The 99,657-nt window shown below is 57.8% G+C and carries 64 protein-coding genes and 12 pseudogenes (1 of these 76 only partly in view); 19 read left to right on the top strand and 57 right to left on the bottom strand.

Translation table 11 applies throughout. The annotated features are described in order from the left end of the window. The 18 genes and pseudogenes from BQ8794_RS15610 to BQ8794_RS15530 form a co-directional block, all read right to left on the bottom strand. Positions 1–1,089: CocE/NonD family hydrolase (locus tag BQ8794_RS15610; RefSeq protein ID WP_244554980.1), on the bottom strand; the 1,089-nt coding region annotated here is incomplete at its 3' end. A gap of 868 nt (positions 1,090–1,957) precedes the next feature. Further along, positions 1,958–2,433: pseudogene (locus BQ8794_RS15605) on the bottom strand (HupE/UreJ family protein). A gap of 73 nt (positions 2,434–2,506) precedes the next feature. Continuing rightward, a complete protein-coding gene (locus tag BQ8794_RS15600) occupies positions 2,507–2,935 on the bottom strand; it encodes a hypothetical protein (protein WP_143744581.1) in 429 nt (142 codons plus the stop codon). A gap of 824 nt (positions 2,936–3,759) precedes the next feature. Continuing rightward, positions 3,760–4,686, bottom strand: coding sequence for a LysR family transcriptional regulator (locus BQ8794_RS15595; protein ID WP_077379120.1), 927 nt, complete (start codon positions 4,684–4,686; stop codon positions 3,760–3,762). A 107-nt stretch (positions 4,687–4,793) separates the two neighbouring features. Continuing rightward, a complete protein-coding gene (locus BQ8794_RS15590) occupies positions 4,794–5,477 on the bottom strand; it encodes an HpcH/HpaI aldolase/citrate lyase family protein (RefSeq protein ID WP_280174591.1) in 684 nt (227 codons plus the stop codon). After that, positions 5,450–5,692: an aldolase/citrate lyase family protein gene (locus BQ8794_RS37045; protein ID WP_280174590.1), complete on the bottom strand. Its 243-nt coding sequence runs from the start codon at positions 5,690–5,692 to the stop codon at positions 5,450–5,452. Before BQ8794_RS37045 ends, BQ8794_RS15590 begins: the two co-directional genes overlap by 28 nt. Positions 5,693–5,819: 127 nt before the next feature. Next, positions 5,820–6,971: a CaiB/BaiF CoA transferase family protein gene (locus tag BQ8794_RS15585; protein ID WP_167378753.1), complete on the bottom strand. Its 1,152-nt coding sequence runs from the start codon at positions 6,969–6,971 to the stop codon at positions 5,820–5,822. A gap of 8 nt (positions 6,972–6,979) precedes the next feature. Next, positions 6,980–8,233: a methylaspartate ammonia-lyase gene (locus BQ8794_RS15580; RefSeq protein ID WP_077379089.1), complete on the bottom strand. Its 1,254-nt coding sequence runs from the start codon at positions 8,231–8,233 to the stop codon at positions 6,980–6,982. A gap of 586 nt (positions 8,234–8,819) precedes the next feature. Continuing rightward, positions 8,820–9,077, bottom strand: coding sequence for a KOW domain-containing RNA-binding protein (locus BQ8794_RS34800; protein ID WP_143744580.1), 258 nt, complete (start codon positions 9,075–9,077; stop codon positions 8,820–8,822). Between the two features lie 110 nt (positions 9,078–9,187). Further along, positions 9,188–9,703, bottom strand: a complete 516-nt coding sequence (locus BQ8794_RS15575; protein WP_077379088.1) for a serine hydrolase domain-containing protein — start codon at positions 9,701–9,703, stop codon at positions 9,188–9,190. After that, positions 9,672–10,136 (bottom strand): hypothetical protein, encoded by a 465-nt coding sequence (locus BQ8794_RS35640; protein ID WP_077379087.1) that lies wholly within the window; start codon positions 10,134–10,136, stop codon positions 9,672–9,674. The genes BQ8794_RS15575 and BQ8794_RS35640 overlap by 32 nt, the downstream gene beginning before the upstream one ends. Before the next feature lie 335 nt (positions 10,137–10,471). After that, positions 10,472–12,214, bottom strand: coding sequence for a CocE/NonD family hydrolase (locus tag BQ8794_RS15565; RefSeq protein WP_077379085.1), 1,743 nt, complete (start codon positions 12,212–12,214; stop codon positions 10,472–10,474). A gap of 342 nt (positions 12,215–12,556) precedes the next feature. Then, positions 12,557–14,146: an ABC transporter substrate-binding protein gene (locus BQ8794_RS15560; protein WP_077379083.1), complete on the bottom strand. Its 1,590-nt coding sequence runs from the start codon at positions 14,144–14,146 to the stop codon at positions 12,557–12,559. 956 nt (positions 14,147–15,102) lie between these two features. Then, positions 15,103–16,773 (bottom strand): ABC transporter ATP-binding protein, encoded by a 1,671-nt coding sequence (locus BQ8794_RS15550; RefSeq protein WP_077379080.1) that lies wholly within the window; start codon positions 16,771–16,773, stop codon positions 15,103–15,105. After that, positions 16,770–17,594 (bottom strand): ABC transporter permease, encoded by an 825-nt coding sequence (locus BQ8794_RS15545; protein WP_077379078.1) that lies wholly within the window; start codon positions 17,592–17,594, stop codon positions 16,770–16,772. The genes BQ8794_RS15550 and BQ8794_RS15545 overlap by 4 nt, the downstream gene beginning before the upstream one ends. Before the next feature lie 9 nt (positions 17,595–17,603). Further along, positions 17,604–18,578: an ABC transporter permease gene (locus BQ8794_RS15540; protein WP_077379076.1), complete on the bottom strand. Its 975-nt coding sequence runs from the start codon at positions 18,576–18,578 to the stop codon at positions 17,604–17,606. Then, the gene (locus tag BQ8794_RS15535) at positions 18,575–18,967 is read right to left on the bottom strand and encodes a hypothetical protein (RefSeq protein ID WP_143744579.1); all 393 of its coding nucleotides are present in this window, start codon (positions 18,965–18,967) and stop codon (positions 18,575–18,577) included. The genes BQ8794_RS15540 and BQ8794_RS15535 overlap by 4 nt, the downstream gene beginning before the upstream one ends. Positions 18,968–19,847: 880 nt before the next feature. Beyond that, entirely contained in the window at positions 19,848–20,309 is a 462-nt protein-coding gene (locus tag BQ8794_RS15530) for an Lrp/AsnC family transcriptional regulator (protein WP_077379072.1), read from the bottom strand. Between the two features lie 267 nt (positions 20,310–20,576). Here BQ8794_RS15530 and BQ8794_RS15525 point away from each other — a divergent pair, with 267 nt between their 5' ends. From BQ8794_RS15525 to purF, 3 genes and pseudogenes are all read left to right on the top strand, one after another. Beyond that, the gene (locus BQ8794_RS15525) at positions 20,577–21,785 is read left to right on the top strand and encodes an aminotransferase class V-fold PLP-dependent enzyme (RefSeq protein ID WP_244554979.1); all 1,209 of its coding nucleotides are present in this window, start codon (positions 20,577–20,579) and stop codon (positions 21,783–21,785) included. 38 nt (positions 21,786–21,823) lie between these two features. Further along, positions 21,824–22,969: a M20 family metallopeptidase gene (locus BQ8794_RS15520; protein ID WP_077379070.1), complete on the top strand. Its 1,146-nt coding sequence runs from the start codon at positions 21,824–21,826 to the stop codon at positions 22,967–22,969. A 276-nt stretch (positions 22,970–23,245) separates the two neighbouring features. Continuing rightward, positions 23,246–24,707, top strand: a pseudogene (gene purF / locus BQ8794_RS15515) (amidophosphoribosyltransferase). Between the two features lie 298 nt (positions 24,708–25,005). On the opposite strand, the gene BQ8794_RS15510 reads toward purF, so the two are convergent. The 6 genes from BQ8794_RS15510 to BQ8794_RS15480 form a co-directional block, all read right to left on the bottom strand. Continuing rightward, complete coding sequence (locus tag BQ8794_RS15510; protein WP_077379068.1) at positions 25,006–26,430, bottom strand: aspartate ammonia-lyase; 1,425 nt, start codon at positions 26,428–26,430, stop codon at positions 25,006–25,008. 158 nt (positions 26,431–26,588) lie between these two features. Further along, a complete protein-coding gene (locus BQ8794_RS15505; RefSeq protein WP_077379066.1) occupies positions 26,589–29,063 on the bottom strand; it encodes a GcvT family protein in 2,475 nt (824 codons plus the stop codon). A gap of 983 nt (positions 29,064–30,046) precedes the next feature. Then, positions 30,047–31,228: a M24 family metallopeptidase gene (locus BQ8794_RS15495; protein ID WP_077379062.1), complete on the bottom strand. Its 1,182-nt coding sequence runs from the start codon at positions 31,226–31,228 to the stop codon at positions 30,047–30,049. 196 nt (positions 31,229–31,424) lie between these two features. After that, positions 31,425–32,324: a succinate--CoA ligase subunit alpha gene (sucD, locus tag BQ8794_RS15490; RefSeq protein ID WP_077379060.1), complete on the bottom strand. Its 900-nt coding sequence runs from the start codon at positions 32,322–32,324 to the stop codon at positions 31,425–31,427. 10 nt (positions 32,325–32,334) lie between these two features. Then, positions 32,335–33,519, bottom strand: coding sequence for a malate--CoA ligase subunit beta (locus BQ8794_RS15485; RefSeq protein ID WP_077379058.1), 1,185 nt, complete (start codon positions 33,517–33,519; stop codon positions 32,335–32,337). Between the two features lie 18 nt (positions 33,520–33,537). Further along, a complete protein-coding gene (locus tag BQ8794_RS15480; RefSeq protein WP_077379056.1) occupies positions 33,538–34,497 on the bottom strand; it encodes an HpcH/HpaI aldolase/citrate lyase family protein in 960 nt (319 codons plus the stop codon). Between the two features lie 661 nt (positions 34,498–35,158). Here BQ8794_RS15480 and BQ8794_RS15475 point away from each other — a divergent pair. From BQ8794_RS15475 to BQ8794_RS15460, 4 genes are all read left to right on the top strand, one after another. After that, the gene (locus tag BQ8794_RS15475) at positions 35,159–36,637 is read left to right on the top strand and encodes an NAD-dependent succinate-semialdehyde dehydrogenase (RefSeq protein WP_077379118.1); all 1,479 of its coding nucleotides are present in this window, start codon (positions 35,159–35,161) and stop codon (positions 36,635–36,637) included. Positions 36,638–36,649: 12 nt separating this feature from the next. Next, positions 36,650–38,053, top strand: coding sequence for an aspartate aminotransferase family protein (locus tag BQ8794_RS15470; protein ID WP_077379054.1), 1,404 nt, complete (start codon positions 36,650–36,652; stop codon positions 38,051–38,053). Between the two features lie 134 nt (positions 38,054–38,187). After that, positions 38,188–39,312, top strand: coding sequence for a GlxA family transcriptional regulator (locus tag BQ8794_RS15465; protein WP_077379052.1), 1,125 nt, complete (start codon positions 38,188–38,190; stop codon positions 39,310–39,312). A gap of 152 nt (positions 39,313–39,464) precedes the next feature. Then, entirely contained in the window at positions 39,465–40,643 is a 1,179-nt protein-coding gene (locus BQ8794_RS15460) for a M24 family metallopeptidase (RefSeq protein ID WP_077379050.1), read from the top strand. A 346-nt stretch (positions 40,644–40,989) separates the two neighbouring features. Here the strand turns inward: BQ8794_RS15460 and BQ8794_RS15455 are convergent, their stop codons facing one another. The 4 genes and pseudogenes from BQ8794_RS15455 to BQ8794_RS36520 all read right to left on the bottom strand — a co-directional run. Continuing rightward, the gene (locus tag BQ8794_RS15455; protein ID WP_077379048.1) at positions 40,990–42,420 is read right to left on the bottom strand and encodes an aldehyde dehydrogenase family protein; all 1,431 of its coding nucleotides are present in this window, start codon (positions 42,418–42,420) and stop codon (positions 40,990–40,992) included. A gap of 151 nt (positions 42,421–42,571) precedes the next feature. Further along, complete coding sequence (locus tag BQ8794_RS15450; protein ID WP_077379046.1) at positions 42,572–44,158, bottom strand: GMC family oxidoreductase; 1,587 nt, start codon at positions 44,156–44,158, stop codon at positions 42,572–42,574. A 188-nt stretch (positions 44,159–44,346) separates the two neighbouring features. Further along, entirely contained in the window at positions 44,347–45,930 is a 1,584-nt protein-coding gene (locus tag BQ8794_RS15445) for an ABC transporter substrate-binding protein (RefSeq protein WP_077379044.1), read from the bottom strand. A gap of 712 nt (positions 45,931–46,642) precedes the next feature. After that, positions 46,643–47,094 (bottom strand): annotated as a pseudogene (locus BQ8794_RS36520) (ABC transporter); the annotation flags it as partial. A gap of 272 nt (positions 47,095–47,366) precedes the next feature. Here BQ8794_RS36520 and BQ8794_RS15440 point away from each other — a divergent pair. From BQ8794_RS15440 to BQ8794_RS35630, 3 genes are all read left to right on the top strand, one after another. After that, positions 47,367–47,984, top strand: a complete 618-nt coding sequence (locus tag BQ8794_RS15440; protein WP_280174594.1) for an FAD-dependent oxidoreductase — start codon at positions 47,367–47,369, stop codon at positions 47,982–47,984. After that, positions 47,956–48,189: a hypothetical protein gene (locus BQ8794_RS15435; protein WP_077379039.1), complete on the top strand. Its 234-nt coding sequence runs from the start codon at positions 47,956–47,958 to the stop codon at positions 48,187–48,189. Before BQ8794_RS15440 ends, BQ8794_RS15435 begins: the two co-directional genes overlap by 29 nt. A gap of 141 nt (positions 48,190–48,330) precedes the next feature. After that, a complete protein-coding gene (locus BQ8794_RS35630) occupies positions 48,331–48,507 on the top strand; it encodes a hypothetical protein (RefSeq protein WP_167378747.1) in 177 nt (58 codons plus the stop codon). A gap of 54 nt (positions 48,508–48,561) precedes the next feature. Here BQ8794_RS35630 and BQ8794_RS15430 read toward each other — a convergent pair. Next, a pseudogene (locus BQ8794_RS15430) lies at positions 48,562–49,208 on the bottom strand (sugar phosphate isomerase/epimerase); the annotation flags it as partial. Positions 49,209–49,455: 247 nt separating this feature from the next. Between BQ8794_RS15430 and BQ8794_RS35625 the strand changes: the two are divergent. Next, a pseudogene (locus BQ8794_RS35625) lies at positions 49,456–49,785 on the top strand (transposase domain-containing protein); the annotation flags it as partial. Between the two features lie 135 nt (positions 49,786–49,920). Here BQ8794_RS35625 and BQ8794_RS15420 read toward each other — a convergent pair. The 8 genes and pseudogenes from BQ8794_RS15420 to BQ8794_RS37390 form a co-directional block, all read right to left on the bottom strand. After that, the gene (locus BQ8794_RS15420) at positions 49,921–51,315 is read right to left on the bottom strand and encodes an MmgE/PrpD family protein (RefSeq protein ID WP_077379038.1); all 1,395 of its coding nucleotides are present in this window, start codon (positions 51,313–51,315) and stop codon (positions 49,921–49,923) included. A gap of 230 nt (positions 51,316–51,545) precedes the next feature. Continuing rightward, positions 51,546–51,920: pseudogene (locus BQ8794_RS15415) on the bottom strand (helix-turn-helix domain-containing protein); the annotation flags it as partial. 338 nt (positions 51,921–52,258) lie between these two features. Further along, a complete protein-coding gene (ehuA, locus tag BQ8794_RS15410; RefSeq protein ID WP_077379034.1) occupies positions 52,259–53,023 on the bottom strand; it encodes an ectoine/hydroxyectoine ABC transporter ATP-binding protein EhuA in 765 nt (254 codons plus the stop codon). A gap of 50 nt (positions 53,024–53,073) precedes the next feature. Next, on the bottom strand, positions 53,074–53,742 hold the full coding sequence (gene ehuD, locus BQ8794_RS15405) for an ectoine/hydroxyectoine ABC transporter permease subunit EhuD (RefSeq protein ID WP_077379033.1): 669 nt from the start codon (positions 53,740–53,742) through the stop codon (positions 53,074–53,076). Continuing rightward, positions 53,739–54,404, bottom strand: a complete 666-nt coding sequence (gene ehuC / locus BQ8794_RS15400; RefSeq protein ID WP_077379117.1) for an ectoine/hydroxyectoine ABC transporter permease subunit EhuC — start codon at positions 54,402–54,404, stop codon at positions 53,739–53,741. The genes ehuD and ehuC overlap by 4 nt, the downstream gene beginning before the upstream one ends. A gap of 59 nt (positions 54,405–54,463) precedes the next feature. Continuing rightward, positions 54,464–55,306: an ectoine/hydroxyectoine ABC transporter substrate-binding protein EhuB gene (ehuB, locus tag BQ8794_RS15395; protein ID WP_077379031.1), complete on the bottom strand. Its 843-nt coding sequence runs from the start codon at positions 55,304–55,306 to the stop codon at positions 54,464–54,466. A 158-nt stretch (positions 55,307–55,464) separates the two neighbouring features. After that, on the bottom strand, positions 55,465–56,646 hold the full coding sequence (locus BQ8794_RS15390) for a M24 family metallopeptidase (protein WP_077379029.1): 1,182 nt from the start codon (positions 56,644–56,646) through the stop codon (positions 55,465–55,467). A 936-nt stretch (positions 56,647–57,582) separates the two neighbouring features. Then, positions 57,583–58,882, bottom strand: a pseudogene (locus BQ8794_RS37390) (IS256 family transposase). A 209-nt stretch (positions 58,883–59,091) separates the two neighbouring features. Between BQ8794_RS37390 and BQ8794_RS15375 the strand changes: the two are divergent. Continuing rightward, complete coding sequence (locus BQ8794_RS15375) at positions 59,092–59,349, top strand: hypothetical protein (RefSeq protein ID WP_077379023.1); 258 nt, start codon at positions 59,092–59,094, stop codon at positions 59,347–59,349. A 31-nt stretch (positions 59,350–59,380) separates the two neighbouring features. Here the strand turns inward: BQ8794_RS15375 and BQ8794_RS34790 are convergent, their stop codons facing one another. After that, positions 59,381–59,623, bottom strand: a complete 243-nt coding sequence (locus BQ8794_RS34790; RefSeq protein ID WP_143744576.1) for a hypothetical protein — start codon at positions 59,621–59,623, stop codon at positions 59,381–59,383. Between the two features lie 394 nt (positions 59,624–60,017). On the opposite strand from BQ8794_RS34790, the gene BQ8794_RS15370 reads away from it, so the two are divergent. Then, the gene (locus BQ8794_RS15370) at positions 60,018–62,513 is read left to right on the top strand and encodes a GcvT family protein (RefSeq protein ID WP_077379021.1); all 2,496 of its coding nucleotides are present in this window, start codon (positions 60,018–60,020) and stop codon (positions 62,511–62,513) included. A 449-nt stretch (positions 62,514–62,962) separates the two neighbouring features. Here the strand turns inward: BQ8794_RS15370 and BQ8794_RS15365 are convergent, their stop codons facing one another. The 3 genes from BQ8794_RS15365 to BQ8794_RS15355 all read right to left on the bottom strand — a co-directional run bounded on the left by BQ8794_RS15365 (position 62,963) and on the right by BQ8794_RS15355 (position 67,530). Further along, complete coding sequence (locus BQ8794_RS15365; protein ID WP_077379116.1) at positions 62,963–64,135, bottom strand: M20 aminoacylase family protein; 1,173 nt, start codon at positions 64,133–64,135, stop codon at positions 62,963–62,965. A 359-nt stretch (positions 64,136–64,494) separates the two neighbouring features. Continuing rightward, entirely contained in the window at positions 64,495–66,180 is a 1,686-nt protein-coding gene (locus BQ8794_RS15360; RefSeq protein WP_077379115.1) for a GMC family oxidoreductase, read from the bottom strand. Between the two features lie 69 nt (positions 66,181–66,249). After that, positions 66,250–67,530 carry an NAD(P)/FAD-dependent oxidoreductase gene (locus BQ8794_RS15355; RefSeq protein WP_077379018.1) on the bottom strand — a complete coding sequence of 427 codons (1,281 nt, stop codon included), beginning with the start codon at positions 67,528–67,530 and terminating at the stop codon, positions 66,250–66,252. Positions 67,531–68,094: 564 nt separating this feature from the next. On the opposite strand from BQ8794_RS15355, the gene BQ8794_RS15350 reads away from it, so the two are divergent. Then, the gene (locus BQ8794_RS15350; protein ID WP_077379114.1) at positions 68,095–68,217 is read left to right on the top strand and encodes an ATP-binding protein; all 123 of its coding nucleotides are present in this window, start codon (positions 68,095–68,097) and stop codon (positions 68,215–68,217) included. Between the two features lie 136 nt (positions 68,218–68,353). Here BQ8794_RS15350 and BQ8794_RS15345 read toward each other — a convergent pair whose 3' ends face one another. The 4 genes from BQ8794_RS15345 to BQ8794_RS15330 form a co-directional block, all read right to left on the bottom strand. Further along, on the bottom strand, positions 68,354–69,349 hold the full coding sequence (locus tag BQ8794_RS15345; protein WP_077379016.1) for an aldo/keto reductase: 996 nt from the start codon (positions 69,347–69,349) through the stop codon (positions 68,354–68,356). Positions 69,350–69,768: 419 nt separating this feature from the next. Further along, a complete protein-coding gene (locus tag BQ8794_RS15340) occupies positions 69,769–71,163 on the bottom strand; it encodes an MmgE/PrpD family protein (RefSeq protein ID WP_077379014.1) in 1,395 nt (464 codons plus the stop codon). 37 nt (positions 71,164–71,200) lie between these two features. Then, positions 71,201–72,463: an ATP-grasp domain-containing protein gene (locus BQ8794_RS15335; protein WP_077379012.1), complete on the bottom strand. Its 1,263-nt coding sequence runs from the start codon at positions 72,461–72,463 to the stop codon at positions 71,201–71,203. Between the two features lie 641 nt (positions 72,464–73,104). Next, complete coding sequence (locus tag BQ8794_RS15330; RefSeq protein WP_077379011.1) at positions 73,105–74,385, bottom strand: NAD(P)/FAD-dependent oxidoreductase; 1,281 nt, start codon at positions 74,383–74,385, stop codon at positions 73,105–73,107. A 697-nt stretch (positions 74,386–75,082) separates the two neighbouring features. Between BQ8794_RS15330 and BQ8794_RS15325 the strand changes: the two genes are divergently transcribed. Continuing rightward, the gene (locus tag BQ8794_RS15325; protein ID WP_167378752.1) at positions 75,083–76,759 is read left to right on the top strand and encodes a GMC family oxidoreductase; all 1,677 of its coding nucleotides are present in this window, start codon (positions 75,083–75,085) and stop codon (positions 76,757–76,759) included. Positions 76,760–77,292: 533 nt separating this feature from the next. Here BQ8794_RS15325 and BQ8794_RS15320 read toward each other — a convergent pair. The 9 genes and pseudogenes from BQ8794_RS15320 to BQ8794_RS15280 form a co-directional block, all read right to left on the bottom strand. Then, a complete protein-coding gene (locus BQ8794_RS15320; protein ID WP_244554977.1) occupies positions 77,293–77,745 on the bottom strand; it encodes a DUF2267 domain-containing protein in 453 nt (150 codons plus the stop codon). A 532-nt stretch (positions 77,746–78,277) separates the two neighbouring features. Next, on the bottom strand, positions 78,278–79,204 hold the full coding sequence (locus tag BQ8794_RS15315) for a 2-oxoglutarate and iron-dependent oxygenase domain-containing protein (RefSeq protein ID WP_077379007.1): 927 nt from the start codon (positions 79,202–79,204) through the stop codon (positions 78,278–78,280). Between the two features lie 798 nt (positions 79,205–80,002). Next, positions 80,003–80,794: a helix-turn-helix transcriptional regulator gene (locus tag BQ8794_RS15310; RefSeq protein ID WP_244554976.1), complete on the bottom strand. Its 792-nt coding sequence runs from the start codon at positions 80,792–80,794 to the stop codon at positions 80,003–80,005. Positions 80,795–81,600: 806 nt separating this feature from the next. Beyond that, the gene (locus BQ8794_RS15305; protein ID WP_077379003.1) at positions 81,601–82,440 is read right to left on the bottom strand and encodes a 2OG-Fe(II)-dependent halogenase WelO5 family protein; all 840 of its coding nucleotides are present in this window, start codon (positions 82,438–82,440) and stop codon (positions 81,601–81,603) included. Next, entirely contained in the window at positions 82,433–83,689 is a 1,257-nt protein-coding gene (ectB, locus tag BQ8794_RS15300; protein ID WP_077379000.1) for a diaminobutyrate--2-oxoglutarate transaminase, read from the bottom strand. The genes BQ8794_RS15305 and ectB overlap by 8 nt, the downstream gene beginning before the upstream one ends. Positions 83,690–85,669: 1,980 nt before the next feature. Beyond that, positions 85,670–86,026, bottom strand: coding sequence for a hypothetical protein (locus tag BQ8794_RS36510; protein ID WP_244554975.1), 357 nt, complete (start codon positions 86,024–86,026; stop codon positions 85,670–85,672). Further along, positions 86,023–86,244, bottom strand: coding sequence for a hypothetical protein (locus BQ8794_RS36505; RefSeq protein WP_244554974.1), 222 nt, complete (start codon positions 86,242–86,244; stop codon positions 86,023–86,025). Before BQ8794_RS36505 ends, BQ8794_RS36510 begins: the two co-directional genes overlap by 4 nt. Before the next feature lie 666 nt (positions 86,245–86,910). Beyond that, positions 86,911–87,587 (bottom strand): annotated as a pseudogene (locus tag BQ8794_RS37385) (phytanoyl-CoA dioxygenase family protein). 741 nt (positions 87,588–88,328) lie between these two features. After that, entirely contained in the window at positions 88,329–89,585 is a 1,257-nt protein-coding gene (locus tag BQ8794_RS15280) for a lysine N(6)-hydroxylase/L-ornithine N(5)-oxygenase family protein (protein ID WP_244554992.1), read from the bottom strand. A gap of 805 nt (positions 89,586–90,390) precedes the next feature. Here BQ8794_RS15280 and istA point away from each other — a divergent pair. Then, a pseudogene (istA, locus tag BQ8794_RS15275) lies at positions 90,391–91,391 on the top strand (IS21 family transposase); the annotation flags it as partial. Here istA and BQ8794_RS15270 read toward each other — a convergent pair. After that, a pseudogene (locus BQ8794_RS15270) lies at positions 91,384–91,861 on the bottom strand (Mu transposase domain-containing protein); the annotation flags it as partial. The pseudogenes istA and BQ8794_RS15270 overlap by 8 nt on opposite strands. 1,028 nt (positions 91,862–92,889) lie before the next feature. Here BQ8794_RS15270 and BQ8794_RS15260 point away from each other — a divergent pair. Together BQ8794_RS15260 and BQ8794_RS15250 are read left to right on the top strand one after the other, a co-directional pair. Continuing rightward, the gene (locus BQ8794_RS15260; RefSeq protein ID WP_077378994.1) at positions 92,890–93,849 is read left to right on the top strand and encodes a sulfotransferase family protein; all 960 of its coding nucleotides are present in this window, start codon (positions 92,890–92,892) and stop codon (positions 93,847–93,849) included. A 758-nt stretch (positions 93,850–94,607) separates the two neighbouring features. Further along, positions 94,608–95,492 (top strand): annotated as a pseudogene (locus BQ8794_RS15250) (IS630 family transposase). A 467-nt stretch (positions 95,493–95,959) separates the two neighbouring features. Here BQ8794_RS15250 and BQ8794_RS15240 read toward each other — a convergent pair. Continuing rightward, positions 95,960–97,879: a metallophosphoesterase gene (locus BQ8794_RS15240; protein WP_143744575.1), complete on the bottom strand. Its 1,920-nt coding sequence runs from the start codon at positions 97,877–97,879 to the stop codon at positions 95,960–95,962. 585 nt (positions 97,880–98,464) lie between these two features. On the opposite strand from BQ8794_RS15240, the pseudogene gmd reads away from it, so the two are divergent. Further along, a pseudogene (gene gmd, locus BQ8794_RS15235) lies at positions 98,465–99,323 on the top strand (GDP-mannose 4,6-dehydratase); the annotation flags it as partial. Positions 99,324–99,410: 87 nt separating this feature from the next. Here gmd and BQ8794_RS15230 read toward each other — a convergent pair. Next, on the bottom strand, positions 99,411–99,657 hold the final stretch of the coding sequence (locus BQ8794_RS15230; protein WP_244554973.1) for a radical SAM/SPASM domain-containing protein. Its footprint extends 596 nt past the window's final position; the window shows 247 of its 843 coding nt (coding positions 597–843); its start codon lies off the right edge, out of view; its stop codon occupies positions 99,411–99,413.

Here is a 99,657-nt window from a genome sequence, read left to right as displayed (position 1 = left end):
CTGTGCGTCGACCGTAAGATAGAAGGTGCGGCGTTCGACTTTCGGGTCTGGCCACGTGTCGTGATTTGTTGTCCAGCCTGCTACCGATTTCTTCGGATCACACTCGGGATGCTGAACCTCCCAATAAACACTGATAGGCGCCTCGTTCTCTATTCCATTCTTAACACCTCTAACCCAGCGATCGAGGAACTTCATTCGCTCCGTGTCGACAAGGCGATAACCCCGCGGCCCAGGTCCGAAGCTCCCATGGTCACCATTCATCAGAACAAGCTTCTTGTTCTTCAGATGTTGCATGAAATGGGTAAACATTCGAACGTTTGCCATGGCGGAGCCACCGTAGGCCTCTTGCCAAGCCCCAATAAGCATGGTCGGCACATTGACTCTGTCGATGAGCTCCTTGCTGATCAAGGTCTGAGAATCCCACCATTCATCCCTCAGCGGGTGCTTCCGTATTTCGTCAAAAAGGGAGGTCTTGACGACCTGCCTATCTCTACTGCGAATCTTGGCCCACTCGGTATCGCCTTGATTGACGCGCCATTCTGCACCGCGCACCTGGTTCACAAACTCACTTTCAAGTATCCATGTTCCCATTGACAGTGGGAGCATTCCGCCAACCGAAAGAAAGAACTCGTAGCCGTCCCCGAATCCGCTCGCGACGATTGCCCGCAAATGTGGCGGCCGCTCGGCCGCGACCCAGAATTGCGGCTGCCCCGCCGATGAATTGCCGACCATTCCGATATTGCCATCGCTCCAGGGCTGCCTGGCGATCCATTCTATCAATTCGGCGCCGTAGGGTCCGCCTTTGTCCATTCGTTGTTCATGCCAGAACTCAATGACACCTTCTGAGCAGCCCGTTCCGGGAAGATTCGCGCCGACGAATGCGTATCCGGCATCTAGGAAGTGCTTCGCGATTTCGAAAGGAGTCGAGTTCGCTATGTATGGATCATAGAGGAAGACCGTCGGATACTGGCCTGATTTCTTCGGGCGGTATGAGATGTAAGCGAGGCGCGTTCCATCGTTCATGGTGACATAGCCAATATTACGAATTACATCCGCCTCTGTGAAATTTGCCGGTTCTGCCGCTTTCATGCTTACCTCTGGGTTCAGGAGCTTGATTGGTATTCCGCGTCACTTGGCGGGCCATGCGTTCATGTGAGCGTCAGTCACACAAAGTGGGGCGTTTTCGTTATTCCCATATCGCGTCGGCGCCAGACGGCTAGACAGTTCTACTATGCGCGCCTAGGGGGTACGCATTGCACAAATCCACGTTGTATTGGCGCAGTAAATCTGCGTTTGCCACTCCTCCTACGCGCAGCTAGGATTCTGGTGGGCGGGTACTTGCTCGACAGGAGTGAACTTCACTGCGATGCTCACCCGGAGCATGCCGAAGGCGCGGAGCCGTGGCGATCATCGAGATTTTCAGAAATCGCGACTGACGAGCTGCCGTAATCAGCTGCCGGCCGACCACGGCGCTGGGCTCACGCAGGCTCTGCCGCGCGCTTTGACCATCTTACCAGCACGTAGAACACTGGCACCACGTCCTCGGTATTCCATCCTCGGCAACGCGACTTCAGTCAGCAAACAGGGTCTCGAAGACCAGACAGTTAGAACGCTGCCCGACCAACCCAAGTGGCTGGCATGGAGCGGTCGAGATCAACTGCTTGGCGGCTCATATATGGGCCTGCGGTAGAGCGGCACATGGTCGTAATGCAAGCCCGCCATCGCGTGCTCGACACTCGCTCTATGCCGATACAATCCTGCCCTATGGCAGCAACACCATTCGCGACATGGCATCGACAGCCCGCCGAAGAGTAACCGACCGACAGCTTCCGCTTCAGCCGATAGTCCTGCAAGCAGTGCCGCTTGAGGAGAGACATACTTCAGCAAACTGAAACATTCGAGAGATGCCGCCGTTAATGCGCTTCAGTCCGCATCCGGTTGAGAAGTTACGAGGGGCCTATATCGCGCCTACCACCAGGCCGATGCCGACCGCGGCGGTAGCCGCGCCCGCCAGGCGCACGAAGGCGGAGCTCGGCCTGGCCAAAGAGCCCAAGCCGATACCTGCGCCGTGCAAGAGTGCTGTGGCAAGGGCAAAGCCAGCGAGATATTCGAGCCCCCCGCAGTCTCGGGAATCTCGGTGCCATGCGCGTGACCGTGGAAAAGCGCAAAGAAGCCGATAATGACCGCCCCTGCTGCCAGAGGCACGTCTACCGCCGCAACGATTGATAGTCCAGCACCACAAGATAAGGCCAACGAACGCCACCGGCCACGCCAAGAGGCACGTCCGCCTTTGAGCGCCGCGGCCAGACCGACCGCGACCATCACCAATATGTGGTCAATCCCGAACAGCGGATGCGCAAGGCCGGCAGCGAACGAATTAGCCGAGCCGATCGCGATATGGGATAATGCCGGCTTGCATGCAACTGCAAGCATAATTACTACGAAGGCTAGTCTGGTGGATTTGCATCTAATCATCAAATTTTCCTTGAATGTTGAAAACCTCTGCTCACTCTCCTAAGGTTTCACGAGTGATCTTCAGGGTGGTGCGTACCAGCGCTGTGCGTATGATCATGTCCCATTTGATGCATTCGATTGTGTAGGCGACGGTACGCCGACTGGAGCACAAAGCCATCTCCTTGTACCGCGCCGCCTCTGCGCGGGTCCCGATTGTGTCGATGTACGCCATCGACCCCTCGATCTGGTCCAAGATCGTGCGCGCGTCGGCCGCGGCAAACAACTGGGAGCCCTCGACGTCAATCACGATTGCGGACGAGTGAGCGGCAATCATCTCCAGTTTGTCGTAGTATTTTGCGCGAACAAGCAACGCGATCGAGGAACTTTTCTGAACGCGCACCGACCAACTCCCGGCATTCTGCCACGGTCTGACAGTGCGGCTTTCTCTGACTTCGCCGTTGACGAGGTCAATGCTGGTCATCGGCATGACCACACTTGCGACGTTCCAACTGACGTACGGATGCGGTCGCCCATGGGTTTTCCATTAACGTTAAGGTCCAGCAGAGGGCCAGTGGTCACAAATGTACGGCCTGCGCGGACGGCGCTCATCCATGTCTCATAAGAAAACTCCCCAAGATCGGGGATCTTGGCGTAGGTCCGCATAGCCCCCACTGCGCAGTCGGCCGACATCTTGTCCGTCCCGGCCACTGCTAACTTCATAAGGCGGCGTGGTGCGCTTCCTGTGATCTCATCGCTTTCAAAGAATCCGAATGGGAAAGCCATGAGCCGTCAGTTTGCCTGAAGAGCATGGCCGAGGTTTGCACGCTACACTCCAAACAAAATGTGACAACGCCCTTCGAACTGAACTTCGGCCGCTGTCCTTCAGCGGCCGAGGTCTGCTGGCCACCATCATTGCCTCGGACTACGGAAAAATTAGCGTTCCTACCTAACGGCAGATGATCAGGTTACACCGACTGATTGTACCTTTCTCGTCTGGCAGCGCCTAATGCCGTTGGCGGCCGAAAGCTGAATGCTTCGAGTCTCATCATTCCAGGACATCAGCTAGCCAGCGCCGCAGTGCTGGTATCGGGGCTGTCACAGATCGCGACTTGGTGGTCACAAGGCAGTATGAGCCGAGGTGGACATTCGTCGACCAAACCTCGACGAGTTCACCTGTCTCGAAATGCTGGTCGACAAGAAGGGTTCCTGTCATCGCAACGCTCTGTCCGAGACCCTCTCGAATCCAGAATGATACCGCTCACGCAGTGCGAATAGTGATGAGTCTGGAAGAACGTGGCTCGTCTTCTAAATCCGGTCGGGAACCGTGGCTGACCAGTGCTTGCCCTCGATCAAAGTCTGCGCGACACGAGGGATCAGCTTGCGGACCGCAGCGACGGCCGGAGAGCGCTCATCTTTCGGGTTGACGGCAAGCACAACGGATCGGGTGATCACCGGATCAATGATCTTAACGGTCCGGACCTGACCTTGAGATGCCTCTTTCTGAATAGCCGAGGGCGTAAGGATGGAATACGCCTTTCCTTCCATAACCATATTTATAATGGTCGAAAGGGAATCGACCTCGAACCTGACGTCCAGAACACAACCGTGCTGGGCAACGACATCAGCAACTGAACGTCTGACATTGTTGTTGCGCATGGGGACCGCCAGCGGAAATGCGTGCAGGTCGGCGAGCGGTATCGAATCTTCGAAAGGCGGTTGCCCCGGCGGGACTACGAGGCAAAACTCTTCGCGGGCCAGCACTGTCATTTGCCCTACGCTCTCAGCAGTGCGGTACAGGACAGCCAGATTGAAACGGCCAGCAGCCATCCACTCTTCCAGCGGTCCCGTCATGCCCTCGATCATCTTAAGTGAGATTCTCGGCAATTCGCTTCTTACCGATTCAAGCAGCGGCCCGCTGAGAACGCGAGCGGCGCCAGACGGAATCCCGATCGTCACCTCTCCGGAGGGAGCAGCCACCGAGTTGGTCAGTTCGGCCTCAGTGAGCTGGATTTCCTTCAGGATCGTTCGCGCTCGCTCAAGCAGCCTGCCTCCGGACGCGGTGAGACTGACACCGGTCCTGTCGCGAACCAGCAATTGCGTCCCGAACCCTTCCTCCAACTGACGCACATGCAGGCTTAGAGCGCTTTGAGCTACGTTGAGGGTCGCAGCTGCCTTCGTGAAACTACCGGCTTCGACGACGCCGACAAAGTATCTTAACTGCCTGATGTCCACCGTGAACAAATCCAACCGGGCATGATCCCGACACTTCACAACTATCTCGAAACGAGATGGCAGACAAGCAACTAATCGGGGCCTCTACCTTCCCAATTGTAGGCCATTTAATTGCTGGCCAGAGCCAGGATCTCATGGGCGCGCCGCACCACTGGCGGATCGACCATCTTACCATTCAACGAGAACGCAGACAGTCCATGCGCGGCGGCATCGTGTTCCGCCGCGATGACGCCATGGGCCCACTCCAGGTCCTTTCCGCTTGGCGAGAAAGCTTCATTGAAAATGGCAACTTGTGTCGGGTGAGTCGCCAATGCTCCGGCAAACCCAAGACGCCGTGCATGCGCCGCTTGTTCACGAAATCTGTCAATGTCGGAAAATTCGCCGATGCTTCCGACAAAGCCCAGAGGAAGCAATCCTGCCGCCCGGGCGGCAAACAGAACAGAAAGATTCGGTGCTAGCAGAAGGTCGAATTCTGGTGAGCCGCCAACAGCGGCACTGAAGTCTTCAGGGCCGAGCGCCATCGCGGCCATTCTGGGATGAGCCGACGCAATGGACGCGAGCCTTCGCAAGGCGCAAGGCGTCTCGATCTGGGCAAGAAACCGGATGCGCCCCGGCGGAAGATTTCTTTCCCGTTCAAGTTCCGAAACCGCATTGGCGATCTCTAAAACCCACTCTGGCGAATCCGTCTTGGGGAGCACCAATGCATCGACACCAGCCACCACAGCTGCATCGAGATCGGCCGCCAAGGCGCGCAAACCCCGGTTCACGCGGACCAAAACCGATGCGCCCATGCGACGCACACTTGCCACGGATTCAGCAAGCTGGCGCCGTGCTTCGCGTTTTCTTCCTGCGGAACGGAATCTTCGAGATCGAGGATGAGGCCATCTGCACCCCGCTGATGGGCCGTTTCCACAAAACGCGGAACGTGAGCAGGAACGAAGAGTAGGGATCTCCAACGCGGTAGAGGAAGCGCGCTTTCGGCGGCTGGAAAGGTGTCCTTGATCATGGAATCGCCTCACGGCCAATATTTGCGAGGGCGATGGCAGGGAAGTTTCCGGCCGGCTGCTGATGCTCTGGGAGGAAGTGGAGCAAGCACACGCTCTCGAGTGCGCCCCTCTCCACAAACGGCGCACTCATGCTGACACAGCTCTTTGATGCAAACGCGCTGACACCTCCTTGCGGACACTCTCCGTGTGAGCGCCAAGAGCTGGAACTGGACGCAGCGAGGGATGCTGAGAGTTGAAGATCGCGGCCGGGGCTATCGTCTCTACAGTTCCTTCAGGTGTGCCAACGCCTACCCTGCGAACGTGGGGATGCTTTGAAATATCCGCGACTTCATTCAGTCGGCCATACGCCAAACCGGCCGCTTCAAGCTCCTTCATTGCTTCGTGACAGGACAATTCAGAAAATCGCCCTTCAATTATCTCGTCAAGTTGGGCACGGTGACCGAGGCGCTCCATGTTGTCTGCAAAACCAGGCGCGCGTGTAAGCCTCGGCTGCTTCAGGAATTTATCGCAGAAATTCACCCATTCGCGGTCATTCTGAACCGAAAAGATGACTTCCTTGCCATCGGCACAACGATAGGCGCCATACGGAGCCAGCGACGGGTGTTTCACGCCGGCGCGTGTCGTGTGATAGCCGCTGTAGTCGTTCTGCAGAACCGGGACGTTCATCCAATCGGCGACGGAATCGAACAGTGACACCTGGATGCTTGTCCCTTCGCCGGTGATTTCGCGGTGGTAAAGCGCCAGAAGAATGGCGCTGTGTGCGGTCATGCCCGCCGAGATGTCGCAAACAGAGACCCCAACACGAGCCGGTCCTTGTTGATTTCCCGTGATCGCGCATAGACCTGTTTCAGCCTGGACGATGAGATCATATGCCTTCAAATGGGAATATGGCCCTGTGTCCCCGAAACCAGAGATGTCGCAGGTGATCAGCCGCGGAAAACGTCGGCGCAGATCCGCAGACCCAAAGCCGAGTTTTTCGATACTGCCCGGCTTCAGATTCTGGATAAAGACGTCAGCACTGGCAATAAGCGCGTCCAGGACGGAGCGGTCCGATTCCAATCTCAGGTCCAGACAGACCGACTCCTTGCCCCGATTGAGCCAGACAAAGTAAGCACTCTGCCCCTGCACTAACTTGTCGTAGTTTCGGGCAAAATCACCTTCGGGCCTCTCGATCTTGATCACCCGGGCGCCCGCGTCTGCAAGGCGCGAAGATGCGTAGGGCGCGGCCACAGCCTGCTCCACGGCTACGACGGTGATCCCCTCAAGAGCATACGACACCGTGCTTTTCATCCAACGTTCTCATATTGATTCCGACGACGGCTCAGCATCGCCAGCAACCGGTTTTGTTCGTTCCCAACAATTGAGAATGCCTCGTCGACACCCATCCCCGGCTTTGCAAGCATCATATCCGCCTGGGTTGCCACCGATACGTGGACCGAAGCCTGGGCGGAGAGATCCGTCTCGGTGCAGCTTCCCCCGACATACGCTCCGACCTTGTTCGCCTTGCAAATGATAACTGCACGCGCGGTGTCGGCGATTGAGCCGACATCGGGCATCTTAATTTGAACGACATGCGTGGCCCTGGCTTCGGCAAAACGCCGAATATCCTCAAGCGTATTGCATCTCTCGTCAACGACAATGCGGGCGCAGGAACCCCGGTTGTTCAAAATCGATACGATCTTGGCATAATTCTCAATTTGAGCTTGCGTCGAACCAAAATCCGCCGGGGACTCAATGTTGACTGTGAAATCCGGAACGGTATCTGCAACCTTGCAGATAAAGTCGGCGATGTGCTGCGGCTCCAGGCCAATTTCCTGGCCGATCCAGCCATACACGTCGAAATGCAGCACCGGACGATATTCGGGGCGGCCGATTTGGTGCGAACGATTTGCAACCCACTTCACGAATTCCATGAAGGTCTGGCCACCGACGCCAAATTTCTGGCGCGAGTTGATTAGTCCGTGCGGAAGAACATCCACCCCTCTCAGAATCATTTTGTCGACGTTGACTTCGCGGGCATCACCGCTCTGGCAGTAGATCGGGACCTTATGCCTCGGCAGCGGCAGATCAAATTCACTGCATATTATCTCCGCCATCGTCGTACGATGAAGATGGGCGGCCGCGCGAAGGAGAGCCTGGCTGACGCCATATTCAACAGCGAGAGGTAACCGCTTGTGTTCACAGGGCTCGAAAATTTTCGCGCAGGATTCAAGGTAACGAGATGCATCGACATCGAGAAGCTGCGGAACCACGACCCGAGACGTCAAATCCGTGATTTGCTTCGTGTCAAAGAGCGGATCGCGTCCGCCCGCACCAGAGTACTGGACGTTCATCATGTCGCCCCACACAACCGTGTCGTCGGCAAGGACGAGCCCAACGCCGAGCGAACATGCTGGAACGCGAATTGACTTGAATCCAGGTGTTGCCGGTGCTCCGACATAGATGAAGCCGTCCTGGGTAGCGCCGGACCTAATGGCTTCCTGATCGTCATAGAAAAATGCGCCGTTGCCAGGCGCGAGCAGGACATCTTTGATCTGCACTTCACTTCGCTCTATTTTTGCGACTGCGTTGACGGGCGGTTGCAGTTCATTCGCTGCCGACGAGTATGCGCCACTTAGCGTAGCGTTCACCAATATAATGTTCCGGACAGTGCCATCGCGTTTTCAGATGGCTGCGTCCGGACGACATGCGTCGGATGGTGTCGGAGGCCTTTCCAGAATATCAGCTCGTTGCGATGCGTTACGGAATACATCCCACTTTCCGTTCCTCGCGCACCGCACCGTTTATTCTCGGTTTCTGGTCAGACCGAACGTGTGGCCATGGCCAATGGCACATCGCGGCGAACCTGACCGCTCCTTCGGAGATGCCGCAGAGCAAAGGAAAGGGTCGAGCAAAGCTCTCTTAACTCTTTGGGCAACGTCTCAGTGCTCGATTGGCGTCGTGAACTCCAAGGCCGCGCTGCATCGTAACTGTGACGCGGACGGACAAGCTCGATCTTCGATCGCAATCACGTCAGGCCCGGTGCCCACCTACAACATCCAGCACACGCCAGGACCAGCATGACCGCCGCGGCTTCCGCGATCGATCTACCTGACGCCGAGAGCCAGCGCATGCCCGTCGCAGTTGTTACGTTTCCAATTCTTCACGGATGGCGCGGAATGCCGCAAATGAATTGAACGGAAGGGTGTTGCTAACTTGATGTACATGGTCGGGCCACTGTGCCCGTTTCACAGGTAATTGGCTAGGTTGATGGGAGAGTTTCACCACCGCGAAGTCCGCCTCCGGATCAATATGGATTATTTGGCCACCATACCCCCAGGCAATATAGGCTCCTCTCTCCTGGTCCTCGATCCAGAACGTATTGTGATAAGCACCGTTGGGCAACTCTGACCTCGCATCTACGTAAGAGCTCGGATTTCCAAACAACTCAAATAGAAGAGGCTTAGGGCGTCGTGTTGTCTCGATCCACTCAGATGAGACGATCTGCCTCCCGTTCAGTTTGCCGCGGCGCAGATGCAGAAGCGCGAAGCGCGCAAAGTCACGAAGTTGGCCTGGACCCCCCCCCCGGATGACATGGCGAAACGGGATTTGTCTACGATCTGGCAGGCGTCTTCCTCCGCCCCCATCGGCCCCCACAATTCACTACTGTACAGCTCCGGGAGAAACTTGCCGGATACGCGCTGCATGATGAGCCCCAACAGGTCGATGTTGGGGTCAAAATACGCGCACCGTGTGCCGTGCGGCGCCTCCTGCTCGGCTATCCGCAGAATGGCTTGCCACACGTCTGCTGGAGCGTCAGGATGCGCCTCGGGTGGACCGAAATATCCTGACGCTACGAGGAGATTATAGTAATCGGTCTGCGGCTCATGCCATGGCCCCTTGAGCGTCGCGCCGGCGGTCATGTCCAGAAGGTGCTGCACAGTGGCGCCGCGATAGGCGGTCGCTTCAAGTTCCGGCAAATACCGTGTTACCAGACTTTCAGGATCGATAAGCCCCTGGTGGACAAGCATCCCGAACACCGTCCCCCGTGACGGACTTCGAACCCGATCTGGCAATGTGCTTCGAGTGCGGCTCCATGCCGTTCATGTATTTTTCGAAAACGATCTCGTCGCAATGCAGAACCAGAAACCCGTCAGTATAGTCGCTCTCGAGATATTCGTGGATGGTGGCGCGCCGGCCATCTCTGGACGCAATCTCGATGTGCCCGATCTCCCTAAGCCGGTAAGGAAGGGGCAGGACCGGTCCTGGCCCCCGCCAAACCTTGGCTGTTCGCGTATATTCGCTTGCGTGCGAAAATGCCCAGCTGCTGTAAGGCCAATAGGACCACTCATCCGCCGGGATCATGGGGGCGCCTAACCTCGGGTCGAGCTGCCATGACTGGGGATCGGACTGCAAGGACTTGCCGGCAACGCGGCTGCCGAGACCATCGAATTCCCGCGACATCGAAATGCTCCTACTGTAAGTGTCCCTAAATAATGGGCCTATCTTGTTTATAACATGGTCGACGAACTGCTTCGCACACGCTACCTCACGTCAACGAAGCGTTTTCTAGCATCGATTTGCCCTCCATTCTGGCCTCCTAAGCCAGCCATTAGGTCGACACAGACTTGCAAGCCTAACGGCTCCCGTACAGTTCCGGCCTAGCGGATGCGAAAAGAAAGACTTTGCAGCCGCGCGGTCACTGCGGGTCACCTACACGCATCAGGAACCGCGTTTCCATTTTTAACAATCCGGTCGGCCGAACTGTACCTGTCGGAGCAACGAGTTGCCGTTGAAGCTCAACCAGTTGGCAGCCCACCGGGCTCAAATTCAGTTTCTTTTCGGCAGGGTTTGGCTCGCTGTATGCCACGTTCGGGCGCAGGCGCTTCGGCCTTCGCCCCAGGTACAACGGGCAAGACGATGCTCGAGGGATACTTCTCCGAGTGATAGACCCTGTTGATGGATGCGGAACCAATTGGAAAGCTGCCGATGGATTGTTTGATGATGGGATTGGGAGCGCCAACGGTTAGTTCAAGGCAGTGCCCTTTTCTGACTACATGACCTATCGGTGAGATTGACATTCTTATGTCATAAATACATCCTGGTTCGAGCTTCTCCCTTTTCCGGAATAGGTGAACAATTTCGTCCGAAGAGGTCCGCTGTTCATCGATAGCGCGAAGTGACGCGCGCAGTTGGCCTGACTGGAGGAAGAGTACGTTGCCGTCAGGGCCCACGTCCTTCAAGGTCAATTCCAGATCTGTATCATCCCCATCGTCAATACTAAGGTAGAGGGTCACTTGCGGGCTTCCAAGCAGCGTCATATCCGATACGGCGACGTCCGTCCGGTAGTTCAACACGCCCTGCTGATATGGCTTTGCCGAGAATTGCTCGTTGGTTCCGTAGAGCTCTGCTCCAGTGGGATATAGGTAGGCTCGCTGGCCGTCATAGAGGCTAGCGCCGGGCTTGTCGGGCAATATTCTGGCATCGACGGTCAGATAGTAGCGGCGACGCTCGACTGTCGGTTCTGGCCAAGCCTTGTGATGTGTGACCCAACCCGCAACCTGCTTCTTGGGATCTCCGTCGGGCTCCCAAGCTTCCCAGTAAACAGTTACTGCGGGTTCCTCTTCAGCGCCATTGTTAATGCCCTTCACCCAACGGTCGAGGAATTTCATCCGCTCATCGTTCACGAGCCTAGGAGCTTGAAACCCGAGCGCTCCGGTTCCTGAGTGATCGCCGTCGATTAGGACAAGCCTCTTGTGCTCTACGTTTGGCATTAATTGAGTCATTACGCGAGCGCTTTCCCGTACGGCGTATCGGTCCTGCCAAGCGCCAATAAGCATTGTAGGTACTTGGATTTTGCCCGCCACCTCTTCGCGTGCCAAATAGATCGAATCCCACCATTCATCGTTTAGTGGATGTTTCCGGATTTCGTCGTAGAATGATCTTTTGACGAGCTGCCGGTCGCTCCCACGAATCGCAGAACACTCAGTGTCGCCCGCTTTAATCCGATCACTCACGCCGCTGGCCTGATCGACGAACTGACTGGTAAAAGCCCATTTTAAGCAGTAGACTTGTAGCATTCCGCCTTGGTAAATCCACTCGTAGGCGTCGAACATCCCAGCCCCAACGATCGCTCTTAAATGCGGCGGCTGTTCTGCCGCGACCCACATCTGCACTGAGGCCGCAGACGAATTGCCGATCATGCCAACGTCCCCATTACTCCAAGGCTGGTTCGCAATCCATTCTACAACTTCCGCACCATAGATTCCCTCTTTCCGGTCGAACCAAGTTTCCAGGACTCCTTCCGAACAGCCGGTGGCAGGGAAGTTGGCTCCGACAAACGCATAGCCAGCATCTAGAAATGGCTTCGCAATTTCGAAACGAGTTGCACTTGCCTCATATGGCGAATAGAGGAAAACGGTCGGATGGCGGTCAGATCTGGGGCGGTAGCAGATATACGCCACGCGCATTCCGTCTTGCATAGTCACGTAGTCAATTTCGCGCATGACGTCAGTTTCAGTAAGAGGGACATCAAGTGTCATATGCGAATCTTTCTTGAGCTTCTAATCTACTTGCCCGGATTGCGGCATTGGATACTGTAACGAGTTATTTTATCTGATCGGCGATATCCGAGAGCAGATTGAATACGGGTCCGTTCAACACACGATGCAAGCCGCGCAGCTTGAAGCCTACACTGGATGGAATCCCCGAGCTTTGCGGCCACATCGTTTTTTACGGCAATATCCGTTACCTGAGAGTAGCCGGCCTGCTGCTCTGGGCGGGAGCGCTGCGGAAAGATCGCACCTCCATTCAGCACGAAAACAGAGAGAGAAGGCGCAGAGCTATGCGCTGGGTGGCCGGACGGCGGTTCGTAAGCACCCCTTTTACGCTTCGAGCCAGCAATGAACTAATGCGTAGTCGTTGCCCAGTTCCCTCATAGAACTCTTCACGAACCCCTTTACGCCAGGTCCCGTCGCATCGATGTACTGATAGAAGGTAGGGGCGATCGTCCCCCCTTCGTCCCGAACGATAACGGCCATCTCGCGATAGAGATCCTTGCGCTTGCCCTGGTCAAACTCGGCGCGCGCCTGGATGAGAAGCTTGTCAAACTTCTTGTTGAAGAAGTGGGTGTCGTTCCATGCCGCAGTCGACAGATAAGCGGTAGAGTATATCTGGTCTTGCGTCGGACGACCATTCCAAGCGCCGGTCGAGAAAGGCTGCTTTAGCCAGACCTCCGACCAGTACCCATCACTTGGCTCCCGCTTCACCTCAACGGCGATACCGCCCTTGGCGCAGCTTTGCTGGTAGAGTTGAGCGGCATCGACGGCGCCGGGAAAGGCTGCCTCGGAAGTCCTGAGCAGAATCGGCCCGCTGTGGCCCGACTTTTTATAATGGAACTTGGCCTTATCCGGATCGAAGGTACGTTGTTCGATGTCCTCGGGGAAGAGCTGATACGAGGGATTGATCGGAAAGTCGTTGCCAAGCGTGCCGTAGCCACGCAGAATCTTGTTCAACATTTCCTCGCGGTCCATCGCGAGTTTAAGGGCCATTCTTAGATCATTGTTGTCGAAAGGAGCGGTGTCGCAGAACATGTTAAAGTAAGAATAGCCGCGCCCCGGAGCGTTCTGAATGGTCACTCCGGGGATATGTTTGAGCAGGTCGACGACCTTCGGTCCGAGGTCGTTGATGATGTGAACCTGATTGCTCTGTAGGGCCGCAATACGCGCGGTTGCGTCGTTGATGACGACGATCTCGACCTGATCGGCATGGCCGAGCTTGTCGCCTTGCCAGTAATCCTTGAACTTTTCGCCTCCGTGCCGCACGCCCGGTTCGTTGACAGTTACCTTATAAGGGCCGGCTCCGATCCCAGCAGCAGGATTATCCTTGCCACCATTCGGCTGGATGACGAGGTGATAATCGGTCAAGAGATAAGGAAGATCAACATTCGGCTCCTTGAGCGTGACCACGACCTCACTGCCATCAGCCTTGAGCGACTCTATACCCTTCATGAGGCCAAGCGCGGCGGATTTCGACTTCTCGTCCGAATGGCGCTCGAGCGTTTCGACTACATCCTGTGCTGTAACTTCCTTGCCATTGTGGAAATGAATTCCTTTGCGGATTTTCATGGTCCAGGTCTTGGCGTCCTTGGACGAGTCGATTTGTTCGGCAATACGGTATTCGATACCGCCGTCGGGGGTCATTTCCATCAGCAACTCGCCCCAACATTTGCCCAACAGGATCGGGACTGTAGCAGGGAACGACGCGGGATCGAGACTGTCGGTGGATGCACCACCCGAAACCCCGGCTTTCAAAAGCCCGCCCTTTCGCGGCGTTTGCGCCTTCGCAGCGTCGGCAAAAAGTGAGCTGGCTAAGGCAGCACTGACGCCGAGAGCCGTCGCACGGCCAAGAAATTCCCGTCTGCTCAGCCGGCCCGCGGCAACGCGGCTGCTATGATAGTCGAGTTCCTGCGACATCGGATGCTCCTCATTTGCTGTTCCCCGGCGGACGATTGTTCCACCTTAGTTTTGGTAAACGTACCAAGCGTCAATGTGCCGCTTTGCGCGAATCTGTCGCTGCGTACGCTGCGAATGAGCGAATTTCTGCCTGAAATGGATTAAATACGACTCTGGATGAATGCTGCTCCTCGCTTTGCGTCATGCGGGACCGTGCGACACTTTTGAATATGCTTGCCTCTATACGAGGCATCTGATCCAAATCCTGCTGCAGGCGGGATTAGGTGAAGCTGAGGAAAGGGACCGCCTCTCTCGGTCTTCTCAGTCGTTGGGATCAGGAGTGTCATCGGGATTGCACGCGATACAGCTCGGCTCCATCTCGGCGGCCGTGAGGGATAATGCCAGTAGTTGCTTGGTCCGGGAGGTCGCGATTGCTAAGCCTTCGAACAAAGCGGCCGTCTAGGTGACATCATGAAGTGTCGCACAGCGGGTATGGCGATGCTGTCGTGCGCCAGATGCCGAGCGTGACTGTCGGCTTACCGTAGCATAGCCAGCGTGTCTAAAAAGGGCCGCGTAGGCTCGCAGCGGTGGCGCGAGTTCGAGTTGTTCAATCGTTTACGCAAACATTCCTCTTGATTGTGCGAACTTCGGTGTGGGGCGTCGCTCTGCTCAGAAGTTGCTGGCAACTGCAATTTGTTTACTCGATGAGCACGCGTCGAGACGTCGAGACGTCGAAGCGGTGATTGGCTCAACAACAGGCGTCGACGCCCGTACCGTTTGTACGGGCTTTTCGCGCTCCTGGTGGGTCCCGAAGTACTGCCGCGAACCACCTACTCCTCTCGTTGAGCGCCGCTCGTCCAAATTGAGCTTTGCTGTGAGCCAAAGGAGTTACAGGACCGGCACGATATTAGCATGCATCCTTAAATCTCGCGCGCGACGACCGCCCGACTGTAAAGCCATTGCCTTGCTCCGTTAGCTCAATTCCCCGCGCTCTCCATCCGGCGCCCGTGAATCGCGTGCTCCAACCACCCCACTTCCATTTCAGGTGCCGAAGACAGCAAGAGGTCGGTATATGCGTCGAATGGAGGTGTTAAAACCTGCGTCTTCGAACCGTAGCGGACCACCTCTCCGCGATACATTACGGCGATGGAATCCGCGATAGCCTTCACAGTCGCGAGGTCGTGCGTGATGAAGAGGAGGGCCACATCTTCAATCTTCTGCAGACGAAGCAACAGCTTTAGGATACCGTCAGCCACCAACGGGTCGAGAGCGCTCGTAACCTCGTCACATATGATGAGCTTTGGCCTTGCGGCCAGCGCGCGGGCGATGCAGACCCGCTGCTTCTGCCCCCCTGAAAGCTCCGCCGGATATCGGTCGATGAAGCCTTTTCCCATCTCGATCTCGTCGAGCAGTTCGGCGACCCTGGCATCGCGTTCCCTTCCTCGCATACCGAAATAGAATTCGAGCGGCCGGCCGACGATGGTGCGAACCGTCTGGCGCGGGTTCATCGCAACATCGGCCATCTGATAGATCATTTGCAATTCGCGTAGATCATCCTTGGATCGATGAGGGAGTTTGGGTGCGAGCGGGCGTCCGGCGAAGGTGATGTTCCCGGCGATAGGCGGCAGCAGCCCTGTGATCACTCGGGCGAGCGTCGATTTTCCCGAGCCGGATTCACCGACCACAGCGAGCGTCTGGCCAGGATGGACCTCCACCGAGACGTCCTGCAGAACCTTCACAGCTCCACCGCCATAAGCGGCGGTGACGTTCCTCACCGACAACAGAGGCTTGGGCGTCGGTTCCTTCTCCTCATGCTCGATCGAACGAACCGACACCAGGGCTTTGGTGTAGTCCATACGTGGCGCCTCGATGATCTGCCGTGTTTCGCCGTGCTCCACCATCTTACCATCGCGCAACACCATGATCTCATCCGAGACCTGGGCGACGACAGCAAGATCGTGGGTGATGTACAAGGCCGCGACCCCCGTGTCGCGGATTGCGTCCTTGATGGCAGCCAGCACATCGATCTGCGTGGTTACGTCGAGAGCCGTGGTCGGCTCGTCGAACACGATCAGGTCGGGTTCGGAGCAAAGCGCCATTGCAGTCATTACGCGCTGCAATTGGCCGCCGGAGACTTGATGTGGATATCGGCAGCCGATGCTCTTGGGGTCAGGCAAGCGGAGCTTAGTGAACAAGGCCTGCGCGCGCTTTTCTGCCTCGGCTCGGGTCCCAACGCCGTGTAGAAGCGCTGCTTCCACAACTTGTTCCATGAGCCGATGGGCGGGGTTGAAGGCGGCAGCTGCCGACTGCGCGACATAACAGACCTCGCTCCCGCGCACCCGGCGTAATTCCCGGACGCCGCCCTTGAGGATATCGCGACCGTTCAGGAACACCTCGCCCCCGGTGATACGCACCCCGCCGCGGCCATAACCCATTGGGGAAAGACCGACGGTCGACTTTCCGGCGCCGGATTCACCGATCAGTCCCAACACCTTGCCGCGCTTCAATTGCAGCGACACTCCGTCAACAATGGTCACTTCGCGCGGCTTCTCACTAGGCGAGTAGACGACCGCCTGGACCTTAAGATTTCGGATGTCGAGCAGGAGGCCGTTGTCGCGCCGAAGCTTTGAGGTAGCCTTGACCGTCATTCTCTTCCTCCCTTGAGGCTAGCGGTTCGGGTAAGCACCCAGTCGGCTACCAGGTTAACGGAGATTGAAAGGATAGCGATCGCAGCCGCCGGGATGAGGGCGGCAGGTATTCCAAAGACGATGCCATCCTTATTCTCCTTCACCATGCCACCCCAATCGGCCTCCGGCGGTTGCACGCCCAGCCCGAGGAAGGATAGCGCCGAGAGGAACAACACCGAAAAGATGAAACGCAGGCCAAGTTCCGCCACCAGCGGCGACAGTGCGTTGGGTAGGATCTCGCAGAAGATGATCCAGCGGAGGCTCTCGCCGCGCAACTTAGCTGCTTCGACGAAGTCCATTGCATTGATATCGACCGCAACGGCGCGCGAGAGGCGGTAGACACGCGTCGAACTCAGAACTCCCATGACAAGAATGAGCGTCATATTATTGGAGGGCAGCACCGACAGCACCACCAGCCCAAATATCAACGTCGGTATTGCCATCAAGAGATCGGCCATACGCGACATCAGCGTGTCGACAAGACCGCCAGCGACCGCCGCCAGGAACCCCAGGATGGCGCCCAGCGAGAACGACAGGGCGGTGGCCAGCGAGGCGATGAAGATGGTGGTACGGGCGCCATAGATCATGCGTGAGAGCAGGTCCCGCCCTAAATTGTCGGTTCCTAGCCAATGCGCGGACGACATCGGCTCCCATACGTCGCCCACGATCTCGCCATTGCCCGCGGGAGCAATCCATGGGGCGAAAAGCGCGCAGATCACTAAAAGCCCCGTCAGGATCAAACCCAGCCAGGCCCCGTACGGGATGCGTTTGATGTCAAGCATTTTTCTTTCCTATTTGGGATGCCGCAGCCGCGGATTGGCGACGATCGCCGCAACGTCCGCGACGATGTTGAGCCCAATGTAGACCGCAGCGAAAATGAGACCCACTGCTTGCACCACTGGAACATCGCGCTTGACAACATGGTCAACGAGATATTGCCCCATGCCCGGATAGACGAAGATCACTTCGACCACTACGACGCCGACCACGAGGTAGGCCAGGTTGAGCATGACGACGTTGATGATCGGCGCAACCGCGTTCGGGAGGGCGTGCTTGCGTATAATGTCGAAGGCGGAAAGGCCCTTAAGCTCAGCGGTCTCAATGTAGGCTGATTGCATCACGTTCAGGATGGCGGCGCGCGTCATCCGCATCATGTGAGCGAGTACGACAAACACCAGAGCCGTTCCAGGCAGCACGATGGCCTTCAGCTTCTCCAGGAACGGCATGCCGTCATAGACAGTCGATATCGATGGGAACCACTGCAACCGCACGGCAAGGAATAAGACAAGCAGATAGCCGATGAAGAATTCAGGCAACGATGTTGAAGCCAGCGCGAAACCGGAAATTGCCTTATCGACAGGCCCATTGCGGTACCGCACCGCCAGCAGCCCGAGGATTATGGCGAGTGGAACCGATACCACGGCGGCCCAGAAGGCAAGGAACAGCGTGTTCCATAGCCGTGGCATCAGTGTTGTGGTGATCTCCTGTCGGGAGGTGAGCGCAGTACCGAGATCGCCGGTCAAAACTCCGCCCAGCCAGTGGAAATAGCGCACGAAGGCGGGATCGTTGAGGCCGAGATCCCGGCGCAGATTGGCGACCGCTTCCGGCGTAGCCGTCTGTCCGAGGATGGACTGTGCCACATCGCCTGGAAGGATCTGGGTGCCCGCAAAAATCAGCACGGAGACGGCGAAGAGGAGGACAATGCCCAGGGCAACGCGCTCGGCAATCAGCTTCAGAAGGGGTGAGTTGACCAGCACTCGGTTCATGCCTTGAGCCAGCATTGCATCAAGGCATAGCCGTTCACCGGCGAGTCGACCCGTCCGACGTAGCGGCCAATCTGGTCGGAGATCGCATCGATGAACTGATTGAACATCGGCACGATCGTCCCTCCTTCATCGCGAACGATTGCGGCCATCTCGCGATGGAGGTTCTGGCGCTTGCCCTGGTCGGGGCTGCCGGTGGCTTCGGTGAGCAAATTATCGAACCTCTCGTTGAGGAACTGCGTGTCGTTCCAGGTCACCCACGACGGAAAGCTGGTAGAGTACATCCACCCCCGCGTCGCCCGCCCCCGCCACATAGCGGCACAGCAGAGCTCAGGTATCGGCTCCAGACTGGAATTGGGAACATCCCTAGTGAGTTGCGTTGTCACATCCATTGCCTTACCTCCAAGCGATCTGGATCAAGAGCCCTGAGCGCGAGCAGGGTCGATCGACTAGCCTCGACGCTCCAGCCGAAACGACGTCGTGTCGACATCATTCGACGACAGAAGCGAACTCTTCAGCGCCGTTTTAAGATGTAGGGCCGACCAGGATGCGTTTTGCGCAAATCATCCCTGTTTTAACGCAGGAAAGCAGCGTTTTTTTCTATCGCGCGCAAGCTGGCTGCTGGCGAGTGGAGATTGCCGACCGTCAGCGGTCACCCGGCTGTTCGTTTCCGCGCCGAATGCGCGACGCTCTCTACAGGGGCAATGTCTAGTTTAAAGCCGCCGCATCCACACTATGATTTCGCCGGGAGGCGCCGGCGTCCCAGTTTCCTGCAGCGTTTGCATGCCTTGTTCTGATCCGGGCCTAACGAGCCGTGCAACAGGCTCGCTCGTGGACTCCCGTTGCGGATTATATGCAAATTTCGGATAACCTACTCTTGGCGCAGGTTCAAAGGGGGTCGATATGGCACATCCACAGCCGCGAATATGTGGTGGTGGACACCGGCACTATACATCACGGTGATGCAGTTCTCACGCAGGGATGCCGGCGCTGATCGGCTGCAAAAAAGACATCCGATCGCAGGGGCAACGCCCCGGCACTCATCCCGGCTCGGGGTTCATTGAAGTCACAAGCGAAGCCGACCGACAGCGAAGTCACCTACGCTGCCATTGAGAGCTAAGCTTTGCGTCAATTTAATCAGTACGTCGAGATAATGCGTACTTCACCGCCGCCCTAGATCGTACAACTACCCGACGAACCGCGGCCGTATCAGTTGATGAGCTTAAAGCCGCAGGGTGCCAGAGCAACACTCGACGCGACCGCATACCGCCGCTATTCTTCAATAGGCAGAGCCAATGACGCCTTGATCCGATCCATTACTACCATCGTCTTGACTGCCTTGATGTCCGACTCATGAAAAAATCGACGGGTAAATGCCTCATACTCGGCCATGTCCCGGACAGAGATCAGCAGAAGGAAGTCGGCTTCACCCGTCACATAATACGCACTCATGATCTCGGGCGTGCGCCGAACCGCCTGCTTGAACCGATCAATGATATCTACCCGCTCGCGCTCGAGACTGATCGACGCCAGCATGAGCATGGGACGACCCACGGCTTGTGGCGACACAATGGAAACGTCAGCCTCAATCACCCCATCATCGCGCAGTCGCTTCAGTCGCCGCTGACAAGCGGTTGCAGAAAGGCCCGCAAGTTCGCCCAGTTCGGCCGTCGTCAGGCGATTGTCGCGCTGCACTGCGTTGAGAAGCTTGCGATCAACTCGATCCAGGTCCATTTCACGATCACTGCAAAAAAGGAGAGATTTGCGCAGAAAAACTGCTTGGCCCACACGATATTAGCCTGAGTTCCACAAGGATCAAGCCATAAAATGATCCGATCAGCGAAAGGCACTTGCCTCCCGGTGGTGAACCTCTTGTCCCTATAAGTTCGGCCGAATGGTATGATCGCCCGCCAGGTAGCTCGACGGCTTCTCAATCAGGCATTTTCGTTGCTCACAACTGCAGAAATGGGCGTCCTGAGTTAGGTTTTGCGCTCTTTACCCATGAACACGGATCTGATGACGAGCATGACAAGCCATTTTTTTCCTTTGGACGTCCTTCGGCAGGAATTTCCAGCCACCAAAAGCGCCATTTACATGGATGTCGCAAATCAAGGGCTCATATCAAGAACCACCCGCACGTCCATGGATCAGCACCTTGATAATCGACTGAACGGCTTGAATGACGAAGAAGGAATGATGCAGCTTGTCGAGCAAACACGCTCCAGATTTGCTCAATTTATTGGGGCCGAAAAGGACGAAATCGCGGTTACGAAGAATGCATCAGAAGGCATTAACATAATCGGAAACGCGATTGCTTGGAAGCCGGGAGACAATATTGTCCTTTGCCGCCAATTGGAGCACGCTAACAACATTTTACCTTGGCTGCAACTCAGGGACAAGCACGGAGTTGAGCTGCGGATTGTAGAAACTGATAACGGCGCAATCCCGTGCGATGCTACTATCGATCAAATCGACTCGCGCACCCGGATCGTTACAGCATCGACTGTCACAATGGTGCCAGGCTTCAAGACAGTGATGGAGCCGATAGCTGAGGCTTGCAAGCGTCTTGGCGCCTTTCTTTTGGCCGACGCCTCCCAATCAGTTGGCATCCTCCATACCGATGTCAAACTGCTTGGCGTCGACGGTTTGGTGGCATCATCTTACAAGGGGTTGATGGGCCTCTATGGGTTGGGATTTCTATATTGCCGACGGGAATGGGCCGATCGTCTAAGCCCTGCCTATCTCGCCCGCTTTAGTGTCGATTTGGGCGACGCGCCAGAGTCGGCTCCAATATTCGATTCGGTTAAATTGCGCGCCGGCGCGCCGCGTTTTGAAATTGGCCATTTCAATTTTCCCGGCGTCATAGCGGTCCACGCATCCATCGGACAGCTGATGGAAATCGGCACGCCGGCCATTGAACAAAGCGTTACATCGGTTGCAAGGCGACTGGCGTCGGGCCTCCTAGACCTGGGGCTCCCGGTCTGCGGCGGAAAGCCAGGAGATCACACCGGAAGTATTGTTGCTCTCGGAGATCCAGCACCTGGTTCGGGAAAAGCCGATATCCGCATTCAGTCGCTGCACGAGCATTTATTGAAAAACCAGGTGATCGTCTCAGTACGCCGGGGAATGCTGCGCTTCTCGCTACATTTATACAACACAGCAGACGAGGCTGACCGAGTTGTCGGCCTGGCAAAGAACTGGCTGGCATAGCCGCAAGCCTGCATTCTCAAGGAGGGATAGGAGTATTCATGTCGTCCATCAGCACACAAACGGTAGAGCTTCTCAAACAACTCATAAGAATTGAGAGCATCAACCCTTCAGCGTCGGCAAAGGGGAGCGGTGAACAAAAGGTCGCTGAGTTCCTCGAGGCCTTTTGCCGAGAGCGAAATCTGCCCTTTGAGTATCAGGAGGTAACCGACGGCCGCGCCAACTTCTTCACTTGGGTTCCTGGGCAGGAGCCCGATAAGCGTATCCTGTTCATATCCCACATGGACACGGTGCCGGTTGATAATTGGGAGGCAGATCCTTTTTCGCCGGACGAACGGGATGGTCGGATTTATGGGCGAGGAAGTTGTGACGATAAGGGCCCGCTCGCGGCAATGCTCATGGCTCTTAGCACTCTAGGGGACCGTAAGCCACGATACACGATTGTCCTAGGCGCAAGCGTCGACGAAGAATACCGAAAGAAGGGAGCGCGAAAAATCGCCCAATCAGGTGTGTCCTACGAGGCCGCAGTGGTCGGTGAGCCCACTGACTTGGAGCTTGTCGTTGCACATAAAGGTTCGGTCCGCTGGCAGGTTGAAGTGGAGGGTGTGCCCGCTCACAGCTCCAAGCCCCATCTCGGAGTGAACGCGATCACGGGAATGGCCAAGGTTATCTTGGCGCTCGATAAGATTAATGAGACACTGTCCCAACGCGTGCACCCCCTGGTTAGCCCCCCGACCCTCACGATCACGCTCATTGAAGGGGGTGCGGAATTGGCGACGGTACCCCCATCCTGCCGCGTGTGGATTGACCGACGGCTCATACCGGGAGAGCGACCGACGGACGCGCTGCAGGAGGTAGAGAACATCCTGGAAGGCCTGCGCCAGGGTCCCGATAAGATCAAGGTGCGCTCGCTGCTACCCGCTCTGGAAGATCCAGCTCCCCCGAGTGCGGAGGCCACAAAAATCGCCGCAGTGGCGGCAAAGGCCTGTGCTGAAGTTGCCGGAACAGGTCAGCACCGCGGAGTTCCATATGGGACGGATGCGAGTCAGCTGTCGTTGGGAGGTATTCCCTGCGTGATTCTTGGACCAGGTAGTATTGATCAGGCTCATACTGCAAACGAGTACGTGGAGATTGATCAGTTGGCCAAAGCGGTCGACATCTACCAAAATATCATGCTTACCTACTAGCGGCCACTGGAACAATCGCGCAAGAATAGGTCCCGCGATGACTTCGGCTCGCGGGACTACGTCCCTTACGATATACTTTCAAGCCTTATCAAGCCACATACATATGATCTCGCCATTGCCGGATCATCATCTCTGACCTCCGATGCGGTGAGGCTGGCGCATTGGGACGGATCTGTCGGCTGGGGGGTTTCGCAGTAAACATCAGCGCCCCAATGGTCCGATTCAGGTGAAGACGACCGCTTACCTCATCTTGCCCTCAGATAGTGATCATGACAAATGTTTGAGGCAGATAAACTCTTCTCTGCGGAGGCCGACGATCATTTTCATGATGAATGCGGCATATTCGGAATCTTCGGCTCTTTGGACGCGGCCACTGTCGTCACCCTCGGCTTGCATGCCCTGCAGCACCGGGGCCAGGAGGCAGCGGCATTGTCTCCTATGACGGCACGCAGTTCCACGTCGAACGTCATGTCGGCCTGATTGGCGACACCTTTACCAAGCAGCCAGTCCACGACCGGCTGAAGGGCACGCGCGCCATCGGCCACACCCGCTACGCCACCGCGGGCGGACCCGGGCTGAGCAACGTACAGCCCTTCTTCGCCGAGTGGCCGACGGCGGCTTTGCATTGCCCACAACGGCAACATCACCAATGCGGTGACCCTATAGCGTACGCTGCAGAAACAGGGTTCGATCTTCTCGTCGACCTCGGACACCGCAACGATCCTGATTCTCATCGCAACCAGCAGCGGGAAGGACGTCAATTCGCGCTTCATAGATGCGGTTCGCCAACTGGAGGGCGCGTTCTCATTGGTAGCGCTCTCCCCCACAAAAATGATCGGCTGCCGTGACGCGCTCGGGATACGGCCGCTGGTACTGGGAGAACTTGACGGCGCCTGGATCCTGGCCTCAGAGACCTGCGCGCTCGACATCATCGGTGCGCGCGTTGTTCGAGACCTGAAGCCTGGCGAGATGGTCATCGTCACCGCTGAGGGAGCGGAGAGCCTGTTCCCGTTCGAAACCCAGAAACCGCGGTTCTGCATCTTCGAGTATGTCTATTTCTCTCGTCCAGATTCGAGGTCGAGGGCCGCAACGCCTATGAAGTGCGAAAGAAGATTGGCGCCGAGCTCGCCATCGAGAACCCGGTCGATGCCGATATCGTAGTGCCAGTGCCTGACGGCGGCACGCCGGCAGCGATCGGCTTCGCCCAAGCCGCCGGCCTGCCCTTCGAGCTCGGCATCATCCGCAACCACTATGTCGGCCGCACCTTCATCCAGCCGACCGATTCCATCCGCCACATGGGCGTCAAGCTGAAGCACAATGCCAACCGCCGGATCATCGAGGATAAGCGCATCGCGCTGGTCGACGATTCCGTAGTGCGAGGCACAACCAGCCAGAAGATCGTGCAGTTGCTGCGCGATGCCGGCGCGAAGGAAGTGCATATGCGCGTCGCTTCGCCGCCGACACGCTCCTCATGCTTCTACGGCGTCGACACGCCCGAGACGGCGAAACTCTTAGCGTCGCGCATGTCGATCGAGGAAATGGCCAAATTCATCCGTGTCGATTCGCTCGGCTTCCTGTCGATCGACGGGCTTTATCGGGCTCTCGGCGAAACGGCTCGCGAGAACAAACAGCCTCAATTCTGCGACGCCTGCTTCACTGCCGAGTATCCGACCCGCCTGCTCGACCAAAAAGTGACAGCGTCCGGGCTCTGTCGGCTTTCGCCGCGGGCGGACTGTGAATCTGTCTAGCCAGTTGGAGCGGCTTCGTTGTCGGTATGAATCCCCATGCACTGCCTCCTCGCAAGGTGAAGGGCAGTCAGCCAAAGGGCAAACCTCGCCTGGTAGCGTTGAACTCGGCCGGAACCCGTCTGCGGGCTAACTGCGGAAGGTCCTTCGATCCACTTAAGCCCCAAGACTGCACCACCTCTGAGGGATCCCTGGTCCGTGTATGTCGAACACGGCTCGCCAACAGATGCAGCGTCGGTGTCCGAGCACCACGCCGCTGCGCAGATCAGTCGATCAATCTTCGCCCCGCTGTTACGATGCCAATCGTGACCGCGTTGGCCGGGTCAAAAGGTGCGGATCGGCGGTTTGCGCGATGAGGTCCTCCGAAAGGTCCGGCTGCTCGGCCAGGACTTCGCGGATCGTTTTGCCCGAGGACAAGACCTGCTTGGCAAGCTCCGCTGCCCGCTCGTAGCCGATCGCAGGCGTCAGTGCTGTCGCCACGGCGGTGCTGGCTTCGAGATGTCTGCGGCAAGTCTCTGCATTGGCTGTAATGCCCACGACGCACTTCGTGCGCAGCACATCGACGGCATTGGTGAGAAGCTCAAGCGAGTGCAGTATGTTGTAGGCGATCACCGGTTCCATCACGTTCAACTGCAGCTGCCCTGCTTCGGAGGCAAGAGTGATCGTGAGATCGTAACCGATGATCTGGAAGGCGACCTGATTGACCACCTCCGGCACCACAGGATTGACCTTTCCGGGCATGATAGAGGAGCCGGGCTGAAGCGCTGGCAAATTGATTTCGTTCAGGCCGCCACGCGGGCCGCTGGAAAGCAGCCGTAGATCGTTGCAGATCTTCGAGAGTTTCGTGGCCGTCCGCTTCAGCATTCCCGAGAAGAGCACGAAGGCGCCGGTATCCCAGCAGGCTTCGATCAGATTACCGGCCGAGACGATGGGCAGGCCGGTAATCGCACGCAACTCCGCGACAGCTGCCGCCTGATAGTCGGGATTCGTGTTGATCCCCGTGCCAATCGCCGTGCCTCCGAGGTTGATTTCATGGAAGAAGCTGGCAATCTCACCGAGCCGGGCTACATCTTCCCGCAGCGTCGTCGCGAAAGCCTGAAACTCCTGGCCCAGCGTCATCGGAACTGCGTCCTGCAACTGCGTCCGGCCAAGCTTGATCACGCCCGAAAAGTTTTCCGCCTTGGCCTCCAACTCGCTGGCGAGTTGCTCCAAAGCCCGCTGCAGCGCCCCGCGTGAAAGAAGGATCGCCAGTCGGATCGCCGTTGGATAAACATCGTTTGTAGATTGAGCGAAGTTGACGTCGTTGTTGGGATGCAGCTGGTCGTATCGTCCGCGTGGCAGTCCCATGATTTCCAAGCCGCGATTGGCGATGACCTCATTGATGTTCATGTTGGTCGAGGTACCGGCACCGCCCTGAAACACATCGAGGGGGAATTCGCCAAGATGCATGCCTGTCGCGATTTCCTCGCAGACCTGGCAGATGATGTCTGCCTTTTGCTTGTCCAGATCGCCGAGCGCGGCGTTGGCGCGGGCCGCTGCCATTTTCACATAGGCAAGCGCCTTGATGAGGTTCGGGAAATGGCTGATCCGGATCCCCGAAATCGGGAAGTTGGCAATGCCCCGCGCCGTCTGCGGGCCGTAGTAGGCATCGACTGGAATGCTCACCGGCCCGAGCGGATCTTTCTCAATGCGCTCGATTTGTGAACCTTTCGTCACGATGATTACCTCGTCATTTTCACTGCCGCATCTGGTCGAAGGTGCGTGTCAGTTGATGCTTCCACGCCAGAATGAGAGTGAGCCCACCGGGCTCCGAAAGTGGTTGCGGAGCGGAACCACCTGGGATGGGGGCCTTCCGCTTCCACAGCTGCGCACACCTATTGCTTTGCCCGATCCCCATTTGGATCGAAAAACGCCCGCAGAGATGCGTCGGCTTCGTAGAGCTTGCCGGCGATCTCGATTTCCCACCGACTGTTCTCGATCAAGTCCTTCGTGACACCGGCGGGATGGTTTACATAGCCCAGTCCGATTGAAGTTCCGATTGTAAAGCTCTTCACGCCAGAGGAAATATAGCCGACAATCCGCCCGTCGCAGCGGATAAGCTCCTCATGGAAGAGAACAGGTTTCGGATCGCGAAGCTTGAACGATACCAAGCGTTTTTTTAACGGCCCGGCATTTTTCTGTGAAGCCAGAGCATCTTTTCCGATAAATCCGCCTTCTTTATTCCAGTCCACCGTAAATCCCAAACCCGCTTCAAGCAGTGTATCGACTGGCGTGAGATCGAGCTGGTATTCTCGGTAGGCGCGCTCGGAGCGGAGGTGTTCAAGCGCGTGGTATCCCGCAGCCTTGAGGCCATAAGCCTGGCCGGCCTCCCACACGACGTCAAACACATGCTGAGCCATCTCGGTTGGAATATGAAGCTCCCAACCAAGCTCTCCGACATAAGTCAGTCTATTGGCTATTACACGAGCATACCCGATATCGATTTCTTGACTGGTAGCGAATGGGAAGGCCGAGTTCGCCAGATTTGTGTCCGTTACCTGGGATAGAATCTCGCGCGATCGGGGGCCTTGCAATGAAAGGACCGCGTACCCGGACGTCATATCAGTTACCGTGACGTTCCATTCATCAGTAACATGCTTTGAAATCCATGCCTTATCCCTAGGATGGACGGTCGCTGAGGATATAATTAGGAACTCCGTCTGCGACAAGCGGTTTACAGTAATATCTGTTTCTATCCCGGCCTTTTCATTGAGCATGTGGGTGTACACCAGCTTTCCCACAGGAACATCTACATTGCCGGCGCAAAGCCACTGAAGGAAGCGGCAGGCGTCGCGACCCTGAACCAGATGTTTGCCAAAAGAGCTTTGGTCCAACAAGATAGCATCGTTGCGGGCAGCCTTGCACTCCTGACTGACATACTTGAACCAGTTCGGCTCGTCGTAGGAGTAGATGTTTTTGGTCGGCTCCCCCTCGCCTGCGAACCACATGGGACGCTCCCATCCCATACCTTCACCAAAGCTGGCTCCAAGCTTCGCCCACCGGTCGTGAAGCGCGCTTTTGCGGACGCCTCGGGATGTCTCAGGCTGGTAGGCTGGCCAGTGCATCTTGTAGTGAAGGCCCAGCACTTCGGCTGTGCGATCGTGCAAATATCGCTTGTTGACCTGGAAGGGATGAAATCGGGCGACATCGACGAAGCTGATGTCCATTTGAGGCTCGCCCGCGATGATCCACTCTGCCAGAGCTCGCCCTGCTCCCGCGCCGAATTCAATGCCCTCTGAGTTATAACCGGTGGAAACGTAGAGGTTTTTCAATCCAGGAACTTCACCGATCATGAACAGAAGGTCGGGGGTGAAACTTTCCGGACCATTGAAAAATTTGGCAATGCCGGCGTTCGCGAGATCAGGGACAATTTCTATCGCCTTGGTCATCGGCAGTTCAAAGTGCTCCCAGTCTTCCGGAAGCTCGATGAAGGCCGTGTCCTTCGGAAGCTTTCCCATTGGCAACGGTTTGCCCCAAGGCTCGAAGGCACCCACCAGGAGCTTCCCTGTGTCTTCTTTCAGGTATACATGTCCGTCGGTGTCGCGCAGCACAGGTAAGGTCGGCGTCGCAAAATCCATCGCGTCGGTCACCACATAGAAGTGTTCTGCCGCATAGATCGGAATGCGCGCGCCTAACTTGGAGGCAAGATCTCTGGTCCAAAGCCCACACGCGAGTACGAGAATTTCAGCTTCTACGACACCATCCTTTGTCCGGACCTGGTAGTTGCCGTCTACTGTTTTCCAAACATCCGTTACTTCGACGTTTTCTACTATTTTTACACCGTTTTTTTTGGCGCCAATAGCCAGTGCCATGCACGTGTCGACAGGATTGGTTTGGCCGTCGCCAGGGATAAAGACTGCACCTTCGATGATCGAGGCGTTGAGGGCTGGATAGAGCTTTTTCGCCTCGCTCGGTGAGATCATATTGGCCTCAAGGCCAAAACTCTTTGCGATCGATGCGTTGCGAGCGGTTTCGTATAGGCGCTCTTTGGTTCTGGCGACCCCGAGCGTGCCATTTCGCTTGAATCCAGTAGCTTGTCCGGTCTCCGCTTCCAGAGCGGAGTAGAGTTCTGCATTATACTTTGCGATCTCCGTTAGCGCGTGAGTGCCACGCGTCTGCATGATCAAACCCGCCGCATGCCAAGTTGTGCCGGATGTAAGGGTATTGCGCTCTAAGAGAGCGATGTCCTTCTTACCGTTCTTTGCTAGGTGAAAGGCAATGCTTGCGCCTGCTATGCCTCCACCAACGATCAGAATTTCGTGGTGCCGAGTCGGTACTTCACGAGGACGGAAGGGCGGGGTCGTGATCATATGTATCCTTGTTCGTTCTCGGAGAAGGAGCGGCAAAGTGTTGCGACAATTCAGCTTGAGCTTTGATGCAGCGCTTCAGCGCATTTCCAGCCCACGTCCAAAGTCCGTCCCTTTTCAACAGACTAGGGGGCGACGCTCGTGGAGATGACGCTAAATGGGCTCGAAAGCGGTGTCCTTCTGCGTATTCCTCAACTTCAGCGCCGAATTATCGCGCGCACGGGACGGCGGGCACAAACCACCGAATGCGCGCGGCGCGAACCTTGCACGGCGCGTCGGGCGCCAGGTCGTCGCTGCACAGTCTCTGCGACCGCGGCTCTCGATCCCCCTGGCCCTTGGCGGGTCCGATAAGAATCCCTACAGCATGCGCATGAGCCTCCGCGGCTGTGGATCGCCGGATTATGTGGAAAGTTGCCGACACCGTCTTTGATTAGAGCCGTGCGTCGACGCGATCTTGGGGGACATCAGAGCTGAAGGGCGTGCGCAAAAGCCCACATAAAATCGAGCTCGTCACCTTGGCGACACCAGGGAAAGGGAGCGCCGAGGAAAGGAGCGGTCAAGCAGCCGATGTGACTGGATCCGCTTCCGATGCAAACGCGCTCGTCTTCAAGGATAAGCTTCGTCAAGAAGACACGAAGCCAAACGTCGACTCTCCGACTGTCTTGGCGAGACGACAAACGTGCGCCTTTGTCTGTTTTAGCTATAGGGGCGAGGTCTGCGCAGGGGAAATCATCCTCGGAGTTCGGCCCCGCCGTCCTGCAACGCTTGCTGGTGAGGTTGTTACCGACGACGAATAGCGCGGCCCGCACTCCGCGCTAGGCACTTCGATGACCACCGACGAGCCAAGACACTGCGCCGGGACTTGCGTCTCCTGGCCGTCCGGGACCGCCCCACCACAAACTCAGTGCTGAAGCTGGATTGGGAGCGAAGCACTTCAGTGTACCTTCCCAATCCGGCTGAGTAGACAAACGCCAGAAGCTTTTTTGCTAGTCCACGACTATTAGCTCGCGGGCGACATCGGCCAGCCGCTCGCCGCCCTTATCGGTAACAACAAACGACTCCGAGATGGCGGCTCCGAAGGCAGGAGGCCTCACCCCTGATTGGAAATGGAAGCACATTCCCGCCTGGAGCACCGTCTTTTCGCCTGACCGAATGCTCACCGTGCGCTCACCCCAGTCCGGCGGGAAGTTCATGCCGATTGAGTAGCCGGAACGGCCCTTTTTGACGTATCCGTGGCGGTTCAAGACGTCCAGCCAAACGGTATTCAGTTCGTCGACGACTACGCCCGGTTTCGCCATTTCGAGGACAGCGTCGCCACCTTCGATGATGGCATTGGCGAGGTGCTGGGCCTCCTTAGGTGGCTTTCCCATGTAGACCGTACGCGTCAGAGGCGCGTGATAATGGCGCCTGGCCGCTCCAATCTCCAGGAGAACCAGCCCCGACTTGGGCAGGGGCTTGTCCGACCATGTGAGGTGTGGAGCGTTCGTCTTCTCGTCAACTTGGATCAATGGACAGAGGCTTGTATAATCACCGTACTTCCCATCAACGCCTCTTGTCTGATCGGCATAAATCTGAGCGACGATTTCGTATTCAGGAACTCCTGGCCTCAGATTATTTATCGCTTGGCGCATCGTGTGGCTGACAATCCGACCCGCTTCCCTCATGTAGACGAGTTCGGCGTCGGATTTGACAAGTCGGGCCCAATTAACGAGGCCGCGGCTGTCAGAGAACTTTGCATTTGGAAGGCCGTTGACAAGGTGCTGATGCGCACGCGCTGTATAAAAATGCGCATCGAGCTCAACCCCTATGCGATCAGATCCCCAACCGCGGGATTTGATGATTTCGCTGACTTCGTCGTAGGGATGCAGCTCCACATGATGAAGTCGGTCGTCGGAAAAATTGATAATATTGTCAGCAGGCAAGTCCGTCGTGGCACGAGCGCCGTTCACGTCGACCAGCCGCCCTATCCAAATCGGCGTGTCCGATTTCAGGTGCAATAGAACCACTTGAGGCGTGTAGAAGGACCAGGCGTCATAGCCGGTCAGCCAGCACATATTGGCGGGGTCCTGGCAGATTAGCAGGTCGAATCCTGCTTCCTCCATCCGCCTCTTCACGTCCTGGACACGGCGTCGATACTCCGACGGCTGAAAGGGTTTCTCAAAGTCCATTTATAGTCGTCCTCTGCACCTAGGTTGGCTGATGGACCAAGCATTCTTTTCCATGCCCAATCCGTGCTGGTTCCCAACCTAGCACGCTTCAGAGGCCCGCTTCACGCGGACCTCTTTGTCTAATCGCAGAAAACCTGCGTTATCTGGGCTCTAGGCGCAGTTTCGCCTCCCATAGTGAAAGGGCTAGGCACATGCGCTATGCTGCCTTCGTCCGATCCGCTATCACGCCGGCAACAACCTCGCCGAAGGAAGCTGGCGTCGGCACGATGATGACGCCGGCATCCTTCAGGATCTCGACCTTCTCTTGAGCAGACTCGCCGAAGGCGGAGATGATTGCGCCGGCATGGCCCATGCGGCGGCCTTTCGGCGCGGAAAGCCCGGCGATGTAGGCGATCAGCGGCTTGCGCATGTTATCGCGCGCCCAGAGCGCGGCTTCGGCTTCCTGTGGGCCGCCGATCTCGCCGATCATCACCACGGCGTCGGTGTCGTCGTCCTGTTCGAACAGTTCCAGGATGTCCTTGAAGGAGGAGCCGTTGATCGGATCGCCGCCGATACCGACGCTGGTCGAGACGCCGATGCCCAGCGCCTTCATCTGTGATGCCGCCTCGTAGCCCAGCGTGCCGGAGCGGCCGACGATGCCGACGCGGCCGGGAAGATAGATGCTGCCCGGCATGATGCCCATCAGCGCCTGGCCGGGCGTGATGATGCCGGCGCAGTTCGGCCCGATCAGCCGCATGCGGTCCTCGAAGCGGTAGCGGCGCATGTAGCGCTTCACCCGCATCATGTCCTGCGAGGGAATGCCGTCGGTGATGCAGACGCAGAACTTGATGCCGGCGTCCGCCGCCTCCATGATCGAATCGGCGGCGAAGGGCGGCGGCACGAAGACGATGCTCGCATCGGCTCCGGTTTCACGCACCGCGCCCTTGACGGTGTTGAACACCGGCAGGCCGAGATGTGTCTGGCCGCCCTTGCCGGGTGTGACGCCGCCGACCACATTGGTGCCGTAACGCTTCATATCCTCGGCGTGAAAACTGCCGATCTTGCCGGTGAATCCCTGCACGATTGCGCGGGTGTCCCGGTTGAGCAGAATTGCCATTCTCGTCCCCTCAGCCTGATTTTCTCATCGTGGCGGACCGCCAGGCGGCGACGGCCTTGTCGGCGGCTTCGGCCAGTGTTTCGGCGACAATCACCGCCTCGCCGGAATCGGCCAGGATGCGGCGCCCTTCCTCGACCTTGGTGCCGGCCAACCGCACCACCAACGGGACGTTTACGCCGACTTCGCGGATTGCCTTGACAACACCCTCGGCGACCCAGTCGCAGCGATTGATGCCGGCGAAGATGTTGACCAGGATGGTCTTGACATTCTTGTCACCAAGGACGGCGCGGAACGATTTCGCAACCCGCTCGGGCGAGGCGCCGCCGCCGATGTCGAGGAAGTTGGCCGGCTCGCCGCCGGCGATCTTGATCATGTCCATGGTTGCCATGGCGAGCCCGGCGCCATTGATGATGCAGCCGATATTGCCGTCGAGGCCGACATAGGACAGGCCACGGTCGCTGGCAAAGGTTTCGCGCGGATCCTCCTGCGACTTGTCGCGCAGTTCGGAAATTTGGGGACGACGAAACAGCGCGTTCTCATCGAACGACATTTTGGCGTCCAGTGCCATCAGATTGCCGTCACGCGTGACGACCAGCGGATTGATCTCCAGCATCGAGGCGTCGTAGTCGCGAAACACGCGGTAGCAACCAAGCAGGGTTTCGGTCGCCTTGCCAATCAGGTTGTTTTCGAGACCAAGCCCGAAGGCGATCTCGCGCGCCTGATAGTGCTGCATCCCAGCGCCAGGGTCGACAGTCGCGCGAATGATTGAATCTGGCTGCTTTTCGGCGATCTCTTCGATCTCCATGCCGCCGGACGCAGACGCGACGATCATCACCCGCTCGGCTTTACGGTCGAGAACAAAGGCGAGATAGATTTCCTGGCGAATGTCGACGGTCTCTTCGACATAGAGCCGCGACACCAACTTGCCGCGCGGCCCCGTCTGATGCGTCACCAGCTTCCTCCCCAGCATCGCCTCGGCGGCATCGGACACTTCCTGGTCGGACGTGCAGATGCGGATGCCACCAGCCTTGCCGCGCGCGCCGGAATGGATCTGCGCCTTGACCACCCATTTGCCGCCACCGATCTCGCTAGCACGGTAGGTCGCCTGCTCCGGACTATAGGCCAGACCGCCGCGCGGTACGTGCACGCCGTGACGGGCGAGCAGTTCCTTGGCCTGGTATTCGTGAATGTCCATCTTTCCTCCCAGGAAATCTCAGTGCGTCGCCTGCGCCTGGCCGGCGCGCTCGATCGCCTCGTTAACCGCCAGCACGTTGCGCGCCATGCGCTCGGAAGCCGCGTCGATCATCTTGCCATCGAGCGCCGCGGCTCCCTTGCCGAGTGCCTCCGCTTCCTTCAGCACCTCAAGAATGCGCCTGGCACGCGTGACCTCCTTTTCCGGCGGCGAGAAGACGTCGTTGGCCAAAGCGATCTGCGAGGGATGGATCGCCCATTTGCCTTCGATGCCGAGCGCTGCGGCACGCCTGGCGGCTCCCTTGTAGCCTTCCGGGTCGGAGAAGTCGCCGAACGGTCCGTCGATGGCGCGCAAGCCGTAGGCGCGGCAGGCGACAGTCATCCGCGACAGTGCGAAATGCCACTGGTCGCCAGGATAGTCGGGGTTCAGCCCGCCGATGTTGACGGTGCGCGCCTTGTTGCTGGCCGCATAGTCGGCAACGCCGAAATGCATCGCCTCCAGCCGGCCGGGCGTGGCGGCTATCGCCTCCACATTGGCCATGCCGAGCGCGGTCTCGATCAGCGCTTCAAGGCCGACACGGGTCTTGAAACCTTTAGCCATCTCGATCTGGTTGACCATGGCCTCGACCATGTAGAGGTCGGCCGGCACGCCGACCTTCGGCACCAGGATGGTGTCGAGCCGGTCACCGGCCTGTTCCATGACGTCGACCACGTCGCGATACATATAGTGCGTGTCCAGGCCGTTGATACGCACCGAGACGGTCTTGCCCTTGGCGCGCCAGTCGATGTCGTTGAGCGCCTGGATAATGTTCTTGCGGGCGCGTTCCTTGTCAGGCGGGGCGACCGCGTCCTCGATGTCGAGGAAGATGAAGTCGGCGGCGCTGTTCGCCGCCTTGTCGATCATCTCCGGGCTGGAGCCGGGAACGGCCAACTCGCTGCGCTGCAGCCGTAGTTTCTTCAGGTGGTTGATCGTGTGGCTCATCGTGGGCTCCCCAACATCGGGCTGTTGCTTTTCCAAGTCCTTTTGTGTTCTTCACAAGGTAGCACGCCTCGGACGATGGGGTTGTGCTGCCCAGCCCGTGATGCCGCACAAGATCTGCATTTTTGCGGTCGCTCGCGCAGCAAATCCTCTTCCCTGGTTCTATCGTCGCCTGGGAAGCGGTTGTCACCCATTGCGAGTGCAGTAGAAATATCTTTGGCAAGAAGATTTCTGACTTAGTGTGGTTTTTGGGATCTTCCCAATCTGTTTTCGTAAAACCGCAGTGACGAGCTAAGCACAATATCTCCCCACCAGGTCACCGGTCTTTCAGTCACACTTTCCCACCTTTCGAAGCCACTACAATCGTGAGGTATACTGCGAAGCCGAAGTGAACAGCCCCGCAAGAGGTCCGCTTGGCGTGGCCGACTGCAAATTACCGTTCGATCTCTCAAGCCAAGTGTGATCGTGGGCTGGCCACAGGTGACAATTGTCATCTCGCCTTGCTGAACCTTGCCCATAAGCCGACAGAGATCAAACGGCGAAAAAGCTCAGTCGCATACCCTTATTCGCAGGAGAACGTCTTCGTAGCCTTCGATCGCGCTGCCAATCGCCGCGGTTGCGCGGCTATTTTGCCGGAAATGAACTGTCGATGGTGGGGTTAGTGATGAGAGGTACAGCAAGTGCCGCGTTAAAGGAGCTCAAAAGGCAGGACCTCCTTCAAAAGTGCGCCTATGTGAATGGAACTTGGCTCTCCAAGGCTGAAACGATCTTGGTGGTTGACCCGGCTACTGGCCAGGACTTGGCTCAGGTGGCTGCCTGTGAGCTGTCTGATGTAGATGACGCGGTCAACTTCGCGAGGACTGCGTTTGAACAATGGCGCAATGTTCTTCCTTGGGAACGGGCCGCATGTCTGCGGAGATGGGCCGCCGGCATGCGCGAGAATGCGGAAGACCTTTCCACCATCATGACCGCTGAACAAGGCAAACCATTGACCGAGGCGCACGGTGAGATTTTATATGCCGCCAGCTTTCTTGACTGGTTTGCGGCAGAGGGTGAGCGAGCATATGGCGAGACCATCCCGAGCCATCTTGCGGGCAGCCGGCTCTCCGTGCAGATGCAGCCGGTCGGAGTGACGGTCGCTATCACGCCTTGGAACTTTCCGTCGGCGATGATCACCAGGAAAGCAGGAGCCGCCTTGGCTGCGGGCTGCACGATGATTGTCAAGCCAGCCCCGGAAACGCCCTTGTCCGCTCTGGCGCTTGCCCGCCTTGCCGAGGAGGCAGGAATGCCCGCTGGCGTGTTTCAGGTGATCACGGGAGAGGCTGCCCCACTCGCAAAACGGCTATTGGATCATAGCGATGTGCGGGCATTCTCCTTCACGGGCTCGACCGAGGTCGGTCGGATCCTGCTCGAGCAGTCGGCAAAAACCGTGAAGAAGGCTTCACTTGAGCTCGGGGGCAATGCTCCTTTTATCATTTTCGATGATGCCCCCTTGGAGACAGCCGTAGCTGGATGCATAGCAGCCAAATTTGCCACATCCGGTCAGGACTGCCTGGCAGCCAATAGGATCTATGTTCAGCGAGGAAACTATGAGCGCTTCGTGGAAGAATTTGCGAAGGCCACCGGTAAACTGAAAGTCGGGCACGGATTCGAACCCGGTGTCGATATTGGCCCAATGACCAGACCATCCGTCGCCGAAAAGTGCAGACGGCAGGTGTCCGAAGCTCTTTGTTCCGGGGCTCGCATCGTTGTTGGCGGACAGGATAGTCTTCTCGGGGGCAATTTCGTTACCCCGACTGTTCTCGCCGATGTCACGGACGACATGCTGGTCGCGAAGGAAGAGACCTTTGGGCCGGTGGCGGCAGTCCTTCCGTTCGATGAGGAGGGGGAAGTGCTTGCGCGAGCCAACAACTCGGAAATGGGCCTTGCGGCTTACGTTTACACAAAAGATCTGAGCCGCGCCATGCGCCTAACCGATCAGTTGGAGTACGGCATGGTCGCCGTCAACACACCGAAATTCACCGGCGCTCCCATACCCTTTGGTGGATGGAAACAATCCGGGCTCGGCCGCGAGGGCTCAAGGCATGGTCTCGCCGAATATCTCGAACCCAAATACGTGTGCATCGGTAATACCGCAAGCTAAAGGGACAGACCCATGAGTATCAACATCAAGGATATCAGCGAAAAGGATAGAAATGCTGTCCTGCATCCTTTCACACAGCTCAAGGATTTTGCCACCGGCAAGCTCGGTGAGCCGACCATCGTTGACACAGGCAAAGGCATCCGCATTCAAGATGCGCATGGCAACCAGCTGATCGACGGATTCGCCGGCCTTTATTGCGTCAATGTCGGTTACGGCCGCACCGAAGTCGCCGAAGCGATTTCCCGCCAGGCTTTCCGTCTGGCCTACTATCATTCCTACGCTGCCCACACGACGGACGAGCTCGCAATGCTTTCCGATCGCCTCGTGAAGATGGCGCCGGGCAAGATGAGCAAGGTCTTCTACGGCATGTCCGGCTCGGATGCGAACGAGACGCAGGCCAAGCTTGTCTGGTACTACAACAATCTGCGTGGCAAGCCGAACAAGAAGAAGATCATCTCGCGTGAACGCGGCTATCACGGCTGCAGCGTCGTGTCCGGTTCGATGACCGGCATGAGCTTTTATCACGATCACATGGACCTGCCACTTCCGCAGATCGTTCATACGGGTGTTCCACATCACTACTGGGGCGCCACCCCAGGCGAGTCCGAGCGCGAATTTTCAGCGCGACGCGCCAAGGAACTCGATGAGTTGATCGAGCGGCTGGGCCCGGACAATGTGGGCGGCTTCATTGGCGAGCCGGTGCTCGGCACCGGCGGCATCACGCCACCGCCGGAGGGTTACTGGCAAGCAATCCAGGCCGTGCTCAAGAAGCACGACGTGCTGCTCATCGCAGATGAAGTCATAACCGGCTTTGGTCGAACTGGCTCCATGTTCGGCTCGCAGCACTATGGCATCGAGCCAGACCTCATCACGGTCGCTAAAGGTCTGACCTCGGCCTACTTCCCGCTTTCAGCGGCAATTGTCGGAGAAAAAGTCTACAAGGTCCTGGAGGACGGGGCGGACAAGGTCGGGGCATTCTCGCACGGATATACATATTCAGGCCATCCGATCGGGGCTGCCGCGGCCAACACGGTCCTCGATATTGTCGAGAAAGAAAACCTCCCCGGCAATGCGCGTGACGTCGGCGCGTTCTTCCAGGCGCAGCTGCAGGAGAAGTTCGCGCAGTTGCCGATCGTCGGCGAAGTGCGCGGCGTCGGTCTAATGGCTGCAATCGAATTCGTTGCCGATCGCGGCAAAAAGAAACGTTTCGATCCGTCGCTGAAGGTCGGTGCACGCATTTCGAAGGCAGCACGCGACCGCGGCCTGATCGTCCGAGCCATGCCGCATGGTGACATTCTGGGCTTCGCTCCTCCTTTGGTGGCAACAAAGGCTGAAGTGGAAGAGATCGTTGGTATCGCAGAAAGTGCAGTTCGCTTCGTTACGGATGAGCTCACGAGAGAAGGACTTAGCGTCTGAGGCGGGCGACAGCCGACTTGCGGCCAGACGCCCTGAATGTCTGCCTTAGGCAGGTTCAGCCTACTGAGCGGTTCACCGGTGGCGACGCTAGCGCAGATCAATGGACACTTAGCGGGAGAATCCTCGGCTCCCGCATGGCCGCTTCACGAACGAGAGATCAGGCTAGCAGAAAAGGAACTCCCGGGATGCTAGACTCGGAGTCGACCTGCCGAAACTTTTGCTTTTACCTCCTGCCGGCCTTTTCGCTCCAGGCGTTCTCGTCGGCAGTAGAAGCGCTGAGGCTCGCCAACGAAGTATTGGGGCGGGACGAGTATAGCTGGCAAGTCGTTTCGGACGACGGGGAGCCTGTGGTCTCAAGTTGCGGGTTGTTGGTATGCGCTGAATCGTCGCTGTCGTTCGAACGTGAAAGAACTCGTCGATCAATCTCAGCACCGGCCGTCGTTGTCGTCGGCGGCCGTAACGCTCCTAGCTCGCACAAACAGCTTGAGGCCTGGTTACGAGAGTGTAGAAACCACCGCAGTTGCCTCGTAGGCATAGGTAGCGGCACGATTATGCTTGCTCGAGCCGGGGTTGCAGAAGGGCGCCGTTGCGCGGTTCACTGGGAACAATTTCCTATATTCTCTGAGCGCTTTATAGGTGTGTCCGCCACTCAAACCGCCTTTGAGCGGGATGGAGACCTGTACACCTGCGCCGGGGGAGACGCTCCCTTCGACATGTTTCTAGATTTGGTTGCCCGTCACCATGGGACGATAGTTGTCAATCGTATTTGTGAAAAAGCCATCGCGTGTAGGACCCGTTCAGCGGGTGACCGCCAACGTTTGCCACTCCATTCACGAGTGCAACTAAACCATCGGGCGGTCATCAAGATAATCGAGGAGATGGAGGCAAACCTCACGGAGCCATTGCTATTAGACGAACTTGTGGGATCAGCCGGCCTATCCCGACGTCAAATCGAGCGACTGTTTAGGCGGGAACTGGGATGTTCTCCAAGCCGCTACTATTTGGATCTTCGTCTGGAACGGGCGCATCTGCTGCTCATCAGTTCCCGCCTGCCGGTCGTGGAGATAGCGATGGCTTGCGGCTTTATCTCTGCATCGCACTTCTCAAAAGCGTACCGTGACGCCTACGGCTGCGCGCCGCATCAGTCACGACTGCCAGTCCACCAACGAAAAACAACGCGGTCGATCGCGCCGGAGGAAAATAGAGTCAGGAAAATCGATCGGAGGCTAAGTTACGAAAGAGTGCCTAACTGCCACTAGCAGAGCGTTGTTCTCTGAAGATCAGTTATGGCGCTGTTGTTGGTGATGGGCTCACGTCGATGAGCTCGTGTCGATTGTCACGTTCGAGACCGGGCTCGACTCCTGCTTGCTCTGGGGCCGACCCGGGAGCGATAGAAGAGGATTTTCTCAACATGATACCATTACCATTCCACCCCGACGAATACCGGAGGAGGCTTTCCGCTATCCGGGCGGAAATGGCGCGCCGCAACCTCGATCTTCTAATCGTCAACGACGTCGCCAACCAGCACTACATCACCGGCTATGACGGCTGGTCGTTTTACACACCGCAAATGGTCCTGGTCCCGCTCGCGGACGAGGAGCCGGTGTGGATTGGTCGCGCCATGGATGCCGCCGGTGGGTTGCTGACGGCTTGGATGAAGCCCGAGAACGTCATCGGCTTTCCCGAAGATCATGTCCAGCGTGCCGACCGTCATCCGATGGACTGGATTGCCGCATGGATCGACAGGAAGGGCTGGGGGCGCCGCAATATCGGCATCGAGCTTGAAGCCTACTACTATTCCGCCAAGGCGCATGCCCGGCTGACCGCTGGGCTGCCCAACGCAATCTTTCACGATGCTGACCTTCTGGTGAACTGGATCCGCAGCGTCAAATCGGAAGCCGAGATCGGCTATCTACGCAAAGCCTCGCGTCTTGCCGAGGCGGCGGTCACCGCGGCCTATGAGGTGATAGCGCCAGGTGTGCGCGAGTGCGACGCCATCGCCAAAATCCAGGCCGCTCAGGTAGCTGGCTCGCCGGATTTCGCCGGCGACATCACCGCCCTGCCGCCGACCATACTGGGTGGCGAAAATGCATCGGCGCCGCATATCATGTGGAGCGATCGTCGCTTTGGCCACAACGAAACCGTCGCGCTCGAGCTGGCCGGCGTCGTTCGTCGCTATGCCGCAGGTCTGGCGCGGACGCTTCAGCTGGGCGCAATGCCAGCCAAGGTCGGCGACACCGGTAAGGCCGTGCTCGAAGGCATGGAGGCAGTGCTGGCTACGATCAGGCCCGGTGTCTTGGCGGAGGACATCGAGGCGAGCTGGCGCCAGGTCATCCAGCGCTACGGCCTGAAGAAGGAATCCCGCATTGGCTATTCGATCGGCGCGGCCTATCCGCCTGACTGGGGCGAGCACACGATCAGCCTGCGCCAGGGGGATAAGACGATTCTGAAACCGGGCAATGTCCTTCACTCGATCCTCGGCATGTGGATGGATGGCTGGGGGATCGAAGTGAGCGAAACGATCCTCGTCACCACGAACGGCTGCGAGGCGCTGACCAGCTTCCCGCGAGAGATCCATGTCAAACGCTGAAACCTTCGAAGGCGCACGACTGGCGGCACGTCGGTCACTACTCATTTGTACATAGCAGCTAGCCTAGACCGCGCTGGCTTATGCGCCGAGGACGCCGGCGAGCGGCACCTCACCTCACCAATAGTTGTTTATTAAGGCGCGCCTGGTCGCGGCAGTTCCCTACCAATACCCACCGTGCTTACCAAGCATCCGGGTCACGACCCTGGCGCCTGCGGTTCTGCCGTGCCATTGATGGCGGTCGCAAACGTCCGGAGATTGCTCAGATCTGGCGGCAAAACTGGGAGCACCGTGATCGAGGCGCTGGACTCAATGCCGAGACGCGCCGTCCGCATCCACGCGACGCGGATTACGCCAAAGGGGCGTCGTAGCCGAGCAGCGCCTTCACTTCGAGGTACTCCTCCAAGCCCCACTTGCCATTTTCGCGTCCATTCCCCGATTGTTTATAGCCACCGAATGGCGCGGCCCTGTCGGGCGCTGTGTAGTTGATATGCACAGTGCCGGCTCGCATACGGGCTGCCACACTGCGGGCGCGGGCAAGGTCGGACGATTGAACATATGCCGCCAAGCCAAAGATCGTATCGTTCGCGAGGTCGATCGCCTCTTCCTCATTCCGGTATGGCAGAATTGACAGAACCGGCCCGAAAATCTCTTCGCGCGCAATGATCATGTCATTGTGGACATTAGCAAATACTGTCGGGCGGACGAAATAGCCTCGGTTGAGATGCTCCGGTCTGCCGGGGCCGCCGGTAACGAGATCTGCTCCCTCGTCGATCCCAGCCCGTATAAAGCGCTGAACATTGTCGAATTGACTCTTGCTGACCACCGGTCCCACATTCGTTTTAGGGTCGCGTACATCCCCAACGATCAACCCTTCTGCGACCGACTTGGCAATCCTCTTCACCTCCTCGTGGCGTTCTGCTGGCACCAACATGCGGGTGGGCGCGCTACAAGCTTGGCCGCTATTGCGCATCACCCCAAGCACGCCCTTCGTCACGGCACTTTCAAAATCCGCGTCAGGCAACAGGATATTCGCCGATTTTCCTCCAAGCTCCTGCGCTACACGCTTGACGGTTTTTGCGGCCGACTGAGCAATGAGGATGCCAGCCCGGGTGGAACCGGTAAAAGACATCATATCTATTCCTGGATGGGCCGACATCGCTTCGCCCACAACTGCGCCTTCCCCTTGGACCATGTTATAGACGCCTGCGGGGACCCCTGCAGAATGCATAATTTCGGACCAGATGATCGCGTTCAAAGGAGCCACCTCGGAAGGTTTAAGCACCATTGTGCATCCTGCAGCGAGTGCCGGAGCAACCTTCATTATTATCTGGCCGATCGGCCAATTCCAAGGCGTGATCAACCCTACGACTCCGATCGGTTCTCGGACAATCTTGGTTGACCCTTGCAATTCCTCGAACTGATAGTGTTCCAGAACCTCTATGACACTTCTGAGTTCAGCCAACGCCAATTGCCACTTACGAGCGATTTGGAAAGGCGCACCTATTTCCGTGGAAAGGACCTCAGCGATGTCTTCCCGTCGCCTCTCATATTCTGAGAGGACTGCCCGCAGCAACTCCAGTCGTTGTGGCGGCGTGGTTGTAGAAAATAGAGGGAAAGCTTTGCGAGCAGCTGCCACGGCGCGGTCGACGTCCCTGGGGCCGCCACCGGCGATGCGAGTAATGAGTTGCTCCGATGAAGGATCAATCACGTCCAGGAGAGTTGGGTCCAATGGGTCGACCCAGTCTCCATCTATGTAATGTTGTCGTACGTGCTGCATATCTCGCTCAGTATTATCTTTGCACCTTGGCCGGAACGAAACTCCGCAACTCCGATATGAATACAGACCGGATCTGGACAGCCTCGCTCTTACTCAGGAGTGCTCATTCGATTTTTTATCGCTCAGTGGCTCTGACGCGTCTCGCACTTCGCTAGGGCTGGATTAGGTCTGCTGCGCGCTCACCGATCATGATAGACGTCGCGTTGGTGTTACCTGCGATATGTGTTGGGAATATCGACGCATCGGCAACCCATAAGCCTTCAGTTCCCCTCACTCGTAGGTCTGGCGTCACAACGGCCCGGTCATCGATACCCATGCGACAAGTCCCAACAGGGTGGTAAGCTGGCCCGGTTGCGGCGCGTACATATCTTTCGTCCGCCTCAATCCCGGCCTCTTGGGGCGGGACGTCAATAAGTTGGAGGACATGACTACCAAATGGTGGTGTCGATGCCAGCCGCCTAACCCAATCTAGGCCGAGCAGAACGCCTTTTAGGTCGTCGGGGTGGTCGAGCAGGCGTGGATAAATAGCTATAGGGTCTCGGGGATTATTTGATCGAAGTGCAACGTGGCCCTTGCTCTTCGCATGGTTTACATTGGCATAGATCGTCACGAGGTTTCGTCGAGGGACGTGCCGCCGCCCATTCTTCATGAAAAAGCCAAAGGGCAAAAGATGGAATTGAAGATCGGGCACTTTCTGATCAGGAGTAGACTTGAGGAAGGCTATAACCTGTGCCAAGGACTCAGTAAGCACGCCTTTCCTCGCAAAAGCCCATTCTGCGAACGCTCTCACTCGTCCAAGTCCAGATGCGTAAGCATTTCCCGTTTTGATATTCATCTCGGCGATGACGGTTAAGCACGGATGCTCTAATAAGTTTTGACCGACCTCCGGGCTGGCCACAACGGGTTCTATGCCATGCCTCGCGAGTTCGCTAGGATCGCCAATTCCTGACAGCATGAGGATTTGAGGCGAATTAAGAGCACCGGCAGACAGCACGACGCCGCGCCGCGCGCTTGCTCGCAAGGCCTGGCCACCCCGCGTAAAAATGACGCCCTTTGCACGGTTCGCTTCCATGACCAGACTGCTGGCCACAGCGTCGTCCATGACCACTAAATTGGGATTCTTCTGCAGCGGCTCTATGTATGCGTCGAAAGCTGAATGGCGCAGGCCGTTTTTCGTGGAGCCTTGATTCCAAGCTACTCCCTCATGCGAGGGTCCGTTTAAGTCAGGGTTTAGTGGAACGCCTAAATTCACAAAGCTGTCGATAAACGTTTGGGAAACCGGAACGCGCCAACGCACAGTCGAAACCCGCAGTGGGCCCATACCCCCTCGATAGGCGTCATTTTCCGTATATTTGTCAGCCGTTTCCATCTTGCGAAAGTAAGGCAGTACGGAATTCCAGCCCCATCCGTTATTGCCGAGCTCTTCCCAAGCGTCAAAGTCGGTCTGGGCGCCTCTGACGAAAATCATACCATTAATAGCGGACGAGCCGCCTGGCACGCGGCCCCGCGGCCATAATTCTTGGAGCCCATGACGCGTTGGATCCGGCTCCGAAATATACGCCCAGTCATAGCGCTGATTGCCGACAGTGTGCACTGACGATGCTGGGATTCGCGTGATGCGGAGCTTCTCCCGTTTACCGGCTTCGAGCAGTAGAACGCGAGCGCCTTTCTCCACTAAACGCGCGGCAACTGGCGATCCAGCACTGCCGGACCCTACGACGATGTAGTCAAATTCCATTGTCGAACCTTAGTGGCCGAATGAAAGGGATAGGACAGGTCCAAAAGGTATTCGGCATGAGTAGCTCCCTTGTTGGCAACTGGGCGGCGTCAGACCGGTCATCTGGTGAAAGCGGCCGACAATTAGAGCAAAACCCGGTCGACCCCCGCCCTAACGCCGACCGATGTCAAGCTGACAACCCATGGGGGTCATGCCTTGAGCCAGCATTTAGCGAACGCGTAGCCGTCCATCAGCTCGCTGCGTCCGCCGCCATATCCGCCGATCTTGTCCGAAGTCGCGTCAATGGATTGGTTGAACATCGGAACGATCACCCCGCCCTCATCCCGAACAATGAGGGCCATCTCGCGATAGAGGTTCTTGCGCTTGTCCTGGTCGAGTTCGGCACGCGCCTCGCTGAGAAGTTTGTCGAACTTCTCATTGAAGAAGTGTGTTTCATTCCAGGGCGCCTTCGAGAAATAAGTGGTGGAATACATTTGGTCCTGCGTTGGACGCCCCAACCAGAAGGTGTTGCAGAAGGGTTGTTTCATCCAAACTTGCGACCAATAGCCATCGCTCGGCTCCTTCTTGACCTCCAGGGTGATGCCGGCCTTGGTGCAGCTCTGCTGATAAAGCTGCGCCGCATCGACGGCGCCCGGAAAGGCAACGTCCGACGTGCGCAAAAGGATCGGTCCACTGTGACCCGACTTCTTGTAGTGGAACTTGGCCTTGTCCGGATCGAACTGGCGCTGTTCAACGTCGTCAGGGAATAACGGGTAGGATGAGTTGATTGGAAAGTCGTTACCAACAGTACCGTAGCCCCGAAGGATCTTGTCCACCATTTCCTGGCGGTCGACGGCCAGCTTGAGGGCCATCCTCAAATCCCTGTTGTCGAACGGCGCCGTATCGCAAAACATGTCGTAAACATAATGGCCCGGCCCCGATGTGGTCTCGATTTTTAAGTTGGGCACACGCTTGACCAGATCGACGATCTTGGGCTGAACCATGTTTACGATGTGAACTTGGCCGCCCTGCAGCGCGGAGATGCGGGCGGTGTCATCGTTGATGATAAAAAGCTCAACCTGATCGGCGAAGCCCATTTTGTCGGGCTGCCAGAAATTGGCGAAGCGTTCGCCGCCGTGCCGTCTGCCGGGCTCGTTGACCGTTACTTTGTACGGTCCGGCACTTATGCCTTCGGCCGGATTATCCTTGCCTCCGTTGGGCTGAATGACGAGATGAAAGTCCGTCATCAGGTACGGCAGATCGACGTTCGGCTCCTTGAGAGTAATAATGACATTCCGGCCGTCGGCCTTGAGGCCCTCGATGTTCTGCAAGATCCCTTTCGCACCCGACTTCGATTTTTCGTCGGAATGCCGTTCCAGTGTCGCCACAACGTCTTGCGCCGTTACAGTCTTGCCGTTGTGGAATTCCACGTCCTGACGAATCTTGAAGGTCCAGACCTTAGCGTCGCTGGAAGAGCCGATCTCCTCGGCAAGGCGATGTTCCAGTGTGCCGTTAGGCCCCATCGCCACAAGATACTCGCCCCAACACTTGCCGAAGTTGACCATCGCCGTCACAAAATTGGCGGGATCAAGGTTTTGGGTGGCTTCACCGCCATTAATACCGCCTTTGATGATCCCTCCCCGAACGGGCCCCTCGGCAAGTGCAGCACTGGCAAGAAGGGAATTGGCGAAGGTGGCGCTGACGCCCAGCGCGGCCGCACGGCCGAGAAATTCACGGCGGCTTAGCCCGCCGCGACATACGTGACGGCTGAGATGGTCGAGTTCCTGCGACATGGATACCTCCCTTTGTTCAGCTGCGCCCGAAGCGCAAACGATGCGGCTCTGGCGCCTTCTATAAACTGAATGATAGGGCGGGGAATTCGTCAACCGTACTCAAATTTGGCCTTGCAACGCAGCAAATCGGCGTTCTTCTGCTGCGCACGCATAACCGCGACTTTGGTTATGGTAAGGAACGAACGCTAGCGAAGTGAAGCTGATCAGGCTGCTTGAGTGCTCCGATCCGCGAACGGTCAAGTTTGCCTTCACCCTGGACCTGGCGCCTAGAGTCTGGTCCGCTTGCCCCAACCTGCTGGCGGTGCAGGCATGAGCCTCGCCAGCCGCGGGCGGAGCTGTTGGTTGCGAACTGGATCAAGCGGGCTCCCTCAGGTCGCGATAGTCTCCGACCCGCCTTCGGCTGCGTCACCGGGGAGATCTTTGGCGCCGGCGACGGCAATCAGGACGACTTTCTGCTGGGAAGGCAACGACGAAATGGTCGAAGCCCCAAGCCGACGGCTGGGCGCCCGACGGCTCCCTCATCGCACAAATCTGCTTCCACAAGCGAGGAGACGCTCGACCCAATCGCCCAGGCCTCACAGGTGATCGAAACGGTTCGATTAAAAGGCCACGGCGCCAACCCGCACAGCACTACCGTCGATATCGCGCTCTGTCCGGGCCACGCATCAGTGCGCTCATCTCCCTGCACTCTCCATAAGTCAGCCCTACCGTTCCTTTCCAGCTCGCCGAGCTCCATTTCGGGCACTGAGGACACCACCAGGTCGGTATAGGCGTCGAAGCGTGGCGTCAGCACTTTGCTATTAGAGCCGTAGCGCACCACGCTCGCCGCTCACCGCGATGAATCAACGATCGAGTTCACCGTCGCGAAACTAATGAAGAGGCAGGTCACGTTCTCGATTTTCGGCAGATCGAGCAGCAGCTTGAGGACGCTGCGAGCAACCAGCGGGTCGAGCACCGACGTCACCTCGTCGCAGGTGATCAGCTTCGGTTGGGCGGCGAGCGAACGAGCAATGCAAGACGCGCTGTTTCTGGCTGGCAGCCGGAAAGCTCGGCCGAATAGCGGTCGAGGAACCCCTTGCCTCTCTCAATCTCGTTGAGCAGCTCGGCGACCCGCTTTATCGCGCTCGCGGCCTCTTATGCCGAATAGAACTCAAGCGGCAGGCCAGAGCGGCAACGCCGAAGGGCCGTGGCCAAAGCCCGCAGGCGTTCGTAATTGGATTAATCAAATATCGGCCGCAACCCCCTCTACTGAGCCGACCACGCACTTTGAATAATAATATCTCCGCTTCAACTGCACGCTACTGTTGCAGCTTTGCGAATATTCTCCTCCAATAAAACTTATATATTTTCGCTGGATATAACCGATGTCTCAATGTCATTGTCGCGAACCGGAGTTAAAAGCTCGGTAATTTCCATCTTCAGCATCCGGCGAAAATATAGCCTGTGACGTGCTCCTGATTGCAATCGGCGTGACGCCGGAAACGGCCCTAGCAGAGGCAAGCGGCCTAGAGGTGGACAACGGGGTGGTCGTGGACGAGTATTTGCGTACCACTGACCCGTCGATCTTCGCGGCTGGCGACGCAAGTTGCATACGTCGCGCAGGCATGGAGCGTCCGCTCCGCCTGGAGTGCTGGAAAAACGCCGAAGATCAAGGAGATATTGTCGCCAAGAACATGCTGGGCATCAAAACGGCCTACCAGACGGTGCCGTGGATGTGGTCGGATCAATTCGACAAAGTAGTCCAGGCTGCGGGACTGCCCTCACCGGATCAAACGATTGCCCTTCGGCCGCTCGGCATGGGGGCGCTGGTTGCCTTTCACTATGATGCTCCGGGAATGCTTGCCGCGGTTTCCGGTTACGGTCCCATCGGCCTCGTGGCCAAGGCTGTGCGCATAGGCTCCGTCATGCTCCAACGAGGCATTTCGCCCACCCCGGAGGCGGTCCGGGCAGCTTCTGACCTGCGGGAACTGATTCAGGCAAGGCAAGAACATGCAAGATCTTCTGATTTTTCAATCGCTGTGGGCTATGGAGCTTCGCAGCGCCCAACATCCTGAGCTTACGCTTGAGCAGAACATCGAGAAAATTGCTCAGGCGGGCTTCGAGGGAGTCAGTGCAGACTGGCGCGACCGCAAGTTCGTCGAGCGCTTATCAAGCCTCCTGAAGGCCGGCCTGGAGCTTGGGCACGCGACGATCCGCGTGGATCGCGATGTTGCGCCGACCCTTCTGGTCGAGACGATCCGGGCGTTGCGGTCAGCGTGATCCTGCCGGCGCAGCATGGATTGGACCCGTGTCGGGGCCGAGCGGAGGCGACGCCCGACCTCTACCGGATACCCCGTGCCGAAGTGACTCGGGAGGCGGAAAGCCGGCCCAAACCGGGCAAAATATGCTTCTGTCGGTGACATGGCGAGCACCGCTTCGGTCCATCCTGATGATGTCGACACGCTGAAGGCGATGCTCGTCGCCATAGCGGCGGAGAAGTCTGAGCTCCGGGACGAAACGGCGGAACTAAAGGCCGAAATCGTCCGAATGGCGACACTCAACGACACGCTGAAGAGCGGATCGCCAATCTGCATATGATCATCAAGCAGTTGGAGCAGGGCGGCGGCGCGCGGACGCCTGTGGGAAGCACCCTTATGCTTGATTTTCGGAAGTCATTCGCCAGACCTGGGCAATACGCTCTTTCAACACAAGGGCCTCCTCGTGTCTTCGCCGTCCGGTCCCGTAATGGCGTAGGGCTTCGGACCCAGCTCACAAGTAAATGCCAGGGTGTCCTCTGCCCCTGCCCGTTTCCGCCAACTCCTGAACCCGTATTCCCACCATGAAAGGAACTGATCGACCCACATTTTGTGCTGCGGGTAGGTGATTTCGATCTGTACCTGCTCACGGGTCGCCACCCGGCCGTGGAAGGCCCATGAATTCTCTAGGATGCGATAGATTTCCTCGTGATGATTATCCGCGATGGGCGATGGGAATTCTCGGCCGACTACAAAATGGGAAATGTCACCTAACAGCCGGAGATCCGGAAAACAGTCGAGCAAATCCAGAGTGAAGTGAAGATCGGTGGTCATGCGGTCGCGATGGGTCTCGATGTAGACCTGCACGCCGGCCTCGTCGGCGAGCCGACGCCATCCTTCGAGCAACGGCACGCACTCCTGTATACGGCGCAGACGGACGTCCGGCTGAAGATCGATGTGATGGACCCCAAACTCTACGGCGTTCTCCAGAACCGGCTTGAGATTATCAACCGTCTGAGGGAAGCACTGGCCTTCAGCTTGCATCCGCCAGGCACACCTCCAACCTGGCGAAGCCCTGCGCATCCGCCAGTTCGCGCCGGGCCGCATCACCCTTCCAGTATCCGCGCTTTATCCGACCACCGACGGCGAGGGACAGCAGGGCTGGCATCAAGTCGAGCTGGCATCGCCTCGATGACTGCGAACGTTCCGTGTCTGGACTTGGATGCAGACGAATCATCCCGAGTGTTGCGACTCACCGGATCGCGAAACAATGGGATCAGGTTGGCGCTTACAACGATTCCTCCATGATGGTCGTCTCGACATCGACTCCAATGCCGTCGAGCGGACCATCCGGCCCCAGACAATCACAAGGAAGAATGCATTGTTCGCGGGCAGCGACGGTGGCGGGAAGACATTGGCCACGACTCGCCACACTCCTGCAAACCGCGAAGATGAACGACGTCGATCCATTCGGCTGGCTCGCCCAAACCCTTCAGCGCATCGCCACCGCCTGGCCAACGTCGAACTCGATCCGCTTCTGCCATTCAACCACCACGCCGGCCACGGCTGGGCGCCATCTCGGGTTGAAAGTGATGTTCGCTGGGCAGGGCGTAAGCGCTAGACATGCTTGGGAAAATCCACGCCGTTGGAGTCTGCAATCCTGTTTGCTTGGTTAGCTGAACAGTGCTAGCGGCTTCGCACCAAGTCTAGCTCACACAGCGACCTCCTCTATAGCTGCTGGGTTGCTAAGACTCTCCTAGTTAGCGCCAACCAGCAGATCGAACAGCGGCGCCAACGTGGGGCGCTTCTCAAGGTCGTTTATGAACTCGCCGATCAACCCGAGCTGTTTCTCGGAGAATGACAACATCGACATTTCGGCACAAGCCTTAAGTTTCAACATGCCATCTGTCAGCGAAGCAGGGTTTTCCGGATGGCCGAATGGCTTGTCGATGCGTATGGAATATTGTGCTCCAGACTTAACCTGAACTTTGACTGCAGTGGGCGAATTCCCGTATCTGCCATGAGTGAGATCGATTTCTGGATCAATTTCTACCCTGGTAGCCGCTAGCACTCGGCGCACGGCGGGATCGTCCAGCGCTTCGGCCCGGAAATCGCTGATCGCAACGCCGCCACGCACCGCCGCTACAGCGACGACGTACGGGAGGCTGAACCGCGCCAGCACCGGGTCATTTGGATTCCACTTTTGATCGCGCGGCTGGCCCACGACGCTTTCACAACGCTGATTTAACCCGAGCTGAATCGAAACTATATCGTCGGCGGTGAAGTTATACCTCTCACGTAGTTGAAGCAGACCATCAATTCCATGATGCGTTGCCCTGCAAGACGGCCAAGGCTTATAGCTAATAGAGGCGTTTACATAGTCGTCGCCGAGTTTGTCCATAAGCAAATCAAGATCGTAAGCCTGTTCGAAGGCTTTGTAGAAGCCATATCTCCCAAAGAATGGCTCTCGCGGGCCGTTGAAGCCCACCATGGCTGAGAGTGCCGACTCAAGGCCTGAACGAGCCCTCAATCCCTGCTGCAACGCCACGGTGTGTGCAGTCTCTTCGTACATTTGGAATTCGCCCGCAGCATGGGCGTAAGCTATTCCGAACGCATTACGCGTTTTTTGTTCGTCAAGCCGAAGCAGTTTAGTACTCACCGCTGTGGGGCCCCAGACAGCGACCATATTGTCACGGCCCGTGTCTCCCGCACTGCTAGTGATGCTTCGCGCTAAACGGATATGCAGATCGATAGCCGTCGCAAGGGCCGACAGCAAGTCGCCTCCGTTTATAGAAGGATCGCGTTCAGCCAGTGCCAATGCCGGCGGAACATTATATGCGCTTGCATGGCAGCCATTAATGCCAATTTCATAGGTATCGTCGAAATCGAGGGCTCTAGCTGTCGTTGCATTGACGAGTGCCGCTAAGCTCGAAGGGAGCTTTTGTCCCGAAACCCAGATTGTGCATTCTGGCTTGCCACCCGACAATGCACCCAATTGGCGCGCGCTGTGCGCGATCGGATCGTTGGATCCACCGATTGCGCACGCAATCGTATCCAGGATGGAGAGCTTTGCACGTTCGATCCCATTCTCAGGTACCGTTTCCGGGCTGGAATTGAGCACGTGCCTAATGATTTGCGTTGTTACATCCATGGCTAAACCTCCAAGCAAAGTGGATAGAGAGCCCCTCGCGCGAGAAGGACAATCAGCTTGTCTCAACGCTGCCCGCCGAGATGATCTACAGTCACCCTGTTCGCCCGCTGTGGCCGAAGCTGTTGGAGCTGTTCAATATAGGGTCTATCGGGGTGCGCTTCGCGCAAATGATCCCTATTCAACGCAGGAAAGTTGCGTTTTTCTGCTGTTGGCTAGGGCCAAGCGCTGGCGTCGCCTCGCGAGGCTTGCACAGAGCTTGAGTATACCTTGAAGCTTAGCCCCTCCCGCCTCAGGAATTGCCATATTGTGTCATGTGACACCTTTACACCATGTGCCTCAAGCTCGGCTTTCAACTGATGCAGGGTCAAATGCGGCGCCTTGGCAATTCGCTCCTGAATGAAATCCCGATGAGGGTCCAGAACACGCCTTCGGCGGCCACTCATCTTGCGAGGCTCGATAGAACCGCTCATTCGATAGCGCTGGGTCCACTTAACGACGGAAGAAACTGCAATCCCAAAACGAGCCGCGACCGACCGGCAACTCTCGCCAGCCTCGATTGCAAATACGATGCGCTCGCGCAGCTTCTTGGAAAGGGGTGCTGTCATTCGAGTTGGCCTCCTCAACAGCCAACGTATTAACTAGTCTTATGCATGTAAGAACAGGCAAGAGCAGAACAGCGGTAGGTTCACCGCCTGGAATTCTATGTCAAATTCAGTTTGCCGATCGGATTCATCTTGTGACAAGATGGTTTCATAAACAGGATGTGGAGAAGACCATCTTCCGCAAGGAAGGGGTCTTATTGGCCATGAAGAACCTGTGCCGCTGAGTTGTCCGCTTACCAGGCGGAGTATCACCATGGAAACGAGCTCGACAAGAACGTGGGAACGCACCAAGCGCGAGGCTTATAATCGGCCAAACTGGAGGCCGGCGACGATGCGGAGGCTCACACCGCTTCTTTGACCGCGGACAGAAACTGCTTGGTCCGCTCACGTTGCGGGCTTCCAAAAAGTTCGTGGGGAGTGCCTTGCTCTTCTATCTTTCCGCCATAAAAGAAGCAGACGCGGTCTGAAATATCGCGCGCAAACCCCATTTGGTGGGTCACCATCAGCATAGTTAGATTGTGTTCGGTAACGAGCTTGCGGATGACGTTTGTCACTTCCCCGATCACCTCCGGATCCAAGGCGGAGGTAACCTCGTCGAAGAGCATCACCTTTGGCCGCATAGCCAACGCTCGCGCAATTGCGACGCGCTGCTGTTGTCCCCCGGAAAGTCGCGAAGGATGTTGACCCCTTTTGTCGATCATGCCGACCATGTGCAGCAACTCTTCCGAACGCTCCCGTGCTTCTTTTTTTGAAAGACCTAGAACCTGCACGGGGCCTTCCATGCAGTTCTGAAGTGCAGTCATATGAGGGAACAAATTAAAGCTTTGAAAGCACATGCCAATAGAGGTTCGCATTCGTCTGAGGTAACGCTCATCAGCTGGAACTAGCACCCCTCCCTTGGCCATGTGAGTTAGCGGCTTGCCTTCAACGTAGATAACGCCGTCGTTTATGGTCTCGAGGGTCATGAGGGTGCGTAAGACAGTGGTTTTGCCTGAACCAGACGGACCGATGATTGAAACCATCTCTCCTTCAGCAACGTCGAAATTCAGATGTTCGATAACGTTGAGTTTCCCGTAACTCTTACTGACATTCATAAACCTGACCATGGGCCTGTCTGTGTGAGGTAACACAAGAGGGTAATCAGACGTATCCACGGTCACAGACCCAGCCCCAATCGAAGTCGGCGTTCTAACAGCTTTACAAGTCCGGCGGTGGGCAGCGAAATTAGAAAGAAAATCAGGCCGACCAGCGTAAAAGGCTCAAGATACCTGTAATGTTCGGAACCGATCGAGTTTGCAGCATGCATGAGCTCCATCACACCAATGACAGAAAGCATCGGTGTATCTTTGAGAATGCCTACCAGGTAATTTCCCATGCCTGGCACAGCGGGAACCAGCGCTTGTGGAATAATGATCCGGAAATAAGTATCGCGCGCCGACATGTTAATCGCGCGGCATGCTTCCCATTGACCACGGGGCACTGCTTCGAGACCCCCGCGATAGACCTCTGACAAATACGCAGAGTAGTGGAGGCCTATCGCCAATAGCCCAGAGGTCCAAGGCGACAATTGGATGCCAAATTGTGGAGCGACATAAAACACAAAAAAAATCTGCAGAACAAGCGGTGTCGAGCGAATAAACTCAACAAACTCTCGTACAGCCCAACGTATTGGTCCAAACGCCGCTCGCTGTGCCAGCGCAAAGATTAGGCCCCCAACCAGTGCAATCGCGTAACCTGCACCGGCCGCAAGAAGCGTATTCGCGGTCGCCCACAGCAGTCGTGGCATTATCTCCCAGGTTAGGGTCCAGCTCCAATCGAAGTTCACGACCGACCCAACCTCCGCGCGACCGCATGCTCCGCCCAACGCATCGAAGGCGTAATGAGCACTCTTGCGAAAAGGTAGTAAATTATGAGGGCGGTCCCGAAGGCTTGTGCTGAAAGGTAAGTTGAGGCGTTGATTTGCTTGGCCTGGAACATCAAATCCGTCACCGATATGAGCGAGACGAGGGCCGTGCCTTTGAGCAACTCAATCAAAAGATTTCCCCACGGAGGCAGCATAATAGCAATCGCCTGGGGCAATACGATGCGGCGCATTCTTGCAAACGGCGACATAGATAGCGCAGTCGCCGCCTCCCATTGTCCGCGGGGGACTGCTTGGATCGCGCCTCGCACAAGCTCTGCACCATATGCCCCATAATTTAATCCCACGGATATGAAGCCAGCAGTGAAATTTGGCAGCGTAATGCCAAAGAGAGGCAACACAAAAAAGATCCAATAGAGTTGGACCAGAAGTGATGTTCCGCGGAAAAGTTCAATATAGACTACACATGTTCCGCGGATCAGCGGGTTGGCCGAAAGCTTTCCGATTCCCATGACCAGAGCAACGGATACCGCAACGAGAACGGCTAGCACGAATTGCAGGCAAGTTACCCACGTCCCGTGCATCAGCACAGAACTATACTTCTGTAAAAATTCCCAGATGGGCATTTGCCATCCTCTGTCGAGCGCTGGGGAGGGCAAGCCTCCCCAGGAGGCGTACATTACGGTCAGCGATTGGCGCAAACCCACTCCGCAACCTTGTCACCCGGCAGCAGCTTTGCGTCGTAGCCATATGCCTTCACTGCCTTCATCATTTCGGGAGTTCCAACGTATTTCTTCTGAGCTTCGTTGAACTTCTCCACAAAGTCCTTGTCTGAATCTCGGAAGGCTATGCTCACCCAATTATGAGTTGATTCAGGCATCGCGTCGGGGTCCGTCACCTCGAGTTTTCCGCCGGATTTAGCAGCCACAGACTGCGACAGGAGATATCCCGATGCGCCAGCATCTGCGCGTCCCGCTTCCACCGCTGCAAGTATTTCTGTCTGGCCTGGAACTTGCATTATTTGCGTTTCCGGGACGCCGGCCTTTTTGGCCTGCTCGATGTTACTGTATCCAATACCAGTCACCATCATTGCGCCCTTTGTCGCAATATCCCCGTAGTTGGTGAGCCCTTTAGGATTGCCAGCTTTAACGATAAGCGCGTCCGTTACCTTCGCCAAAGGTTCCGAGAATGTAACGCTTTCGCACCTGGATTTGAGGATGTAGAGACCCCCCGTAGCCATATCAAAGCGTCCAGACTGCAGGCCGGGGATGAGTCCGCCCCAATCTGTAACGACGGTCTCTATGTTGTTGTAACCCATCTGTTTCAGCACGCCGAGAGCAATCGCGTTTACGAATCCGACCGGCTGGTTGTTACTGTCTGGAAAGGCAAAAGGCTCTTCGTTCGCGAACCCGATACGGATGGATTTGCCACTGGCGATACGGTCTGTCAATTCTCCCGCGTGGACCACCGTGGCACACGCAATGGCTACGCCCAAGCCGGCCGCTATGTTTACAAGTCTCGTTTTCATTTCCTGTTCCCTTTCTTGTTGTCTCTTGGATGATCGAGTAGCCCCCCGGCGGGGCATTTCCTGCTTTGCGTGTCCTTCCGGAGCGCAGGTCCCCGGTTTTGTCTGGCAAGGGCCAGAAAGCGCCTTTTGCGGGTTGCCTAGCTCGACTTACGCAACTGTCAGTCGATGACGATTAGCCGACGCTCCACATCGCAGAACCGCTCTCCACCTTTCGGTGTAACCACGAAAGGTTCCGAGATAGCCGCGCCAAAATCATCGAGCCAAACCCCGGACTGAAAGTGAAAGCACATGCCTTCCTGCAGGGGGGTTCTTTCGCCGGCGCGGATGCTCACGGTGCGTTCGCCCCAGTCTGGGGGATAAGCGATACCGATGGAATAACCCACCCGGCTATCCTTGCTGTAGCCGTTTCGCTTCAGAATACTCTGGAATACGGCTGCAACGTCCTCGACAGTCACGCCAGGCTTAGCCGCTTCGAGGGCCACATCGCCGCCTTCAACGATTACTGCGGCCAACCGCGAGACCTCCTCTGGTGGCTTTCCGATGTGCACAGTTCTTGTAAGAGGGGTGGTGTAATGGCGCCGTGCCGCCCCTAGCTCCATAACCACCAAACCGGATTTCGGCAGAGGCTGGTCGCTCCATGTCAGGTGGGGGGTGCTCGTCCCCTCTCCGACCTGAATCAAAGGACAAAGGCCTGTGTAATCACCGAACTTGCCATCCACACCCAAGACCTGGTTGCGGTAGACGTCCGCTATGACCTCGTATTCGCGTACACCCGGCTTGAGCTTGGCAATCGCCTCACGCATGGTTTTGCTGATGATGCGTCCGGCTTCCCGCATGTATACCAGCTCGGCCTCGGACTTGACGAGCCTGGCCCAGTTGACCAGTTCCCGATTGTTGGTGATCTTGGCGTTGGGAAGGCCCCGTACCAAATGCTGATGCGCTCTTGCCGTGTAGTAATGGGTGTCGAGCTCAACACCGATGCGGTCGGACCCCCAGCCCTTTGACGTGATGAGGTCACTCAATTCATCGAAGGGATGGTCATCGGGGTGGTGAACGAGGGTTTCGGAGAAGGAGACGATGTTTCCGGCGGGCAGATTTGTCGTAATGTGGGCTGACTTGGCATCGATCGGACGTCCGAACCAAAACGGCATGTCCTCCTTAAGATGAACCATCACAGCTTGCGGTGTGTAGAAGGACCAGCTGTCGAAGCCCGTCAGCCAGCCCATATTAGCGGGATCCTGGCAGATGAGCAGATCGAAACCGGCTTTCTCCATGCGCTTTTTCACATCTAGAACGCGCCGATCGAACTCATCGGGCAGAAAGGGTTTTTGGTAGTTCATGCGTACGATCCTTCTCGGAATTGAGCATGGACTCTCCCGACATTACCGGGACGGGTGGTAACCAAACGCCTGCAAATCTCGATGTCCACGCTCCCTATGGTGCCCCGCACGTCCCTTGTCTTTTTGTATCGCGGGAGGCTAGCGGAGCATTTGACGGGAGGGGTCCGCAGTCAAATGCAGTGTTTATATCGCCATCATCTCGGCTCGAGATGGCAGCGTCCGCCATTGGAGAACTCCGCCTTGAGCGCTGCCGCCCGATCTGGTCAGGGAGGAATTTCACGCTGGGTCGTCCCAGCACCCATCTGAAAACAGGATGGTGCTCGTATGGAGTTTGGGCTTGGGCGGCCCGCTGAGGGCTTATCAGGTTGACATTGGGATTTCTCCACGGAAAACGAGACTGCGCCCGCCTAGGCATTCCCGCGAAGGCCGTTGGCGTTCACTCCGGTTTGCCTGCCCACCTGCCAAAGTTCAATGACAAGCCTACGACCGGGGCGCCGATGGCGTCGTGCTGGATTCGAGGATTCCGTCCCGTGGCCGTCTAAATCTGAAGCTCGCGTCACGCGAAAACCCTCGGTTTCGGGAGCCTTGGCCATTTAGCCCTGCCAGGTCGTGAACGAGGCGTTCGCCCCGCTCCCCATGAGCTGGAATGGCTAGCGCGTGGTGAAGGTAGAAGAGGAAGCCAAGGGGCGCAGCGCTTGGGCGCGTTCACCGTTGGTGCGAAGGTGATCGACCTCCCCGTCATCCTCCGCGCGCGCCCTGCTTGCTTTGGACCGATGATCCCTTGCGGACCTCGCGGCGGCTGAATCGTTCAGCGCCGCCATGGTGTCTTCCGCGCCATCTGCTTCCGAGATAGTGCCAGTCTGGTAAAGCTCCCGGATGCGTTGCAGGTAAGCCGGCCTTACGTGGAATTCAGTCAGCTCGGTGTGGTCGAGGCGGTCAAGTCCGGGAACTGCTGGATAAATTCTGGCGGAGCTCCTTTGCCGCTGCTTTCTTGTCGAGATCGTTTCGGGCCTCGTATTCCTGATCGAGTTCCTGCCTGACGGCGGTCATCTGGCGGCGCTCGAAGTCGGTGATCCTGATTGCCCGCCACCGCTCGGCAGCTCGGATCATGGCGCCGAACATAAGCTTGAGTACGGGCTTCTCGCCGAAGGCATTGGAAATGATCTTTAGCCTGCGCCGCTCCTCGACGAACAGACGTTCCAGAAGATTGGTGGTCCTGATGGCGCGGCGGTGAGTGATCGGCATTCTCAGATGCGCGATTGCCGCTTCGAAGTCGTCCATGAAGCAGGCGACCGCGCTCGGCAGCTCGGCCTCGTAGTCCTTCACCAGACCGGCGAGATCACGGGCAATGGCCCGCGAGGGGGCCTGATAAGCGGCGGTGGCGCGGGCCTTGAACTCGGGCCAGCGGTCTTCCGGCACCTTGGCGGCGAGATTGCGCATCCGGTGCGCCAGGCAGCGCTGACGCTCCGAGCGCGGAAAGCAGGTCTCGATCGCCTTGATGATGCCGGCTGCCCCGTCGCACACGACGAGCAGCGGATCGCCGAGCCCGCGGCCGCGCATGTCCTGGAAGAAGGCGCTCACCGGCGTCCTCCTTGGAACCCGCCATCAGATGCAGAAGCACTTTGGCGCCAGGTGCCGTAAAACCCCAGGCGGCCAGCACCGGCTCGCGCTTCTGCCCGGGGCGGATGCGTTCGGCGATGCCGTCGACGAACAGATAGGCGATCTCATATTCGCCAAGATCGCGCGTGGCGAACTCCTGGTAGTCTGCCCATAGCCGCTCGCCGATCTCGCTGACCGCGGTCTTCGACAGGAGCAGCCGCCCCGTTTCGTCGCGGAAGGCGTCCTCGATGTCGCGCACCGAAAGACCGCGTGCCAGCAGTTCCACCGCCAGGTCCTCGAGCGCTTCCGTGCGTCCCTTCAGATGCTCGCGGATCTCGGAACGAAACGGCTCATCGCGGCCCGCCACCTGCGGGGCCGAGTATTCCACAAAGCCTTCCGCCGTCTTCAGGCGCCCGCTGCGCACGCCGTTGCGGTAACCCTGGCCGGGCTCGGCGCCATGTTCGTAATAGTCCCGCCCGACCGCATCCCGGCTTTCCCCCTCCAGTGCTTCCTCCACGATCAGGCGGGTCGCAAGCTTCATCAGCTCCGAGCGACCCGCCGGTGTGGAAAGACGCCCTTCAATCAGGTCGGAAAGGGATTGGCGCGTGCGCATCGATGCCGGTATTCTCGTCGTCATGGGGTGCCTCCTTGCTGGTGCCGGCGCCAACCGGCATGGACTTCTGATTCCTCAGCAAAGGATGCACCCCGCCCTCAATTTCCAGCAAGTTTAGGACTTCACCGGTCGAGGCGCAGCTTTACGTTTCCAAAACGCCCTTAGCCTTTTGTCCGTCGACTTGAAGAGGGTTTGGCAGCCAGCTCCTGATCCGTGACCGGAGTGTCCGCGTAATGCCCTCCGGGGCAAAACTCCTTGAACGGGCGCGCGGCATTCTGAACGAAATCAGGATCACAAAGGCCGAGGGAACGGCCGTCTCTGAAGAGGTGACAATCGGCATCCTGTCCGAGGCCGCACGCATGCTTTCGGGATCTATTATAAGTTTAGGATATGCAGGGGTGTTCCTGTCTGCCGATGCGGCCAGCGTCAATCCAGACCTCTGGCCCGCTGAATGGCGTAAGCGGATGGCAGCTGACCAGCATTGCGCGTAGAACCGGTGTCTAAGGGAGCGGGGAATCCGTCTCAATTATCTTCCGGATCGCCAACAGGGACACCAGACGCAGCCTGGAGCCGGTTGGCTACCACCATGGTCTTCAGGCTCTTTATGCGAGCGTTCTGACAAAGAACTTGCGCGTGAACTGTTCGTAATCCTCCAGGGCTACGTGCGGTGATATAGGAGCTAAATCCCCTCGCAATCTCGGATGAGGATTTGAGATCCCGCTTGAACTTGTCGATCTCGGCGCATTCCCGCTCCAGGGTCATCATCACGATCGTCTGGATGGGTCAGCAGACGGTCTTCGCGACGTTATCGAGATTCCGCTTCGATTATCCCCTCCGCCCTCAGTCTCTTCAGCGACGCTGGTACGCCGTGGCGCAAAGCCCGACCTCTTCCGCAGGTGCATCGGAAGCAACATCACAGTGGAGCCATAAAACAGCCGAAGGCAGAATTTCAGCGCCTATGAGGCTATCTCGCCCGCGATGAATGGGTTGCCCGAGCTCATTCTACGGAAGTAGCGCTGCATAAGGAGGCCGAAGGGCGCAGAAATCCTGCTGTCCAACCCTGCAGATCGGACGAAATAAAAGCACATCCAACGGTAGTGTCCTTGCCACAACGCGCCTTGTCCCGCGCTTCCGCGACCAGGCTTGAACGGGGTTTCAAATGGCCAGCAAACTACCATCGCATGTCGAATACGTTGTCATTGGGGGCGGCATTATCGGCCTCTCGATAGCCTATCACCTGACACGTCTCGGCCACCGCGACGTTCTGCTTCTGGAGCGTGACCAGTTGACATGCGGCACGACCTGGCATGCTGCAGGCCTCGTGACACAACTCCGCGCCAATGAAACCATGGCCAAGCTCGCTCAATACTCTGCGGATCTGTTCAGGGACCTCGAACATATGACCGGTCAAGCCACTGGCTTTCGGCAAACCGGCTCCATCACCGTCGCCGCGACCCAGGACCGGCTTGAAGAGCTTAAGCGCGGGTCTTCGATGGGCCGCTCGTTTGGCCTGGACGTGGAGATGATAAGCGCTGCGGAAGCCCAGCGCCGCGTTCCATTGCTCGATTTCAGTGATGTTCTGGGGGCGGCATGGATCGCTTCCGACGGGATGACAAACGCTATCGATACGGCCCGTGCCTTCGCAGTTGGGGCGCGCCAGGGTGGAGCAACGATCCTAGAGCGGACCCCGGTCACACGCATCCTCGTCGAGAAGGGCCGCTTCGTCGGCGTGGAAACCAGTCAGGGAACGGTCCGTGCTGAACAGGCGGTCATCAGCACCGGCCTGTGGACGAGGAATGTAGCTGCTGAACTCAACTGGTCCGTGCCGTTGCAGGCTGCCGAGCATTTCTATGTTGTCACCGAGGCGATTCCCGACCTACCCCATGACCTGCCGACGATCCGCGATATGGACGCGCGCGTCTATGCCAAGGCCGACGCCGGGAAACTGCTCGTGGGTTTTTTCGAAGCCAATGGCAAACCTTGGGGCATGAATGGCATACCCCACGGCTTCAGTTTCGATTCGTTGCCTGAAGATTTCGACCACATCGAACCGTATCTCTCTGCGGCCATCGAGCGCATGCCCGTCCTGGCAAATGTCGGCCTCCAACTGAATTTCAACGGCCCTGAGAGCTTCACGCCGGACAACCGGTTCCACCTCGGGCCATCGCCTGAAATCCAAGGTCTGTATGTCGCCTCTGGATTCAATTCCTGCGGCATCGAGTCCTCGGGTGGTGCGGGCAAGGTCATGGCAGAGTGGATGTCGACAGGCTTGCCAGCGGGAGACTGCTGGGAAATGGACGTCCGGCGGTCAATGCCCTTCCAGCGGAACAGGCGGTATCTTTACGACCGCACGGTGGAGGCGGTCGGCAACCTCTGGTCGCTTCATTTGCCGCATAGGTCGCCGAAGACGGCACGCAACGTCCGCGTGTCCCCCCTGCACGACCGCCTGTCCGCCGTCGGCGCGAATTTCGGTGAAAGTGCTGGTTGGGAACGCGTTCAATGGTTTGGTGCGCCTGGATCGCCAAATGAAAGCCATGCAACCTATGGCCGGGACGAATGGTTCGAGCGAAGTGGCGCGGAGCATACGGCCACCCGCTCCGGCGTCACTCTGTTCGACCAAACCTCCTTCGCGCACCTTCTGGTGCAGGGGTCAGATGCCCTTGCGCTGCTACAGTGCTTGTCCACGAACGACGTGAACGTGGCCGTCGGCCGTGTTGTCTATACGCCGTGGCTGAACGAGCGAGGCGGTATGGAGTCCGACGTTACGATCGCGCGCATCAGTGACGAGGAATTTCTTGTGGTGACAGCGGCCGTCCAACGCACCCGTGATCTCGCCTGGCTGCGCTTGCATGCCAAGGGAGCCGGCCACGTCTCAGTTGCCGACGTCTCATCCGGATATACGACCCTCTCCGTGATGGGTCCGCGATCGCGTGAGTTACTGGAGCGCGTCAGTCCTGCGGATTTTTCTAACGAGGCATTTCCCTTCGCAACGGCTCGTGAAATCGAGGTCGGGTATAGCCTCGCGCTCGCATTCCGGATGACCTTTGTCGGCGAGTTGGGCTGGGAACTTCACATCCCGACCGAACAAACACTAGGGGTCTACGACGCCCTGGTGGCCGCCGGTGCCGATCTCGGCCTAGGCCACGCCGGATATGTCGCTCTCAACACGCTGCGCCTGGAAGCGGGCTACCGTGACTGGGGTGCAGATGTGGGTGATGAGGACACCCCGTTGGAATCGGGACTGGGATTTACGGTTGCCTGGGATAAGCGCGAGGATTTCATCGGACGCGCCGCACTCGAGGCCCAGCGCGGCAAACCCTTGCGCCGGCGGCTGGTCCAGCTCGCTGCCCCAGATGCCAAATCGTTGATGTTCGGGACCGAGCCTGTCTGGCGTAACGGCAGCCTTGTCGGATACCTGCGATCGGCTGGATTTGGCCACAGTGTCGGCTGTGGCATCGGCATGGGATATCTCACGGCAGAAGCCGGGGTGACGGCTGATTGGCTTTCCGGAGGGTCATTCGAAATCGAGATCGCTGGGAAGCGCTATTCCGCCATAGCTTCCCTGCGGCCATTCTATGACGCCGGACGCAGCCGCGTGAAGGGCGAGTGGCGTGCTGTGGAGGAGTTGGTCGCCAAAGATCTCCTCGCTACCTGAGCTTTCCGTCCCTGTTCATCTCAAACGGACATGCGAACGGTTCGCAATGAGGCGCCCTACCGAGGACCGCCTTAGAATGGTGCGCAGTTGCGGGGCTGCTTTATTCTAGCGGGGTAGGTTTTAAGAGCGCGAAGTCCTCTCATCGTGCGCATTGGCGTGATCAAACTGACGGATGCGATGGCCCGCTCCGTGTTCTCGACGATCGAACGGTTATCGAATAGGAACACGCAGGATGATCTGAGCCGCGAGGACGCGGTTCGCCTCACTTACGCCGGCTGCGCTCGGCCAAGTGCCTAGATGGAGGGAACAGTCCAGTTCCTTATCTTTGATATGCACGCCACCCAGGTTGGTCGGCCTGACCACGGCGCTAGATTGTCATGCCTCGCAATTGCGCTCCCAATCGGCGAGCAACCCTGCGTATCATCTGATGTGCGCGGCGATTTGAGAGACTATGCGGCGCTGACAGCCAAGCCGCCTTCAACCAAGTTGACCCAGTAGCCGATCCCGTAAGGAATTGCATTGTCGTCGAAGTCATAGGTCGGATTGTGCAGCCCCGCGGTAGGTCCGTTGCCAAGGAATAGGAACGCGCCAGGCCGCGCCTGCAACATGTAAGAGAAGTCCTCAGAGACCATCACCGGCTTGACCTGTTCGTCGACTGCCTCTCGGCCAACAAGACGCCGTGCGGCTGCGGCGGCCAATTTGGTCGCCTCTGTATGATTGAAGGTCAGCGGCTCGAGGCGCCGGTGCCGATATTCCACTCTAGCCCCGAAAGCTGCCGCGATATTGTCAGCGCAGACCTTAATTTGTTTTTCCGCAAAATCACGCAATGCTGGCGATAGGCTCCTAACCGTTCCGCCCAGCGTCACGGAGTCAGGAATGATGTGGTAGGACTCACTTCCGGTGAATTTTGGCACAGACACAACGAGTGCTTCCGTCGGATCGAGGTTTCGGGAAACCAAGGTCTGGAGTGCCGTGATGATCTGTGCTCCGACCACCACCGGATCTATGGTAAGATGAGGCGTTGCAGCGTGTCCGCCCCGGCCTGTAACGGTGATGTCAAATTCGTCGAGCGCCGCCATAATTGATCCGTCTCGAATACCGAACTTGCCAACCTCAATACCCGGCATGTTGTGCATGCCGAAGACTTGGAAAATATTGAACCTGTCCATCAACCCTTCTTGCACCATTCGTCCCGCGCCCTGCCCGTCTTCCTCGGCGGGCTGGAAAATGAGTGCCACCGAACCCTTGAAGTTTCGTGTGGCGGAAAGATGCTTGGCGGCACCCAGCAGCATGGCGGTGTGGCCGTCATGACCACAGGCATGCATCTTCCCTTCGATTTGGGAGGTCCAGGGCTTGCCGGTAGCCTCGACGATCGGCAGGGCGTCCATATCCGCACGCAGGCCAATCGTCGGTCCGTCCCCGCCGGCGCCTTGGATCACCGCGACGACACCGGTCTCGGCGATGCCGGTCTCGATGTGGTTTATCCCGAAGGAAGCAAGCTTTTCAGCGACGAAGCGGGCGGTGTTGTGTACGTTGTATCCGAGTTCTGGATTCTGGTGGAGGTGACGGCGCCAAGCGATAACCTCATCGTGAATATCCCGGAAATCATCGACACTGCGCATTCTTGTCTCCTGCACCAAAATGAGCAGACCCGCTCCTGGGTCTGCCAGCTCGAACCACATCTGCGCAGCCTGGTCTCGGAGGGCATCCTAGATGCGCGCTTCCGTGTCGCGTCTTTTACCGCTGGAAAGCTTCCGGGGTTGAACCTCGACAGTCAAATGCATTGTGTATATTGACACCATCTCGCTTCGAGATGAGGCAAACTCCTCGCACTTCACGTGAGTGATGGACCTCTAGATGACCGGCGGCCGGCTGTTATTCCTGGCTATTCGGCAAGATTCCGCCAAAGTAATAGCGAGCTGAAGCGACCGATCTGCCTTGCGGCCCGTTGTGCTTGCAGTAACTCCTCGAGAAACCGCCTTCATCGTCGCGCCCGTTCATGAAGTATGGCGTCAGATAATTTCTCGGCAACCATAATCGTTGGGATGTTGGTATTTGCTCGGGGGCAGAATGGCATCACCGAAGCATCGGCAACTCTTAGACCCGATAGTCCATGAACGCGCCCAGTCGGATCCGTCACACTGTTTGGATCATGAGCAAATCCCATTCTGCAAGTTGACGTAGGATGAAAGTTCCCAAAAACGTTTTGTCGTACGAAGCTATCAAGCAGATCATCATTATTTAGAAGATCTGAGATGCTGCGGCCATCAGTGATTGCAAACCTGATCAGGCTTCGCCGAAGCCAAGGGGAACTATCCATAAGGGATGCGAGAAAAGAGGTGAGACCGTAGTTCAAACGGTTGTACTTGCCGATTCGCTTTGCTCGTCCAGTCCAGGTGGAAGGAAAGGGGTCAAGCGCCGTATGCACCAAGGCCTTATGATTAATCAGTTTCGCAACGAATCGAAATGCGCTTTTCAATCGCTCAGTGTCGCGTTCGTCGCTCAACATATCGAAATTCACCTCTGGCTCAAGAAGATGAGAGGAACTCTTGAGCGAGACAGTTCCTGTCGAATAGACGCGGTTAACCCAGAAATTGAGCGTCCCCAAGCGTTTGCCAACAGGATGCCAGGCAGATTTCGCCAGAACCGAGATGGCCATATCGGTGGGTGGGCAACCGTCGTGACCTGATGAATATCGAGCATGCATCTGGATATATCCGGTTGAGGTCGGCATCATGCGATCACTCGGTTTTAGGTACGCCGAGATGGCGACCCCGGCATGCTCCTGCAGATTTTTTCCGACCCCTTCGACATCTGCCACGACTTGAATGCCGACCTCTGACAAAACTTTTCCCGGACCAATACCGGATCGCATCAGTATCGCTGGCGAGTGAATTGCACCAGCACAGAGGACGACCACTGGAGCATTGTAGGATTGGCGACCCGTCTTACTCTCAGTATCGACGCCGGTTATTTGACGCCCTGAAATGGTTAGCCTTACGACCGTAGTCTCTGACAATATTCTGAGATTTGGCCGAGCGCGGACGCTCTCTGGTAGATACGCCATCGCAGCTGATACACGGCGACGATTGAGGTTTGTGAGTGGGACAACAGAGTGACCGTCCCGGAACTCACCATTAAAGTCTGGCCGGAAGGGTATGTTCTCATCTTCGAGAGCCGTTGACACCGCGTTGACGAACCCAGACCACTCTCCTTTATCGGCACGGCTAATCGGCAGCGGCCCGCTGTTGCCGTGTAAGTGATCGCGAAAATCCAGATCGCATTCGAGTCGGCGGAAATATGGCAATACGCCTTCCCAGTCCCAACCCGTTGCCCCGGTGGACGCCCACTCATCGTAATCAGCAGGGCCACCCCGGTTGGCGACCTGAGCGTTGATACTGGATCCTCCACCTATGACCCGAGCTTGCTCGTAGTGCACGCGTCTGTTGCCATCTCGGGCGACGGCTGCAGTAAGCGATGGCCATTGATACTGCTGATTGTAGTAAGCGCGCGTGGGGTTGCCGTCGAGAATATCGTCAGGAATTTCGTTCGGGGGGAAGTCCGGCCCAGCCTCGATGAGCAACACCTGACTGCCATTGGCCGACAACCTGTTCGCCATGACGCATCCAGATGAGCCGCCACCTACAATTATATAGTCGAACAGCAACGATTCCTCCCCATCTTGAGTTTGCAAGGCAACCTCTAAAGCCGAGATCTGGATGCCTCCGTCACCGGATCAGTACGCCGGCGGCAAATGCGCGATCTGCGCGCCGAGCTCATAGTAGCGTTCTCTGATAGCCCGAAAGGAGGCGCTCCGCGCCGAAGATACGGGCAGGAACATCCCGTCGAGCGGCAGCTCCCCGCTGACATGGCGGGCGAGCTCGCGGCCGAACACTGTGCCAGGCGCGATGCCTCGTCCGTTGAAACCCGCCACCGCGATCATGTTTTCCGCCGGGATATGAAGGCGGGGCAGATGGTCGGTCGTCATGCCGATCCGACCATACCACTCATGTTCCAGTTCGACATCCCCGATTTGCGGGAAGAGCGCTCGAATACGCCGCCGCGCCCAGTTGCGATGGATCACGGTTCCGGTGCCGCGGAGCGCGCCGACGCTGCCGACGATGAGACGGCCGGCATCGTCTGTGCGAAAAGCGGTCAGCACGGTGCGGGTATCCCACGCGCCGTGCCCTTCGGGCAGGATCGTGTGGCGAATTCTGTGGCTTAGCGGCGCAGTCGCAACATGGAAGAACGGCAGCACCACTTGTTCGCGGCGCAGCTCCGGGAGGATGCGGGACGTGTAGGTGTCGGTTGAAAGAACCGCCCATTTGGCCCGGACGCTTCCTCCTTGCGTTGCGAGCCGCCAGAGGCGGCCCTCGCGCCCGATGTGCTCGACCGGGCTCGCGGTGAAGACGGTCGCGCCGGCGGCAATCGCCGCACCAGCGAGGCCGCGCACATAGGCGAGTGGCTGGATGGTCCCGGCACGGAGGTCGAGGAGACCTGCGGCGAAGGCCGAGGTGCCTGTCTTAGCACGTGTCTGCCCGGCATCGAGGATGTGTACCGGAGCGCCGAGCGCCTGCCATTGCCGGGCCCGCTCCATGATCTCGGCGACGCCCTTCTTATCGGCTCCGCAGTGAATCGTGCCGGCCCGCTTCAGCTCGCACGGCAAGTTGTGCTTGTCGACGATCTCGAAGACGGTGCGTGGGGAATCGCGCAGCAAATTAAGCAAACGATCGCCATAGAGCGGACCGAGCGTCTCCTTGAGTGCCGATGGCATCACCCAGAGGCCCGCATTCACCAACCCGGTGCTCCGCCCGGCGGCGCCAAAACCAATCTCGGCTGCCTCGATCACGACAGCGCTCAGGCCCCGCTCTGCAAGGTGCAGCGCAGTGGACAACCCGGTGTAGCCCGCACCGACGATCGCGACGTCAGCGACGACGTCGCCTACCAGCTTCTCCGTTGCAGGTGGCGGCGGAGCTGTCCGCTCCCAAAGCCCATGTGACCGCCGATCGTTCAGCATTCTTCCCGCTCCCACCCATCTCAACACTTAGCGAGGCTACCTTCGCCAACGAGAAAAATCACGCGATCGGACAATTCCCACGCGCACGCCATTTCAAACCTAGCTGTATGACTCTTGCCGCCGGGCAGACCAGTGATCATCCTGTCCCAAGCTCGGCCGAGCAAATCCATGGGAGGCCCATTCCCTTTCAAGTGCGGCCAAAAGTCAGGCTCAAGCAGAGCCGCTATCGGTCAGGTGCCCGACCAGCGCAAAATTCTGTGAGGAAACCTTGTTGACTGCCTGAGACGGAGTCAGACAGGCTGAAGGCTCCACTCTGGCTAATCGTGCGCAGAGAATCAGAGCGCCCGGCAGGAGACTGAGCTCGCTGCCGGGCCGGTGCGCCTTGGGAGGGGGCGTAGCTAAGAATCTTTTGGAAAAGTTCTACCGCGTTCATGCCAGCTTTAGAATAACGGGATCGGACTTAGGCAACCATAGCCTGTTTAACCGGCCGATTTCCGCGGATTATTCCTTGTCAACGCAGAAAATCGGCGTTGCACGAGGAAATGTGCATGAAAGCGGCGATACATCGGCCAGACCGGAACCGGCAAGTCGTGGCTGGCCTGCGCCTTCGGCCGGCAAGCAGCACGGCTCGATCACTCCGTGCTCTATGCGCGCGCCCCGGAAATCGATATACGAGTAAACGGATGACGCCGACATCCTCTTCAAATGTCGCCGGTTGTTACGTTGCTCGCATGCCGCCACCTTCGGAGATGCTCTGGAACAAGATCGTTTGTTTCCGGGCAAGCACCGATACCACGGCCTAGGGGAGTTGACGGATCTACGATCAACGATCGATCCCGGCCATCATCCAGTCGGGGTAGCGATTGCCGGAAACCGTTCCTGTCGCGAGCGCTTTGTCGAGCGTCTGAATGTCGGCGGCAGTCAGTTGGACAGTGTCGGCGCCGACATTCTGCTCCAGATAGATGCGTCTCTTAGTACCCGGGATCGGGACGATGTCATCCCCCTTGTGCAGCAACCAGGCGAGGGCGATCTGCGCTGGTCTCGCGCCCTTAGCTTGAGCGATGTTGAACAGGGTCTGAGCCGCCTTCACGTTGCTGTCGTAGTTCGAGGCCCGATACCGTTCATCGAACCGGCGGGTATCGCCTTCAGGATATTCCTCAGCGCATTTGACGCCACCGGCGAGGAAGCCGCGGCCCAATGGGCAGAAAGGCACCAACCCGATGCCCAGCTCACGAAGCACCGGGATTACGTCACCCTCAAGGTTGCGCTCCCACAGCGAGTATTCGCTCTGCAGCGCCGAGACAGGGTGCACCGCATGCGCCCGGCGCAGCGTGGCGCCGCCCACTTCCGATAGGCCGAAGAAACGCACTTTGCCCTCGCGCACCAGCTCCGCGACCGTACCTGCGACATCCTCGATCGGCACCTCGCGATCGATGCGATGCTGATATAGCAGATCAATATAGTCGCTTTGGAGCCGTCGCAGGGATCCTTCGACCGCGCGGCGGATGGAGTCGGGGCGGCTATCGGTTTCGGCGCCGACCTGGCGGCCGTTCTTGAAGCGAAAACCGAACTTAGAGGCGATCACCACCTTCTCCCGCCTGTCGCGAAAAGCGCGGCCGAGCAGTTCCTCATTCGTGTAGGGACCATAGGCCTCTGCGGTATCGAAAAAGTCGCAGCCGAGCTCGATTGACCGGTGCAGCACGACTATCGACTCCTCCTCATCCGCGGGCCCGTAGCACTGGCTCATTCCCATGCAACCGAGGCCGACCGCGCCCACTCGCAGGCCTTGCATACCCAGTCGCCGCCTGCTCAATGTCATGGATGTTCAACCTTGTGAAAACGTGTGGAGGCAAGGATATGGACTGCAGGCCGTACGGTGAATGCTTGAAAATCGTGCGCGAGAGTGCGAGAATGACGAATGGTCCGTACCGCGAAATTCTAAGCCTGACGGGGCGGAGACGCTGGTGAAGGGCGGCTTAACGGCCGGCCGACGTTGGGCGATCCGCTTCCCCGTCTCGAGACAATCGAGTTCTTCGCCTCGTGAACGGAAGCTGCCTGGTCATTCTCGACGGCGAGGCGCCGCTCTGGTTCGCGAACGACGATGTGGCGCTGCTGTCGGCGCGACATCGCTTGTGTTGACGAATATTGATCCGGTCGATGCAATGACGCTGGTTCTCCTGACGGGTAGAATAGCCACCCAGATCGGCGACGGCTGGTTCCTCCATGCAGCACCCGGGACTACTTACCCCCCACTAGCAAACCAAATAGCGGGGTCAACGAGGGCTGCTTGTCAAGATCGCCGATGAAGTCCCCGATCAACCCGATTTGTTTCTCGGAGAAGGGCAGCATGGAGGTTTCGCTGCAATCCCTAAGTTTGCGTATGCCATCGATAAGCGAAGCAGGGTTTTCCGGATGTCCGAACGGCTTGTCCACACGAATGAAGTGTTCTGCTCCGCTCTTTAGCCTTACTTTAACTGTCGTCGGCGAATTCCCATACTGGCCGTGAGTGCGGTCGATCTCTGGATCAACCTCAACCTTGGTAACGGCCATAATCCGACGCACGGCCGCATCCTGGAGTGCTTCGGGACGGAAATCGCCAATTGCGACTCTCCCATGTTGCGCTGCAACAGAGATGACGTAAGGCAGGCTGTAACGCGCTACAACGGGGTCCTTTGGGTTCCACTTTTGGTCGTGCGGCTGACCCACAAGACTCTCCGCGCGCTGATTCAACCCGAGCTCAAGTGACACGATATCGTCGCCCGCGAAGTTGTGCTTGGCGCGCAGTTGCAGCAGCCCCTCGATCCCGAAATGATTACACTTGCAGGACGGCCAGGGCTTGAAGCCCATGGAAGCGTTAACATAGTCGCATCCCAGTTTGTCCATCAACATATTGAGGTCGAACTCAGGTTCGAAGGCCTTGTAGAAACCATACTTCCCAAAGAACGGCTCCCGCGGGCCGTTGAGGCCCACCATAGCTGACAGGGCCGACTCAATTCCGGAGCGGGCCCGCAATCCCTGTTGCAGCGCTACAGTGTGGGCACCTTCTTCATACATCTGATACTCGCCGGCGGCGTGGGCATAGGCGATTCCAAATGCATTTCGAGTTTTTTCTTCGTCAAGCCGGAGCAACTTGGTGCTAACAGCGGTCGCGCCCCAGACCGAGACCATGTTGTCGCGGCCTGTGTTCGAAGAATATGTGGTAACGCTGCGCGCGAGACGCACGTGCAGATCGATAGCTGTTGCAACTGCGGTCAGCAATTCTCTTCCGGTGATAGAACGGTCGCGTTCGGCCAGTGCTAGGGCCGGCGGGACATCATATGAGCTTGCGTGACAACCGTTAACGCAAATCTCATCCGTTTCATCAAAATCAAGGGCTCTGGCCGTAGTCGCGTTAACAAGAGCTGCCAAGCTCGAAGGAAGCTTATCTCCGGAAACCCAAACGGTGCATTCTGGCTTGCCACCCGACAACGAGCCCAGATCGCGAGCGAGGTGCGCAATAGGATCATTCGATCCGCCAATCGCGCACGCAATCGTATCCAGGATGGAGAGCTTGGCACGCTCGATCGCTTTCTCAGGTATTGTCTCGGCCCGGGAATTGAGAACATGCCTAATGATTTGCGTCGTTACATCCATTGTTGTACCTCCAAATGACATATCGAGCTGCTGATATCTAGAACCTAGCCCCCACCGATTCTTCGTGTTCGCCAGAGGTCGGAAATGGTGAGATTGACCATTTAATTAAGTCGACGGCCCGCTCAAGTATGGCCTCGGCCTGAGCAAGGCTGGGTGAAACTGCAACGACATGCCCGATGCGGTCTCGGTAATCGCCTTTCCTGACGATCGGCGTCATTGGATTAACGTAGAATTTGACCTCGGCGACACCTGATACTGCAGCCGCCCGACCGCCTCCATCGATCCAATCGAGGTTGCCATCGCGATCAGGAAGTAGGTACCGCGCGGCCGCAGCGTGCGAGCGCCTTCGGCGCAAATTCGTTTCGACGCCCGTGACAAGCTTAATGTGCTCGGTGATGAGATCGACACCGTACGCGAGCTGAGAAAGTTGAGATGCGGGTGAGCCGCCAAGCCGTGGATTGACCTCAATGACGACTGGGCCCCGCTTTGTCCAGCGGAATTCAATGTTGGTCGGGCCCCACCCCAGACCGAGAGCTTGCAAACAGCTCAATGAGATATCGGAGATACGCTCATACTCATCTTCATTCACCGGGGCCGGATAAGTAAACTCACGAATAACAAAATGTGGTGGAGGACCGAACTCGGCTACGCCAATCTCGAATAGCTCATTTCCCATTGTGTCAGCATAATAAAACCGACCTTCTGCGAATTCTTCAACAAGCATGCTCGGCGAGGCTCGCCATACATGCATTCCGCCCAAGAGGTAGCTCGTATGCTCGGCCAACTCCTCAAAATTACGGCACAATCGGACACCTACACTGCCGCTACCCGTGGCGGGCTTGAGAACAACCGGTAGGCCGATCTCGGCGGCAGCGTTTTTTACCTCCGGCGCATTTGCCGCCACGTGGTAGGCAGGTATTGGCACGCCGGCCCCCGCAAGGAACCTACGTTGGGCAAATTTGTCACAGCATCGCTCAACCGATGCGGGCTCAGGGCCCGATAGATTGAAGTGCTGGCAGAGCTTAGCAACCATTGCATAGGCCAGCTCATCGTCGCCCGAAAATCCCGTTATCCCAGCGATTTGGTAGGTTTCACCCAGCCGGGAACATTCGCGGGTGAGCGCATCGAATTGATCTGTATCGACGCGGATTGCCTCAGCAGTCTCATTTGCAAGATATTCGTACCGACCCGGATCAGCCGACAGGGTAATCGGATGAAGGCCAAGGCGCTGGGCCGCTTGAACATACAGCGGACCGTTGCCCCTATGGCCTTCCACCAGGATAAGCGCTCTTCTTGCCATTGACGTTGGTCTCTCTTGCGTGCCGTTCAACAGCCTGAGAGTAAACAGGCGTCGAACCTCATTCCTGGCTGCAGCTTTTTATTGCCCGGCCTTGACTTCGCACGACCATACCATTGTTGGCGAGAGTCAGTTATGAAAGCTTTGCAATGTAATTTGGATTATACTTTGCAAGAGTTTACAGAATTGTTTGACTGACGATTTGGTCCATTCTCGATCGAACCTAAAGGCCGGCCTGATCGATGCAGGCCGGTTCCCGCATGTTTCTCTTTCAGGGATAGCACACCCTACGGGGAGGCTCCTCGACTTCCGTGACAGAGCCAAACGCGCCGACATAATCATTAGACAACGCGATTGACCCCATTGTGTACTTTCTTGCGCCTGCATCGAAATGCGGCGGCGGTATCTACCCGCCCGAAATGGCCCGCGGTGTCGCTTTTACTAAGCAGAAGGCTGCCACATCTGAATTGCTGCCATCGCCGCGACACGGACCGAGGGCGTCGTAGCAGCGCCTTTAGTCGAGGGTACTCCCTCACTTACCATTTTTTCCCGTCCACTCCTCGATTGTGCGTTGCACCGAAGACGCAGCGATCGCCGGAGCAACCTTCATATGATCTGGCCGATCGGCCGATTCCAAGGGGTGGTCAGCGCACCGGCGGCAGATGCGCGATCTGCGCGCCGAGCTCATAAAAGCCCTCTCTGATGGCCCGGAAGGGGGCGTTCTGCGCCGGGGACACGGGCAGGAACATCCCACCGAGCGGCAGCTCGCCGCTGATATGGCGGGCGAGCTCGCGGCCGAACACCGTGCCCGGCGCTATGCCTCGTCCGTTGAAGCCCGTCAGCGCGATCATTTTTTCCGCTGGGATATGAAAGCTGGGCAGATGGTCGGTCGTCATGCCGATCCGACCATACCACTCATGTTCCAGCTCGACCTCACCGATTTGCGGGAAGAGCGCTCGAATACGCCGCCGCGCCCAGTTGCGATGGATCGCGGTTCCGGTGCCGCGGAGCGCGCCGATGCTGCCGACAATGAGGCGGCCGGCATCGTCTGTGCGAAAGGCGGTCAGCACGGTGCGGGTGTCCCACGCGCCGTGCCCCTCGGGCAGGATCGTGCGGCGAATGCTGTGGCTCAGCGGCGCAGTCGCGACATGGAAGACGGGCAGCACCACTTGCTCGCCACGCAGCGCGGGAAGGATGCGGGACGTGTAGGTGTCGGTTAAAAGAACCGCCCACTTGGCCCGGACGCTTCCACCTTGCGTGGCGAGCCGCCAGACGCCCGCCTCGCTCGCGATATACTCGACCGGGCTCGCCGTAAAGACGGTCGCGCCGGCAGCAATCGCCGCACCAGCGAGGCCGCGCACATAGGCGAGCGGCTGGATGGTCCCGGCACGCAGGTCGAGGAGGCCTCCGGGGAAGGCCGAGGTGCCTGTCTTGGCACGCGTCTCCCCGGCGTCGAGGATGTGCACCGGGGCGCCGAGCGCCTGCCACTGCCGAGCTCGCTCCGCGATCTCGGCAACGCCCTTCTTATCGGCTCCACAATGGATCGTGCCGGCCCGCTTCAGCTCGCACTGCAAGTTGTGCTTGTCGACGATCTCGAAGACGGTGCGTGGGGAATCGCGCAGCAAATTAAGCAAACGATCGCCATAGAGCGGACCGAGCGTCTCCTTGAGCGCCGAGGGCATCACCCAGAGGCCCGCATTCACCAACCCGGTGCTTCGCCCGGCGGCGCCAAAACCAATTTCGGCTGCCTCGATCACGACAGTGTCCAGGCCCCGCTCGGCAAGGTGCAGCGCAGTGGACAACCCGGTGTAGCCGGCGCCGACGATCGCGACATCGGCGACGAGGTTGCCTCCCAGCTTCTCCGTCGCAGGCGGCGGCGGAGCTGTCCGCTCCCAAAGCCCATGCGACCGCCGATCGTTCAGCATTCTTTCCGCTCGCGATCGATTGAGGACATTTTCAAGAAATCTCGCTTGTCAACAGTTGAGTCGCTCTGACGACCCGGCGATACGAATCGAGAGAAGTCGCCATGATTGCCAGTTCCGGGACCGAGCCTCGCCGTTCTGCTCACGTCGTGATACCTACTAGTACGCATGGGGGATTTTAGCCTTAAGACGCAATATATATGGCGTCTATGGCGCCGCTGGTTTCTGAGCAAACCTTCGGCACCCCGAGCGGATTCGCTGTGCCGGGATTGTGGGTAGGCGGGCGGATTCGGCACCGGCAGGTTCTGGGACTGTGCACGCCCCATGGGTATCACGGTCTTTGCCTACTAAACAGATTTGCAAAGCTTGATGACACGGGTCGGAAACGCCGCAGGAAAATAGATGGATTTAAATTTCGACGAATACGCTGAGATTGAGAGGAATTGCTCGGGAACCATCATGGAATCTTTCCGGTCGGTGCGGTCGCAGTTGGATGTGACCTGCACGCTCCTTGCTCCCCGAGCACAGTAGATCTACGGAAAGCGCCCGTGCCGCCCAACGCCTTTGAGTAAGTTATCTTCTGAAGCGCCGTCGCCCGCTAGGCTCGCCGCGCGACCAGTTGTGTTGGCGATCACATGAAGTCGCCGAATACACGTGCGGCCTGATGCTTTTCCAGGGCGCAGAAAACGGGGGACCGTCTTTGTTATTCGATTATATAATTGTAGGTGGCGGCTCTTCCGGATGCGTCATGGCGAACAGGCTATCGGCCAATGGAAGTCGGGTCCTGCTCATTGAGGCTGGGCCTGACTTTCGCCCTGATGCCATCCCTGATGATATCCTCGATGGCGACCCTACGAGGGCTTACTACAACCCCCGCTATCAGTGGCCGTCGCTCAACGCAACCATAGTCCAGGATGTCAGCAGGCGCACACACTATGAGCAAGCCCGGGTCATCGGAGGGGGCTCTAGCATTAATGCTCAAGTAGCTAATCGGGGAGGCCCTGCGGACTATGACGAATGGGCGTCTGGCGGTGCGACGGGCTGGGATTGGGAAGGTGTCCTGCCATATTTCCGCCGACTTGAGTGCGATCTGGATTTTAACAATGAATTTCATGGCAACGACGGCCCACTGCCCATTAGACGCGTGGGCAAAGCAGAATGGTCCGGATTTATTCGCGCCGCTTCGAGCGCATTTGAAGATAACGGGATACCGTATCGACCAGACTTTAACGGCGTGTTTGGAGATGGTCACTCAGTTGTTCCATTGACGAACCGCAACGGTCATCGCGTCTCAGCTGCAATGGCTTATTTGTCGAAGAGCGTCCGAGCTCGACCCAACCTGACAATCCTGCCCGAGACGACGGTCGTACGTTTAACCTCTTCAGGACGTCAAATAACTGGGGTCGAGACCGAAAGTGAGACCGGCCGGCACTCATATGGCGCGTCAACGGTTGTCCTATGTGCCGGCGCCATCCATTCGCCGGCCTTGTTGATGCGGTCCGGGATCGGCCCAGCTGAACAGCTGTTGAACGTCGGAATCCCAGTTGTCGCAGATTTAAATGGCGTCGGAAAAAATCTTCAAGAGCACCCGGGTGTCGCCATCTCGGCGTATTTGAGGCAGGACGATCGAATGGCGCCTGTCGCGACCGGCTATATTCAGATGCATGCTCGTTACTCGTCAGGATACGAGGGCTGCCCGTCGAGCGATATGGCCATCTCAGCCCTCGCCAAGTCCGCGTGGCATCCGATCGGTAAACGCCTCGGCACCTTGGCTTTCTGGGTCAACCGCGCCTACTCGACAGGAACGGTTTCGCTCAAGAATTCTTCTCATGCTACTGAGCCGGAGGTGAATTTCAATATGTTGAGCGACAAGCGGGATGGTGAGCGATTGAAGGAGGCGTTTCGGTTCGTAGCACAGCTGCTTCAGCACAAGGCGCTGGTGGCGCTCGCACTTGACCCATTTCCTTCTACCTGGACTGGGCGAGCAAAGCGGATTAGCAAGTACAATCGCCTTAATTTCGGGCTCACTTCGATTGTCGCCACGGTTATGGATAGTAGCTCGTGGTTGCGTCGAAGCCTCATAAGATCTGTAATCACCGATGGTCATAGCATATCAGACCTCCTCGATAGCGACGAGCTTCTCGGCCACTTTATACGCCAGAATGCCTTTGGAAACTTTCATCCGACTTCAACTTGTCGAATGGGACCTGCTCTGGAACCAACTAGTGTTACGGATCCTTCCGGGCGCGTTCACCGCGTGTCGGGCTTAAGAGTCGCCGACGCATCGGTGATGCCATTTTGCCCTAGAGCAAATACGAACATCCCAACAATCATGGTCGCTGAAAAGATGTCTCACGCCATACTGAATGAGCGCTAATCGAGACGTGGATGCCCGTCAGGGATAGTGGGCGGAGCACTCCCAGACGTTCTGGCGCTTATCCATTGGCTCGCGTTAGTCGGCCCTGCTCGGGAACAAGACTATGACCGCTGTGCCTAGGCCTTCATGTCCGCGATCTGTTGTCGCTGCGCCATAGTCTTCAGCTCTGACAAATTGCGGAGCGTGTCGCTAAACCCTGCAATGCTTCGGGCAAGCTGCAGCCCTCCCGTATCAGGATTGGAGGAGACGGATGACCTAGCTTCGAAGCTTCTAGCAGAATTGGAGGAGTCGCCAAATCGTCGGTCTGCCCGATCAGCGAATATGGAAGGATCGTGGAGGGCTCAGGTTCAAGTGAACCAGAGGCACTCCGCAATACCGTCAGCCTTGGCAATGATGATGGTTGGGCGACTTCGAGTCGTGCTCATGGAAACCCGACAAGTGAAAGGAGCGCTCAAGGCGATCCCGGTCAAGACGGATCGCCAGGATGCCGAGGTACATTGGCTTCGCGTATACGCTGATAGGGCACAAGTCTCTCAGGTTGGCCAAAGGTCATGCAGAACTCTCGGAGTTGCAGCCTTGGCCTCTTCGATCTCTGCTGCAGACAAACGGTCCGCCAATTGGCCTAGGACCGAGCGGGCGACCTCTTCCGGTTCCACTGCCGGGTCGCGCTGGACGCCGTCGTGGATCCGATCGAGAAACGAATTCCGGTTTCTGGCTATGGCGCAGCGGCCGGGGTGCCAACCCTCGTAGTAAAAGCCGCGTAGTACGGCTGGCAGCTGCGCGCCCATGTATACGGCCTCGTCGCGATCCAGGCAGTCGCGCAAGGCGTGCAGCGTCGCAATCAGGGCTCGGAAAACCCGCTCGCGATCATGCCATTGAAGTCTCCACGCCAGATCGCTGATCCAATCCTGAGTTGCCTGCAAGGAATAGTTTAGATCGCGACTAACGTACATGATCGTTTCCGAGTCCTCGACATTCAGGATCAAATTACTCGCCGTCAAAGCCCAAACAAACTTGTCGCTTTAAGGTCGATTACCTGACAGGCCAGACTAGCACCACAAGGAATATGAGTAGAAACGGCCAGCGTCGGCGTCAGGCGCGGGGGCCTTGGAAATGAAGTCTGCCTGCCGGTCACGCACCAGATTCTAGAGGCGAAGCCTTCGGCGGTTCCGCGACCCCTAAAGGCCCGCGAGTACACTCGCTCGCGCTCCCAGGGCGGCCAGAGAAATACTCCTTTGGTGCCGATCATCTCGGTGCATCCCGGACTGCTCGCTCCGCGTTCTAAATCCGGAATTCATCGCCTTTGCCTTGGCGGCATGACTAAGCGGTCCGCTTTTGCCTGGATGTCGCGTGTGCTCGTGCCGCACAATTCACAGCATCAGCGCCTTCATCCTTGGAGGCATCATCGCCGCGCCACACAGGCGACGCGGGACGACTTAGATTGGCAGCTTGCTGCGCATCAGCCGAGGCGCACGGCGTCGTCACGATAGTTTGCGCACCCTGAGAAAACCGGGACACCTACTGCAATTCTCGCGCCCGTCCGGCGCCATTCCCGGCTTCGACTGACTCGTAATTGCGCAGCATCATTTCCGCTACGCTGAAATGCCGCCCTTGCTGCGACGTTAGGTGAGCGTCGATGTCCGGATAGATAAAGAAGGGAAGCGAAATTCGGTCACTGAGACCACTGTGCGCGACCTGATGCGGCGTACTTTTGAAGCGGTCGTCACTCAAGGCTTGAAGCATGTCACCCAGATTGACCACGAGACTGTCGGGCAGGCTCGGGACTGGCAACCAGCGTCCGCGCAACCACACTTGCAATGATCGGGTGGGGAGTTCCTCTTGTAGCAACAGCGTGAAGAAACCACCGTCGGTGTGCTTGGCGCACATGCCGCTGCGAGCTGGATACCGGATCACGCGTTGCCCTAGCGTTGGCGGGCTGAAATGGCTTCTGAACCAGCCCTGTTTCATACCAACTAGTTCGGCAAGCGCCGTTCCGAGCTGCGGGACAACTCTGCTGAGCACGGTCGCCTGCAAAGCAAGGAGGCTTCGCGCGAAACCAGGAGCCAAGGCGTCATCCGGGAGGAGCGTGCGTCCGGCAAACGGACGCTGGTCGCCTTCACTATCAATTCCCAGGTCGAAGAATTCCTTTGGATCTGGGCCGGCATCAGGATGTAGGATTTCGCCGTTCAACCGACTGTAGCCACGGGCGATGGAGGGGTACAAGCCTTGAGAGGCGTGATCATAGCGTTCCTTTACCGGTTGTGGCAACGCGAAGAACCGACGAGAAGATTCGATGGCTTGTACGATTTGTTCCTTCGGAATGCCGTGCTCGACAAGATAGAAAAAACCGCACTCCTCGCAGGCCGCTTGCAAGCGCTGTTGCTCTTCACGTTGGGTTGCATCGGCTCCCAGTTTCGCCAGCGAAATTTGTGGTAAAGTGGTCATGGTCGTTCATCCCTTGATGCTTTACGTTTGTGAGCAGAAATTCAGTAGTCATGTGCGGGCGCGCGATCGCCACTCGTGGCCAAATGTTGTAGCTGCCAAATAGGTCTTACGGGTGTCAACTCAGGCACATGACACGAGCCAATTCTGGCAGAAAATCCGGCCGGACATTTTCGAGAGCCGCCCATCAAAACCGACATTGCTCGGAAACAACGCAGGCATCGACCTTCCGGCTGTCTCGCTACTATCGCACTCGATCTCAACATGAGCGTTCCTGACGAATCCTGATGATTGAGCGCCATTAGTTCAGTTCATATTCAACGCTATATTCACTCATTCTTTTGCCGCCAGCAATATAAAATTTGTTATTATTTGTTGCTCGATCATGGCATCTTCGTCTTCGCAATTTAATTTCTATGTCAGGTGATTTTTCTGGACTTGGAAGGAGACCCGTTAAGCCAAATACGCGGAGGACCGGCTCGAACTCATCGAGTCTCGCGCCTAGCGAGCAATCTGGACCTGACATCGGAACTGGATCGAGAGTTCCTGACCGAGACGGGGGCAACCGAGGTTTTCGGACACGCAGGAGACCCCTCGCGAAGCGCTGCAAGAGCCACGCCGGTGTCATTCCAGGAGCAGCGAGAAGCTAGCAATCTTGACGCAGAGTGGAAGCGATGGCAGCTCTACCGTTCAACACATTCCTCCTCGACTTGAAGACGATCAGCTGTAAGCGCGCCGATATTTTACATAACCGGCCAACAGTTACTTTACGCTCCTCTGTGTGTTAGGTAGGCTTTTGCTTTACAATTCTATAATTCTTGCTCTCAGCGCTTTTATGGCAGCAGCTGTCCGACTGCCGGTGTCCGTTTTCCGCATCACGTTTTTTATGTGAAAATTGACAGTATTTGTTGATATACCTAAAATCATCCCTATCTCCCAGGAAGATTTACCTTTCGCCGTCCACACGATGCACTCTTTTTCCCTCGGAGAAAGGGCAGGTGTCTCGCCGCTTCCGCTCGAGTTAGCAGACTTCGCGAGTCTCAGATGGAAATGTAACGCCGCTAACTGCAAGTAGTTGATTGTTCTATTTGCAAATTCACCCTCCCCCGCTTGAGCAAAGTTCATGATCGCCAAGCTGCCATCGGGGTCATGCAATGGAACGCTGACGCCCGAGTTCATCCCGAATGTGGCTGCCTCATCGAAGAAGCGCCGCTCGTCGTCAGTCGTGCTTGCGTCGTTGTACACCTCACTCCATCGAAAGGCACATGCGCGCGTTCGACTGGTCCTGATGATGGGGTCGATTGTTTCGTAGCTCATTTTACAATAGCGCTCCTGCCATTCATCAGGGTACTGCAGCATGACTTTTGCATCGCCTCGGACCGGCTTCAGGGCTCTTTTGTCTGGCGTAAGACACCCATAGGCGATCCAAGGACAGTCAAAATTCAGAGCAAAAGTAGATAATAGGCAGAACAAGCGATCGGGGTTTCGAACGCCATCGGTCTGGTCGAGAAATCTGCCGAACTCGACTGCAAACGCCTCGCTCGCAGCGTCATGGCAATGCATCCTGGAGGCCGAAAGAAACCGGTCGGACATTCTGGTAGGAAGCCCTTGAATTTGAGAGACAGCAGTTATCCGCCGGGGGTCCATAGGCTCTGCTCCGTAACCAATTGCGATGGGTGTTTCCCGGCTTACCAAGCTTCTGGCTGTGCGGCGACGGAGCCGCCGTCCTCAGCAGGCCGGCATGGCTAGAGCTCTAGCATCTCAATCCAACTGGCTGGGTTATTTTGAAATTAAGTTTTTGCTTCGCTGCTGTCATGCGAGCGCAATATAAGACCGGCCTCTGAGTGATGATCATTCGCCGTCTTCAGAATCAATCTCTTGCAGCGCGCTGTCGAGAAAGTCTCACCGTGGCGTGCACATCAGCGTTTTAAACTACATTGACGGTGGTTGTTTCCGAGCCCGCGTTCCGGCTGCTAGTGGCTTAAATAGACTTCTTTGACAGAATGTCCTTGCGCTTGTTGTCTCCGGGCATTGAATCGTGAATGCCGGTAATGACATTTTTCTGCTACTTGAGCATCATGCTTCTTAGTGTCCGCCACCAGCATCAGAAACAATGGGGCGGAAGATGCCGGATAAATACCAGGAAAGGTCTGGCAAGGAACGCTCATTGCACTTTCCGCGCCTCGGTCAAGCGAGGAGAAAGATCGTTATCACCCTCGCATAAGCAGTCACCCGGCCAGATAATTGCCATCGCAAGGAGCCCAGGCAGCATTAAGCGGGCAAGAGCTTCCTTGTGATATCGGTAGTTGGGAAGCCGCAAAACCTGCTATCAAAGGGCTCCCGTTGCGAGGTTATGAAACAGGCTCTGTCGGCCGATCGCCGGTCAGGGGCTGCCAACGTCAGGTCCACCAGAGCACAAGATCCGGCCGCGCAAATCCGAAAAAGCTGTTCAGCAGCACGCGGCGCTTTCCGTTGCTTGATTGGCCGGTGACCCCATGAACGAAACCGCCATCGATCAGGGCGATATCCCCGGCCTTGAGCTGGATGTCGCGAGAAGGTACGCCCTCGAGATAGGCTGCCGAATAGGGATAGCCCGTGGTCTCCACCCCCTGCGACTTTCGATCGGCAACCGTCGGCTTGTGACTCCAGAGCCGCAGATTGCCACCTTCCTCGGACATGCTGGGGTAGAAGTTGAGCGCTGCGACAGTGTTATGCGCCACCGCAGAAAGCTCGTAATCGTTCCCGGCACGTAACACTTGAGCGACATCGTCGTGAGGGTCCAAAGAAAATGTGCCGCTGCCAGACCAACTGAGAGCGCGACAGACGTTAGCTTGGCCGTGTTCTGAACGGGCCAGCCGCAATTCGATGCCCTGTTTGTGAAGCTCGCGCTTCAACGCTTCGAATAATGCTCGGACCGGGTCAACCAGATTGCCAAAAAGGGCGTCAACGTGCGGCCGCGCATTTTCTGCCTCCGCGAAATAGGTGGCCGCATCCTTCCTGTAGTGGGATGCGCCGACATATTGTCCAGGGACACCATCTTTCCGCTCGTTGAGACCGGGACTGCCAAAAAACTTCGCGGTGATCTCCTCGGCTATTTCGGTGCTGAAAGCTTGGCTGATGTGCAGAGCCGTGATCTCACCTTTCAGGACCGAGATGATTTCCGCAGTGCTGATCGAGCCGGTTCGTTCTTTGATCGTAAGAGGCGAGATTGCCGGCGACTGAGATATCTGGTTAGGCATTGTGTTGCTCCTGAAGTGCGTGATCAAGAATGGCGATGCCGTGATCTAGTTCGACATCAGTGATGGTTATCGGCGGCAGGACTTTGACGACGTCGCGATTTGGCCCTGAGGACTCGATCAGCAAGCCATTTTCAAACGCGACATCGTGCACGCGGCTGACAACTGCCGGTGAACGGCACTTGAGGCCGGCCATCAGACCGCGGCCGCGCTTTTGTTCGATGGATTCGGGAAATTTCGCAACGAGCCGGTCGAGGTGCGTTTGCAGCTTAATGGCTGTCCGCTCGACACCCCCAGTAAACTGCGTGTCCGACCACATTTTGCACATGGCCCCTGCCGTCACGAAGGCGAAATTGTTGCCTCTGAATGTCCCGCTGTGTTCTCCGGGATTCCATATGTCGATGTCGGGCCGAATAAGAACAATCGACAACGGACTACCTGAACCGCTTAGCGACTTGGAAAGGGTCACGATGTCGGGTTCGATTTTGGCGAACTCGAACGAGAAGAAATCGCCCGTTCGTCCCGAACCTGCCTGAATGTCATCGACGATGAAAACAACGCCGTGCTTACGGCAGATGCGCTGAATTTCAGTAAGCCAAGCTGCGGATGCGGCGTTCATGCCGCCTTCTGCCTGGATGGTCTCCAGGATGATTGCGGCAGGTTTTTCTATGCCGCTCCCCGGGTCGCCCAATACCGAGTCGATGTAACCCGCGGAATCGAAATCTTGGCTCGGATAGGCGTGATAGGGAACACGGATCACATCGTGGCGAGCAACGCCCCCCAGCTCCCTGGTTGAAGCCGAACCCGACACTGCCAGAGAGCCGAGAGACATGCCGTGGAACGCATTTGTGAAGGCCATGACGCTCGAGCGGCCGGTATACTTTCGCGCCAGCGCCAGCGCCGCTTCGTTGGCGTTTGTGCCGGTCGGCCCAGGAAACTGTATTTTGTAGGAAAGGCCTCGGGGTTTCAGGATCCAGCCCACAAACGCTTCAATGAAGTCACGCTTTGCCGCCGTATGCATATCAAGCGACAGAAGAATGTTCTCACCGGCCAGATATTCAATTGCTGGCGCAAGAATATTCGGGTTGTTGTGTCCGTAATTAAGTGCTCCGGAGCCGACGAGGAAATCGATATATGAGCTACCCGCCTCGTCCCAGATGGTCGCCCCAACTGCCCTCGTGAAGACCGTGGGAAACGACCGCCCATAACGACGAACATTGGACTCATGGGCGGTGAAAGCGTCAGTGTTCATTTTAGGTCCTCTGCACTTAGGTGGTTCAACGAGGAGAGCGATTAAGGGCTTGTGGTTCGCGGTCAATGCTCTTTATTGGACATCGAAGATGAGAATGGCCTGACGAATACTGGGTCGAATTTCGCGGGGGAGTCGGCTGCCAACATCTCTTCGAAATGTTATCCGTTGTTGCGTTGCTCTCCCGTGCCGGTATCTCCAGAAAATGCGCTAAAACAGAATTGTTTCTATAGTTTCCGGGTAAGCACTGATACTACGGTATCGGGTAGTTGACGGATCCGCCTGTCGCCCCACGAGAGCAACTCTCGAGAAAAATCATAGGGTTAGTGCGATCAACAGGTCGCGTCCACAGGTTCTGTAGCTCGGCGGTAGCGAAGCCGCTCGCGAGCGCGCCCTCAACAGCGCCGAAGCGAGCGAGCGGCTTTGCGGCGGTCGTCTACCTTCTGTAAGGGTTGGGTTGCGGACACCAACCTGAATTTTGAAGGACCATTTAGAAGACGTCGGCTAATCATGGGAGCGGAGTCGCGCGCAGCGCCGATTGGCAATTGACGATCGGGAATTTGTGAGAGTTGTTGGGCTCGTTGGCGTGTTCGGCATTCTGGCTTGGATGAGCAGCTTGGGCGAGCCATCGAAACGGAAAGGCAAACCGGTACTCGATTGGGCGTTGCTGACATGGACTGCGCTCACTCGTACTCCATGTGTCGGTGACAACATTGAGTGGTAGAAATTGCCTGCAAGGTAGGCGTTCGAACTACGGAAACGCGGCACGGCAAGAAGCGGGTGATTGGTGATCAGACATGCAATGGCAAGTTTGATGGCGTCGGCGCCTGCCCTCAAAGCGCCACGGGTTTACGGCTTCCGTTAGCCGACGCGTAGCTATCACCCCTGGTCAAGCAAGCAACGGAGGACGACAAGTGAGCGTTGTCGCGCGCGATCTGGGCGAGATCGGCGCGGCAGGCCGACCCAGCCCCTCAAACCGCACGGCGGTCTTGACGGCTGGTCAGAACGGACATCTCGCGATTCCGAAGAGGCTGGCCAGCGTAGTCGAATCCGTGGGACATTTGCCGCACAAAACAGCAAGCGCCGAAAGCTGTCGGCCGAGAGGTTCTCAAAAGCGCGGGTGAGCGTATCGCCGATGCGCTGATCGAAGCTCTGCCAGTCTGATCTCTATCGTTCGATAGCCTTCCACGCTGATGTAGTGAGGGAGATTGTCGGAATCGTCGGCCTTGATGGTCATGCAGCCTTGGTCGAAAATTAGGGTCGCCTATCCGGCTTCTCCTCATTGAGAACAGGACTGTCGAATCTGGAATAGAACACCAGCATGGGTCCGAGATCAAAGGTCGTGCCGGGCGAAAGCCGGCGGACGGACCGCAGCCATGTTTCGGTTGACACGCCACCGATGCCTTGAGCCAGCGTGCTGGCGAATCTGGGCATCAGCGGAGCGATCGTCTGCGCCAGGATCGCGGCTGCGGTCGCCTGAACGGCGAGCGAAGTGCGGGTGCGAGCGAGGTAGAGTTGTCTCGCCGCTGGGAGAACACCTCGGCATAAAGAGCGGGGTAGAGTAGCGCGTGGTAGAAGGAATTATCGAAGCCGAAGAAATGTACAATCTGCCAGTCATTGCTGGGCAGGGCCGCATTCCAGTCACGGCCAAGCAAGTGAGCCAGCGCCTGGATGTTGTAAAGAAAAACCGAAAGCCATCTCCGGCCAGACCCAGATCACCTGCCTTGGGAAACCTTCGGCCGGTAGCCCCCAGTTCGAGGGATGGGTAATGGGCACGGAAAAGTCGCCGCGTTGGCGTAGACGCGCGAAGAGATCCATGATCCGAACGGGAGTTCCCGACGCCTTAGATGCCGGTCGATACGGTCGTAACATCGTTGCAGCGCAAATTCGGCACGGAGCACGGTGCCGACCACCGGCGCCGCGGCCGACTGACGAGACCGGGCTGCACCCAAGTCGTGGCATAGGTTTGACGCGCCGCATTCCTCATAGATGTTGCCCCAGCGGAGCCGCCGCAATGGGGGCAGAGGTTGCTAACATCCGGTTCGTACAGGCGATCGCCTGCACTGCATCGAAGAGCGCAGGGTTCTGGCGCAAATCTACCGCCGTACTGCTCAGAAGACTACGGGAACACGCGGCTTGAAACTCGCCATAAGCGTCATCCCTCATCCTGGGCAGGAAGCTGTGGACCTCGCAGTCAAGAAGAGCAAGCGTGGTGCGAATCTTGTCCGCGTAGTGGCGCGCCACCTTTGCGGGCGTCGATTGATCGGCATCGGCATGCGCCGCGACGTAGCTCTGGTAATCGTCGCTTCCAGTCAAGTGGTAGGCTTCGACCCCTTTCATGCGCAGGAAACGCGTATAGATGTCGGCGCCAAGATACGGGCCAGAAGATGCCCCAGATGCAGATCGCCATAAGGCGTCGGCGGCGTGGAGAAAAAGAAGATCGGCCCGCGCGGAAACGCGGCCTGTGCAGCTACATCGAGGGCGGCCTTGCTGTCGCGCCAATAGACATCGACGAAGTCTAGATCTTCGTCCCGATCGTTGTGCAGCACGCGCTTCAAAAGGCTCCACCAGAAGGACATCGCCGGCTTTGACCGAATTTCCCCAGGGTCGGTCCTGACCATTCCCGCGCCGGATAGGATCACGAAGGCCTCGATTTCGTCATGCGATGGGGCTCGGATGTGACGCCCGGTGCCACCTTGCCGAATGAAACCCCATGCCGACGCTTCCCGTTCCAAGCGTGGCCATGTCGATACCGAACGCCCGCGACAGCTCCGTTTGAGAAAACGTGGATTTGCGCATGACGAACCTCAGCTGTTGAAGCAGCGGGATGTTCGGCCGCCAACGCAACAGCCTCTGCTGCAAGCTGCGGAGACAGGTGGTAGCCTGACCCGTTGGTGCCCTCCGCCATAACAACTCGGCTCAGGGTCCCCAAGGCGGGCGACAACGGGCGCCAGTAGATGTAGACGTCACAGGAGACCGCCCGGCGACCACCTCCACGATCGACGTGCGGAAGCGTCGTAACGGGCTGGGGGCGAAGATTCAGTACTCCACAAATCAGAACACCATGCTCTTCGCGCTTTTTTTGAGCGGTCGATCCCTTTCCTGTGCATGCCTCGCCCGCTCTCCGTGAACTCAATCGCGATAGAAAATACCGTTTGGGGGCTTAAGTTGGTCGGGATCGGCCACTTTGCCCTCTGGCGGGTTAAGGCGCGCTTGAGCACGTTTTATTCAGCGCGGGTCGGTCCACCGGTTGAGGCACGTTGGAACACCAGGTAGAGTGTCCGCCGCGAACGATTGCTTTTGTTCGGTCGGGAGTAATGCGGTGCGTAATCGTCGAATATGAAGATGTCGCGAGCCTTCCATGATACGGGCTCCCAGGAGAGCGTTTCGGCAACTTCCGGGTCGATCACCCCGCCGGCATCCATGGGAAATACCCCCTTCTTGTGGTTGCCGGGGCTGAAGAAAAGCCCGCCATTGTCCGGGTCAGAGTCGTCAATGCCTATGGGGCAACGATCGAATGAACCATCCGGTCGGGCAGTTTGTGTAATATCCTGATGCGGGCGATAGCCCCCGCTGTCGGGATAATGTAAATCAGCAACTCCTTGAGCCTGCGAGACTCTCCGTCAAGCAGCTCCTCAACGGAGGACGTTATGCGCTGATCTTCTAGGAGCAAATTCCGCAATGGATCATGGAAGTCGAGAAAATTCTTGGCTTTTGAGGTTATCTTTCGACTCTCGGTCGTCTTCTCGAGCCACAGCATCCATTTATCATCGCTGACGTCCCAGCCTGAGACATCGTCAACAAAACTGGAGGTACGCTCCACAGCCGCGGGATCGAAGAACCTTTTGAGGGTGACGTATCCGTCTTTGTGCCACTTGTCTTTTTGTGCTTCAGTCAACATGCGAAAGCCTCCTGTGGAAAGACTGGTTGGGTCGACCATTCCAGTTACGGCACTCGCCGCCGGTCAGAAGTGTTGCGGAGGGCCCTCCATGACATGCCGGGGGTTGACGCTATTGGGCGGTACGTTGGGCTGCTGCTGTGCAAGGCTGTCCCTCCTCAACGGAGAAATCACTTGGCCTCATGAAGCTCTGCGCTCCGGCAGGATCTGCATAGTATTCCCGGCCGAGCATGCAATAGGCGGCGGGGCTGCAGGCAATCCTTTGGCGCGGCCACACGCACCGCATTCCGTGCGCCGGGAAACATGCGACAAGTTCCCGTTCGAGTCGGCCGATTAGCGGGAGCATCAGGGAAAAGAGCTGCACGGCTGTTTCGAAACAGGTACTGTCGAAAGAACTCGGCGCAAGACTGCCCATGTCAGGCTGAGCCGCGTCTGAGGGTTCCGCAAACCGAGCCTGGCCATCGCTTCACCCGGCCGCGCGACGACACGCATCGCCAATAGGCGGTACCATGAGCTGACCGCCGATCTAGCCCTGGCCGCCAAAACCACAGCACTTTGTGCGTGAGCGACCTGGTACGGAATTGACGATTGGAGGGGAAATGCAATCTCCCAGAATCATACGATGGGCGGAGGGATTCAAGGGCTGCTTCCGTTACGATCATTTCGGAGCGGACTCCGGCCTTCGCCGCCGCGGCGGCAGCATCATTCCTTGCATGCCACCCGCAATGAACAACAATCGATGACTCATATCCCACTGCCCATTTCTTCGCCTGGGGTGTCGCACCAGCTGTCGAGGGCGGTACGGCTGATGAATCCAGGACGCTCGGGGTTCGCACATGGCGCGCGCCGCAGAAGGCTGTCGAGAATGCGGCGCGCACGCCACGCCAGCAGGCTGAGATTCGGACCGGCCAGTCCGCGCTGGCCGGGATTCGCGTTCTGTACGAAGATGCGTCTGTCGCGTGGTCCGTCCCAGCACACCGAAAACTCCTCGTCGATGACCAATTCATTGTCGATCTGTTCCAGCCGGTCCGCCATCGGTTCCAAGAAGCCTGGCACAGCGTTCTCGTAACCGGTGGCCAAAATGACGATATCGGCCGTGACTTCTTCGACATCGCCCATGCCTCGCTGCAGGGTCAGCCTGTGGCCCGCGCCGGCGTTGATGCAGCGCGAAACGTTGCAACCCGGCCGCAATGCGATGTCACATAGGTCTGGCTCGAGAAATTCGTGGCGATACAATGCCTGATAGACAGCGCGCAAAGTTCTTTCCGAAATGCCGTCCTGGTCAAGCACGAAACGCCGCAGGAACAGCTTGCGCTTCGACTCGCTCATTGCCGCAAAACGATCCGAAAAGCAGGGCATGAACAACTCGTTTGTGAACGGGCTGTTGTCGATGGGCAGGTAGTTTTCGCGCTGCGAGACCCAGGTGATCGAAGCAGGCCGCCGTTCTCCACCGAGAAGGTGCAACAGGACCTCGGCTCCCGACTGGCCTCCACCAACGACGCAAACATGTTTTTGCCGCACCTCGGGATGGATGTGCAGTAAATCGGATGAATGGAACAGGTTGCGTCCGATCCAGCCCTGAAATTGAGACGGAATCCGCCCTTGCTTGCCGATGCCGACCACCAAGTCTCTCGCACTGAGAACTGCATGGTCCGTCCGCACCCGAAACTCGCTGTCATAGCGTATTTCGCGGACGGTTTCGCCGCCGCGGACAAGTGGGTTCCTGCGGAACGCCCAGTTCAGGTATTGTTCGAACTCAGCCCTGAGCACAGAAGCGAACTGTGCATTCAGGAAGTGGTACAGACGCCCGTTCTCGTGCAGATAGTTTATGAAAGTGTAGGCTGATCGCGGGTCCACCAGCGTGACCAGATCCTTGAAGTGGCTGACCTGGAGTTCTGAGGACTCGAATGCGCTGCCCGGATGCCAGCGGAAGTCGACTTGCCGATCCAAGAACACAGCCCCGCGCCCGATTTGCTCGTGTATCTGACACGCAAGGCTCAAGTTGGACGGGCCGGCACCGATGCCAATGCAAGAGAGCTCCAGCGGTCTTGCTCCCAATGACGTTTCCCAGTCGGACGCTGTGCGCGGCGAATGTCGGCCATGGCCGTTGGGCTTACCCGCCCCGCAGGGATCGTCGGCACCGCCCGATTTGTGAGTCCGCGCATTCATGGTGTCGGGTGTGATGCCCGCGGATCCCGCTCCGTGGTGAGATCGGCACTCATCCCGGAGACATGTGGCGCGTGGCTGGCATCGAGAACCCGCCCCCCTCGATGACTCCGGCGTGGTCAGCGAGATGCTTTCGCAGCCTTTCCCTCATTGCAAGTGGGGGCAGTTGCCCGGCTCGTTCGTGATGAGCCGCCCTTCGACCGGTTTGGCCACCTGCGAGGGCGCGGTCATGAATGCGGCGACAGCATTTTCGGTGGGTTTGATCATAGGAAGACATTTTGCTGATGCGTTCGGGAGGTCCCCTGCATCGGACGTGCCATGAGGAAAACATCAGCAAAGCAGCGGGCAACTGGTTGGGATCCTGTCGGGTATCCGACATTGAGGTCGAAAGTCTGCACCGGCGCCCGATTTGCACGTAGTCGTACTTTTCTGCTTCATAGCGTTGCAGGCGCGTATTACAGTCGATCGTGAGCACGGATTTCACATCGTGAGCACGGATTTCACGGATCATGAGCAACGATTTCAGTCGATCGTGAGCAGCGATTCCAGGCGATCGTGAGCACCTTTTCGGAGGTGCTGGACGCTTTGGCCGACAACTCAGCCAGTCTACAGGATGCCTCGTTCGAAACAGGGAAGCCTGATGCCAATCCAGAGATTGTCGATGCGCCGGATCAGAGAAGTTTTACGTCTAAAGGCATGTCCAGGCCTGACCGATCGCGCCATCGCGCACACGCTCGGGGGGAGCAATGGCGTCGTGCATGGTCATCTGCAGCGCGCCTGTTCGCCGGGCTGAGCTGGCCGCTGCCCGAGGGGATGGATGACGAAGGCCTCGATCTGCTGCTGTTCCCAGCGCCGAAGGCGGCATCGCAAAGCCACCGGCGGCCGGTGCCCGATTGGAGCTATGTGGAGAAGGAGTTGCGCCGCCGCCGGGTAACACGGGTGCCGCTATGGGAAGAGTGTGGCGCCGCCAATCCCGACGGCTTTGGCTACACCTGGTTTTGTACGACCTTCGAGGCTGGAAAGAGCGCGCTCGCCGACGATGCGCCAGACGCACTTGGGCGGCGAGAAGGTGTTTGTCGATTTCGCTGGCGACACCATCGACATCTTCGACCCCATCACCGGCGAGCGCGTCCCATGAAGCTGTTCGTCGCAGCGATGGGCGCGTCGAACTATAGCTATTGAGGCGTGCCCGAGCGAGTGCCTGCCCGACTGGATCGGCCTTCAATCAACCTGTTCCGGCTTCTAGATGGCGTGCCGAAGTTCTCGGTTGCGACCATCTCAGGGCCGGCGTCACCAACCCCGACCGCTACGACCCCGAACTCCACCGGACCTATGCGGAGATGGCGAGCCATTACGGCACCGCAACTCTCGCAGCCAGGCCGAGACGCCCGAACGATAAGGCAAAAGTCGAGGTCGCCGTGCAAATTGCGCAGCGCTGGTCCTGGCGCGGCTGCGCAACCAGCGCTTCTTTTCCCTGGCGGAGCTGAACGCCGCCATCCGCCTGCTCGTCGCCGAACTCAACCGCCCGCCAGATGCGCGGCTTCGGCTCCAGCCGCGCCGAACTCTTCGCCGAGATCGACGCTCCCAAGCTGGAGAACTGCCGGATCACCATACTTCTTTGCGCGCTGGAAGCCGTCTCGTCGAGGAAAGCTCGATCAAGGCCGTTCTTAAGGATCAAACGGATCGAGGCGACGGAGCGTGCCTTGATGATAAAGGATGCCGCGTCGGCAGGCTGCATCGACGCGCATGTTACCGTAGCTCTTGGTCAGCGCCAGGATGCCGAGACAGGTGCCAAAGCCCTGTTCGGGATTCGGCCGGTCAGCGATGTTGGCCTGGAGGAAGGCGGCGGTGGCGGGACCGATCTTCTCGCCGGCTCCGATCAATCCTCCTGGCGTCCACTTGCCGTAGCGGCGATGCGCGCTCGGCATGTGATCGCAACGGTCGTATGGCCGCGCCTGGCTGGCGATCCGCTGCCCCTTGTGGAATATCTCGACGGTCTTATCGGCGATACGCAGATCGACGAGCTCGCTGATGAGGGGGTAGGGCGTGGAATACCAACGCCCGTCGACTTCGACGTGATAGTCGGGCGCGACGCGGCAATGACCGTACCGCTCGAGCGGACGAAACAGCAGCGAACGGAGATAACGGTTCTCGGCCCTGACTTCGTCGGCTACACTGGTCGGCGTGCACGACACGCGACGGGCCGTACGTGCGGGAAGTCGCAAAGGTCCTTGGTGCCGACCACACGGAGATTATGTTGTCGGCGGACCAGCTCATGGACAAGAAGATGCGGGGCACCAGCCTCCACGCCGCGACTGCCGTCTACTTGGGAACCTGGACAGCTGTTCTACCTGCTAAGCCATCGGGCACGATACATGCATGGGAGTGTCCGAACCACTCTAGCGAGAAGCACCGTGATCAGACTCACCGAAAAAGCCGCCGCCGGGGAAAACCAGGCTCTCACGTACCGGCGAAACGCTCTCCAATCACGGTCGCAGGCGGGTCGCTACGCCAGCTTCCAATACCGGGTCGGCCTAGAAAGTGTCTCGCGCGAGGGCGATGCGGTCATCGAGACAGACCTGGTCAAGATGTTGGGGGCTCCCAGCCTCATGTCGCCAGTATCAACGTCGACTTCGTCACGGGCTCGAATCCTCGGGCTCTGTCTTCAGCAATCCCAACGCTCAAATGCGCCTGCGGCAAGACCTTTATGGGGGGAAAACGTATCACCCCAAATCGCGGTCGCGCAGAGCACGGTCTGCGGCTGTAGGATAGGACCGCGCTGGCCCGGATGCGCTACGTCGGCGAATAGCTCATCAATGGCTCCTTTGCCGGCACGCCTGGCCGATCATGTTCGACGTTATGTTCGCCAATTTTGGTTACGCATTTCAGGAAATACGGTCCAGACGTCTTTGTCCAGTATTGGCGGGACGGTGATGCTGCCCGCGGCCCTGGCCGGCGCCGACGAGCGTGCCGCCATGGAACCCTGCTGGGGAGGCTCTGCCGGCGGCAGTGGCTCAAGTGCAGAGCACGGCGGCACCGGGACCGGACGCTCGCCGCCATCCAGTTCGCAGGTGATCACTTCGTGACAACCCCGAACTCGGTCTGGTTACGGCACCAACTCTCGACAGGAGATTTTGCCATGCCCGACGCCCACCCGTTTACAACGTCGCCGGTTCTGCTGGGCGGCGAGAACCGGTCTGGTACAACCTTGCTGAGCGTGGTGCTCGATTCTCATCCAGACTTGGTAGTCGGGCCGGAGATGACTTTCCTGGAACCGCAGAACCTAGGGCCACACATCTTGGCGGCGGCCGACCTTGTCGCAGCCCGCCTCCATTGCATCACCGGGATGACCGAAAGCGCCACGCGATCATTTTTCGATCCGTCCTGGTACGACGGGGTTCATTTCGTGGTGCAGTGCCTGAGGTTTGGCTTGGAGCTCGACGACCTGCGCGAGCTGATCACCAAGGTGATGGGCGAGGCTAGCAACGATATCAGGACGTTCGCCGACCGATGCCGGCTGATCAACGAGATCGGCGAGTTCCGCAGGGTCAGCACCGGAGCCCGGCGGTGGGGAATGAAATTGCAGCGCGAGATCATACATGTGGACACCTACGCTCGGCTGTGGCCGCGGGCTCATTTCCTGCACATCGTGCGGGACGGGCGGGACCTGGCCGCCTCGCACCTCAACACTGTGCCGGATTGGGGATACCGGACCATCACCGAAGCTGCACGAGGCTGGCTTGAAGTGGTGTCCTGTTCGCATCGGGCCGCGCCGCCGGACCGCTACCTTGAGGTGCGTTACGAGGATCTGGTCAGTCAACCCAAGGCCACCCTGGTTCGAATCCTAGGTCATCTTGGCCTGCCCTGGGAGGAAGGCGTACTGCGACACGCCGAACACGAGCACACACTGTTGAAACACCCTTATGGCCATCCCTCGGCTGGGTCTGCCGGTAAACCGCTACACGGCGGCCGGTTGGCTCGCTACGTTGAGGATCTGACGCGGGCGCAGATTCTGGAATTCGAGCAGATTGCTGGCAGTGAACTGGCCCGTTTGGGCTATTCATCGGTCCAGACCTCGGCGTCGAAGCCTGAGCGGTAGCAGGTTTCCGGCCCGCCCACCGACTGCCGCGCGGATACGTGGCGCGGCTCGTCGGGCACACCGGGTGAACCCTTGGGCTCCGAGGTGTTCGGGCGCCGCCGCTGACTGCGATCACCCTTTTAGGACGGGGTCAGCGCATAACGGGGTGCTTCTGCCCTGTGGGCTCCGTACCTGATTTCGCCTCTTCGTTGGACTTGCTCATCCTGCTAACGGCCAATTGATGATGCTGGCGACTCTCGCGGCCATTCCGCTGCTCAACGGCCTGAGCCAACTCGGATCCCACCTATATATGGCAAACATAATGGTCGGAATGGCAGCATTATCGCGGACTTGGCCCTATCCGGCGTATGTGCCCACGCTGGTGGGCCGGGTTCGGCTCACCAGCGTAGTGGCGGTCGGTCAATCCTAAACTGAATGGCTGGCCAGCAGGTTCTCTGCACCCAACCGCGATCCTGGCCGACTCGGCCTCGTTCGTTATTGCCGCGGCGTTGCTGCCGCCGGTGCTGATGTCTGCGGCCGAGCTCTGCGACGGGATCGACCCAGCAACTCTGCCAGGTGGCCTAGGGATGACATAACTATGGTGCTGGCGATCCCATTCTGCGGGCGGCCACCAGCGGCACATTCGTCTTCTGCTACATCGCTCGTTCTGCTGCATGCACCTGACGAACGATCTAGAGCGCGTCTTGCGATCGATGAATCAATGTGATGTGACAACGGCCTTCGCTGGTGAGTCCACATCCACTTTGATGAGGTGGATGATGGCAAGAGCACTAAAGCGACGATCTTCGGTCGTGGGATTTGAAGGCTTCGGCTGAGGGCACGTCGGCGCGGCAAGCCGCGGCGCGGTTCGGGGTCGGGATATCGAGCGCAATCCGTTGGATCGCACGGGCGAAGATCGGCGAGCAGACGGAGCGTCGGCAAGGCCGCCCACGCGCTTCCAAGTGTCGATGCGCATGAAGCCTAGATCATCGAGCTGATCGATGCGGGCCAGGACATCACGCTGAGCGAGATGGTGGAGCGGTTGGAGGCCGAGCGGTCGATGCGGATCAGTCGCAGCGCCCTGAGCGACTGGCTGCGGGGGCACGGCTGGACGTTCAAAAAAGTCCGCACACGCACTGGAGCGGGACCGTCCGACATTTTGAGGCGCCGCCGCGCCTGGTTCGACAGACAGCCCGATCTCGATCCGGCCAAGCTCGTGTTCATCGATGAAACCGGACTGTCGACCAAGATGGCCCGACTGCGGGGCCGTGCGCCACGCGGTGAGCGTGCCGGGCCGGCGTGCCGCACGGCCACTGGAAGACCGCCACCTTCACCGGCAAGCTGCGGCTGACGGGCATGACTGCCCCTTCGTCTACGACGGCGCCATGAACGGCAATGTGTTCCTCGCCTATGTCGAGCAGGCCACAGGCGGCCGGCGTTCGAAGTGCGATCGAGCAGGCGGGCGCGAGACTCATGTTCCTGCCGCGCTACAGTCCCGTTTTTAATCCGGTCGAAAACGCCTTCTCAAAACTCAAGGCTCTTATGCGCGCCAAAGCCGAGAGGACAATCACAGCCCTGTGGAACGCCGTTGGATCGCTCGTCGACCTCTTCACCCCAGCCGAATGCCAGAACTACTTCAACCCGCAGGCTATGACCCGGATTAAACCGGACGCGCTCATAGAGCACTCGGCTTTCCGCTGGCCGCGGTCACCGCACCCTGGGCCGGCTGCGCGATGCCCTTGGACAGCCCTGGCACTCAGCTCTGGAGGCATGACCCTGGGGGCGTGAACCGCATTGCGGCGCGCTGGCCCAGTTCCTGCTGTGGGTTCGCCAGAGGATTGTTATAAAGCAGGTCCCATTCGTTAAGCGCTAGCCCCGAACCCAATGCAAGGGCCGGTTTTTACCGAAGAGCCCATTCGGCAATGCCGCGGTTGAAGGTAGCAATCATACAGACCTAGCCCCTAGCTCGTCGGCGGCCAGGGGCAAGCCGCATAGCTGATGAATTCGCGCTGAATGCCTTACCTCAGCCCTGGCGGCGGAGGAGGCGATCAGACGATAGCCAGGGGGCGATGTGGCGGCCCATTAGAAACCGAAGAGTTGGGTTGATCAAGGCTCCGGCGTCAGGCCGACATCAAGACAAGAGGATTGGCATGCCAGCGGCTTCGGCGTGTGTCGCAATCATGGTGCCCGTGTCGAGCCGGATTGCTGTCGACGAGCCTTTTATAGTCGGCAATTTGTTCAACGCAAGCGCGTAGTGCTTGCCGGCAATGCTAAAGTAGCGAAGCGATCCTTCGGCCCGGACACTTCCGCCGTCAGGTGTATCCGCCAACAGCTCTGCCAGGCGCTGGAGGACGGCGCCGGCGGGGCGCAAGTCGCAAAGCGGATCCAACAAGCCGCTGCGCAGAAAGTAGCCACGATCGAAATCGACGAAGGTATCTATCACGATGTCCAGCACTGCCCGATCGGCCCAACCCGCAAGCGTTGCCTCAGCAATCCGCCTTGCGTTTTCTTCAGGCGTGCCTGCATCCTTGGCAAAGCTGGCGCCAGCTAGCCGCACATGCACCAGCGCGCGCTTGCCGTACTTGTGCGCCGCAGCGGCGATTGCTTCCAGCGGGAGCCAGAGCGGTGCCGTCGGCTCGATAGCGAAGCAGAGGCCTGCGATGCCCGCTGGGATCGCAGCGAATGCCTCGTCTACCTCTTCGGCGGGGAAGCCATGCCGACCTGATGCATGCAGCTTAGAGAGCATGACCGGCGCGCCGATCGCGCGAGAGAATGCGGCAAGTGGGGCTGACGTCTCGGCGAATGCCTCGGGCGGAAGAATAACTTCCACACCGGACAGGATCGGCGCTACAGCAGCCAGGCGGTCGCCGATTTCTGTTGTCGGCACGCCGACACCATAAACGGTGAAGGTATGGCCGAAGGCGGCGAAATCGGACATCCGCGCAGCCGCTCGCTCGTCGATTAGATCCTGCATCGGAACGCGAAGATGGCGAAGGCCGAGCGAATGCAGGCGCATCGCTAGATAGTCATTGCGCACGTATTTACGGCTCAGTTCATCACAACAGCCGTCGGGTATAATCGGCAGCGGGCGGGCCCATTCCTGTCGCAGGTCAACTCCGACCGGAGCAGCGCGGCGACGTGGATGCAGCATGGATACTGTCATCTGCTGATCGGCGATCTCAGGATCCGTTCCACCATTGGTATTGACCCAGTGAACAGTGTGTGCCTTCTCGAATACCTCCACGAGCATGAAGCCAAGGCGGCTTACATGGTTTCGCCCATTCTCCTCATCGATTGGCGGCACAGGGAATAGCTGGCTGTAGTCGTTACGCACAAAGGAGGTTGCCGGCAGGACATGGATATCCGTATTTCCAAACCTGTTCATGAAGATGTTGTGGACGTGGCCTGTGAAGAGCGCTTCCACCGGGCGGTCACGCAGCATGGCGAGGAGGCGGGAGCGGCCGGGATTTGCGATATTGTCGTAATGCTCCGGCTCATCGGTGTCGGTGAGATATGGTGGATAATGCATGAACAGGAAGCTTCGTCGGTTGCGGGGAATGTTCGTATCCAGCCAGTTCCATTGCTCCTCCTCTGCATCCATACCGCTGTTGATGAGGGTTGCATCCGCCATCACGAAACGGATGCCATTATGCTCGAAACAATGCCGATCAGGGCCTAACGCATCCGTATAGATTGTATGCGTCTCCTTGCTGACCGGTGGAGCGGGGAGCCAACAGCTTGGCTTGTCACCAATGTCGTGGTTGCCCGGAATCCACCGGATGGGGACTTCCAGGTCGCCAATGATCTGCCGGAAATTCGCCACGGCGCTTGCGAAGTTGAGCTGCCCTGGAAGAGGATGCACCATGTCGCCCAGATGTAGCACGAGGTCCGGCTTCAGGGCACGGATCTTTGCGAAAGCCGCTGCCGCACGGGAATTTGCGAGCACACCGCTCGGATAGGGATAGGGAGAACTCCCCTCCCCATTCACATGAGTGTCAGTGATCACGACAAAGCGAAGCAGAGGACGCTCGAGGGGTGAAATGGTTTTCATGATCAGACTTCTGTCTTGGGTCTTGAGGAACAAAGAACGGTCTCAAAGTTCATCACGCCGCGTGCGCGACAATGTCTCGCGGCGAGTTTACACCGTGACGTTTCGGGACTTCTCAACATCGGAGCGCCAGACGCGCGGTTCACAAATATAGCAGCACATGTGGTCAGCCCTATGCAAATCATCCTGGGCGAACGCAGGAAACGAGCGTTTTTTTCCGAAATGCAAGGAGATGCAGCGCTCGCAGAGTCTGGTCCTACGCAGCCCATCAAGGCGGCCGGATGGAACACTTCGGCTTGTGCAACAGGGCCCACGGGGGTTGCGCCCCTAATTCCGAAGCGCGCTCGGGCGAGCGCATCAAGACGAACCTAAGGGACGCGGTCTATCTGGCGCGGCTGCATCGGGCGGGCGTACTGACCGGGGTGTGGGTACTGGACGTCGTCCATGAGGCTGTCCGCGAGCTGGTCCGGGCTCGGGAATCCGGAGCCGACGACCTGCGCCGCAAACGCCAGCAGCTGCTCTACTTGCTTCTGCGCCTGGTCGATCTACGAGCGGCGGCGATCATTGGACCTTGGCGCACCGGCGCTAGATATGACGGGTGCGACAAATCTGATCCGTCTCCTGCAGGAAACGCAGCCCGACGAAATCTATAATCTGGCTGCGCAAAGCCACGTTCAGGTCTCTTTTGAGACCCCCAAATACACCGCCAATGCCGATGCGCTCGGCACGCTGCGGCTGCTGGAAGCGATCCGCATTCTTCGTCTTGAGAACAAAACGCGGTTCTACCAGGCCTCCACGTCCGAACTTTTCGGTTCGGTCCAGGGGTCCCGCAGCACGAGACCACCCCGTTTTATCCACGCTCCCCTATGCGATGGCGAAGCTGTACGCCTACTGGATCACCGTGAACTACCGCGAGGCATACGGGCTCTATGCAAGCAACGGCATACTGTTCAATCACGAAGGGCCGACGCGCGGCGAAACTTTCATCACGCGCAAGGTCACGCGTGCGGTGGCTGCGATCGTGGCGGGAAAACAGGATTGCTTCTATCTCGGAAACTTGGAAGCAAAGCGCGACTGGGGCTCGGCGCGCGACTATGTCGAGGGGATGTGGCGCATCTTGCAGCATCATGAACCTGACGATTTCGTGCTCGCAACCCGCGAGACACATACGTTCCGCAGCTTTTGTCGAGGCTGCCTTCAGGCGAGTCGAAAGGAGATCGTCTGGGAGGGCAAAGGCGTTGACGAGGTGGGCCGTGAACGCATGAGCAATCAAGCGCTGAACCGGATCGACAAACGCTATTTCCGTCCGACAGAGGTTGACCTGCTGATGGGCGATGCCTCCAAGGCAGCCACCAAGCTCGGTTGGAAGCCGAAGACCAGTTTCGACGAGCTCGTCTCAGAAATGGTCGAGGCTGACTGCCGCGCCTACGGGATCATGCTAGCGTGACGTGAAAACACGATACTTCGCGAGTAGGTGCATCTTGGGCCATCCGCATCCGCAGACCCGCCCTCTCGGGCGGTCGGCCGGCATCAGTCAGGTCCGGTCGTTTGGATCGGCAAATTCACACATCCTGCAAAGCAGAAAACCATCCGCTCCATTCATGCGATCGACGATCTCGCAGAACACTGGCTTTCCAAACAGATCGGAGTAACCATCACATAGAAGGTTGCCCAATACGTGACGTCGTTCGAAATCCATGGAGCAGAGGGTAACGTCGCCGTTTGGAAGAAGGACATTCCGATACTGTCGTTCATCAACGCAGGTAAGCGCTCCGACCACT

This window comes from Mesorhizobium prunaredense (assembly GCF_900156895.1).
Lineage (GTDB): Bacteria > Pseudomonadota > Alphaproteobacteria > Rhizobiales > Rhizobiaceae > Mesorhizobium > Mesorhizobium prunaredense.
The sequence above is the reverse complement of the archived record's forward strand: the minus strand, read 5'-3'. Positions and strand labels throughout refer to the sequence as shown.

Coding starts and splice junctions, on each gene's coding strand:
- BQ8794_RS15600 (WP_143744581.1), bottom strand. CDS start 2,935: ATGACCAGCATTGACCTCGTCAACGGCGAAGTCAGAGAAAGCCGCACT.
- BQ8794_RS15590 (WP_280174591.1), bottom strand. CDS start 5,477: ATGGGCGCATCGGTTTTGGTCCGCGTGAACCGGGGTTTGCGCGCCTTG.
- BQ8794_RS37045 (WP_280174590.1), bottom strand. CDS start 5,692: ATGATCAAGGACACCTTTCCAGCCGCCGAAAGCGCGCTTCCTCTACCG.
- BQ8794_RS15575 (WP_077379088.1), bottom strand. CDS start 9,703: ATGCTTGTCCACCAGGGGCTTATCGATCCTGAAAGTCTGGTAACACGG.
- BQ8794_RS35640 (WP_077379087.1), bottom strand. CDS start 10,136: ATGTCGCGGGAATTCGATGGTCTCGGCAGCCGCGTTGCCGGCAAGTCC.
- BQ8794_RS15565 (WP_077379085.1), bottom strand. CDS start 12,214: ATGACACTTGATGTCCCTCTTACTGAAACTGACGTCATGCGCGAAATT.
- BQ8794_RS15560 (WP_077379083.1), bottom strand. CDS start 14,146: ATGTCGCAGGAACTCGACTATCATAGCAGCCGCGTTGCCGCGGGCCGG.
- BQ8794_RS15550 (WP_077379080.1), bottom strand. CDS start 16,773: ATGACGGTCAAGGCTACCTCAAAGCTTCGGCGCGACAACGGCCTCCTG.
- BQ8794_RS15545 (WP_077379078.1), bottom strand. CDS start 17,594: ATGCTTGACATCAAACGCATCCCGTACGGGGCCTGGCTGGGTTTGATC.
- BQ8794_RS15540 (WP_077379076.1), bottom strand. CDS start 18,578: ATGAACCGAGTGCTGGTCAACTCACCCCTTCTGAAGCTGATTGCCGAG.
- BQ8794_RS15535 (WP_143744579.1), bottom strand. CDS start 18,967: ATGGATGTGACAACGCAACTCACTAGGGATGTTCCCAATTCCAGTCTG.
- BQ8794_RS15530 (WP_077379072.1), bottom strand. CDS start 20,309: ATGGACCTGGATCGAGTTGATCGCAAGCTTCTCAACGCAGTGCAGCGC.
- BQ8794_RS15525 (WP_244554979.1), top strand. CDS start 20,577: ATGAACACGGATCTGATGACGAGCATGACAAGCCATTTTTTTCCTTTG.
- BQ8794_RS15520 (WP_077379070.1), top strand. CDS start 21,824: ATGTCGTCCATCAGCACACAAACGGTAGAGCTTCTCAAACAACTCATA.
- BQ8794_RS15505 (WP_077379066.1), bottom strand. CDS start 29,063: ATGATCACGACCCCGCCCTTCCGTCCTCGTGAAGTACCGACTCGGCAC.
- BQ8794_RS15495 (WP_077379062.1), bottom strand. CDS start 31,228: ATGGACTTTGAGAAACCCTTTCAGCCGTCGGAGTATCGACGCCGTGTC.
- sucD (WP_077379060.1), bottom strand. CDS start 32,324: ATGGCAATTCTGCTCAACCGGGACACCCGCGCAATCGTGCAGGGATTC.
- BQ8794_RS15485 (WP_077379058.1), bottom strand. CDS start 33,519: ATGGACATTCACGAATACCAGGCCAAGGAACTGCTCGCCCGTCACGGC.
- BQ8794_RS15480 (WP_077379056.1), bottom strand. CDS start 34,497: ATGAGCCACACGATCAACCACCTGAAGAAACTACGGCTGCAGCGCAGC.
- BQ8794_RS15475 (WP_077379118.1), top strand. CDS start 35,159: ATGAGAGGTACAGCAAGTGCCGCGTTAAAGGAGCTCAAAAGGCAGGAC.
- BQ8794_RS15470 (WP_077379054.1), top strand. CDS start 36,650: ATGAGTATCAACATCAAGGATATCAGCGAAAAGGATAGAAATGCTGTC.
- BQ8794_RS15465 (WP_077379052.1), top strand. CDS start 38,188: ATGGCCGCTTCACGAACGAGAGATCAGGCTAGCAGAAAAGGAACTCCC.
- BQ8794_RS15460 (WP_077379050.1), top strand. CDS start 39,465: ATGATACCATTACCATTCCACCCCGACGAATACCGGAGGAGGCTTTCC.
- BQ8794_RS15455 (WP_077379048.1), bottom strand. CDS start 42,420: ATGCAGCACGTACGACAACATTACATAGATGGAGACTGGGTCGACCCA.
- BQ8794_RS15450 (WP_077379046.1), bottom strand. CDS start 44,158: ATGGAATTTGACTACATCGTCGTAGGGTCCGGCAGTGCTGGATCGCCA.
- BQ8794_RS15445 (WP_077379044.1), bottom strand. CDS start 45,930: ATGTCGCAGGAACTCGACCATCTCAGCCGTCACGTATGTCGCGGCGGG.
- BQ8794_RS15435 (WP_077379039.1), top strand. CDS start 47,956: ATGGAGCTTCGCAGCGCCCAACATCCTGAGCTTACGCTTGAGCAGAAC.
- BQ8794_RS35630 (WP_167378747.1), top strand. CDS start 48,331: ATGGCGAGCACCGCTTCGGTCCATCCTGATGATGTCGACACGCTGAAG.
- BQ8794_RS15420 (WP_077379038.1), bottom strand. CDS start 51,315: ATGGATGTAACAACGCAAATCATTAGGCACGTGCTCAATTCCAGCCCG.
- ehuA (WP_077379034.1), bottom strand. CDS start 53,023: ATGGTCAGGTTTATGAATGTCAGTAAGAGTTACGGGAAACTCAACGTT.
- ehuC (WP_077379117.1), bottom strand. CDS start 54,404: ATGCCCATCTGGGAATTTTTACAGAAGTATAGTTCTGTGCTGATGCAC.
- ehuB (WP_077379031.1), bottom strand. CDS start 55,306: ATGAAAACGAGACTTGTAAACATAGCGGCCGGCTTGGGCGTAGCCATT.
- BQ8794_RS15390 (WP_077379029.1), bottom strand. CDS start 56,646: ATGAACTACCAAAAACCCTTTCTGCCCGATGAGTTCGATCGGCGCGTT.
- BQ8794_RS15375 (WP_077379023.1), top strand. CDS start 59,092: ATGCCCTCCGGGGCAAAACTCCTTGAACGGGCGCGCGGCATTCTGAAC.
- BQ8794_RS34790 (WP_143744576.1), bottom strand. CDS start 59,623: ATGATGACCCTGGAGCGGGAATGCGCCGAGATCGACAAGTTCAAGCGG.
- BQ8794_RS15370 (WP_077379021.1), top strand. CDS start 60,018: ATGGCCAGCAAACTACCATCGCATGTCGAATACGTTGTCATTGGGGGC.
- BQ8794_RS15365 (WP_077379116.1), bottom strand. CDS start 64,135: ATGCGCAGTGTCGATGATTTCCGGGATATTCACGATGAGGTTATCGCT.
- BQ8794_RS15355 (WP_077379018.1), bottom strand. CDS start 67,530: ATGCTGAACGATCGGCGGTCACATGGGCTTTGGGAGCGGACAGCTCCG.
- BQ8794_RS15345 (WP_077379016.1), bottom strand. CDS start 69,349: ATGACATTGAGCAGGCGGCGACTGGGTATGCAAGGCCTGCGAGTGGGC.
- BQ8794_RS15340 (WP_077379014.1), bottom strand. CDS start 71,163: ATGGATGTAACGACGCAAATCATTAGGCATGTTCTCAATTCCCGGGCC.
- BQ8794_RS15335 (WP_077379012.1), bottom strand. CDS start 72,463: ATGGCAAGAAGAGCGCTTATCCTGGTGGAAGGCCATAGGGGCAACGGT.
- BQ8794_RS15330 (WP_077379011.1), bottom strand. CDS start 74,385: ATGCTGAACGATCGGCGGTCGCATGGGCTTTGGGAGCGGACAGCTCCG.
- BQ8794_RS15315 (WP_077379007.1), bottom strand. CDS start 79,204: ATGACCACTTTACCACAAATTTCGCTGGCGAAACTGGGAGCCGATGCA.
- BQ8794_RS15310 (WP_244554976.1), bottom strand. CDS start 80,794: ATGTCCGACCGGTTTCTTTCGGCCTCCAGGATGCATTGCCATGACGCT.
- BQ8794_RS15305 (WP_077379003.1), bottom strand. CDS start 82,440: ATGCCTAACCAGATATCTCAGTCGCCGGCAATCTCGCCTCTTACGATC.
- ectB (WP_077379000.1), bottom strand. CDS start 83,689: ATGAACACTGACGCTTTCACCGCCCATGAGTCCAATGTTCGTCGTTAT.
- BQ8794_RS36510 (WP_244554975.1), bottom strand. CDS start 86,026: ATGAAAGGGGTCGAAGCCTACCACTTGACTGGAAGCGACGATTACCAG.
- BQ8794_RS15260 (WP_077378994.1), top strand. CDS start 92,890: ATGCCCGACGCCCACCCGTTTACAACGTCGCCGGTTCTGCTGGGCGGC.
- BQ8794_RS15240 (WP_143744575.1), bottom strand. CDS start 97,879: ATGAAAACCATTTCACCCCTCGAGCGTCCTCTGCTTCGCTTTGTCGTG.